Raw genomic sequence first — 110596 nt, 5'->3', positions numbered from 1 at the left:
ATCATCGGTAAAACGATGATGGAAAGCGGCGCCGCCGAGCGGATCGTCCGTTGGTTCCAGTCGCGGACCGGCGAGGAACGGTCCTACCTCGCGCTGTGGGGATCGAGCAGCGCGCTGTCAATTCCAGTGTTCTTCGACAACGTCTTCTACCTGATGGCACCGTTGGCACGCTCGATGCGAGCCCGAACGGGTCGAGACTATGCGCTATTCCTGACTGTCGTCGGCGCTGGCGCGGCGACCACCCACGTGTTCGTTCCGCCGACTCCCGGTCCACTCGCGGTTGCGCTCGAGATCGGCGTCGACCTCGGCATCGTCATGGTCATCGGACTGATCGTCGCGATCCCGACGGCGCTAGTCGCCGGCGTTCTCTACGGTCACTGGATCAATCGGCACCTCGACGACATCCCGCTGCGCGAGACGATGGGCTCGACCGCCGAGGAACTGCAGGAGATGGCGGACGAACCGATTGAACAGCTCCCTGGCATCTTCGAGTCAACGCTCCCGATCATAATCGCCGTGGTGCTGGTCGCGTCGAACACGACGGTGGATTACCTCGTCGATCTCGGCATCGTCGCCGAAGGGTCACCGCTCGTTCCCCTGACGAGCTTCATCGGGGACGCGAATTTCGCGCTCACCGCTGCGGCGCTCGCTGCGGCACTCACTTTCCTGCGAATGCGCGCGTTGGATCGCGAGACGTGGGCTGACGAACTGGTCGAGGCGCTCAGAAGCGGCGGTCACATCGCGGCGATCACGGCGGCCGGTGGCGCCTTCGGTGCGATGCTCGCGGCCGCCGGTATCGGCGATTACATCGCAGCAATTCTCGCGGACGTTGGCATTCCGCTTCTCGTGGCCGGGTGGGTCATTGCAGCGACCATTCGCATCGCTCAAGGATCGGCGACGGTCGCGATGCTCACTACCGCCGGAATCATGGCGCCGCTGGTCGGTCAACTCGAAGTCCATCCAGTCTACCTCGCGCTGATCATCGGCGCAGGAGGGAACATCTGTTCGTGGTTCAACGATAGTGGATTCTGGATCGTCAAGGAAATTGGTGGTCTGACCCAGCTAGAGACGCTTCAGATCTGGACCGTGCTGACAACGCTCATTTCCGTGACGGGCTTTATCATCATCATGATCCTCTCGCTTATCTTCCCGATGGTCTAGCGAGGTCGTTTCAGGGCGATGAGTCTCGCGTTGGTCACTTCTCAGACCACCTCACCGATACTCGACTCATCCAGCCTCTCTCAGATAGTGATACCCCAACAACGCATACAGTCAACGGAGATCAAGTGGCGATTTCGCCAGTTCGTCGAATACGCGCAGATACTACGTCTCTGTGAACTGTATCGTCTGTTGATATAGCTCGCAGGGTTGTGTTTTCACAGCTACCTCTCGGCTATTTCAGAGACAGTCCTGGCAGGTCGAGAGGCTACAGCCCCTGGACGGAGCCGACCGCACTCGAGAGCGGCGGCGCGTCGAAGACGTCCAGTCCGGTGTAGGTGTTGGTACCCGCACAGTACATGTTCCGTGCGGTCTGTAGCACGCGGTCGTCGAGGGGTTTCGGCTCGAGATCACAGAGCGACTTCCAGTCGGCGATGTCCTCCTGTTTCGCCTCGGCTTTCGCGGCTTTGACGGCCTGGACCCACTCGGGCTGGGTGCGCTTGTGGTACTGGCGCAGGACCTCCTTCGAGAGCTGAGTTTCGCCGTAGCTGAAACGGTTCTCGTCGAACGTCCCGACGACGTCGGCGACACGAATCTCGCCGTCGTAGTAGCAACACTCGATCTTGCCGTCCTCGTGGAACAGTTCGGTTTCGGCGGCCTGCTCGGTGACGACTCGGTTGACTTCGCGCGCGATCGACTCGAGGTCGGCGATCTCCGCCTTGCCGGCGATGGCGTCGGCCTCCTCGCGGTCGAGATAACGGTCGCCCTCCTCGTACTTCGTGGAGAACTCGACGATCGGTTCCTCGAGGTCGACGGCTTCCTCGGGCCAACTGTCCACCGAGAGCCCGTGATCTGCGGGATCGGTCCGACGGCGGAGACTCGAGCCCACGGGGACGCGGTTGCGGAAGACGATCTCGAGCGGGATCAGGTAGTTCTGCCCGGCCGCATCGTGGTAGTAGTCGTAGTCGTACTCCCGGCCCTCGTTGGGGAGTTTCGGCACCTGGGTCAGGTCGATGGCCATCTGCCAGGGCGGGCGCGAGGCGTCCTCGAGCGACAGCACGTCGCCGTTCTCGACGATGCCGCGGTAGTGGGTCTGGACGCCCGCCTCTTCCAGGAGTTCGAAATTGAAGGCGCCCATCGTACAGAGGCTGGCCCCCTTGTCGGGGATTTGGTCGGGCATCTTCCCCCAGTCGAAGACGGAATAGTCGTCGGTGAAGACGAACGAGCCCCGTCCGAGGCTGTCGGACGTCGCTTCCTCCTCGATGTGGAACTCTTTGACGCTCGTCATTCGGGACACCCTCGGGTGGCTGGGCCGCCGCAGTTCATATATCAGTTGCGGTGGCCGGACGGTAAGAAGGTTTCAGTTTCAGTGGCAAATCACGTTTCGGGCCACTCCCATCTCTCGAGAGCCGAGATCGCTTTCGCTCGCCGACCGAGTCCCGTTCTTTCGGCGAGTACGTCGGTCGGCGAGCGCTCAGTCAGTGTCCGATCACCATGTTTTTCTCACTGTGCCGGTATTGGTACGCCGATGGAGCGACCGGTGACCGAGGCCGACCTCACGTTCGACCACGTTCCCGAAACCGACCAATCGTTCGAGAACGCACTCGCGAAGGCACAGCGTGGCGACCGACTGACAGTCGACGACGCCATCGAATTACTGACGACGGGGACGGACGTCGAGGGGATCGATCGGCGGCGCAAGGAGCGGGTGCTCGAGGCCGCCGACCGCCGTCGCGCCGAGGTCGTCGGCGAGGAGGTCACCTTCGTCGCGAACCTGAACAACAACGTCACGACCGCCTGCAACGTGGGCTGTCTGTTCTGTAACTTCAAGGACGCCGCACACACCTTCGAGCGCGACGCCGAGGTCGAGACGCAGGGCTTTACGAAGACGCCAGCGGAATCGCGCGAGATCGTCGCTAACGCCGTCGATCGAGGGATCTACGAGGTCTGCTCGGTCTCCGGACTCCACCCCGGATTCGCGCTCGACGACGAGCACCTCGAGATCCTCGAGGCCCACCCGAACCCGAAGGAGGTCAACTTCAAACCGCCCGCACAGTACGCGACGGATCCGGGCACCTACGTCGAGCAGATCGAGGCGATGAGCGTCGACGGGGTCCACGTCCACTCGATGACGCCCGAAGAGGCCTACCACGCCCGCCGGGGGACCGACTGGTCCTACGAAGAGATCTACGGCCGACTCGAAGAGGCAGGGCTGGACACGGTCCCCGGCACGGCCGCCGAGATCCTCGTCGACGAAGTTCGTGACGTGATCTGCCCCGGCAAGATCGATACCCAGGGGTGGCTCGAGGCGATGGAGGCCGCCGCAAACGTCGGCCTCGGTCTCACGGCGACGATCATGTACGGCCACGTCGAGAACGAGGCCCATCGCGCCATGCACCTGAAGCGAGTCCGCGAACTCCAGGACCGCGTCGACGGCGCGATCACGGAGTTCGTCCCCCTCTCGTTCGTCCACCAGAACACGCCGCTGTTCGAGCACGACGTCGTCTCCGGCGGGGCGAGCGACGACGAGGACGAACTCATGATCGCCGTCTCGCGGCTCTTCCTCGACAATATCGAGCACATCCAGTCCTCGTGGGTCAAGTACGGCGACGAACAGGGGTTGAAGATGCTCTCCTGTGGCGCCGACGACTTCATGGGGACGATCCTCTCCGAGGAGATCACCAAGCGCGCCGGCGGCGAGTACGGCGAGTTCCGCTCGTTTTCCGACTACGTCGACCTCGTTCGCTCGATCGGGCGCGTGCCGGTCGAGCGATCGACCGACTACGAGCAGCGACGCGTGATCGATCCCGACGAACCGCCATTCGGCCCCGAACTCGGGCCGAAGGCCGACGGAACGCCGCTGCTCACCCGAGAGGAGCGGACGATCCCCGCCGACGACTGAGAGGGTCGGTTGTAACTGTTTATCGGTCGTTCGCCAGAGTGGGGTGCCGAACGACCGGAAATGACTTACGACCGACCCTATGAGCGAACTCGCCGACCGACGTCGACTCGCCGTGGCCTTTTCCACTTTCCGCGCGTGCACACAGCCGTGAATCACCTCCGCGAGATCGGCGACCGAGCCTGGCACCTGCCGAACCACGCCCATCTCGTCGTCTACGAGCGCGAGGACGGGGAGCGCGGGCTGCTCACCGTCTACGACTGCGGCGCGACCCAGAGCGGACCGAAGGCACAGCTACTGGGCACGCTCGAGTCAGTCGACGCAGACGCCGCGATCGAGCCGAACCCGACCGGTCGTGTCGTGACGCTGCACGAGCCAGCCACGCTCGAGCGGACGGCCGAAAATCAGTATCGGATTACTTGATTCGCGCTCACTTCGCCTTTCGAACGTGTCGAGACTCGCCGCTCTCGCGGTCGGTGAGGGTAACCGACGGCCCGTCGCTCGCGGCGCGGGCGACCGCGAGTGCGAGCGCGGCGATGCTAAGCATGCCGAGCGCCCCGCCGAGTACGGGGACGAGGGTCAGGCCACCCAGGAAGAGTCCGGACACGAGAATACCGCTGCCGAGGAGCAAGCCGACGAACGGGACGCCGAACGCGATCGTTTCACTGTTCATACGAGAACTACGACGCGAACGGAAATATAGCTCTCAGGCGAATTACTGATACCTCCACCGGACTGGTCGTTTCTGTGCCGTTCGATGCCTGTCCTCCGCGTTGCCGGTAGTTCCTTCGACAGCACTGCCGGAGGACGCGAGCGGCGCGGACCGGCGCCGACTGAACCGTCGCGATCCGGCTCAGGGCTCGTCCGGTCGCAGTCGGACCTCGAGGATACCGTTCTTGAACCGCACTCGGGTCGCCTCGATCGATCGCCAGGGTGGGTCGACGCGGTCGAGGACGGATCCGCTCAGGCCGATTACCAGTTCGTTCGTCACGGGGTCGATTCCGACAGAGAGGTCGTCCACGTTCGCACCGGGGATATCCGCGGTGACGACGAACTCCCCATCCTCGCGGCGGGTATCGATCAGGTACTCGTCGGAGGAGGGCGCCCGTCGACGCTTCGTTCGGGGTCGACTCGTCCGATCGTGATCGGACGACTGCTGTAGTTCGTCTTCGAATCGTCGTCGCGTTTCGTCCTCTGGGGCCGACTGGTCGGTCGATTCTGACGGCGGTGGTGGGACGTCGGTGACGGTAACATCGAACAGGCTACCCAGAATGTCGGACAACGGCCGCAGTCCGGCCTCGAGGTGGAAGCCGCTCGAGTCGGTTCTCTCGTCATCGGGAGGTCGATCCGAATCGTCGTCGTCTTCACCCGACGATTGATCGTCGCTCATGGCGAATCAGCTCCGCTGTTTCGAATTTCGGACGATGGTGTCGTGGTATGTTCCACCATGTCATGGAATTTCGTGCCAGTCCATCATAAGCCGTCCGGTACGAGACGAGAGGGTTGTCACCGGAACCGCTCCGATACTCGGGGGTTCCGTACTGGAGCACCTACCGGTAGCGTTCCCTATTCGGTCATCGGCCTGCCGACTCGAGTAACGTCCGAACACAGCCAACCTGTATTCGAACGTCGTCTTGTCGAGAAAGTGTGAAAATATACTGTTTCACTCTCGTTGAATGTAACAATATTGGAATTATATCTTTCGTAGAAGCACAATAGTCCGCGCAAGCAGAGTGTTTATTGAAAGTTCCGTTGCCGAGGTGAGTGCGCTATCACAGCGCGTGAGTTTGATGACTGATGAAGACATCACGAACGACGATCGACGGACTGTGCTGAAAACGCTCGCCGCAACGGGACTCGCGGGTGCCGGTATCGCGGGTGCGAGCGGATCGGCTGCAGCGCAAGGTCAGGGTAAGGGTCAGGGCCAGGGCGGGAGCAACTTCCGCCGGCTCAGATTCGACGTCGAACGGGCAGGTACGTTCGATACCGGAGAGTACGAAGAGAACGTCCCGTCAGCGTTCACGCCGGGCGAGGATGCGACGTTCGACGGCGAACTCGTGCTCGAGGATATCGAGCAAAACGACGCCGACGAACTGGTCGCGAGCGGACGACTGCGGGGAACGCTCTCGAGCAATCCGACCGAGCAGATCAACGAGACGTTCGAGGTCGTCCTCGGACTGCTCGAGGACGTCCTCGGGATTCTGAGCCCCGACGAGGTAGGCGAGTGTCCGATCCTCGAGCTGGTGATCGAACCGATCTTCCTCGACCTGCTCGGCCTCCAGCTTACGACGGAGACGATCGACATCGACCTGACGGCCGTCGCCGGGCAGGGGAACCTGCTGGGTAACCTGCTCTGTGCGGTTGCAGGCCTGCTCGACCCCTGAGAAGAGCGATATCTTCCGTTTTCGACGTTTTATCGCCGGTCAGTATCCGTCGCCCTCGAGCACCGCCCGATACCGCCGGCCCGCATCGCCGTCGGCCTCGAGGGCCGTCCGGATCGTCGACGAGATCCACCGACGATTCCCCGCATCGGTACCGTCGGCGGGACGTCCGTCGAATCCGTCGGTTCGCAGATCGCTCGGGAGGAATCGCTCGTACACCGGTAGCCGCTCTCGCAGCGGTACATCCGCCTCCTCGGCGATCTCCTCGAGTTCCCGGAGCGCGGGCCACGTGTAGTCGGGGTTGATGTGGTCGTCGGTGACCGGCGAGACCCCGCCCAGATCGTCGACGCCGCAGTCGATCAGCTCGCGGGCGGGTGCGAGGTTCGGCGGCACCTGCACCGACACTTCTTCAGGCAAGGCAACGCGGGCCATCGCCGTTACTCGGCGCATCGTCTCGAGGCTCGGGCCGCCACCCGACCAGCGTTCGTTGTCGGCGACGGGCTGGACGATCACCTCCTGGATGTGGTCGTAGCGCTCGTGCAGTTCCCGGATCGCGAGGAGACTCTCCGCCCGATCGCGCCACGTTTCGCCGATCCCGACGAGGATCCCGGTAGTAAAGGCGACGTCGAGTTCGCCGGCGTTCCGAATCGTTCGCAAGCGCTGGCCCGGTTCCTTCTTCCGGGGTCCGGCGTGAGCCCCTACGTCAGCGGTCGTCTCGAGCATCACGCCCATACTGGCGTTGACGTCGGCGACCGTCTCCATCTGCTCGCGCGTCTGGTCGCCGGGATTCGCGTGCGGGAGCAGGCCGACGTCGAGTGCGACCTCGCAGGCCTCGCGCAGATACGAATGAATCGAGTCGTGGCCCCATTCCTCGAGCTGGTCGTGGATCTCGGTGTAGCGGTCGTCCGGATCGTCGCCGAAGGTGAAAAGCGCCTCCGTACAGCCCGCGTCGGCGCCGCGCTCGCAGATGTCACGGACCTCCTCGAGCGAGAGCAGCGAGGCCTCCCCTGGCGGATCGAAGTACGTGCAGTAGGTGCAGGTGTAGCGGCAGGCGGTCGTCAGCGGAACGAAGACGTTCCGCGCGAAACTCAGCTCCGGCGGTGTCTCGACGTCGGCAGGATCCACCGCGAGCAGGCGCTCGACGGCCGCGTCGTCGATCGTGAGTTCGACGCCGTACTCGCTCGCGCCGGGAAGCATTACCTCGGAGTGTCGTCGCTCCGCACATAATACCTTCACTTTGACTCGGAGCGCCGCTCGCTCGACACGGCGTCCTCGACGCGAACGACGCCGACGCGCCCGTCGCTGGTGTCGAGTTCGAAGCCGAGGTCCCGAAGACAGGCGGGGGCGCGGTCGGTCCCGTGAACGAGCACTTCGACGAGGTCAGCCGGTTCGTCGACGTCCGTGCCGAGTCGGAACGAGTCGATCGTCTCGAGGTCGGCCCCGATCTCGGCGGCGATCTCGCGGTGATCGAGATACGAACCGCCGTGGTAGTCCACCCGAAACTCGGGGTGGCGCACGACGAGTGCGTTCGTCCCAGCGCCGCGTCCGGGCGCGATCACGACGTCGCCGCCGGTGGCGAACAGGCGCTCGAGTGCCTCCGTCGTCGTCAGCGCGAGGTCGGCCATGACGACGGCGACGGGTTCGTCCTCGCGGCTCGTCGGAAGCCGAGCGTTGACCGCCGCCGTCAGCGGCCGGTCGTCGACGACTACCGTCGCCGAGCGCGCCGCGTCGCGTTCGAGCGGGGCCGTCGAAACGACAGTAGTCTCGTGGCCGGTCGCCTCGATCGCGGTTAGCACGTCCTCGAGCATGGCCCGCGCGAACACCGATCGCTCCTCGGGCGCCAGTACCGGCGCGAGGCGTGTTTTCGGCGTCTCGGCGGCGAACGGAACGACGACGTGCATCGTAGCTGTGCTTGCCAGTACGCGCTCAAAAGAACGTCGGACTCCCGAGATCGACGACGGCGACGACGCGATACCCACCGCGTGCCCCCCGGCACGGACACGGGCACTGTCGATGATCGATCCGCGAGGACGACCGGCCTAGAACAGCGGCTCGAGTTCGTCCTCGTCGTCCTCGACGAGTTCCTCGAGATTCTCCTCGCTATCGGCCTGGATGTCGTCGATGTTGTCCTGTGCTTCGATCGCAACCTGCTGAAGGCGCTTGATCCGCGGAACGTTCGTCACGCCCGAGAGCAAGATTGCGGCCGACACCTCCGGCTCCTGGCGCGGGAAGTCGCCACCGCGAACTTCCATGCTGCCGGTTTCCTCCTCGAGCCACTTCCGCCCGCGTTCGATGCCTTTCCGGTTCAGGTACTCCGGCGGACCGGAGAGCACGAGCAGGGCGCGTTCGGTGCCCTCGATCTCACACGGAAGCGTGAGGCGGCCGAGTGCGGCCTTGCGAACGAGGCTCGTGATCCGATTAGTCGTATTCGCCGCGTCCAGACCGTCGTCGCCCTGCTCCCCGCCGGTGAACCGGGAGAGGAGGCCGCCGCTCGTATCGAGTTCGACGTCCTCGCTCGCATAGCCGACCGTCGAGACGCCACCACCCGAGAGGGTGTTGATGATCTCGGAGGAGTCGACGACGCTCTCGGCAACGTCCTGTCCCTCGCCGACCTCGCCAGCACCGAAGAGGATTCCGAACCGACGAACGATCTCCTCGTTGATCTGGTCGTAGCCACCCTCGACGGACTCACCCGTCTGCCGCCAGGAGTCGTTGTCGAAGACGAGCAGGTTGTCGACTTCGCGAACGAACGTCTGGAACGAGCGGGCCGCGTTGAGCGTGTAGATCCCGCCCTCGTCCGTTCCCGGAAGCACGCCGAGTCCGTAGACGGGGATCGTGTAGATCCGTTTGAGGTGTTTTGCGAGGACGGGAGCGCCGCCGGAACCGGTGCCACCACCCATTCCGGAGACGACGATGAACGCGTCGACCTCGTGGGTCGGGATCGCGTCGATAGCGTTCTGAACTTCGTCGATGTCCTCCTCGGCGATCTCCGCGCCGAGTTCGTTGTCCGCACCCACGCCGTGGCCCTTTACCCGGGCCTGGCCGATGAGTACGCGATTCTCCTGTGGAATATTCTCGAGACCGATGAGGTCTGCCTTCGCAGAGTTGACCGCGACTGCCGCGCGGACGATCCCGCTGTTCGTCCGATCGTCGTAATCGAGGAATCGATCGACGATTTTGCCACCGGCCTGTCCGAATCCGATCATCGCCAGCTTCATTGATTATCAGGGGGCTCCGTTGAATTGGTACCAGTGTGATAGAGAACATAAGTCTTGTGATGAGCTGAATATCAGTATTAGCTGAACGTTGAATGAAATCGCAATACTGCAGCGGCTTTTCGAGGGGAGTGTCGATCGAGTGGCGCTGTCTTATCAGTATTATTCTTGTTTGTGAACTGGCAGTTACTTCGCAGAAAAACGTCGACGGCCGCCTATAGTAGCCACTGAAAGTCAGTGCACACCCGATCACACGATGGGAGCGCGGTTCGGAGCGAGCGCGGTTCGGAACGTGCGCGGTTCGGAGCGAGCGCGGTTCGGAGCGAACGAAGTGAGTGAGAACCGCGCAACGCAAACGGGGAGGAACGACCCGTGAGCGACACAAGCGAGAACCGCGGACAGCGCGATCGGTGTGGAAACCGTTTCAGTTGTTGCTATGGCTGGGGCGGGCCCCGCTCGTCTCGAGGCCGAGATACGCTCTGATCGGCAGCAGGTCGTCCCGGTCGACGCCGAAGGCGGCGATATCGTTCTCGGCGACGGTGTTGTCCACCTCGAGGGACCGAGCCTGGTCCGGACCGAACGGAACGAAGGGGATGGAATCGACGGCCGCGAGCCCGAGTTTCGTCAGTTCCATCGGGATCGGAACGATGGTGACGGACTCTCCGTCTGCCTCGTAGGCGAGTTCGGTGACGTCAGCGAGCGTGACGATCTGCGGACCGGCGATCTCGTACGTCTCGCCGACGTGGTCGTCCTCCTCGAGTGCGTCTGCGAGCATCGGGACGAGGTCACCCACCCAGATCGGCTGGAATCGGGTTTTGCCACCGCCGGGGAGCCCCGTCACGTACGGCGTCGTCACTTTCTTCGCGAACTCGACGAACTCGCCGCCGTCACCGAAGACGACCGAGGGGCGGAAGATCGTCCACTCGAGGTCGGAGTCGGTGACGACCGACTCGGCCTCGCCCTTGGCGCGAAGGAACTCGGTCGCCCCGTCCGGATCCGCGTCGAGTCCGCTCATCTGGACGAACCTGTCGACGCCGTGCTCCTCGCAGGCCCGGACGAGGTTTTTCGTCCCCTCGAGATGGACGTCCCGGTGGCTGGTTCCCTCGGGGGGCTGGTAGAGCGGCGACAGCGAGACGAGGTTGACGACGGCATCGTGGCCGTCGACGACGTCGACGATCGAATCGTAGGCGCTGGCGTCGCCCATCGCCCGGTCGACACCCGGCGGGAGGTCGGCGCCGCTCGGGTCGCGAGAGAGGGCGGTCACCTCGTGGCCGCGCTCGACCAGTTCCGTACAGAGATTGGTGCCGATGAAGCCGGTTCCACCAGCGACGAGAACGTTCATATCTAACGTACCAGTTGCGAGCGGTAAATAGGTGGACGGCTACATTGTAAGGGTGGCGCGAGCCGATGACGTCAGAGCCTTGTATCTACCTGCGCGACCTGGGAGTATGCTCGTGACGCTCGAGGGACTGGACGGGAGCGGCAAGACGACGGTCTGGGAGGCACTTCACGACGTCTACCCGGACGCGACGTTCACTACGGAGCCCACCTCCGGGGAGACAGGATCGTGGTACGGAGAGGCCGTCTACCGGTCGATCGAGGACGACGGTGCCGACCCGCTCGCCGAACTCTTCCTGTATACGGCTGACCACGCCGACCACCTCTCGCGAGTGATCGAACCCGCCCTCGAGCGCGACGACCTCGTCATCTCGGACCGCTACTCGGACTCTCGGTACGCCTACCAGGGAGCGACGCTGGCCGAAGACGGGAGAATCACCCGCCCGCTCGAGTACGTCGTCGGGATTCACCGCGCGTTCTCGATCGAACCCGATCTGACGATCTACCTCGATCTCGATCCGGAGACCGCCGCCGCCCGCGCGGGGACGACGAACAAGTTCGAGCGCGCCGAGTACCTCACCAGCGTCCGGGACAACTACGAACGGTTGATCGACCGCGATCCGGCCCGATTCGTCCGGGTGGACGCGACACAGCCGCCGGAGGTCGTCCTCGAGCGGGTCGAGGACGTGCTGGCGAGCGCGCTCGAGGAGGACGAGGCCGATACCGGGGACGAGTAACCGGAATCACTTTCACCGCTCCCTGCAACGCTCGTGGCATGCACCGCGTGATCGGTGAGACCGCCCTCGAGGACACGCAGGTATCCGTCGAGGAGGCCCTCGAAATCTACCGTGACGTCGTTCGGACGCGTCGGTTCGACGAGCGCGCACTCGCCCTCCAGCGGCGAGGATGGATGAGCGGCTACCCGCCCTACAAGGGCCAGGAAGGCTCCCAGGTCGGGGCCGCACACGCACTCGCGGACGCCGACTGGCTCGTGCCGACCTACCGGTCGAACGCGATGCAGATCGCGCACGGCGTTCCGATGAGCGACATTCTGCTCTTTCGCCGGGGCTACCCCGAATACACGTCCGATCATGACCTGAACGTCTTTCCCCAGGCAGTGCCGATCGCGACCCAGATCCCCCACGCGGCGGGGCTGGGAATGGCCGCGAACTACAACGGCAGAGAGGAGGCGATCTGCTGTTACTTCGGCGACGGCGCGACGAGCGAGGGTGACTTCCACGAGGGACTGAACTTCGCCGGCGTCTTCGAGGCGCCCGTCGTCTTCTTCTGCGAGAACAACCACTGGGCGATCTCGCTGCCGCGCGAGCGCCAGACTGCAAGCAAAACTATCGCCCAGAAGGCCGAGGCCTACGGCTTCGAGGGCGTTCGCGTCGACGGCAACGACCCGCTCGCCGTTCGAGAGCTCACCGAAGCCGCCCTCGAGCGCGCTCGCGACGGTGAACCCGTCCTCGTCGAGAGCCTGACCTACCGCCAGGGCGCGCACACGACCAGCGACGACCCTTCGCGCTACCGCGAGGAGCAAGAGGATCTTCCCGACTGGCGCACCGCGGACCCCCTCGAGCGCTACGAGTCGTACCTCCGCGAGCAGGGCGTACTCGACGACGCGTTCGCCGAGGAGGTCCGGGAAGAAGCCGAGGCGGAACTCGAGGAGGCCGTCGAGATCGCCGAGTCGACTCCCGTACCGGAGCCCGGAGAGGTCTTCGAACCGGTCTACGACGACGTTCCGCCGCGACTCGACACGCAGCGGGCGTGGCTCGAGGAGTTCGCGTCTCGAGAAGAGATTCAGGAACTCGAGCACTGATCGGGCGACGGCCGGCGAACTACCCGTCTGATCGGGCGCGATTCAGTCCTTTCGCAACTCACCGACGGGAGTTTCACTCCTCTGGCGGCTCCTGTCCGCTCCAGTGTTCGCGGCCGTAGTCGGTCAGCGAGTCCCAGCCGAGTCGGTCCCCGAGATCGCTGATCGCATCCGATAGCGAGCCGTCGTCTCCGGTGTCGGCGTCGACCTCGTCGTCGAACCTGGGCGTGACGCGGCCGTCCTCGTTCACCTCGCCGTGGTACAGCATCGAAGACTCGGCGCTGTGAACGAGGACGGCCGTACTCGCCATCCCGACCAACTCGAGGTCGTCCTCTGACGCGGGACCGAGATCGTCGTTCGTCGGGGTCTCCTCCTCTTTAGGCCAGTCAATTTCGGGCGGGTCCTCGAGGTAGTCTGGCTGGTCGTCTGCCATGTGTAGTCGTACCATTGTTAACCTGAAAGGGCTACGGCCTCAGCAAGCAGGCTCGAGGCGAGGATCGGGCGCAGCAATCACGGAGCACTCGATCCGTCCGCAATGGCCGGGAGCGAGATCCACCACAGTCAGCAGTGGATCTCGCGACCCGGGGAAGGGCAGGCCGTTCACCGCACTCTGCCGCGAGCGAGCGCAGTGAGCGAGCGGGCCGACGACTGATGTGAACGAGCGACTGCGCGGCGCGAAGCGCCGCGGAAAGGCGAACGGCGAAGCCGTGAGCTAAGGAGTGAGAGAACGGAAGGAGGAGTGCCTTCGTGAACGGAGTGAACGAAGGCTCGGAAGCCGCAGCCCACGCAGCGAACGAAGTGAGCAAGTCGGAACGTCTTCCGGTGCTTTTCATCGAAGTTTTTCCGAGTGCGGTCGCGAAGCGACCGCACGCAGAGAAAAAGTTCGTTCTTAGTCCATCGCGATATACGTCTGCGTGTCCTCGACGCCGCTAATTCCCTGGATCTCCGTCGCCGCGATGTTCTTGACCGCAGCGGGCGTGTCGACCGTCGCCTTCGCGATGATGTCAACGTCGCCGGCGACGATGTGAGCGGATTCGACGCCCTCGATCGATTCGATATTGGTTCTGAGCCGGTCCGCCTCGCCCGTGTTCGCTTTGATCATGATGAATGCTGTAACCATCAGTTGACACCTCCAGCGCCCGCGTTCGCCATCGCCTGGTTCGCCGTCTCACCGACGATGAGCTGTCTAACCTGACTCAACACCTCGTAGTCCGCCAGCACGACGAGTCGGTCGCCGGTCTCGAGGGACTCGTCCGCCGAGGGGATCTCGAGGGGATCGTCGCGCTTGCCAAAGGCGAGGACGGTCGCGTCGGCGGGGAGTTCCAGTTCGCTGATCGTGTAGCCGTTGATCGGCGCCTCCTGGGTGAGCGTGAGTTCGACGACCTGCAGGTGCGGTGCGATGTCCGCGATGGCGCGGATAGTGCCGCCGAGCAGGGCGTTTTTCGCTCCGATCGCGCCCAGCCGTTCGGGGTAGATGATCTCGTCGACCTCCTCGGCGTACTTGCGGTAGATCCCTTCGCGGTAGGCCTCGTCGATGCGCATGACCGTTCGGCAGCCGTGGTGTTTGGCGATCATAGAGGCCGTGAAGTTGACGTTCAGGTCGCCGGTCAGCGCACCCAGCGCGTCGGCTTCTTTGATGCCGGCCTCCTCGAGAACCGACTCCTGGGAGCCGTCGCCCTCGACGACGGTAAACTCCTGGTTCCGGGCACGCCGTACCATCGCATCGTCTCGTTCGATGATCGTCACCTCGTGTCCCTCCTCGCGCAAGACACGCGCTGTGCGCAGGCCAACTCGTCCGGCACCGATGATCACGAACCGCATGAACGAGAGGTACGCTCGCCCCCGCCAATAAGTTTGCCCTGGGTTCCCATACCACCTCCCGAGAGGCCGACACAAAAGTTTTAGTCATGCGAAACTGTACCACACCGTCGAGACAGATGGTTCACGCGTTCATCATGGTTAAGACGGCCGCTGGAAAGTCCGAGGGGTTGCTCGCGTCGATCAGGGAAATCGAGCCCGTCGTCGAGGCTCACATCGTCGCGGGCAACTACGACATCATCGCCGAGGTCGACACCGAAGAAGTCTACGAGGTTCTCAAGGCCGTCTCGACGGATATGCAGAGTCTCGAGGGTGTGACCGATACGAAGACGTATATCGCGATGGACTAGGGACGAAATTTTGCGCTGCGGTCTGCCGCGCTGGCGGCGTCGCCGCCAGCGCGACGTCCCTCGGCAAAATTTCGATCAAAAGCACTCCTCCTTCCGTTCCGAACGCGAAGCGTTCTCCACGTCAGTCGTCGGCCCGCTCACTCACTGCGTTCGCTCGCGGCGTAACACGGTGGGCAGCCTGCCCTTCCCCGGGTCACACGCTCGCTGTATACGGCGAGCGTGCTCCCGGCCATTTGCATCCAGAATCTCGAGACGCTCTCACATCGGCATCCCGCCGCTGCCGCCCTCGCTGGCCTCCTGACCGTGGTCCTGGGCGTTCTCGAGCAGCGTCGCCGCCGGACCGCGGTACTCGTAGCCCGGGATGATCCCCTGCGCGTAGGTTCCCTCCACGTACTCGATGAGGGTTTTGGCGTCGTCGACGCCCTCTCCGGCGTCCCAGGCGACGTACTCGAGCGTGACGTGAACGTCCTCGCCCTCGCGATCGACGGCCGGCTCCTCGTGCGTGCTGGTGTGCGCGACGGCGAACGTGTCCTCGAGACGGCGCTCGAGGGTCTCGAACCAGCCGTTCTCGACGACGGGTGCGACGGTCTCGTCGGCGACCGCGGCGTCGAGCGACGGGAGCGTGACGGTGACGTGGAAGCGCCCGTCGCGTTTCCCCTCCGCGCCGGTCGCCGTGACGGTCGTCTCGAAGACCGTCGTCGTCAGGTCGTATCCGTCTTCGGTCGCCCGAAAGGCGTCGTGGGACTCGAGTTCGCGCTCGACGGCCGCTGGCAGTTCGGTCATTGCTGGACGTAACGTGCGTGTCGAAAAAGGGTGTTACGCTGTGGATACTGCACGAAAATCACTGACACGGGCCGGGATCGTTTCACCGGGAAGTTCCGTGTTTCTGCGAAAATGTGCTGTATAACTATATCAGCGACACCCGTTTTGAGCCGGCATGAGTCTCGATAAACACGTTGCAGATCGTCGACGATTCGCGCGGTTGTTCGGAATCGACGGCGAACTCGGCTCCGGCTTACCGATCGGTGGGGAACGCGACGCGGATACGCTCTCGACGACGACCGAGAACCGGGAAGACGACTGACGTCAGGAGCGGTTTCGCTCCTCGAGAACCGAGCTGATCGCGGTCGCGGTTTCTTCGAAATCCTTGATCGTCAGCCCGTCAGTCGTAACGAACACGCCCTCGCGTTCCGAGGTGATGCGGATCAGGAAGCCGTTGTCGAACACGCGGATCGTGTAGCGATACTCGCCGAGCTCCGACCCCTCGTAGGCACTCTGTGCGACTTTGAACCCGCGCCACTCGTGGCCGATGAACGTCGAGAGGTCGGCGTCGCGTTCCAGGTCGTCCCGGAGATACAGCTGTTCGTAGTCGTCGCGTGTAAAGTAGGTGACCGATCGAAGACTGTCTCCGACGGCAGTCCGGGCGGTGGTCACGACTTGGTCCGCGGTTTCTGATTGGAGCAACCCCGAGGTCATTACCGACCTGTTGGTCCTGCCAGACCTTAATAGTCGATGACCGGAGAACTGCGGACCGGACGCTGATACGAGTGGCCGACACGGCCGTGTTCAAATAACACCGTGAGTACTCAGCGTCCGGTGAGACCACCACCAAGCCCCTTTCAGTCCCACCCGCGGTGGCTGGCCGGGCACCCGACTCGGGCGGGACTGAAAGCGGCCCAGGGGCTTTCGTGGTGTTCGACTCTCTCGGCGAGTCGGTGTACGCTGAATACCGTCGGCGATACTGGCCGAGGATTCATACGGACTGCTGTAACTGTTTACCGGCGCACACGGAGGGCGGGTCCCGGGTGCGCGGAACGACTTACAGCAGACTGTCTCAGTCTTCGAGAAACTCGAGGTCCGTGGCCTCGACGCTCCGGGCGCCGGTCGCGACGCGAGCGAGCGCCGCGGGGTAGGTGATCGCCTCGCCGCAGGGCTCGTGGTCGTCGGCCGTCCGCTCGAGCGCGACGCGCCCGGCCAGGGTATCGTCCTCCCAGGAGAGCGATCGAATCACCGTCCGGTAACACGTTTGGGGCGCCTCGGTCTGGACGTAGACCAGCGTCTCCGTCTCGAACGCCGTCTCGGCGACGAACGTATCAGCGCCGGCGCTCTCGAACGCTTCGGTCGCTTCGGCCTCGCTCTCGAGGACGAGCACGACGTCGCCGCGCGTTCCGCCGGGAACGTCGGCGTCGGGGTCGAGCGACGGCACCTCGTCCGCGACCTCGTACGCGAGGGCTCCGGGTTCGTCCTCGTGCTCGTTCTCGTTCCCGTCTTCCTCGTTCTCGTCCCCGTCGTGCTCGTCTCCACCGCGCTCGATCGAGAACGAGAGCGCGACGCCGATACCCTCGCTGTCGCCGTCTTCGGGGCCGACTCCGCACCCGATTTCGGCCTCGTACTCGCCGACCTCGAGGGCCGGCGTCTCGAGGTGGAGTTCGAACGTCCGCTCGACCGTTTCGCCGGCCTCGAGTTCTTCCACGAGAGCGATATCGTTGACACCCTCGACGCGCTTCCCGTCGGTGCCGACGTGCGAGGACTCCTCGTAGGCGTCGGACCAGAGCGTGAGGCCGCTCGAGCGGCCGTCCCCGTCCGCCGGAGACGCCCAGACGACCCCGAACGGGGAGGGCGCGCCGGAGCTGACGACGAGCGTCTCGTCGGTTGCGTTCGTCAACGTAGCCGAGAACTGCGCGGGATCGCCGGGCGCGACTTCGGGATCGACGAGGTCGACCTCGAGTCGCGCGTGCTCGGTCTCGTCCGTCAGCGGCGCATCCTCGAGCGCGACGACGTACCGGGACTCGTCCTCGTCGCCGTTTTCGTCGTCCTCGGTTTCACCGGTTCCGCCGGGATCGTCGGCGTCGCCGACATCCGAGAGACAGCCGGCCGCGAGCAGCGTCGTGGCCGCGGTTCCGGACAGCGTCAGAGCGGTGCGTCGGTTCATCTCGCCTGAGAGTACGAGAGATCGACTGAAAGCTTTCCCGTAAGGTCAAACGGCTGTTTCACCGATCGTGGTCGGTCGGTGGTGCGGGATTCGCGTTCAGTCCGCGCCGACCGACCGCTCGTGGTCGGCCACCGGACCGCCCTCGCTCCGGGTGAAGTAGTTCGCGAGCGCCGACCCGCTGACGTTGTGCCAGACGCTGAACAGGGCGGGGATCAACGCCGCGATGGGGTCGAAGAACGCGACCGCCAGCGCCACCGCCAGTCCGCTGTTCTGCATGCCGACCTCGAACGCACAGGCCCGCGAGCGATCTTCGGACATGCCGGTCGCCCGGCCGACGCCGTAGCCGGCGCCCAGTCCGATCGCGTTGTGGGCGACGACCGCGAGGAGGACGACCGCGCTCGCGGCCCAGATCTCCTCGACGTTCAGCGCCACGATCGCCGCGACGATGACGACGATCGCGACGACGCTGATCGCGGGGAAGATCGAGAGTCCGACTTTCGCCGCCGTCGGCGCGTAGGCGTCGAGCAGCGATCGGATGACGAGCCCCGCGACGACGGGAATCAGGACGATCAGGACGATCTGAGTGGCCAGTTCCCCGAACGTCACCGTGATCGACTCGCCGGCCAGCAGGATCACCCACGCGGGCATCACCAGCGGCGCGGCGATCGTCGTCACCGAGGTGATCGTCACCGAGAGCGCGACGTCCCCGCGACCGAGGTAGGTCATCACGTTCGACGCCGTGCCGCCGGGTGCCGCGCCGACGAGCAGCAGCCCCAGTCCGATCTCCCAGGGGAGGCCGAGTGCGAGAACGAGCAGGTAGGCGGCCAGCGGCATCGCTACCCACTGGACGGCCGATCCGATCAGGACGTCCCGGGGTCGCTCTAACACGCGCCGGAAATCCGCCGGCGTCAGCGTCAGCCCCATCCCGAGCATGATGATCCCCAGGATCGGCGAGATGTACGCGCCGGCCGGCGCAAAGACACCGGGCGCGTACAGCGCCGCGGCCGAGGCGATCAGCATCCAGACGACGAAGTACTTGCTCGTGAACTGCCCGATCCGCTCGAGCGTCCCGACGTCGCTCATGACGCTCCCTCCCGTCCCGTGTGCGACAACATATCACTACCGGTGACGGCTTACCACGATAAGTGCTGCGTCACTCGAGCGCGAGAATCGGCTGCTCGAGGGCCGGTCGGCTCACAATCGGCGACGCGGCCGACGGACCGGAAGCGAAACATCCGACTCCCCTCGTCGCACACCGAACGGTATGGCCGACCACGAACTCCTGATCCCGCACCCGTACTCGAGCGAGTCGAAAGCCACTCTCGAGTTCGAACTCGCGGACCTCGACGGGGCCTCGATCACGGTCGCGGAGACGCCCGCCGAAACCCGCGCCGGCTTCGAGACGGCGACCGTCGCCCTTACGCCCCGACTCCCGCCCGAGTGGCGCGAGCGCGCCGACCGACTCGAGTGGGCCCAGGCGACCAGCGCCGGCTACGACCACTACGACCTCGGGGCGCTCGAGGAGGCGGACATCGTCCTGACCACCGCCGCCGGCGTCCACGCCCAGCCGATCGCGGAACAGGTCCTCGGCTCGATGCTGACGTTCGAACGGGAGCTGCTCACCGCCCGCGATCAACAGGACGAGGGCGTCTGGCGCCGGACCGAGGGCGGCGAACTGGCGAGTAAAACCGTCGGGATCGTCGGCCTCGGCGCGATCGGCGGCCGCGTCGCCGACCTCGCCGCCGCCGTGGGCTCGAGCGTGATCGGTACCAAACGCGACCTCTCGACGGTCCCCGAGGCGGTCGACGACGCCTACCCGGCCGACGAGGTCGACGAGGTGCTCCGGCGGGCCGACTACCTCGTCCTCGCCTGCCCGCTGACCGACGAGACTCGGGGACTGATCGACGAATCGGCCCTCGAGACGATGCCCGAGGATGCGGTTCTCGTCAACGTCGCCCGCGGCGGCGTCGCCGACGAGGCGGCGCTGACCGAGGGCCTCCAGCAGGGACGCATCGCCGGCGCCGCACTCGACGTCTTCGAGGAAGAGCCCCTGCCGGCATCGTCGCCACTCTGGGATCTCTCGAACGTCCTCGTGACGCCCCACATGGCGGGATCGACGCCACAGTACTACGAGCGCGTCGCGGCGATCGTTCGCGAGAACTACGAGCGCTTCGTCGCGGGCGACCGCGAGGAGATGACGAACCGGGTCGTCTGAGTCGAACCGATCCGTCGCCGCCGCGGCGACGGTTACGCCGGCTCCAGGGCTATCGTCGGGCGCAGTCCGGTCGGTTTCGTCGGCTCCCGGAAGACGACGGCGCGCTCGCGGTCGCGATCAGGCGGCCGAAATCGCCCGATCCAGGTCCGCGATCACGTCCTCGACGTCCTCGATGCCGACCGAGAGCCGAACGAGGTCGTCCGTGACGCCGCTGGCCAGCTTCTCCTCCTCGGTCAGCTGCTGGTGGGTCGTGCTCGCCGGGTGGATGATCAGCGTCTTCGCGTCGCCGACGTTCGCGAGCAGGCTCGTCAGGTCGACCTCGTTGCAGACCGTTTCGGCGGCGTCGTACCCGCCCTCGAGTCCGAACGTGATCATGCCGCCGTAGCCCCCCTCGAGGTACTCGCTGGCGTGCTCGTGGGTTTCGTGGCTCTCGAGTCCCGGATACGTGACCCACGCGACGTCTGGGTGATCCTCGAGGTACTCCGCGACGGCCATCGCGTTCTCGCAGTGTTTCTCCATCCGCAGCGGCAGGGACTCGAGTTTCTGCAGCGTGACCCAGGCGTCGAACGGCGACTGCTGGTTGCCCAGGTCACGCAGGCCGCGAGTCCGGGCGACGATCGAGAACGCCTGCTCGCCGAAGGTTTCGTAGAAGTTGACGCCGTGGTACGCTGGATTGGGCTCGGAGATCTCCGGGTAGTCGCCCTCGTCCCACGGGAACGAGCCGCCGTCGACGAGGACGCCGCCGACGGTCGAGCCGGCGCCGTGGATCCACTTCGTCGTCGAGTTCCAGACGAGGTCTGCGCCGTGCTCGAGCGGCCGGCAGAGGTACGGCGTCGCGAACGTGTTGTCGACGAACAGCGGCACGTCGTGGTCGTGGGCGATGTCAGCAATTCGCTCGATATCGGGCGTGACCAGCGCCGGGTTGCCGATCGTCTCGAGGTGGACGAACGCGGTGTCGTCGTCGATCGCCTCGGCGTAGGCCTCGTAGTCGAGCGTGTCGACGAACTTCGTCTCGATGCCGCGCTTCGCGACCGTGTGAGTGAGGTAGGTGTAGGTGCCGCCGTACAGCGACGACGAGGAGACGATGTTGTCCCCGACGTCCGCGAGGATGAACGTCGCGAGGTCGAAGGCGGCCATCCCCGACGACGTGGCGAGCGCGCCGACGCCGCCCTCGAGGGCGGCGATGCGCTCCTCTAACATCGCGTTCGTCGGGTTCATGATCCGCGAGTAGATGTTGCCGAACTCCTCCAGGCCGAACAGCGCGGCGGCGTGATCGGTGTCCTCGAACTCGTAGGAGGTCGTCTGGTAGAGCGGCGGCGCTCGCGCGCCCGTCGTCGGATCCGGTTCCTGGCCGGCGTGGATGCTGTTCGTCGCGAATCGGTGATCTGAGTCGTCGCTCATAGCCGTGAACTTAGTCCCGCGAATAATAAAGTCACCAGTCGATTATGTTCGGGGAACCGACGGACACGGACGGGTCGAGGAGGCGAATACGCCGGCAGGCTACTCGAGCAGCGGCTCGCCGGTCATCTCCGGGGGCTGGTCGAGGTCGATCAACTCGAGGATCGTCGGCGCGATGTCTGCGAGCGTCCCGCCGTCGCGAACCGAACGGTGACCGCTCGTGCCGTCGGGCGCGACGTAAATGAACGGCACCTCGTTGTAGGTGTGGGCGGTGTGGGGATCCTCCTCGGTGCCCATGTCGTCGGCGTTGCCGTGGTCCGCAGTGATGAGGACGTGAGCGCCGGCCGCCTCGAGCGCGTCGACGAGCCGCCCGAGCTGGGTGTCGACCGCCTCGACGGCCTGGATCGCCGCCTCGTAGTCGCCCGTGTGGCCGACCATGTCCGGATTGGCGTAGTTGAGTACGAGCACGTCCGGGTCGTCGGACTCTATCCCGTCGATCGCCGTGTTCGTCACTTCGGGCGCGCTCATCTCGGGCTGGCGGTCGTAGGTCGGTACGTCCGGGCTCTCGACGATCTTCCGAACCTCGCCGTCGAACTCGACCTCGCGGCCGCCGTTCAGGAAGTAGGTGACGTGGGCGTACTTTTCGGACTCGGCGATTCGCAACTGTGTCTTGTCGGCGTCGGCGAGCACCTCGCCCAGCACGTTCTCGGGCTGGTTCGGGGGGTACGCTACGGGAAGGTCGAACGTCTTGTCGTACTGGGTCAGCATGACGACCTCGGCCTCCGGGGGACTGATCTCGATTTCGTCAGCCCAGTCCTCGGACCGGGTGTCCGCGAGCATCCGGGTGAGCTGTCGCGCCCGGTCCGAGCGGAAGTTGAACCAGACGACCGAATCGCCATCCTCGAGCGCCGGCCCACCGGTTACCAGTGTGGGGTCGACGAACTCGTCGGTCTCGCCGCGGTCGTAGGAGTTCTCGACAGCCTCGACCGCCGACGCCGCCTCGTACTTCGCCTCGCGGTTCACGATGGCGTCGTACGCCTGTTTGGTGCGCTCCCAGTTCTGGTCGCGGTCCATCGCGTAGTACCGGCCCGAGACGGTGGCGACGTCGCCGGTTCCGTGCTCGTCGACGACCTCCTCGAGTTCGGCCAGGTACTCCCGGCCGCCGGTCGGCGAGGTGTCCCGGCCGTCCGTGATCGCGTGCGTGACGGCCTCGACGTCGCGGTCGCCGGCCAGTTCGATCAGCGCGTGGAGGTGTTCGTGATCCGAGTGGACTCCGCCGTCGCTGACGAGGCCGACGAAGTGGACCCGTCCATCGTTCTCGCGGGCGCTCTCGAACGCCCCGTCGATGGCGGCGTTCTCGCGGAATGAGCCGTCCGCGACCGAGTCGGACACGCGGGTATACTCCTGGTAGACGACGCGGCCGGCACCGATGTTGAGGTGACCGACCTCGCTGTTGCCCATCTGCCCGTCCGGGAGGCCGACGCGCCGGCCGGCGACCTCGAGCCGTCCGCTCGCGCCGGCCTCGGACAGCCGGTCGAACGCCGGCGTGTCGGCCGCCTTGACTGCGTCGCGTCCGGTGTCGTCGCCGAGCCCCCAGCCGTCGAGGATGATCAGCGCAGCTTCCATATCCGACGTGTAACCAGCCCGGCGTAACTAGCTGTCGTTGTTCGGGCACCGCGTTCGCCCCTCCCGACGACGGGGATCGGGACAACAGTCCGTCTCGACACCTACAGAAAAACGGATAGGACTCCCGCCCCAGATTCGAGACGAGATGGGTCGTTACCTCGCGCCGGACCGTCGGCTCCAGTTGTGGATCGTCCTCGGGATGTGTCTCGTCGTCGGACCGTACGTGGTTCTCGCCGCAGCGATCACCTACGTCGGCCGGTCGCTCGCGGCGATCCTCGAGGGAGTCGGTCTCGCTTCGGCCGCCGTCGTCACCGGCGTGCCGTGGCTCGTCTGGATCGGGGTGCTCACGCCGCTGCTGATAGCCGGCACGTACGTGTTGACCCACCGGTGGCTCGATCCGCGTCAGTTCCTCGACGAGGAGCATCTCATCGACGGCACCACCCTCGAGCCGCGAGTGACGCGGCTGGCGAAACAGGCTGGCGTGCCTGCGCCCGACGTCGTCGTCGCGGAAGCGTCGGTCCCGAACGCGTTCACCGTCGGTCGGCCGGGAAACGCCATCGTCGTCGTCACCTCGGCGCTGTGCGAGCGACTCGAGGACGAGGAACTCGACGCCGTCCTCGCCCACGAACTCGCCCACGTCGGGAACCGCGACAGCACGCTCATGACGATCGTCTGTGGGGTTTTCGTCGTCAACAACGTGCTCTTCCAGCTGTGTCTCTTGCTCATGCCGACGTTCGGCGCGAAGCCGATCAACGTCGAGGCCGGCGTCATCGGATCGTACGCGTTCCTCACGGTCGGCTACTCGGCGCTCGCGCTAGGCGAGTGGTTCTCGGTTCCGAGTTTCATCCTGCTGGTCGCTCACGTGTGGGCGTTCACCCTGGCCGTCGGACTGTTCCAGTACACTATGGGTCGCGTCACGGCACCGATCACCCGCGCACGGGAGCTGGCCGCCGATCGTGGCGCCGTAGAGATCGTCGGGACGGCGGCACCGCTGGCGGGTGCGCTCGAGACGCTACACGACCGATCACCCGTCGAGGTAGACGCACGTGCACGAAACCACGGCGTACTGGCCGTTTCGCTTCTTCCGTACCCGACGGATCTCGTCTCCCGACCGGAGCGACACCTCTCCGTTCGACTGCTCGATCGCGTCTGGCCGCTCGGCTCCGTTCACGAGAGCACGTACTTCGGGCCGGTTGCCGAAGTGCTGGAGTGGGGCGCGAGATCCTCGGCCGCCGCGGCCGGATCCGCCGTCGACCATCCGTCGGTCGAAACGCGCGTCGACCGCCTGCGAGCGATAGCGACCGAGTGATCGTGGTCGCTCGTGCCGTTCCCCCTCGAGTCGCCTCCTGGCCTACCGCTGTCTTTTTGCGAGTGGGCTGGGAGCCACCTGTATGACACTCGATCCGGTCCACTTCGACGGCATCGCCCAACTCGCGGGGCGGATCGACCACGGTGCCGACGAGCGCGACCACCGGGCGTTCGCCGAGACCGTCTGGAACGAGTTCCTCGACCCGCTCGTCCAGGACGGGCGGACGATCCTCGAGCCGATCGACGACCGCGCTCGGCGGGTCGTCGACTGCGAGGACGTGGCGCTCTGCGAGCGGCCGTTTCCGACCGAACACGGCCTCGACGCCGGGACGATCAACCCCACGACGTTCAAGAACGGACTGGTCATCGACATCGCGCAGGCGGCGATGAGCGCGACGCCGAGCGACCTCGACTTGCACCGCTCGCGGACCGTCGTCGCGACGGTTCACTCGAACGACGAGACGATGACCGTCGACGAAACGTGGGGCACGTTCGACGAGGAGTACAGCCGGAGCCGGGTCGTCAAGGTGCCACCGCTTCCGCAGTTCGCGGAGGGGATCGTCCACGCGCTCGCGCTGTACTTCGCAGAAAGTACCCACGCCCGCGACCACGCCGCCGACGTCGAGGACCTGCTCGTGCTCGACGGCCCGCTGTACCCGCGTGGGCTGCTTCGCTGGGCCGACCAGCATCCCGATCTCGCCGACTTCCTGATCGAGGATCCGCGGCCGACGACCGTCCTCGAGAACTACGTCCGGCTGGTCGAGGAGTTCGTCGACCGCGACGTTCCGCTCGTCGGCTTCGTGAAGAACCCGGCGACGCGAGTCATCACGCGCGCGGTGAAGGCGAAAGGCGGCGACGCACCCTGGACCGACGACTCGGCGCTGTTCACCCGACTGCTCGAGCAGGGCGAGTACGTCGACGACGTCGAGGGTGACCGCTGGGAGCGAGACACGTCGTCGCTGACGTACACGAACTGGTTTCGCTCCCGGGGCGGCGTCGACCGGCCGCTCTCGGCCGAGGGTGACGCGCTCGGTGTCGACCGCGAACATCCGCGCGAGGAGTACGAGGTGACGTTCTTCGTGATCTACGACCCGCGAGATGACCTCATCTACCGGATCGAGGCCCCCTACGCGTTCACCCGCGATCCGGAGACGCGCGAGCGGCTGACGATGCAACTCCTCCAGAACGTCGCCGTCGCCCACGGTCCGCCGACGATCATCGAGAAGGCCGACGAACTCGCCCGGATCAGCAGTTCGGAGAAGGCGTCGCTCCGCGAAACGCTCGAGACGCGGTTCGAGACGAGCCAGGACCGAAGCTACGACGACCACCGCTGGGGCGAGGAGCTGGACTAAGTTTCCGTCTCGACCTCGAGTTCGACGTCGGCGGGGTCGACGCCGATTCTGGCGAACTGGGTGCGAACGTGTTCTTTCGCCCCCTCGAGTGCCTGGTCCCGGGTGTCGAAGCCGCGCGGCATCGGTGACTCGAACGCGAGGTGGACCGTTCGTCCGTCGATGACCTGGACGCTGCCACCGCTGTCGACCTCGTAGAACTCGTCGCAGATCCAGACGTACGCGGCGTCTTCGTCGGGTGCACCCCGGAACGAGGGGGGCTGTTCCCCGCGCTCGTACACCGTACCCGACAGTTCGGTCCCGCCTGCGCGACCGCGTACGATAAGCATACCACAGCGTACGGTTCGGAGACGCAAAAAGGACCGGGCGAGACTCCCGTTTTGCGAAGCGATCACCCGAACGAAGCGGGCGATCTCGGTCACGTCGCAACAGAGACTCGGTCGGTCTCGGCTGCTGTCCTGTCGACCGGTACCTCGGTCCAGTTCGTCACGGGCCTCGCTGATCCTATTTCGGATGGTTTCGGGTGATAGTGGTCGTCATCGCTCGGATCCTGCGTTCTCATCAAACATCCAACCCAAACTGTTTTGGAGGCGTGTTTATTCATGTTGCACCGCTGTATGCGAGTAATGAGTTCCGACGTTCAAATCGGCGGTGACGGAACGCGGGGGTCTTTGAGCGAAATTCCCGCGGAGTGGTACGAGACTCTCCGTCACCCCCGCCGGATCCGGCTGCTGGAGGTGCTCCGCTCCGGAGAGTCACCGTTCACACTCACGGAGCTTACTGGTGCGGTCGCCCGACAGGAGGCGGACGACGAGGCGGACGGTCAGCTGTACCACGAAGTCCGGATCAGTCTCGTCCACAACCACCTGCCGCGGCTGGCCGAGTATGGAATCCTCGAGTGGGACGACGAAACCGTGGTTCTCGAGGACGACACGCCGCTGCCGCTGCGCGATCTCTCGAGGCTCCTCGAACGCTGTGATGCCCAGGATCGGCTGCTCGAAGTGCTCGTTCACCCGGTCCGGACGCAGCTCTACTCGATCCTCCGGGAACGAGAGCGTCCGGTTTCAGTCGACCGGCTCGCGTCCGAACTCGCCACACGCGAGGCGGGGTCACTGTCGGACCCCGAGGAGGCGAGGATCTCGCTCCACCACAGCCACCTCCCGGCGATGGACGACGTCGGTGCACTCGAGTTCGACCGGGAGTCCGGCACGGTCCGGCGCTCCGATCGATCGACGCCGTCGGTGTCGAACTGAGACGGCCCGCCAAACGACCCCTCACCGCCCCCGCGTTCCGGTTTTCGTTCCAGCTACCGTTGTTCGGACGTCTTCTGCGATTCCGGACAGCGACGCGTGACTGTCGCCCGCTCGAAATATTCAACGGATCCGGAGGGAAACGCGTTTGAAGTCTGGTGCTCATTGGCGTGATATGACGGATCTGGGTGACTTCAACGAGTTCGACACTGGTTCCGAAGCCGATTTGGAGGCGGAATCGGACGAGACGGGGTCACGATCGGCGGACGCGGACCGAGCGACGGCGACGACCGACTTCGAACCGATGGGGGTCGAACCCGACGGCGAGGACGTCGGCATCGGAACGATCTGCGTCTCACAGGGACTTCGCATCGCCGAGGACGAGGACGACACGTCGCTGCGCGCGTACGTCACCCGCGGTAATCGCTCGTCGATTCGAATCGGGAGTTACCTGATCGCGCCGTACCCCGACGGGGCGGCGACCGCCAGTCCGGAGCGTGCCGGTGGGAACGCGAACGGCGAGTCGCTGTTCTGTCGGATCACTGGTCTCGAGTACGCCCAGCAGTACCACGCCGACGACGCGACGGAGATCCACGCCCGGCGCGCGATGCGACGCGATACGGTCGACGAGGCCGACTACAAGTTCGTCGCGTCGCTCGAGCCGGTCGCCATTCTGTACGAAGATGACGGCGAACTCAAGCGGCGGATGACCGACCGCGTTCCCAAACCCCAGACGGTGGTCCGACGGGCGAACGACATCAACGAGATCAAGACGGGGCTGAAGATGCCCGAGGACGGCGTCTTTCTCGGTCACCTCTCCGTTGGCGGCGAGAAGGTGCGAACGGCCGCCTCACCGCCGACGATCGATTATCGGGTGAAAGACGACTACGAGGCCGGCGATCCGCTCGTCTTCCGGCACACGCTGATCGCCGGCGGAACGGGCTCCGGGAAGACCCACGGCGCGAAGAATATCCTTCGGCAGTACCTCGCCGAGGAGCGCCAGTACCCGATGGAAGACGGACGCACCGTCGGCCCGGCCGTCGTCCAGTTCGACCCCCAAGACGAGTACGCCCAGATGCACGACGACAACCCCGACCTGGACGACGAGTACGCGCGCCGGCTCGAGCGCGAGGGGATCGCCCACGGCGGCGTCGCGGACACGACCGCCTTCGTGCCGAAAGTCGGCGACGCCACGTACTCCGCGGGCCACCACCGCGCGGAGCAAGTCGAGTTCACGATCCCGTTCTCGATGTGTCGAACGCGGCCGTGGCTCGTCTCCGGCGGCTCGCTCAACGACAACCAGTACGGCGCGCTCACGTTCCTGATCGACCGCTTCTTCAGGGAGTACGGGAACGACGGCTCCTACGCGGAGTTCAAATCGTTCCTCGACGACCCCGCCCTGCGCGAGGAACTCGACGAGTCCGGGCGCGTCCACGAGGCGACCTACGACGCCGTCCGCCGGCGAGTGTTCGGCTTCGACGACGTCTTCGACCAGGACGCGCGAGCGATCACCGACCTGATCCACGAGTTCGTCCGCCCCGGCGGACTCACCGTCGTCCCGACCTACCACATCTCGGATACGCGAGCGACCGAGGCCGTCGTCCTCGCACTCTCCTCGCTGCTGATCGACGAGAAACTCTCGAACGACCCGACCCACGACCGGATCAAGGAGACGCCGCTCGTGCTCGGGATGGACGAGGCCCACAACTTCCTCACCGACGCCGACAGCGTCCAGGCACGGAAGGTCATCACCAAGTTCGCCGAGGCCGCCAAACAGGGCCGCAAGGAGCGACTCGGCCTCTTCCTCATCACACAGGACCCCCAGGACATCGACGACGCCGTCTTCAAACAGATCAACACCACCGTCGTGCTCAACCTGGGCGACGAGGACGCCATCAAGAGCGTCAACATCCCGAGCAACCTCGAGTCGAAGGTGCCCTACATGGAGAAAGGACAGATGGTGGTCTACTCGCCAGACAACTCCGAACCCGTCGAGTTGATCGGCCTCTCGAACTGCCTGACCCGCCACGGAAGAGACTGAGCGAGGGTGATCGGCGAGCAAACGGCGAGCAGACGACACCGGAGGTGATCAGACGACGATCCGATCCGTCTGCTCGCCGTACGCCGAGTAGATCGAGACGAGTTCGTCGTACATTCGCTCGTCCAGGACCTCGAACTTGTCCGCAACGCTGTTGAACCGCTCGAGCGGCGGTAGATGACGCTGGCCCCACCAGACCGGGTGGGTCAGTATCTGTAAGCGGTCCGCCGCGGCGTTCTCGGTGATCGACTCGATCGGGTTTCCTTCCCGCCACCGGCCGCTCGAGTCCGAGATGTACGCCGACAGCAGGTCCGGGTTGTAGGCGTTGACCATCCCTGCAATCGTCCGCGGCCCCTCGAGAACCCGCTCCGACGGTCGGTGAAACGAGAGCGACGTGATCGGCTGGATGTCGATCGCTTCCAGTCGGCGCTTGTCCTCCTCGATCTGTCGCAACTCAGCGCGGGAGAGTCCGTCGGCGGACGCGTCGACGCCACCCGGCGCCGCGGGATCGAGATCACAGTGGAGGGCGATCTCGTGACCGAACTCGTGGATGAGGTGCAGGAGATCCTTCTCCTCCTCGATGTTGTACAGCGGCGAGTCGGGGATCACCATATACGTCGACCGAACGCCGAGTTCGTGTTCGACTTCCGCCATCTCGACTGCTCGCTCGAGACAGACGTCGACGTCGTGTCGAACGAACGCCACGCGCTCGCCGGTCGGTCGGCGCGACTGGTACTCCGAGAGCGTCCGAAGATCGAAGTTCGTCTGGAGCGTCCGGAGCAGCGTCCGGTAGTAGTCGTAGCTGAAGTCCTTCGCCCAGCCGTCGGTGCGCACCTGGTCGGTACGGTCGGTGCTACTACTCATCGGCGCTCACCGACCGGAAGCGGTCGTACGTGCCCTCGGCACCGACGTTCATCAGCACGTCGACGATGGACAGGTTCGGGACGAAATCGTCGAAGCGCTGCTCGTACCGGGGGTGCTCGATGGACTGGTACTCGAGGGCGATGTCGGCCGCCTCGAACCGGTCGTGGTCGTTGTACGAGCGGGCACCCTCCCCGGAGAAGTACCGGTCGGCGTCGACTGCCTCGCAGAGTCGGACGATGCGCTCGCTCTTCGTGGCGTCGACGTCGAGCGTCGACGCGCGAACGAACTCGCACTCGAGTCCGATCCGTTCGGAAAGCTCCTGGATCAGGTGAACGTTCAACTCGCACAGCGACTCCCACGAGCGCGCGTACGTCTCCGCGAAGAACTCGGCGAACTCGTCGTAGTGTGCGGCGCCGCCGTAACTCGCCTGGAGACTCTTGCGGTGTTTGTCGGCCCACCTGTCGCCCGCGATCTCGACGTCCGCGATCGATTCGTTCGAGCCGTGGACCGGGACGGTGAGCCACGTCCAGCCGTCGGGCGTCTTGATCTTGTTCCGGTTGATCCAGGAATCCGACGAGTACTCGACGTCGTCGAGGAGGACGAAGACGTCGCTCCGGTGGATCTTCTGGAAGTAGCCGAACCAGGGCAGGTAGTTCGGCTGGTGGATCGCGACGGTCCGATCGCGTCCGGCCGAAACCGGCGACCGAGCGTTCGACTCGAGCGACTCCGACGGCGCGTGACCGACGTCGCCCGGTTGACTCGGTTCTTCCTCCACTACGTCATCCATCGATACTCACCCCGATGGCGGTCTCGCCCGAGCGATAGGCGGCGCTCGAGGCGCGATTCGTCGTTTCGAACGGTACCACCGTTCCACCCGTTACCCCTCGAAGTGCGCGATCTGCGGCGGAACGACCGACACCGGTCGCCCCACGTTCCGTCCGCTGACTAACTCGCAACTCCTTCACTCTCATTGATACTCCAATCGAGAAGAACTGTTCCGGAACTATTGTTAAGCGCTCGAGAAATAGCTGCCGAGCGGCAGATACGACCGCATACCGTTCGGAGTACCGGAACGTACCGAACCGTATCGATCGGATACGTTCGAACGAACGGGCCGTAGGCGGTCGCTACTCCCCTCCACTCTACTTCAAACACGACGCGCCCCCGTCCGTAGCGGGCGCTTACGGTCGCACGAACAGTCGTTCGAAGAAGTCAACGACCTCCTGCGAGAGTTCGTCGTGCGTCCCGAGGAAGAAGTGATCGGCCGGCAGCGATACCACGTCGTCCCCTCGCTCGCGGGCCCGCTCGACGACCGGTTCCCAGTCGACGGTCGTGTCCCGCTCCCCGTAGAGTATCAGCGCCGGCGACTCGAGCGTCGAGAGTGCCTCGACGGCGTCGAGATCCTCCTCGAGCGTCGCTGTCGGCGCGAGGGCGGCGACGCCCGCGACCGGTCGGTCGACGGTCGCCGACGCGAGCAGCGCTTGCGACGCCCCGAAACTGTAGCCGAAGACGCCGATCGGGCGGTCGTCAGCGCCCTCCCCGTCGTCCCGGTCCGCGGCCCACCGGATCGCGTTCCGGACGTCCTCGCGCTCGCCGTAGCCGTCGTCCCACTCGCCGTAGTCGAACCGGAGGCAGGCGATTCCGGCCTCGCGGAGGGCCTCGCTCACGGCCATCAGCCGCTGGTCCGTACGAGAGCCGCCGTGCTGGGGGTGTGGCGGGCAGGCGATTACGATTGCATCCACCTCGTCCGCCGTCTCGGGTTCGTCTAGCGTGGCGCGAACGTCGCGGCCGCCGGGTATCAGGACGTCGGTCATGGCTAACCGTTGTTCCGGATCTGTAACAGTCGTTGTGAATACTGCGGATCGGTTCGGCGCCGTGACGGGACCCCACGACGGGACTCACGTAACGTCGACCGACCGAACCTCGAGTTCGTCGTCGACGATCACCGTCACGGTCCCCGTTGCTCCCTCGACGTCGACCGCGACTGTCGGCGGATTCTGCGACTCGAGTTGCGGCGGGAGTCAGTCCGACGGCCTCGAGAAGCGAACCGTTCAAAACGACGACACAGACGAGCGCTCGGCCCTGAGTTGCCGATCGACTGTCGCTGATGTGATGTTTTTAAGGGCGGCGAACGATAGCTAGGCGTATGGGCATCCTCTCTCGGACCTCCTACGTCATTCGATCGAAGATCAACTCGGTGCTCAACCGGGCCGAGGATCCGACCGAGACGCTGGATTACTCCTACGAGCAGATGCGCGATCAGCTCCAGGAGGTCAAGCGCGGTATCGCCGATCTCACCACCCAGAAGAAACGCCTCGAGATGCAGAAAAAGCGCCTCGAGGAGAACGTCGACAAACACAACGAGCAGGCCCGAACGGCCGTCCAGCAGGACCGAGAGGACCTGGCGCGGCGCGCCCTCGAGAAGAAGAAGACGAAGATGAACCAGATCGAGGATCTCGAGCGCCAGATCTCGGAGCTCCAGAGCCAGCAGGATCAACTCATCGAGCAGAAGGACGAACTACAGAACCGCATCGAGGAGTTCCGCACCAAGAAGGAGACGATGAAGGCCCGCTACGAGGCCGCCGAGGCCAGTTCCACGGTGTCGGAGGCGATGACGGCGACCGGCGACGAGTTCGAGGACGTCGGCCGCGCCATCGAACGCGCCGAAGAGCAGACCGAGGACATGGAGGCCCGCGCGTCCGCACTCGACGAGCTCCACCAGACGGGCGCGTTCGACGACGTGCTCTCCGACAAGGATCAGATCGACCGCGAACTCGAGGAGCTCTCGACCGACAGCGGCGTCGAGGCCGAACTCGAGACGCTCAAATCGGACGTCGGCGGCGACTCCGGGGCCGAAGCCGACTCCGAGCCGGAGGAGGTCGAGGAATCCGAACTCGAGGAACTCGAGGCCGAGGTCGACGACAACGAGATCGACTCCGAACTCGAGGAGCTTCAGGAAGAAGAGAACGCGTAGCGGCCGACCGGGGGCTCGGTTTGCCCCGCGGTCGTCGGGAACGTCAGCTATCCGGATTTTCACGAAACCCAACCGATGGGAACTGCTACCACCTAGGCTGTAATACGGTCGCATATGGTGGCCGAATCAGATATCGAAGCGCTCTCGCTGACCGAGCAGGTGGTGCTGTGCGCCGTCGCCGAGGCGAGTCAGGACGACGAAAATCCAGTCCAGACACACGAGGTCCGACGCGCGTGTCGGGATCGGCTGGACGAGGTCGACACGGAGGTCGTCGGGACGATCACCGAAGCGGACGTGATGCGATCGCTGTACCGCCTCGAGTCGGAGGGACTCGTCGAAGAGCGCCAGACCGGGGACCGCTCTCCGACGGGGAAGGGACGTCCGGCGTACGAGTTGAACGAGCGGATCGATGCGGTCTACGAGGGGGTTTCGGACGAACTCGTCGACGAGAGGGAGGCGTTCTCGTAGCGCCGTCGCGAACGCCTCACGTCGGCGTTCCGAGGACCGTGATACCGTACTCGGCGACGTCGTCCGGCGATTCGAGGAGAACGACCTCGAACGACCACTGCGAGCCGCCGTCGAGGTCGACCGTGTGGTCGAGGTACGGACCCAGCTGTCGTCCCTCGTCGTCGTAGACCCGAACCCGAACCTCGGCGGTTTCGATGCGATCGTCCTGCTCGTTCTCGACCGTCCCCTGCACGGTCGACCGCCGGTAGTCGTCCTCGAGGCTGAACTCGTGGTCCGCGACGACGAGCGCGTCGAGCGGCGTCACCTGCTCGTGGATCTCCTGTTCCGCGAGTCGGTCGGCCGTGGCCATCTCGGACTCGCTTCGCTCCTCCCCGTCGACGTCGACTGCCCGGCGCTCGTAGACGGGATCGCCGCCGCCCGTTCCGACGTCGTCGGTGCAGCCGGCGACCGAGGCCGCGAGTCCGCCACCGAGCGACGAGAGCACGGCGCGTCGCCGAGGTCGCTCGTCGCTCGTCATCGAAGCGCCCTCCGCGGGAGAGAGACCCGTCGAGGAATCCTGTATCCGATCATAGCAGAGTCGACGATGCGGCCGCATTTCAACGTGGGCCTTGATCCGTCGGCGTCGCGACGGCCGTCCGGCGGTCCAGCCGCCGGAACGTCTTCTCGGCGAGCGCGTCCCGCTCGAGAAAGGAACGGACCGCGAGTCGAACGCGGCGGGACGCGTTACTCCCTGGCGTCCCGCGGCTTGAACCCGTATCGCACGGCGAGCGTCGAGATAACGCGGTCGTGGAAGTACCAGAGGATGGCCACGGCGGTCACGATGATGACGGCGTCCTCGAGTCCGCCCATCAGGCCGAGTGCGACGATCAGGGTCGTCGCACACGCCGCTGCGTGGTTCGTCTTCGTGAGCAACATCGCCGTCGTCGTCAGCATCATCGCGAGCGTCCCGCTCCCCCAGAGGTAGACGACCTCCATGCTGAACGCGGGGTCGGGTCGGGCGAACACCACGTACGCGCTCACCTCGTTACCGAGCAGCGCGTAGGCGATCATTCCGGCAGCGACCGCGACTGCGTGGCCGCCGATGACGTGGTACGGTCCCTCGGCCCGGTCTTTCTCTCCGGTCGCGATCAGGTACGCCGACGGACCCAGGCTCGGAAACAGGAACGGGCGACCCGTCACCAGCGCGATCACCCCAAGGACGGTAAAGTGCAGAAAAACGTTGACCGTTGCACTGTACTCGTCTTTCAGGTCCCACTCGTGGTCAGGATCGCCAAGATCGAAATCAAGCCCGAGCAACGTACCCCGAGTAACGCTACCGATCACTAAAAGCGCTCACTCTGCAGTTATTTTCACCGTGTAGATCGAAGGAGTCGAAGTCGACCGCTCGGTCGGAGTCGTCTCGTAGCAGTTGCCGACCGCGTGCTTTATCGCTTCGAGCGCGAAACGCCGTCGATGAGCGGACAACAGTCGACGCGTCGCCGGTTGCTAACGTCCGGGAGCGCACTCCTTGCGACCGGGCTCGCCGGCTGTGTCGACGATGAACTGGGAAAAGACGACCCCCTTCTGGGCGATCCGGAACCGTACGTGGAAGTCACGCTGGCGAACGATGAGAGCGGCGTTCGCGTCGATCCGCCGATCGCCCACCTCGTCGAAGGGGGGACGGTCGAGTGGGTCGCCGAAAGCGGCTCCCACGACACGGCCGCCTACCACCCGGAGACCCACGGCGACCAGCGACGGATTTCCGAGGACGGCGAACCCTGGGAGGGCTCCGTGTCGCCCTCGAGTCCGTTCGATCGAGAGTTCCACCACGAAGGCGTCTACGACTACGCGTGTCGGTCGCACGAAGAGCGCGGAATGGTCGGGACCATCCTCGTCGGACTGCCGGCACCCGAGGAGCAACCGGGGCTCGAAGCGCCGTCCGACGAGTATCCCGCCGACGCGAGCGACGAACTCGAGAGGTACAACGAACGAGTGCGGGAGTTTCTCGTGGAGGGACACGGCTAGGAAAACCGGCGACGATCACGCCGGCATGCCGTAGACGGCCGCGTCGTACGCGTCGAGGTCGGCCGGCGGTTCGAGAACGACGACCTGGAACGACCACGTCTCGTCGCTTCCCAGACTTCCGGTTCTGTCGAGATATCGACCGATCTGATTGCCGTCATCGTCGTACACTCGCGTTCGGATTTCGACGATCTCGAGGGGATCGTCGCCGGTGTTCTCGACGGTTCCCTGGATCGTCGAGCCGCGATAATCGTCCTCGAGGACGAACTCGTGATCGACGAGGTCGAGCCCCTCCATCGGCGTCGCTTCGACGCGGATCTCTTCCTCGGCGAGTCCCTGTGCCGCCGACATCTCCTCGGCCGTTCGGGGTTCGCCGTCGGCGTCGATCGATCCGCTCTCGAACGTGGGGTTCGCGTCGGGCTCGTCGCCGCTGAGACAGCCGGCGATCGCGATCCCCGTCACCGAGCCGAGCCCCGCGAGGAGCCGTCGTCGACTCGTCGCGTCCGGAACCTGCCTCGTCCCGTTCGCTCTCGAACCAATCAGTTTCACGGTGGTCGCTACGCGGCCGAGTCCCGTTAGTATGATCCCTGCAGCGTCCGCCGTGAGGCTTGCAAGGCCGTTTACTTTCTTCGCTCGAGCCGAACGTACTAGTATGGGGTCTGGCGAAACCGACGAGACGTTGGACTCGTACGGGACGGACGTTAACACGCGCGATAGCACGCTGTACGCGATCGTAGACTGGGTGATGCTTCACGGAAACCGGAGCCTCATCACCGTTGCGCTCACCGTCGGGGTGTTCCTGTTCCTGTTGGCGGTTCACGCCCTCGGGTTCATCTCGTTCGTCAACGACGACACGGTCACGCGAATGGTCGGCGGAATGATCGCGGGGACGTTCTCGCTGATCACGCTCGTCGTCTCGGTCAATCAGATGATCCTTTCGCGGGAGTTCCAGTCGGCCGGCGAGTTCCGCGAGAGATTAGGCGGGGTCATCGACTTCCGTCAGAAGATCGAGGACACGACTGGCGTTGCCGCGACGCCGGCGGCACCAGCCGGACAGCTCGAGTTGCTCATCGAAGAGATCGATTATCGCGCGGATCGGATCGTCGATTCTGTCGCCGACGATCGAAACGACGAGGCCCGAGAGCGCGTCGAACGGTTCGTTTCGAGCGTCAAGGAGCGGACCGGCCGAGCCTCCGAGACGCTGGAGCAGGCGAGATTCGGATCGTTCGACGCGCTCTCCTCGGCGATGGGATACAACGACGCCTGGCAGATTTACGCCGCCAGGTATCTGTCCAATCAGTACGAGGAGGAACTCTCGGAGGAAACTCGCGACGCGCTCGAGGACCTGATCGAATCGCTTCAGCTGTTTAACACCGGCCGCGAACACTTCAAGACGACGTACCTGCAGCGGGAACTGACGCGACTCTCGCAGTTGACGATTCTGCTCGGCATCCCGTCGGTGCTGGCGGCGTTTCTTTTGGGGCTGCTGTACGGCGGCATCGGGGGACCGATGATCAGCATCTCTTACGCCCCGATCGTCGCCAGCGGGCTGATGGCGATCGTCTTCTCCCCGCTCGCGCTACTGTCGTCGTACATCCTCCGAACCGCGACCGTCGCACGACGAACCGCCTCGATCGGGCCGATGATCCCCCAGAAAGACCCCGACGAAGGGCCGTTCGAGGTCAGCCACGGGAAGGAAGCGGAAGCAGAGGCGGAAGCGGACTGACGAAGAACTCGGTCCGAGTCGAACGACGACCGTCTTTCGCCTCCTGTCCGTCTCGTGGTGGGCTTCTCGACCGACGAATCCGACCCCCGCTCCGACCCGGGACTCGGCGCTGATGCCAGCCGTACGTATTTGCCGGACGGTGGCGTACCACGAATCGAATCGATGAGCAGCGATAGCTCACAGCCCGGTGACACGATGGCCAAGCGGAGCGAAGATTCGACGTGGAAGCTGTGGCTCCTCCTCAACGCGAACCGGTGGCTCGTCACCGGCCTCCTGATCGCGTTCGTCTTCGTCGGTCTACTGCTCGTCAGCGAACTGAGCCCCGTCTCGCTGCGAGGGCTCATGGCCGTGAAGGAACCGGTTCACTTCCTCTTCCAGGCGCTCGTGACCGCCATCATCACCGGCGTCACGCTCGTCCTGACGATTAACCAGCTCGTGCTCTCCCAGGAACTGGGCGCCGTCGACGACCAGCGCGAGCGCCTGGACGGCTCGCTCGAGTTCCACGAGGACGTCGAGGACGTGATCGACGCGCCGATCAGCCCGCCGGAGCCGGCGTCGTTCCTGCAAGCGATCATCGTCGCCTCCCAGGACCGAGCCGAGGAGTTTCGCGACGCCGTCGCCGGCAGCCGCGACGAGGAGTTCGAGGAGCGAGTCGACGACTTCGTCGACAACCTCACGACCCACGCGGACTCGATTTGCGGCGACCTGGACGACGCCCAGTTCGGCACCTACGACGTCGTCAAGTCGGCGCTTGATTACAACTACTCCTGGAAGATCTTTCGCGCCCGGCGGATCCGGAACGCCCACGCCGACGAGTTCGACGACGAGGCCAGCGAGGCCCACGACGAGTTGCTCGAGTCGCTGAAACTGTTCGGCCTCGCCCGCGAGCACTTCAAGACGCTGTACTTCCAGTGGGAGCTGATCAACCTCTCGCGGGCGATGATGTACGTCTCGGTTCCCGCGCTGGTCGTAGCGATCTCGATGCTGCTGTTTTTCGACGCGGACGCCGTCACCGGGACGTTGCTCGGCATCGACGCCGTCGTCTGGATCACCGTCACCGCGGCGACGATCGGCGCGGTCCCATTCCTCCTGTTGGTCGCGTTCGTCCTGCGGATCGGGACGATGGCAAAGCGGACGCTCGCGATCGGGCCGTTCATCCTCCGGGACTCGAGTCGCGGCGAGGAGATCGACTACTGAGCGCCGTCCGTCGCACCCCGCCGTCTCCGTCCAGTTCGAATCCGAGCACGTTACCCCGATCGGTCCGTACTCGCAGCCGTGATCGTCGTTATCTGCGGACCGCCGGGGGCTGGCAAGACGACCGTCGCCACCCGCGTCGCTCGCCGACTCGAGGAGCGCGGCGATCCGACGCGACTCCTTCACTCCGACGACTTCTCGAGTCGCACCTACGAGCGGCTGTACGAACGGGTCGCCGAGGGAGCTGACGACGTGATCTGGCTCGTCGACGGCACCTTCTACCGGCGACGGTGGCAGGAGCAGTTCCGCACGCTCGGCGACGTCCGGTTCGTCCTCGTGACCGCGAGCCTCGAGACCTGTCTCGAGCGAAACCGGCACCGCAGGGACCCGATCGACGAGCAGGGCGTCCACGTTGTCTACCGGGAGTTCGACGAACCAGAGGCGGACCTCGAGATCGACACCGACGACTCGTCGGTGACGGAGACGACAGAACGGGTTCTGGACGCGATCGAGACCTGGAAGGGCTGATTCGAGGCTCGAGACTCGAGTCGCCCTACCGCTCCAGCCACCCGGGGAGCGAGAACTCCTCGGGTTTCTGGTCGGGGGCGACCTCGTCAGGCAGTACGTCCCAGCCGAGTTCGTCCTCGCCGGGTTCCGCGTCGTCGAATCCGGGATCCTCGGCGGGTTCCTGGTCGCGATACGCGGCCGGCGGTGCGTCGTGCGCGTAGACCCCCTCGGGATGGTCGACCACCCAGACGTGCATCATACAGGGCGTGCGGCAGGGAAGCCGGAGGTCGCCATCCTGGTAGCTTCCGTCGTACACCTGCTGGTAGTACCACCACGCGAACCGACCCGGGAGGCCGGCGTGGTAGTGCCACGGCGAACAGCGGTCCGGGTCGCCGTCCGGGTGCTCGTGGTGGTGATCGTCTTCGTGATGTTCATCCGAATCGTGGTGATCGTCTTCGTGATGTTCATCCGAATCGTGGTGATCGTCTTCGTGGTGGTGATGATCGTCCGGATCGTGGTGATGATCGCCGTCCGGATCGTAGCCGGGATCGTCCCCGTCGCCGAGAGATTCCGGCTCGCCGTCCGCATCGTACACCGCCGGTGGCGGATCGATCGGTTCGCCGTCGCGAGTCGCGATGAACATGACGCCGATTGAGCGCCAGGTGCGGTTGTCGACGAGCACCGACTCCGGTCGCTCGGGGTCCATGACCGCGTCGTCGCCGATATACTCCGGACTCAGCCAGTGAGACCAGCCGTCGTCGTCGCCATCTAAGGTGTCGAAGTACGGTTTGAATCCCGCGTCGATCAGCGCGCCGACGTCGGGATATCGGCTCTCGAGCGTCTCCTGGACGTCCTCTCGGAGCGCGACCGTGATGGGATGGTCGTCCGCACAGCCCTCCATGCTCGCGCCCTCGCAGTGGCCCATGCTCGGCCGGATCGTCGCGTCGGGGCACCGTCGGGAGAGTCGTCCGCTCGAATCGTCGGTTTCGGTTGCACCTGCGACCCCGGCGCTCGAGAGTGCGATCGTGCCGCCGGTCGCCTGTAACAGCACCCGTCGAGAGAGTCTCGAACTGTCGTCACTGCCGTTCATGCCTGAATTTCTCACGGCAACGATCCTGTTAAACCATATTGGCGATGGACGCGACAGTCGCCGTGGTTGTCGTTGAGCCAGGAGGGGACGCGTCGCAAACGGGATCCGGAGAGCGGAGTACCCGACGCGATCACCGGGTTCGACAGGTATTACGAGGACGACTGTGAAGCGCCACCGAACGATTCGATGGGACCCGTCGCATGGCGCTACCGCGAGACGGTACTGCTGCTCTGTACCCTGGCGTTTTTCGTGACTATGGTCGGTCGGCTGGCGGTCAGCCCGGTCGTCCCCGAGATCGTCGCCGAGTTCGACGTTTCGAACGCGCTCGTCGGGATGGCGATGACGGGCATGTGGCTGGCGTACGCGATCAGCCAGTATCCGAGCGGGATGCTCGCCGACCGGTACGGAGAGCGACTCGTCATCCTCGTCGCAGTTGGCGGAACCGGCGCCTTGAGCCTCCTTCTCGTCTTCGCGCCGCATTTCGCGGTCTTCTTCGTCGGCGCGGTCCTGGTCGGCGGGGCGGCCGGTCTCCACTACAGTGTCGCGACGGCGCTACTGACGCGAACGTACGACGACATCGGGACTGCAGTCGGCGTTCACAACGCTGGAGCGCCGGCAGCGGGCCTGCTCACTCCGGTCGTGGTCGCCTGGATCGCCGCCCGGTACGGCTGGCGACCGGCCGTCGCAATCACCGCAATCGTCGCCGTTCCGTGTTTCTTCCTGTTCGCCTCGCGCGTCCGACCGACGGAACCGCGGCGCCCGAACCAGCCGCTGCGCGAGCGCGTCGTTCCGGAGTCCATGCTGGAGGTGCTCTCGCGCCCCGCGATCCTCTTCACCGGCGCGATCGCCATCGCGAACGACTTCATCTGGCAGGGGGTGGCCACCTTCCTCCCGACGTTCCTCGTCGAGTTTCGCGGCTATAGCACGACGACCGCCGCCGTACTGTTCGGCGCGTACTTCGTCGTCCAGGGATTCCTGCAGATCGGCGTCGGCTCGCTCTCCGACCGGGTCGGCCGAGACGTCGCCATCGCCGTCTGTACGGTCGCGGGAATACTCGGGTTCTCGCTGCTCGTGGTCGGTTCCGGTCTCGCGGCGGTAGCATCCGGGATCGTCCTCCTGGGATTGAGTATGGGCTGGGGCGCCGCGGTGCTCCCACGGTTCATGGACAACCTCGCGGAGGACGAGCGGAGCGTCGGCTTCGGGCTCATCCGAACGGTCTACATGATCGTCGCCTCCGCGGGGTCGGTCGTGGTCGGACTCGTCGCCGACCTGTTCGGCTGGGCCGTCTCGTTCGGCGTGCTGATCGCCATGCTCGCGGTCGTCGGCTGTCTCCTCGTCGCGAACTGGCTGACCGGCTCGCGGTACTGATCGACGTGAGAGAGACGGGTACGTCGACACCACCGGCTCGTCGCGGAATACTACCTAAAATGAATCCGTCGTTCAGAGTCGCCGCAAGGCGACAGTGAAGTCGGTATTAGTTGCGGACGACGTTCGTCGCGCGGGGACCCTTGGGGGCCTGTTCGATGTCGAATTCGATCTCCTGTCCTTCTTCGAGGTCCGGGCCGCCGACGTCTTCCATGTGGAAGAATACGTCATCGTCCGCGTCGTCCGTCGAAATGAAACCGTAGCCGCCTGTGTCGTTGAAGAAATCAACGTTACCGTTTGCCATTACAACCAATCGTACGGGCAGTGCACGGATAACACTTCTGAGGGTCGTGGTACCACGACCGCCGACTCCGTCACTCGAGCGTCGCGCCGGTTCCCGTCCGCCCGAGACCCGCGAGATCGATCTCGCCGTCCGGCATCGGGACGCCGGCGTAGGGATCCTCGTCCAGCAGCAGCGAGCCGTCGAGGTCGGCGTAGTCGAGCAGCGGCGCGAGGTGACAGGCCGCCGCGATGGAGGCGTTCGACTCGCTCATACAGCCACACATCACCTCGAGGCCGTGTGCGCGAGCCGTGTGGATCATTCGCTTCGCCTCACGGAGGCCGCCACACTTCATCAGCTTCAGGTTCGCGATGTCACACCGGTCGGCGATCTGTGGAATATCCTCGAGCGTGATACAGGATTCGTCGGCCGCGATCGGGAGCGACGAGCGCTCGTAGACGAATCGGAGCCCCTCGGGATCCTCGGCGGCGACGGGCTGTTCGACGAACTCGAGGTCGAACTCGGCGAGACGGTCGATCTTCCTGACGGCCTCGCGGGGCGTCCAGGCCTCGTTCGCGTCGACGAACAGGCGGACGTCGGGTGCGACCGAGCGGATCGTCCGGACGATCTCGACGTCGCGGTCGGTGCCGAGTTTGACCTTCAGCGTCCCGTGACCGCGCTCGAGCGCGGTTTCGGTCTTCTCGCGCATCGTCTCGAGGTCGTCGATACCGATGGTGTAGGAGGTCTCGAGCGTCTCCGTCGGATCGAGTCCCCAGTACCGGTACAGCGGCTCGTCGACGCGCTTCGCGACGAGATCGTGCAGCGCGATACTGACGGCACAGCGAGCGGCCGGGTTCCGCTGTACCGTCTCGCGCATGCGGCGTTCGATCCGCTCGAGCAGGAACGGATCGCCGACCTCCTCGACGACCGCGAGCAGGTCGGGGAGGACGGCCGCGACCGTCTCGGGTGTCTCGCCGTAGTGGGCGGACGGCCCGGCGCCACCGACGCCGACGATCCCGTCCTCGTCCTCGATCCGGACGGTCACGACCTCGGCCTCGGTCGCCGTCCCGCGGGAGATCGTGAAGGGGAACTCGAGCGGGAGTGTTCGCCGCTCGAAGTCGGTTTCGAGCGTCATTCGAGCAGTGCCTCCAGCAGGTCGTCGGTTCCGAACCGGATGACGTCGGCCGCCGGCGCGTCGAGCGAGTCGGTGTACTCCTCGACCGCCTGGCGCGCCTCCTCGTCGTCTTCCAGGTCGGCGGTGTTGAGCGCTCCTGCGGTAATGGTGGCGTCCGAGACTGGCTCGGCGAGGTCCTCGTAGAGATCGACGTAGCGCCGAATCGAGGGCAGTTCGAACGATTCGTAGCCGTGGATCGCCTCTTTGCCTGCTTCGTGACAGAGCACCAGCTGATCGGCCATCGCGCCGTGGAGGATGCCGCAGGTGACCGCCGAGTACGCCGGGTGGACGATGCTGCCCTGGCCCTCGACGAAGAGATAGTCGTGCTCGTCGCCCTTCTCGACGATCATCTCCTCGACCGCACCCGCCGTGAAGTCGGAGACGACGCGGTCGACCGGATTGCCCCAGCCCTCGATCATGATCCCTGTCTGGCCGGTCGGGATCACGGCGGCGTCGTAGCCGGCCTCGCGGGCGTCACGAGCGAGTTCCATCGAGACCGTCATTTTCCCGACCGAGCAGTCGGTGCCGACGGTGAGGATGACCTCGGCGTCGACCTCGCCGGCGATACCCTGGCTCACCGTCAGGTCTTCGGGCGGCTTGCGGACGTCCCACAGTTCGCAGTCGTTCTCGTCGGCGAGAGCGGTGAACTCCTCGTCGTTCTCGAGGAAGTAGTGAAGACCGGAGATGACGTCACAACCGTTCTCGAGGGCCATTTTCACGTCGTCGCGCCAGCTCTCGTCGAAGCCGCCGCCGATGGGGGCGATCCCGATCAGCAGGGCGTCGACGTCGGCGTCGACGTCGGCCATCCCCTCGACGATCGGGGCGTCCTGGACGTCTGGAACGTGATCGGAGACCTGGCTGCCGGCGCTGTCGCGGTCGAGGACCGCTTCGACGTCGTAATCACCGTAGCGCAGCACTCCCAGGGCCGTCTTGGCCCGGTCCGGAAACTTCTCGTGGGCGAGAATCGCGATACGCATACCCGGGCATCGGGTGAGCGGCTACTTAACAATAGACATCTCGAGAGCGGTCTGACAGGTCGGTGACAGCACGGTCAGTCGTCGAACGCGTCGGGCCGACGTCAGTCGTCGGGTCTGCCGGACGACTCGAGTTCGACGCGCGTCGGCCGGTCCTCGCCGACGTCGAGCGGGACGGTGCGCTCGGCGTCGCCCTCCGCCTCGCCGGGAACGAGTTCGGCCTCGACCTTCTCGACCAGCAGGTCGACCGCCATTCGGTTCGCGCCCTCGGGGATGATCACGTCCGCGTTCTTTTTGGTCGGCGAGACGAACTGCTCGTGCATCGGTTTGACCGTCTCGAGGTACTGCTCGATGACGCCCTCGAGGTCGCGGCCGCGGTCGACGACGTCGCGCTCGATCCGCCGCAGGATGCGGACGTCGGCGTCGGTCATCACGTACACCTTGAGATCGAGCATCTCGAGGATCTGGTCGTCGAACAGCGAGAAGATTCCCTCGAGGACGATAACGTCGGAGGGCTCGACCCGGACGCGCTCGTCCTTTCGGTTGTGGATCTCGAAGTCGTACTGGGGCATCTCGATCGGTTGGCCCATGAGGAGCGCGTCGAGTTGCTCGCGGAGCAGGTCCCACTCGAAGGCCGAGGGGTGGTCGTAGTTGACGTCAGCCCGTTCCTCGTACTCGAGGTGGGAGAGGTCCTTGTAATAGTTGTCGACCGGGATTCGCGTGACGGCTTCGCCGACCGTCTCGGCGACGGTGCGCGCGACCGTCGTCTTTCCGGCCCCCGTGCCGCCGGCGATGCCGATGACGAACGACGGGATACTCATTACCCGACCCTCGGACGGATCGCTAATGAATGCCCTGATGTCTGCCCGTTCGCAGGCTCGACAGTGGATCGTGGTTCGTTGTTCAGAGTCGTGTGAAATTCGTGTTGCGTACAGGGGAACTGCGTATCACGTCGAGCCATCCACTCTTCTTGCGGTGGCGCGCACTGGTCAGCAGTTCGAGCAGCAGCGAGAACTGCTGACCGATTCCGCGCGAGGGACGAACGAGCGGAGCGCGGCGCACAGCGCCGCGGACGGGCGAACGGCCAGCGGCCGTGAGCCCGCCAGCGAGTGAGTCGGCTGGGGAGGGTGTGGCAATCCCCTGTATTCGTGTGAGCAAGACCCGCCCACGCAAGACCTGCCCCCGTCGATATCATCGCGAAAGTCCCACCCGGGCGGTTGGCTGGTACTGCAGACTCGAGGCCGGACGTTCCACTTGCATCTCGACGGAACAGTTCGGTCTACTCAGAGTCACAGTCCAGACTGGACCAACGAAACCGTAGTGCCAACGACTGTCAGATCACCGTCAGCGTCGTCGTCCAGAACGAGCGGTGGGCGTCCTCGAGCGCCGGCTTCGGGTTCCCGGTCGCGTCGACGGCCGCGGTCGCGTCCGGTTCGAACGCCGACTCCTCGGCGAGCGTCTCGACGACGCCGCGCTGGCCGACCACGTAGAGCCGGTCGCCATCGTAGTCGGCGATGGCCTCGCGACACCGGTCGAGGTGGTCGTCGATCTGGTCGTCGCGGATGCGCTCGAAGCGGGCCTGCGAGAAGCCGCCTTTCGAGTGGTTCCCCTTCACGTCGCTCTCGAACCCGCGATACGAGACGCGCTCGTCGTCTTCGTAGGTTCCGAGTGCGAACAGATCTGCCCGCACGAGCGCGAGCGCGTACCGCCCGTTCGGCAGGAACCACTCGCGCTCGAGCCCGAACCGGTCGTTCCAGGCCGGCTCGAGGTCGGGCTGGACGGGCGACTCGAGCGCGACCGAGACGAGACCGGCGTCGTCTACGCAACAGACGCAGGGTGCCGCGTCGTCGAGCAGGGCGAGTCGGTCGCCCAGCGCGTCCGCGAGGTCGTCCCGAACGGTGTCTGGAACCCCGGTTTCGTCGTCGATGCCGGCGGTGAGGGCACCTTCCGGTTCCGTTCGGATCGACTGTAGCCGGTCGAGGACCTCGGCGAGACGCCCGCCGCGCAGCTCCGCGCGGCGGCGGACGCTGGGACCGCCCTCGTCGTCGTCGAGGCGCTCGAGTTCGCCCTCGAGCTGGGCGATGCGGTCTTCGAGCCGGTTCTGTTTCTCTTCGGCGTCCTGTCTGGCGGTGACCGCGTCGGACCGGCGCTCGGATTCGGCCTCGTACCGCTCTCGCAGCCGTTCGTTTTCCTCCTCGAGTTCGTCGATGCGCTCCTTCAGGGAGGCGCGGCCGAGCAACTCGTCGAGCATCTGACCGAACACGCGAAGCGGGGCTACTTTTAGGTTCCGGCGCCGGGATGGTCGCCGAGATCGGGGCCCGGAACGTCCCAGCCGCCGGCGAACGCGAGCAGTTGCTCGGCGCGCTCGCGACGCGCGAGCATCACTTCGCGAAGGGAGGGCGGGTTCCGAATCTCCGTGTTCTCGAGCATCGGTTCGGGGAGGGCGAGCGTGTTCGTCGGCACGGCCTCGTCGCCGTGGACCGCGAAGTGTTGTGACTCGAGTTTCATCACCAGCGGGGCGTCGAGTCGCTCGAGGCCGTCCCCGGTCGTGTACACCTCCTCGTTTATTCGCTCGTGTTGCTCGTCGTGCATGAGTGCGTGATCCTCGTCGGTTGGAGTCACGTAGAGCCGGCCGAGGTAGTAGCTCCGCGAAAACACCTCGAACATGACAATCGATACCACGACGTGAAGAAACATAACTGTTCGGCGAGAGGTATAAACCCACGTGCTATCAGTGAAATCGTTCGACAACAGTTTCGAGCGACGATCCGTCACGATCTGTCGCTCACGGGGCACAACGGTTCGGACTGAGTCCCGGAACCGGTTGTGAAACCCGTACGAGGGTGGGAGTAGTCAGTCGCTGAAACGGGTGATAAACGGTTTAAACGGTCCGAAACAGTCAGAGTCACCGGACTGGATCGACGAACGGACGGAGACGATACCGGATTGATCAAGTAGTGTACGGCGGCAGCTGAAAGCAGCTTAAACACTCCGGGCGATTCTCAGGTCACGACGGGATCGGTTGAACGATCCGAACGAAGGTCTGACTTTTTAGGAGATTCCTCGGTTGAACACAGTAATGACAGCTACTCGGTCGGTTGTGCTTCTCGTGGCGGTCGCCCTCGTCGGCCTGACGGTGGCACCCGCCGCGAGCGGGGCCTTCGCAGGTGCGATCGGCGCCGACAGCACGACCGAACAGCCGGACGAAGAGGAGGTAGCACCGGGACAGAGCGTCTCCACGTTCATGCAATCGAGCGCGGCGGACACGTCGAACACGGTCGAATCCGAGATGTTCGAGGCGAAGTACGAGGACGCCGACAACGAAACCCGCAAAACGCTCGTCGACGAGCGGGCCGACGGACTGGAGGCAACGCTCGAGTCGCTCGAAAACGAGCGTGACGAACTCCAAGAGCAGGAAGACGAACTCTCGGAGCCACAGTACCAGGCGCGGATGACCCGCCTGACCGTCGAGATTACCGCACTCGAGCGATCGGTCGAACAGACCCAGCCGTTCGCGCTCGATACCGACGTCGGCCTCGATCGACTCGAGTCCATCCGGGAGAACGCCGCCGAACTCAGCGGCGAACAGATCGCGGACATCGCGAAGCAACTGGTCGGGTTCGACGACTACCTCGACAGTGCACCGTTTAGCGACCAGTTGCCTGGCGACGATGAGGAGGACGACGAACGATCCACTCCTGACGAGCCAGACGACGAAGCGCCTGGCGAACCCGAAGACGGTGACACCGAACTCGGCGAGGAAGACGACGGAAACGAATCGGTGAACGACGGGGACAACACGACGAGCGGAGACAACGACACGCCAACCCGTGAAGAGGGCGAGTTGCCGACCAACGACGAAGACGATGGCGACGACTCCGACGAAGACGATGGCGACGAAGACGACGGCGACGAAGACGACGAGTAACGGGCGGTTCGATCGAGGACCCAAAACCGAGTCGCTGCGTTCGGTGCAGTGAGAAGACACGCTTTTCCGCGATGGATCCCAACAATCTATACGATGGACTCCGCCGCCTTGTTGGACCTTCTCGGCAACGAAAACCGGAGACGGATCCTCCGGTTGCTCGCGCGAAAGCCCTGCTACGTGACCGAGATCTCGGAGTACCTCGGCGTGAGCCCGAAGGCGGTTATCGAACACCTGCGCAAACTCGAGGAGGCCGGCCTGATCGAGAGCCGGGTCGACGACCAGCGGCGGAAGTACTTTCATATCGCTCGCAACGTTCGACTCGAGGTGAGCCTCTCGCCGTACGGCTACGTGAGCAAGAGCGCTTACCCGACCAACAGCAGCTTCGACATCACGACCTGTCGTCACCTCGAACTCGACGTTACTTGGGACGAAACCGACGAACTCGACGAGTTGCTCGCGACGCTCGAGGAGTTAGAACAGCTCGAGAACGAACTGTCGCTCGCCCAGCGGTGGGTCCAGCGAAACGTCTGTGACGTCCTCGATCGGATCTCCGACACCGTCGGTGCCAGCCCCGAGAGCCGGATCTACGCCGACGTGCTCGCGAGCATTCGGACGGAGCCAAAATCGGTTACTGAACTCAGCGAGGACGTCGAGGCCCCCCGCGAGGTCGTCGCCGAACTCCTCGAGTTGATGGCCGACGAGGGGATGGTCCGGCGGACGGAACGCGGCTGGGAGCTGGTTTCGAACGAGGTATAATCTCGTACTGCCGGGCACAAGTCGTCGAACGGGTTCGACCGAACAGGTGGTCGAAATCCTGCAAATCGGTACGTCCGACCGCATCACTCGACGTCTCGAAAGAGCCCGTCCCGGAGGTCGCGGCCGAAGTAGTAGCCGCCGACGCAGGCGGCGAGACCGGCGCTGGCACCGACGGCGAGGACGGCCTGACCGGAGCCGGCGACCGCCAGAACCGCGTAGTTGGCGAGCGCGGCCACGGAGCCGACCGAGGCGCCGGCCGCGGTCATCTCGAGGTAGCGCCGCTTCGACGTGACAAGGCCGACGATGAACGCAACGGCGAACATTCCGACGATGCGGCCGGCAAACGGGATCGCCAGTCCACCGGCGAGCAGGCCGGCGCCGACGACGAGGACGAGCGCGAGAAACGCCTTCGGCGAGAAATATCGGTAGAGCGAGGGAGCAGACGGCAGCGAGAGGAACGACGAAACCGACGGGAGCCGGGACGACCTCGAGGACGAGGATTCCGGCGCCGTCGATTCTGGCTCACGCTCCGTCGCCGATCGGGCGGACGGCTCGCCGGTGTCGGCGTCCGCCCCCGAAAGCAGCTGTTCCGTCTCCGAAAGCAGCTCGTCGGTCGAGTGCGGAGACCGCTCGCTCGTTTCGGTGAGCTCGTCGGAACGGTTGCCCATACGTTTCGACAGGAGCGCCGGTACCAAGGATGTTTCCCACATCGACAGGGGTCCTTTTTACACCCGCCGTCGTATCGGTGGGCAGTGAGCACCGAGTTGATCATCTTCGGGGTGATTTCGATTGCTCTCGGGGGAGGGCTGCTCTACGCTGGTCGGCACCTGTACCCGCGGCTCGATCTCACCCGCGATGCGTTGAGTACCGTCCGGCTACTGACGGCGATAATCGCCGGCGTGCTCTTGTTGACGGGTCTCGGACTCGTCGCCGTTGGGCTGCTCACGTAGTCCACGGCCTCGGGGCGAAAGCGTGCCTTCAAGTCCGCCGCCGCGCAACGAGAATTTATGAATCCAGGCGACCGCGTTCACGTCGATCGCGCGGACCGCACCTACGAAGGCGTGTTGCTCCCCTCCAGCACGGACGATCAGCTCGTGGTGAAACTCGAGGGCGGCTACAACGTCGGTATCGACCGTGACGCCGCCGACGTCGAAGTTCTCGCCGAGGACGTCTACGAGATCGATAGCTCGAGCAGCGACGACGGCGCCTCCGAAGTCGAGTTCGACGAGGAGTTGCCGACGATCTCGCTGATCTCGACCGGCGGCACCATCGCCTCGACGGTCGACTACCGCACCGGCGCCGTCACGGCGCAGTTCGACGCGGAGGACGTTCTCCGGGCGGTTCCGGACCTCGCCGGCCGCGCAAACTACCGCGGGCGAGTCGTCGCGAACATCCTGTCGGAGAATATGGAACCGCCGATCTGGCAGGAACTCGCCGAGGCCGTCCGCGACGAGATCGAGAGCGGCGCCGACGGCGTCGTCGTCATGCACGGCACCGACACGATGCAGTACTCCGCGTCGGCGCTCGCGTTCATGCTCGAGACGCCCGTCCCGATCGTCTTTACGGGCAGCCAGCGCTCGGCCGACCGGCCGTCGTCGGACAACGTGATGAACGCCGTCTGCGCCGTCGAGGCCGCCAAAAGCGACTGCGCGGAGGTCATGGTCTGTATGCACGCCTCCGAGAGCGACGACCGGTGTGCGCTCCACCGCGGTACTCGGGTCCGGAAGAACCACACCTCCCGCCGCGACGCCTTCGAGACGATCGGCGCCGAACCGCTCGGGATCGTCGATTACGAAACTGAGGCGGTTTCGTTCCATCGGAGTCACCAGCAGCGTGGAGAGAGCGACCTCTCGCTCGAGGCCGACCTCGAGAACGAGGTCGAACTGCTGAAGTTCACGCCGGGAATGGACCCGGCCTTCCTCGACGTCGCCGAGGGGAGCGAGGGACTCGTCCTCGAGGGCACTGGACTCGGACACGTCCACACCGACTTCATCCCGCGAATCGAGGAGTTGGTCGAGGACGGCACCACGGTCGTCATGACCAGTCAGTGTCTCGAGGGGCGGGTCTGTGACCGCGTCTACGACACGGGTCGCGACCTGCTCGAGGCGGGCGTCGTCGAGGCCGGCGACACCCTGCCCGGAACGGCGAAGGTCAAACTGATGTGGACGCTCGCGAACGCCGAGCACGTCCCGGAGGCGATGCAGACGTCGCTGGCCGGCGAACTGCAGGAGCGGTCGACCCCCTGGAACTGATATCGATGTCGGTCGGCATCGAAATACGGCGAGCGACGCACGACGATTACGAGGGCGTCAAGGCCTTCACCGAGGACCTGTGGGAGGACCGCGGCGGCGACTACATCCCGGAGATCTACCACGACTGGCTCGAGGACGACGACGAGGACCACAAGAAGACGTTCCTCGCCGACGCCGGCGACGACGTCGCAGGAATCGTCCAGGCCGTGATGCTCTCGCCGGACGAGGCCTGGTTCCAGGGGATGCGCGTCAACCCCGACTACCAGCGCCAGGGACTGAGCGGCCGGCTGAACGAGGCCTGCTTCGAGTGGGCCCGCGAGAAGGGCGCGACCGTCGGTCGAATCATGATCTTCTCGTGGAACGCCGCCTCCCTCGGTGCGGCGCGAAAGGGCGGGTTCGACCCGTCTACGGAGTTCCGCTTCGCGCATCCGGAACCTGATTCGAGCGCGTCGGGGCCGGATCCGGTCTCGAGCGACCCCGCGGCCGCCTGGCGCTACTGGACGCGCTGCGACGCACGCGACCACCTGGGTGGACTCGGCTTCGCTCCGGAGGAGACGTGGGCGATGCGCGAACTCACCCGCGAGGATTTCGAGAGGTTCGCCGACGAGACGGCGGTCTTCGCCGTCGAACGCGAGCGCGAGAGCGACCGGGAACAGGGACTGGCGGGCGCGTCGTACCGCGTCCGAACGTACGATCGGGAGAGCGACGGCGAGACGGAAACCTGGGCGGAGTACGGTGTTGGCGCCTGGGAGGACGTCGACGCCGCTCGAGCGCTGTTCGCCGCGATCGCGCGGGATGCCGCCGCCGTCGGGGCCGACCGGACCCGTGTCCTGATTCCCGAGACGTGCGCGTTCGTCAGCGACGCCTCTTATGCGGGTGCGGAGATTTCGGAGGAACCGGACTTCGTTCTCGGTGCCGATCTCTCCGAGAACAGGTGAGCGATCGGGGCCGACGGGAGCGTCGCTCACGGGACGAGACGACGAACAGTCGACTTCGGTTCTGGTTCTGAAGACCGATATCGACCGAGCGATCGTCGCTCCCTACCAGATCCCGAGCAGTAGCCCGACGATTTCGACGATGACGTACAGCCAGACGACGTAGGCGATCGCCCCCGCGGTGAGCACCACGCCTAACAGGTTGAGGATCTGCCGTCGCTTCCGGACTGCCACGTCCACGCTACAGACCTCCTCGTTCACGTAGAGGTGGACGACGAACGCGCTCAGGAGAAACGTCAACCCGGCCAGTCGGAACGCCCAGGCGTACTCGTAGTAGAGCAAATCCGTCAGTGAGACGGCGTAGCTGACCGATCCGATCCCGAGCAGGACGACGGCGACGGGGGTAAAACAGCAGAGGCCGCCGATGAACGCGGCGACCGGGACGAACCGCACGAGAAACCGACGATCGGTCTCGGTCAACTCCTCGGAACCGGCCATGGGTGAACGAGGAGTCCCGTGAGCAAAACGCTGCTGCGGCGGTGTGTCGCTACTGAACACCCGGATACCGAACGGTAGGAGCGAGACCCGCCTCGGCTGCTGTCCCTCACTGCTGGCAGTGTGAGAGCAGGTCGAGGACGCCCACACGACAGACAACTGTGGTATTCGGCAGTGTGAGAGCAACACGTTAGCTATCATAGAGCAAGGTTATGCCCTCAGTAATCCAATATAGAGGGGATCATGACCGAGCGTATGAGGAACGGAAGCGAGGGATTGACGGCCGAGAGTGCATCGTCGCAGGTGATCGAAAACCCGATCGCGGGAGAACAGGTGACGTTCCTGCGCCGAAGAGACGACACCGACGGCGAACTCGTCGAGTTGGAACTCGTGGCCGAACCGTTCGCGGCCGGTCCGCCCGAACACGTCCACGACCACCAGGAGGAGCGCTTCGAGATTCTCGCGGGAAGCGTTACCGGCACACTCGATGGGGAGCCGTTTACTGCTACCGCCGGTGACTCCCTCGTCGTTTCGGCCGGAACGCCGCATCGGTGGTGGAACGACGGCGAGGAGGAACTGCGGGCCCGCGTCGAGGTCCGTCCCGCACTCGAGATCGCCGAGTTTCTGGAGACTGTCTACGGACTCGCGGCGGACGGCAAGACGAACGCGAAGGGGATTCCGAACCCCCTGCAGATGGCCGTGATCGCGGATCACTACTGGGAGACCAACCACCTCGTCAGTCCACCGGCCCCGATACAGAAACTGGTGTTCTCCCTGCTCGCTCCGCTCGGCCGGCTGGTCGGCTATCGAGCGTTCTACCCCGAGTACAGCTCGCGGTCGGACCGCGTAGACTGAACTCGACGAATCGCACCCTCCCCGACCGGAAACGTCCCTGTGAAAGACACGCGAACAGTCTCCCACGATGGAAATGCTCAGTTACAGACTGTTTCGACGAAATGTAATATATGCATCAACTCTGTCGGAAATGTGCGAGAGAAAGAGACGGCCGACAAACGATTTTGACCGGCGTTTCGGCTGGTTCAACCCCAAATCCATCCCCATTTTCCACATTCTGGCTGATAACCAGAGTTTCCACAATTCGTATCAGTTGGCATATGTTTATCTCCTCAAATGTCGTCCGTACTACTGTATCATGGGAACAACCACCAACGACGCAACTATCACCGACGCGGAACTCGAACTCGAGGACGCACCCGAACGCCGTTCTACGCTGGCGAGGGCCCGAGTGGGGATCTTCTATCTCCCGCTCGCGCTGGCCGGCGTGATGACGGTCGCGTTCCTCCCGGATCTGCTCGCGACACTCGTTACGGGCTGGACTGCCGACGGTGCGGCGGAACTCGGCATCCACCGACTCCACGTGATGGGTATCGCCACCGTCGTGTCGGTGTTCCTGCTCGGCCTGTTCGCACAGGCCTACCAGCCGAAAAAGCGCGTCGCGTCGATGTGGGGTGCGTTCCTCGTCATCCTCGCCGTCACCGCCGGCACCGTCTGGTACGGTGTCGGACGGCCGGAGGAGGTCATCCCGTTCTTTGTGGTCACGGGGATCGCCCTCGTTGCACACCCGGCGGGTCGAACACTGTTCCGGCGCGGTGACTCCTACAGCCCGGCGCTCCTGGCGCTGGTCGCCGTCGCCGCAGTTCCGTTAATCGCGTTCGTCGCGACGCAGTTGAGCCTCACCACGATCACGAGCGATTCCCACGCCACGATGGGCCACTACGTGATGATGGCTGGCCTCGCGATCGCGCCGCTCGCGTACGGCAGTTTCGCTGCGCTCGGGTTCGATGGCTGGCGATTCGCCTCGTGGCTCGCCGCCCTCCCGATGGCCTACTACGGCCTCATGTCCATCGCCTTCCCCGCGCAGGCGGGCTCGACGGGCACGATGTGGGGGATCGCGGCCATCCTCTGGGCGATCGCGTTCGTCGCGATCGCGGAGTACTCGCGGGTGGGACCGTCCGGGATACTCCGACGCGAGATCGAGCGATCGAATTATCGTGACAACTGAAACGATTTACACACTGATCGCACAGTTGTCGTGCGATCAGGTGTGCATTGACTTTCAGTGGCTACTATAGATGGTCGCGGCGGTTCTCGATCCGACCGACGACAGTAGTCGACTTTCGGGTGCCGCTCCGTCACCCGTTCCGACGTACCAGGCTGATCGTTCGTCGCAACCGCTCATCGTTCGAGTGGATGGTTCTCGTTTCTCCCGGTCGATCGGCGGCGGACCGAACGGCGCAACTGAAAGAAACGAAGACACGATTCGATCGAACGATGACCGCCCGTCGATCCTCTTCTGGCGATTCCAGACCTGGTCTGAACGGACTCAGCCGCCGCTGACCGGCGGAAACAGCGCCAGTTCGTCGCCCTCCTCGAGTTCCGTCTCGAGTCCCTCCTCCTCGACGAGCACGTTCGTTCCGTTGCGCAGGACGTTGATCTGTGAGCGCAGTTCGCCGTCGTCGTCGAGCACGCGGGCCTCCAGGTCGGATCGGTCCGTGAGGAGTTCCTCGAGCGCGTCGCCGACGGTGTCGCCGGCCGCGGCGTCGACCGTGACGTGTTTGTCGCCCGCGCGTTCGGCGAGATCCGCGAACAGTTTCCACTCCGTGGGCATAGGTGGCGCTATCCGGGCCGGCGGCAAGTAGCTACCGCTCTCTCGGAACGACTGAAGCAGGTTCCACACTGATCGCACAGCGGCCGTGCGACCAGGTGTGTACTGACTGTCGGTGGCTACGACAGGATCCGACGCAGGGCGTCCGGACGCCCGAGCACGTACGCGACGTCGCCCGCGGCGAGACGGTGCGCTCCTGGCGGCAGCGCGACGGCGTCGTCCCCTCCGTCGATCGCGAGTACCAGGGCCGGAAGAGAGTCGATCGCGGTTCCCTCCAGCGAGCCACCAGAATCAACGGTCAACGCGGTGACGATCTCGTCGGCCGCTCGGAGCGCAGACACCAGTTCCCGCTCCGCTTCGGGCGTTCCCGGGAGCGTGACGAGTCGGTGTACAGCGTCGGTCTCGAGCGCCCGCACGTCGTCGGCGTCGACTGCGACGGTCGCCACGTCGTCGGCGGTGCCCCGGAGTTCGCCACCGGCGACGCACTGGAGCGCGTCGCCGCCGCCCTTTCGAGTCCAGATCTGGACCGCATCGCCCGGACTGGCGTCGGCCGCGGGATCGCCGCGAATCGCGACGGCGACGCTTCCGGGCGACAGGGTCGGCCCGATTCCCGCCGGGCGGCTGCCGAGTGCGAGATACTCGATCTCGCCGTCGGCCGTGAGTTCGACGTCGACGTGGCCGATCCCGTAGTCGCGCTCGAGCCGTCTGGTCAGCCGTTCGCGCAACTGCGCGACGGTCAGGCGCCGCGGAAAGAGGAACGTCTCCCCGGCGAGGTCCGCTTTCGTCGCCGACTCGACCGGGTCGTAGCCGTCCACGTCCTCGATCGTCTCCGGCAGTTCGACGGTGATCACGCGACCGGCCGAGCGGACGAGTTGACCCACGTCGTCGATCGTCCGCGGTGCGGTGAGCGAGAACACGTCCCGGGCGAGATGATCGCCGAGTCGCCGGCCGCCGTCGGCGGCGATAGCGCTCGCGACGAAGACGACGACCGTGTAGACCGCGGTTTCGGTCTCGAGCAGCGGCGTCGTCCCGATGATCGCGTCCTGCAGGGCCGTCTTCGTGTTCAACCAGATGGCGACGGCCGTGACGCCGACCAGAATGCCGACGCCCTCGGCCAGTTCGTCGGCGCTGTACCATCGAAACGCGATCGCCGCGGTCGCCGCCGCGCCGGCCGCGAGGACGCTGAACCCGAGGATCCGGACGAGGGCGTCCAGCAGCACCTCGAGCGCCGGCTCCGTCTGTGCGACGATGCCGATCACGCGCGATCACCGCCGTTCGGTCCACCGAGCCCGTCCGCGCTCATCTGCCGACCGCCTCCGCGACGGCGTCCGTCACTCCCTCCGGACCGGCGACGAACAGCTCGTCGCCGGGCTCGAGCGTCGACGCGGAATCCGGGGCGAACAGCCATCCGTGCCGGCGATCGTCCGTTTCGCTCTCCTGTCGGCGAATCGCGATCACCGTCACGTCCGCCGACGAGAGCGGCTCGTCCGACGCGGCGGTCGAACCGACGGTGACCCGGCGAATCGCGTAGCCGGCGCGCTTGACCAGGGCGAAGGCCTCGAAGTCGCGGTTCGTGCTGCGCGAGCGAACGACCAGACGCGGCGTCTCGGCCTCGAGCAGCGGTTTCACGTTCTCGCGGTCGATAGCGAGGGTGACCCGACCGACGCCGCCGGCGCTCGCGACGGCGGATCCGCCCGACGACGGGGGCACCGACTCGTCCTCGCCGCCGTCGGGAACCGCCGGCTCGGTTCGATCCGAAACGGTTTCCGCCGTTTCCGCCCCGCGTTCGTCGTCGATTTCGGTCCTGACGCTCAGGATCGCCCCGGCGATCGATCGCTTGGCCGTCCGAACCGTCACCTCGTCCCCGCGGGCCAGTCCCGTCGGGACGAGCGTCCCGATCGAGACCGCGCGCTTCCCGTCCGGAACGCGCCGCGAGAGGCCGCCGGCGGGCGGTGCCGCGGCGATCGACGCGCGAGCCTGCTCGTCGATCGAGACGGCGACATCCGCGAGGTCGTGTTCGGTTCGCAGCCGCTCCTCGAGCCGGCGTTCGAGTTCCGACAGCGGGAGGTCCGCGGGGAGCCGCCAGGAGTCAGTTCGAAGGGTCGCGCGGAGATCGGACGGGAGCGGCGGATACCCCTCTACGTCGCTGATCTCGCCGGTCGGGCGGATCGTAACCTGGCCGACCGTGCCGACGAATTCGATCACGTCGGCTGACAGCGTCCGGTGGCGTAGCTGGGAGAGCGAGAGTCGCCGCGGCAGTTCGGCGCCGAGCTTGTCGCCCTGGTTGTGGGCGTACAGCGCGAGCATCAGGACGACCAGCACGGCGACGAGCAGCCGGGGCGACTGGGCGATATCGGGCTCGACGAGGCCGAGGAGCCCGCCCTGGATGCTGGCGATCGAGAGCGCCAGGACGACCACACCGAAGCCGGGGAGCGTGACGCCGGTTACGTAGCGGACGAGAAAGCCGAGCGCGCCGGCGACGAACGCGGGAACGATGCCCGTCAGGAGGCCGAGATAGAGTCCGAGCAGTATTTCGACCGGAAGCGTCATTATCGGTCGGTCGCCCGGAACGGTTAAACCGGTACCGACCGGCGGCACGTCGCAGCCCAAACGAATTTGGTGCGCGGCGGGGAACGAGTGGAAGAAACCCACGATGAGTTCCGATCCACCACAAGTCGCGATCGCCTGCCAGGGCGGCGGCAGCCACACGGCGTTCACCGCCGGCGTTCTCGCCCGATTGCTCGAAGACGGCGCCCTCGAGCGCGACGTCGATATCGTCGGATTCAGCGGGACCTCCGGCGGCGCCGTCTGCGCGTCGCTCGCGTGGTACGGGCGCGAACACCCCGATCACGAACCCGACGAACTCCTCGCCGACTACTGGAGCGAGATGGCGGCCCGCGGGCCGGTCGAGCGGGTGACGAACGAGGCGGTCCGCTGGGGCAGTCGACTCGAGCGCATGGGCGTTCCGCTGCCCGACGTCAGTCCGTACCGGTCGCCGGCCGCGCTCTGGGGCCGACGGGAGTTTCTGGAACTTCTCGAGCGACACATCGACTTCGACGCGATGCCCGACCTCCTCGACGGCACCAATCCGGCGCTGCTCGTCAGCGCCATCGACGTCCTCTCGGGCGAGTTCAGGCTCTTTCGCGAGGACGAACTCTCGCCGGAGGCGATTCTGGCGTCGGCCGCGATTCCGTACGTCTTCCGGGCCGTCGAAATTAATGGAGCACACTACTGGGACGGGCTCTTCTCGAAGAATCCGCCGGTCAAGGACTTCGTGACCAATCGGGAGACACCCGACCCCGACGAAATCTGGATCGTCAAGATCAATCCGCAGCGTCGCAATCGCGTCCCAAAGTCGCCGGACGGGATCGCCGATCGGCGGAACGAGCTCTCGGGAAACAAGTCCCTGAACGGCGAGGTCAGCTTCATCGAACACGTCAACGACTGGGTCGAGAAGGGGTATCTGCCCGAGAAGTTCACTCACACCGAGATCGAGCGCATTCGCTTCCGGCGACCGGATCTCGGCTGGCGGACGAAACTCGATCGGAGCCCGGCGTTCATCGAAGGATTGTTCGCCGACGGCGAGGACGCTGCCGAAGCGTTTCTCGCGGATCGGCACGCAGCCGGAGACGAAGACGTTTAACCTGCCACGCACCGGATCGATAGTATGGTCGGCGAGCGCGTCGTAGATCGATTGCCCGACAACTGGCGCTGGATCGTGACGACGCGAGCGGCCGTCGTGCTCGCCCTGCTCGTCGCGTTGCTCTCGGTTGCAACCGGCATTTACAACATCGACCAGGAGGCCGCCGACTTCGGCCCCGTCGCTTCTCACGTTCCGCTTGCCGTCCAGGAAGCGGTCGGCTTTACCGGCGCACTGACCGGATTCCTGATGGTCGGCAGTGCACTCGCACTCAGACGGAGGCTACGAGCCGGATGGTGGGCGACACTCCTGTTGTTGCCACTGACAGCAGTTCAGGGGTTACTGCAGGCGAGTCCGTACTCGCTCCCGCTCGTCGTCCTCTCGGTGTGTACTCTTCCAACCTTGTTGCTCACTCGACGACAATTCGACCGCTCGCTCTCGCTGACGACGACCCAGCTCGCCGCCGGCGGCGCGCTGGTCGGCGTCCAGGCCTACGGCACGTTCGGTGCGTACGCCCTGCGCGAGGACTTCGACGGTATCGAACACCTGCTCGACGCGTTCTATTTCACGTTGATCACCTCGAGCACGGTCGGCTACGGCGACATCGGCCCCGAAACCGAGGAAGCGATGCTGTTTACGATGTCCGTCGTCGTCCTCGGTGTCGCCAGCTTCGGTATCGCCATCGGGGCACTCGTCGGACCGGCGATTCAGGCCCGTATCTCGAAAACACTTGGAAAGATGACCGACTCAGAACTCGAACTCCTCGACAACCACGTCGTCGTCCTCGGCTACGGGGACCTGACCGAACCGATCGTCAACGAACTCCACGAGGCGGACGTCCAGTTCGTCGTCGTCACCGACGACGAGTCGGCGGCGACCGAACTCTCGGATCGCGACATCCGGGTGCTCACCGCCAACCCGAGTGACGAGGAACCGCTCCGGCGAGTGAGAATGGAAGACGCACGCGCCGTCCTGGTCGCTACGGACAACGACGCCGAAGACGCGCTGGCAGTGCTGACAGCACGCCAGCTTCGACCCAACATTCGTATCGTTACCGCGGCAACCGACCGTCAGAACACGCGAAAGCTCAAGCGAGCGGGTGCGGACGACGTCATCAGCCTCGCCGAACTCGGCGGCCACCTGCTCGTTCGCTCGGCGCTCGGAAAGGACGAGTCGCCGGTCGTCTCGCGGCTGCTCGAGTCCGAGTGACGGTCACGGTACGACCGACCGCTTCTGCTACCCGCGGTTATGCCGGCGAGTCAGGCCCACCCTCGAGAATCTCGACGCCGCTCGAGGCGCCGATCCGTTCGGCGCCGGCCTCGAGCATCGCCATCGCCTCGTCGTAGCTGCCGACGCCACCGCTGGCCTTGACGGGCAGGTACTCGCTCATCAGTTCGACGTCCTCGATCGTCGCGCCGCCATCTGCGAACCCCGTCGAGGTCTTCACCATCGTGGCGTCGGCCTCGCGGGCCGCCTCGCAGGCCCGGTGTTTCTCCTCGTCGGTCAGCAGTGCCGTTTCGATGATAACCTTGACCGGAATCGGGACGGCGGCGACGAGTTCGGCGAGTTCGGCCTCGACGGCCTCGAGGTCGCCCGCCTGCACACGGGCGACGTTGATCACGACGTCGAGTTCGTCGGCGCCGGCCTTCCAGGCGAGGACGCCCTCGCGGCGTTTCACCTGCGGGGCGTTCTGGCCGTGGGGGAACCCGATGACGGTCGCGAGCGTCACGTCCGGCGCGTACTCGGCGGCGTGCTCTAACGCGTACGGCGGGATACAGGCGTTCATCCCGTGCTCGGAAGCCGCGTCGAGGACGTCCTCGACGTCGGCGAGCGTCGTCTCGGGACCGAGGACGGTGTGATCGATCAGCGGCGCGAGATCGGTGCGATCCATAGCGGACCGACTCGGTGAACCATCAAAAACCTGCCCGATCCCTTATTGGTCCCGGCCTGTTACGACGGGTATGGCAGACGACTATCCCGGCGTCGATACGTTCGTCGAAGACACCGCCGAGGACATCGCGAAGATGGAGATCCGGGGCGCGGCGACGATCGCCGACGCGGCGGCGGAGGCCCTCGCCGTCCAGGCCGATCGGTCCGACGCCGCGACGCCCGCGGCGTTCCGTGCACAGTTGCGCGCCGCCGCCAGACGACTCTACGAGACCAGGCCGACCGCCGTGAGCCTGCCGAACGCGCTCCGGTACGTGCTCCAGGGGATCGACGGCGAGACCGTCTCCGAACTCCAGGAGTCGACGATCACCCGCGCCGAGGAGTTCCAGGTCGACCTCGAGCAGGCCCAGGAGCGACTCGGCGAGGTCGGGGCGAACCGCCTTCGCGACGGCGACGTGGTGATGACCCACTGTCATTCGACGGACGCCCTCTCCTGCGTCGAGGCGGCGCTCGACGCCGGCAAACACGTCGAGGCGATCGTCAAGGAGACGCGGCCGCGCAAACAGGGACACATTACGGCGCGCCAGCTTCAAGAGTGGGGCGTCCCGGTCACGCTGGTCGTCGACAACGCGGCCCGACGGTACCTGGACGACGCGGATCACGTGCTGGTCGGCGCGGACAGCATCGCCGCCGACGGCAGCGTCATCAACAAGATCGGAACGAGCGGACTCGCCGTGAACGCCCGCGAGCGCGGCGTGCCGGTGATGGTCGCCGCCCAGACGATCAAGCTCCACCCCGACACGATGACCGGCCACACCGTCGCGATCGAGATGCGCGACGAGACCGAGGTGCTCTCCGAAGCCGAGCGGGCCGACATCACCGGCGGCAACCCGGCCGACGAGGGGCTGGTCGTCGAGAATCCCGGGTTCGACGTCACGCCGCCCCGATACGTCGACGCGATCGTCACCGAGCGCGGTCAGTTCCCGCCCGAGAGCATCGTCACGCTCATGCGAGAGCTGTTCGGCGACACGACGGCCGAGCCCTGGGAGGCGTAGCCGACCGGACGGCCGTCGGGTTCGGTTCTCCGAGAGGGGTGATGCGGTTCCGACGCTACCGCACGGTATGAGCGACGAGATTCGAGTCGTCGGTCCGACGACGGTCGACCCGGAAGAGCCGATCCCCGGGCTCGTCGAACGGGCGTAGCACTTCCGACGTCGACGAGGATCGAGCGGGCGACTGTCTTCGGCTGAGGGGACGACCGTCTTCGCGTCCGACACCTATCGGAAAGTGTTAGTCACTGCTGTGTGCCAGTGTGCACGTATGGTGCTTCCAGAGGGGTTTACGGTCCCACCGTGGCAGCTACTCGTGCCGCTCGTCGTGGTGCTAGTGGGCGTCGTTGCATTGCTGTGGGCGATCGGTCCGCCGGTGACCGATCGGACGGTGCTCGCGTTCGCACCGTGGATGATGTTTGGCTCGACGTTACACGTGCTTCACCGCCTCGAGGCGTACCCCGACAGCATCGCCGTGCTATTCAGTACGCCGAGTGTCTACCTGGTGACGGCGCTGGTCGCCGGTATCGTCTGGCTGATCGGCATCTTCCTCCACGCGGGCGGACTCCTGTCGACCATCGAGCGAGTCGTCGGCGTCGTCGGCACCGGCTTCTTCGTTACGTTCGCGACGATCACGATCATGGTCCGCTGGGAAGAGGGAGTCTTCGAGCCGTTCTGGCCCGTCATCGCCGTCGTCGTCACGGGAATCGTGACGGCGCTGGCCTGGATCGCGCTCAGTCTCTGGTTTACCGACGTCGCCGCCGTCACGGGGACGACGGGCGCGCTGGTCGTCTTCGGGCACGCCCTGGACGGCGTCTCGACCGCCATCGGCTACGACCTCCTCGGTGCCGGCGAAGAGGTCCCGCTCTCGCGGATGATCCTCGAGGCGGGGAGCTCCCTCCCGACCGCCGAGTACATCGGCGGCGGCTGGCTGTTCGTCGTCGTGAAGGTCGCGCTGGCGCTGGCGATCGTCGGCCTGTTCAAGGAGTACGTCGAGGACGCGCCGCGGCAGGCACGACTGCTCCTCGCGCTGATCGCCGCCGTCGGACTCGGCCCCGGAACCCACAACGTGTTGCTGTTCCTCGTCACCTAGACTTTTAGGCGCTGAAATCGTCTGCCCGATATCACCGATCTACTATGGTTACGGTCCTTACTGCCGGTCACATCAACTGGGACGTGACGCTACGTATCGATCGACTCCCCGTCGCCGACGGCGAGGCGTCGATCCGCTCGCAGTGTCAGTCCGGCGGCGGGAGCGCCGCGAACGTCGCCGCGACCCTCACCGGACTCGAGATCGACACCGGCCTCATCGGAAGCGTCGGCGACGACGACAACGGACTGCTCGCTCGCCACGAACTCGAAGAGGCCGGCGTCTCGATGGACGGAGTACGAATCGTCGATGGAGCGGACACGGCGGTCAAGTACCTGCTGGTCGAGGACAGCGGCGAGGTCGCAGTGCTGGGCAACGACGGCGTCAACGAAGCCGTCAGACCGGAAGACCTCGATCCGGAACGCATTCGGGCGGCCGAGCACGTTCACCTGACGAGCCAGCGGCCGGACACCGCGGCGGAAATCGCGTCGGTCGCGAGCGAGGCGGGCCGCACCGTCAGTTTCGATCCCGGCCGACGTCTCGACGACCGCGACTACGGCGAGGCGCTCTCGCTGGCCGACGTCATCTTCGTGAACGACCGGGAAGCCGAAACGGTGCTCGAGGACGAGTACCTCGGGTCGGATTTCGTCGACCAGATGGTCGTCGTCAAACACGGTGCCGACGGCGCGGAGGTGCACACGCCGGACGGAACCTACGTCCATCCGGGATTCGAGATCGACTCGGTCGATACGGCCGGAGCGGGCGATGCCTTCGCCGCCGGATTCATCGCGACGATGATCGCAGACGGCCCTCTGGACGGCGACGAGTTCGACATCGAACGGGCGCTCAAGTACGCGAACGCCTGCGGTGCACTCACCGCGATCCGAGAGGGGGCACGCAACGTCCCGTCGGCAGCCGAGGTCGAGTCGTTTCTCACGGATCGCTACTGAACGGTACTTCTTTATACACATCCGTATGACAGGAGAACTGCACGTGTCAGACACACGAACGACGAACGAGTGACGGGCGAACGACACGCGTCCGCCAATTCTCAATCGGTGTTAGGTAGCGGTACCTATTTGTCAAGTGGCGTTGGCCACTCGCACGGGTAGTCACGGAGACGTGACTGAGAGATATGAAGGAACGAACGAGAGGAGAGTCCCCTGGATGCGAGTTCGGTCAGCGCGTCCAGTACGATCGGAACGAGAACGAACCGCCAACTATCGCCGTTGCAACGGCTCTGGCAGCGTACCACGGCGAGGACGTTACCGCATCTAGCGTCCGGCTGTACGACTACGTCGATCCCGAAGCGCTCGATTCGCTCTTCGGAACCACTCACAGCGGGCACGACCGATCGGTCGGCAAAGTCGTGTTCGAGGTCGACGACCTCACGGTCGCTGTCAGATCCGACACAGTCGAGGTGTATCCGTCCAGGTAACTCGTCGTTCGACTCGATCGTTCGGCCCATATGGGGGGTCACGGATGGCGTCGAGGATCGCCGACCGATGGACGGTCGGGACTCGTCCTCGAACCTTTTTTCTCGTCGCCCGCGGAACGCGGGCGTATGGCAACGCAACCACACCTGCTGGTCGACGACGGAGAGCTTTCCGATATCGCGCTCATCCCGGGCGATCCGGGCCGTGTCGACCGCATCGCAGACCACTGTGACGAGGCGGAGACCGTCGCCCAGAACCGCGAGTACAAGGTCGTCAACGCGACGTACGGCGATCGAGAGCTGACGATCTGTTCGACCGGGATCGGCTGTCCCTCCGCCGCAATCGCGATCGAGGAGATGGCGAACGTCGGCGTCGAGACGTTCATCCGCGTCGGCACGACCGGCGCGCTCCAGTCCGGCATCGAGATCGGCGACATGATCGTCGCGACCGGCGCGGCGAAGAACGAGGGGACCTCGAAGCGCTACGAGGCTGTCGACTACCCCGCAGTCCCGGACTACGACGTCCTCTCGTCGCTCGTCGACTCCGCCGAGGCAAATAACGAAGACGTTCACGTCGGCCCGATCGCTTCCGACGACGCCTACTACGCCGAAACCGACGAGTACGTCGCCGACTGGGAGGCCGCCGGAATGCTCTCGGTCGAGATGGAAGCCGCCGCGGTCTTCACGCTGGCGCGTCGGCGCGGCCTCCGCGCGGGCGCGATCTGTACCGTCGACGGCAACCTCGTCGAGGGAACCCAGAAGGGCACCGAAACCGAGGACGACGAACTCCCCGAGAAGGCGAAGAACAACGTGGGCCGGGCGATCGACATCGCGCTCGAGGCGACAACGGAGCTGTAACCGGCCGAAACCGCTGTCGACGCCGAACGTAGTTCCGGCGTTCTCGGCGATTCGTTTTCGCTCCGATATCGATCCGCTCGAGCGACGGCTGCCGGTGAAAATGCTAACCCGACACACCTCGTAACGACCGTATGGCAGAGACGCTGTTCGAACTCGAGCACGCCTACGACCGAACCGACCTGGCCGCCGTCTTCCGCGAGTTCGCCGATTCGCTCGAGGCCGGGACCACCGTCGAACTGCACACGGCGGAGACACACCTCAGTGTCGACGTCCCCTCCAGAGTCGTCGCCGAACTCGAGGCCGGACACGAGGATGGCGTAACGGAACTCGAGTTCGAACTCGAGTGGGACGATCCCGAGGGAACCAGCGTTCGGGTTTCGGACGCCGAACCCGAGGCGGCCGAGCCAGCCGCCGACTCGAACGCGGACGAATCCGGACCGTCGGTCGATCCGGCAGCGGCGACGATGCCGCCGGACGCAATCGCCGGAAATGCGGAGTCGGAATCGACCGACGGCGAGCGAGCACAAGCGACGGCTCAGGAGAGCGGGCGGCGCAGTCGCTTCGAGGTGTACCAGGACAACGCCGGCGAGTGGCGCTGGCGGCTGGTTCACTGGAACGGGAACATCATCGCCGACAGCGGCGAAGGGTACAGCACGCGGTCGAACGCCAGGCGAGCCGCACGCGGCGTCATGCGAAACGCGCCGACCGCGCGTCTCGAACACCGCGACACGTAGCGACGGGTGATCGACCCCGAGACGCCTCGAAATCAGCGGTCGACGAACTCCTCGAGGTCGAAGCCGTCGCGTCGGGTAGGTCGCTCGTACTCGAGCGACGGCGTCGCGTCTGCGGGGATCGCGTCGTACTCCCGGAGGAACTCGCGGATCCCGCGTTTGCCGCCGAAATCACCGCGGTACCGCCGGAAGAGCCGCGGGATCGTCGCGGTCCCGCCGTCGGGGTCGTAGCTGACGGTCTCCTCTAAGTACCACCGGATCGCGATATCCAGTTCCTCGTCGACGTCGGCCGCCGAGTAGACCGCGATCGGCGGACAGTGTTCGCCGCCGCGACTGACCGCGAAGTGGATCCGCGGTTCGCAGCTCTCGAGACGGAACCGGCGTTCGAACGGCGAGGGGAACGGTCGCGGCACGTATCCGAGCCCCCAGGGGTGTTTCGAACTCCGGAGCATCCCGTGTTGAATGTCGTTGAGACTCAACCAGACGCCGCAGATGGGGATTCGATCCCGGACGAAGAACTTCCAGCGGTCGACGATGCCTCCCTCGAGCAGTTCCGGCGTCTCCTCGATGAGCAACTGGGCGTAGGCGTTGTAGCAGTTGAGCCAGAACGAGAGTCGACGTTCCCGACTGGAGAGGGCCCGGTCCAGCCGAGATGGATCGAGCGACGCCAGATGCGTTCGCAACCAGTTGGGATCCCCCTCAGTCTTGACTGTGTACAGAAGATCCGCCGACAGGGAGAGGGGATCGAGCTGGGTGGACATCCGTGCCATACTTGGCCAACCAGCTTATTGAAGCCGTGTTGTGGCTGTATACGACACTCTTCTGTTGGAATATGTCGGGTTCGCTTTTATCCACGTAACGGCCGATAGCTAGCCCGTGAATCTCAGCAAAGGCTATCTCCTCGCACTCGTCACGATCTTCGCCTATCTCTCCTGGCAACTCGTCGTTCCCTTTCTCCAGTACGTCCTCCTGGCAGTTCTGCTCGCGTTCGTGCTCTTTCCGCTGCAGAAGCGCCTCGAAGGACGAATATCGCCGGCGATCTCCGCGTTCTTGCTCGTCGGCCTCGCGATCGTCGGGTTCATTATTCCGTTCGTGCTCGTCGCCGCAGTGATCGCCGAAGACGCTGCGGATCTTCTCCAGGAGGCCGACCCCGAGACGCTCCAGTTCGCCGAAATCGAAGAGCTAATCGAGGAAGAGACCGGGATGGAAGTCAATCTGACGGCGACGCTGGCCGACTCCGCCGAACAGATCGGTTCGATCGTCCTCGAGCAGGCGACGGCGTGGTTCAGCGCGGTCACGCACGCGTTGATCGGGCTCGGGCTGGCGCTGTTCTTGCTCTACTACCTGCTCAAGAGCGGCGACGACCTGCTGGCCTGGATCCGAGAGATCACTCCGCTGCCGAGCGACGTCCAGGACGATCTCTACGACGAACTCGACGAGGTCATGTGGGCCGTCCTGGCCGGCCACGTCCTGATCGCGATCATCGAGGGAGTCGTCGCCGGTCTGGCCCTGTTCGCAGTCGGCATCCCGAACGCCGCGTTCTGGACGTTCGTCATGGTCATCCTCTCGCTGGTGCCGCTGATCGGCGCGCCGCTGGTGTGGGGTCCCGCAGCGATCTATCTCGTCTTGATCGGCGAACCGGTGCTCGCCGGAGCACTGGCCGTCTACAGCGCCATCGTCGTCGGCGTCGCCGACGACTACCTCCGGCCGATCGTCGTCGACCGCTACGCCGAGATCAGTCCCGCCGTGATCATCCTCGGCGTGCTCGGGGGGATCTACGCGTTCGGCATCATGGGCCTGTTCTTCGGCCCGGTCGTCGTCGGCGCGCTGATCGCGATCCTCGAGGTCGTCGACGACAACTACGACCGCCTCGGGGGCGAGTCCGGGACGACGTAACAGTCGATAGTAGCGCGACTTCGCCATTCAGGATCAGGCCTGAAACTGAGTTGGTCGATTCGTCACCGACGGATGCGCGTGGAACGTCCGGCGTCGAATCTGCAGCCCTACCCAACCACCGCCGGGTGGGACTGAAAGGGCCGGGGGCTTTCGCGGTACTCACCGAGAGCGCATATCCTGCTCGCACGAACACACGGGATGGCCACACCCTCCCCAGCCGGCTCACTCGCTTGCGGGCTCACGGCCGCTGGCCGTTCGCCCCTCCGCGGCGCTCCGCGCCGCGCTCCGCTCGTTCGCCCCTCGCACACCGGTGTCGACCGTCCTCACTGGTGCTCACGGTCCCCTTCGGTCACCGTTCGCTTTCCGAGGTGCTCGCAGGCTCGCACCTCGCTACGTTCGGCCGGCCGACAGCGCGCGCCACCGCAGCGAGGGGTGGCCGGCCCGAAGTGAGACGCCGTTCCCGTGCACGTAACCCGAGTTTCACGTGCCCTACTGAATACCGAAACCGTGCGACCAACTACTGGTAAGCGGAAAAGAGGACGGACGCGAAACGAACGCGCTCGTCGTGCGGTTCGAGACAGCGTCGAACGCGCGGTCGACGGTTTCGGGATCGGAATTTCGAACGGCCGCAGTCGACTACCGCTCTTCGCCGCGGAGCGCCCGGTACCCCGCGTAGAGGATCCCGGCGAGGCCGAGACCGAGAACCGCCCCGCCTGGCGTCCGTCCCCGCTGTCGGAGCCGGGTGTAGAGGCTCGACTCGGCGACGTGGCCCTCGTAACCGCCACGCTCCTCGAGATCCCCCGAAGAGTCTTCGAGCCCGTTTTCCGCGTCCGGCCGCGGCGGCTCGTCCTTGCGCTGTTGGGGGCCGAACACGGTCTTCATCAGCGTATCCATCAGGCTCGGCGCGTACTGCCCGAGCAGCGAGAACTGCTTGCCGCCGCCGCCGACGGTGACGTCCCGCTGGGGGTGTTCCGCGGCGTGTAGAATCGCTCGCGCGACCGTTTCGGGTGCGTACACCGGCGCCGGAACCGTCGCCGCGTCGTCCATGTAGTTTTTCGCGTGCTCCGGGTACGGCGTGTCGATCGCGGCCGGTTTGACGAGCGTCACGGTGATCGGCGCGCCCTCGTCCTCGAGTTCCATCCGCAGCGTGTCGGTGAAGGCCTTGACGGCGTGTTTCGAAGCCGAGTAGCTACCCTGGAGCATGATGGCGCGATCCGAGACGATGCTCCCGATATTGATGATCGTCCCGCCACGCTCCCGGAGGTGCGCTGCGGCCTCGAGCGAGCCGTACAGTACGCCCCAGACGTTGGTGTCGAACTGTTCGCGCATCTCCTCGGCCGGAACGTCCTCGAGCGTCCCGTAGATCGAAACCGCGGCGCCGTTGATCCAGGTGTCGAAACCGCCGTACTCGTCCTCGGCGACGCGGGCGATCTCGCGGACGTCCTCCCGGTCACCGACGTCGGCGACGACGTACTCGGCGTCGCCGCCCTCGTCCTCGATCCCGTCGGTCGCCTCCCGCAGGGCGTCCTCGCTCCGTGCCGCGAGGACGACGCGCGCACCGCGGTCCGCCGCCATTCGTGCGGTCGTCAGCCCGATACCCGACGAGGCGCCGGTGATCACGATCACCTGCTCCTCGAGCGGTTTCGGACTCTCGGTCGTCGCTTCCTGTCCACTGTCTCGAACGCCGGGGAGTCGGAGACGGCTCATAAGTGTCTGTCGGGGACGACGACCTTTCGCTCGGTGCCTGTATGCGCGTGCACCGTCTCGAGTGGCCGATACCGCCCTCGAGGCGACCGTCTACGATCGGTTGCGGGAACTATAAGTCAACGAAGCGACGGGTAGTCGGTATGTCAGTCGCCGACGCCGCGACGACGGCCGACGCCGTCGTCGACGAGATCCTCTCCGCAGTGGTCGCCGATCGAACCGTCCTGGAAGACGTCACCGCCGGAGTGCTCGCCCGCGGACACGTCCTGCTCGAGGACGTCCCCGGAACGGGCAAGACGCTGACGGCCCGGTCGTTCGCCACCGCGCTCGGCCTCGAATTTTCCCGGATCCAGTTCACACCCGACCTCATGCCGGCCGACGTCACCGGCTCGTACGTCTTCGAGGAGGAGACCGGCGAGTTTCGTTTCACTCCCGGTCCGGTGTTCGCGAACATCGTCCTGGCCGACGAGATCAACCGCGCGCCGCCGAAGACCCAGTCCGCGCTGCTCGAAGCGATGGGGGAAGGACAGGTAACCGTCGACGGCGAGACCCACGAGCTTCCGGACCCGTTCGTCGTCATCGCGACGCAGAACCCCGTCGAGCAGGAGGGAACGTTCGAACTGCCGGAAGCCCAGCGAGACCGCTTCATGGTGAAGACCTCGCTCGGCTATCCCGATGCTGACGGCACGCGGGAACTACTCGATCGCCGCGCCGACCGCGATCGACCGGAGCCGACCGTCGAACCCGTCGCCGACCGCGAGACGGTGCTCGAACTCCAGCGGGTGCCCGAGTCCGTCGTCGTCGAGGGACCGGTGCGAGACTACATCGGCGAGATCTGTCGCAGGACGCGTACGGACGGCCGCGTCGACGTCGGCGTCTCGCCGCGGGGCGTCCAGCGGCTGTTCGAAGTGGGTCGCGCACGGGCGGTCCTCGACGGTCGCGACTACGTCGTCCCGGACGACGTCAAGCGCATCGCCGGACCTGCACTCGCCCACCGCCTCGTTCTGGATCCCGAGGCGAGCATTCAGGGAGCGACCCGTCGGGCAGTCGTCGACTCCGTTCTCGACGCCGTCGACGTGCCGGCGATGGACTCTCCCTCACCGTAACAGGAACCGCACCCCGATAACGACCGCGACGACCCCGGCGAGCACGCCCGCCGTGGCCGGCACAGACAGCGTCGGCTCGAGCAGCGTCGCGCTCCAGAGCCCGACCGCCGCGACGACGACGCCGACGGCGGCGACGGTGGCGCTCCAGGCGAACCGGACGAGTTGGGGTCTCGGTGTGGCTCCCTCCGGACCGATTTCGTACGCGAGACCGCGCCCGTACCGGCCGAGATCGTACACGAGGAGGCTCGCCGCGAGCGCGACGAACGGTGTTGTGCCGGTTCGGACGGCCTCGAGTCCGGTCGCGCCGCCGTCCGCGAGTGCGCCGAGGACGACGGCGCCGGCGGCGAGCGCACCGGCGATTACGCCGACCGGTCCCGGAAGTCCGTCTTTGCCGAGGATCCCGACGTACCACGCCAGTGCGCCGCCCACGCCGAGTGCCACGACGGTTCCGGTGGATAGCGGCGTGACGACCGACCAACCGAGAACGCCGACGGCGAGTCCGAGCAAGAGCACGATGCCACAGACCCCACCGACGACGATCGGGATGATCGCGTTTTCCCGGCTCGAGCGGGGCCACGACCGTCGAACGACGATCCCGAGCGCGGCGAGCCCGAGACCCGAGGCCGTCACGAGTGCGAGCAGTCCGCGAACGATCGCGCTGTCGGCGACGGCCACGACGAGCGGGAAGACCCAGCCGACGGCTGCCACGAGCAAAAGACCGACAGCGAGGACGACGCCACCGAGCACGACCGACCGCACCAGTGCGTCTCTCGCCGCAACGCGCGCATCGTGGCTGGCGGGCGTCGCGAACGCCGCCGGCGGCACGGCGAGCAATCCACCCGCGACTGCGAGCGCCGCGACGACGATTCCGACGAACAGTCCGGAGAGTCCGTCCCTGGTGAGCCAGATCGCTGCGTCGACGGGCGACTGCGACTGGGCCGACGTTTCGAGGCCGAGTGCGAACAGGCCGCCGGCGACGACGACGGCCGCCGCGGCTCCCGCAGCGATTCCCGCTCGTCGGAGCGCGGCCGACGACGGCGAGCCGACGACGACCCCGCCGATACCGAGGCCGAGTGTCACCCCGACGAACACCAGCACGACGGCGGTCGGTCCGGCCGACTGAGCGACGACGGCGAGCGTCCCCAGGACAACGGTCGGCAGCAGGGCCGACGCGAGCGCCACGCGCCGAAGCGAGCCGTCGAACCCGACGGTCGTCGCCGCGAGGGCCGTCCCCCCGAGGACGGCGGCGACGACTACCGGTTCGTGAGCCGCGAGTGCGACCGTTCCGACGACCGCAGCGACCACAACAGCTCGAGCGGTCGTCGTCGGCAGCCGAGAGCCGGCGGCGCTCATCGCCCACCCACCTCCCCGATAGCGTCGTGTAACACGAGCCCGAGCGGTCGATCGAGGGGCCAGTCGACGACGCGGGCGCCGAGCGCTCGAGCACGGGCGAGTCGAGTGTCGCGATCGAGTGCCTCGAGTCGCGTCGCGACGTCGTCGGCGTGGGCGACGTCGGGAGCCACGACGCGGACGGCGTAGCCGAGCGTCCGGAGCCGTTCGACCAGTTCGAGCGCCTCGTCGTCCACGAACGAGGAGAACAGATAGACCTGCGCCTCGCCGGGGAGCGTCCGGGGAAGCGTCGCGATCGGATCGCTCGTCAGCGTGCGGGCGCGAACGCCGTCGACCGACTCCGACTCCCGGACTGCGCGTAACAGCTCGGTCGCCCGTCGTCGCGTCTCCGGATCGGTACCCGGTGAGACGGTCGTCAGGAGCCGGTTGTGAAGGGTGACGATGCCAGTGGGATGGCCCGCCGCGAGCAGCGTCTCGAGGGTCCGTTCGGCGGCACTGGCCGACAGCTCCACTGCGGGAAGCTGTGCCGTCGCCGCACGATGCTGGCTGGACCGGACGTCGACGACGCAGACGATCCGCGTCGCCCGCTCGGCACGATACTCGACGGTCGCCAGGTCCCGCGTGCTCGCGTACCGACGCCAGTCGATCGACCGGACCGGGTCGCCCGACGCGTACTCGCGAACGGCGTAGAACTCGACGCCGCTGCCGCCTTCGTCCGTCGGAACCTCCCCCGCGTAGTCGTTCGTGCCGCCGCCGAGCGGTACCCGTTCGACGGCCGACGAACAGCGGAGCGCGTCGTCGCCGAGGACGGGTTCGGTTCCGGTCTCCGCGACCGTCCCCGTGAGGTCGCGCGTCCGGACGCTTACGTCCTCGAACGCGTGCTCGCCGCGCCGGAGTTCGACCGCGTACTCGAGGGTCGTCTCCGCGCCCGGCTCGAGGGTCGCACAGCGTCGAGGCGACCCCGAACTGACCGGGAGCGCGTCGGGCACCCCGTCGACGACCCGCAGGTCGACGAGCGGCTCCGGGCCGACGTTCTCGACCGTCGTTCGAACCGTGACGGTGTCGCCGGGATCGCCGGCGGGACCGTCTGACTCACCGCCCTCGGTCGCGTTCTCGGTAGTCGCCTCCGACTCGAACGTGTCGCCGACGGCGAGTTGCCGCCGAACGCGGATCGAGGGCGAGGGCCGAGTACCGAAGACGGTGGCGGCGACGTACCACAGCGGGAGCGTCGCGGCGGCGACGAGCACCTGACTTCCGGTGGCGAGACCGAGGCCGGCGAGCGCGAGCGCGGCGACGAGCGCCCACTCGCCCCGGTCGAGGCGGTGAACGCCGCGGTCGGTCATCGCTCCACCTCGCGGTGCTCGGGGCGGCCGTCTTCGATCGGCCCGCCGGTTTCCTCGGTTCTCTCGACGCGCTCGATGGCATCGAGCGTCCGGCGAACGCGACGGTAGTAGGCAGCGCCGGGATCCACCGCGCCGCGGAGTCGCTCGGGAACGGGTTGTGACCGCTCCGCCGCGAGGAACGCCGCGGCGACGGGATCGTCCGTCCACTCGCCCGAGCGGATGCGATCGCGGGCCGTCTCGGCTGCGAGCCCGCGTCTCGTCCGGACGACGCGGACCGCGCCTTCGAGGAGCCGCGCGCGAACGTCTCGTCCCGATTCGGTCTCCCGGCAGCTGTACCGGCTGTTCGCAGCGATCTCGAGGGCACGGTCCGTTTCGCGGATTACGGGTGCCGTCGTATGCGTCAGGCCCGTTTCGGGCGCTGCTCCCCGACCGATCGACGACACGTCGGGCCGAGTGGTGGCCCACAGCCACCAGACGGCGCTCGCCACGACCGCCAGCCCGAGCAGCGGGAACAACACCGCGAGCGGATACAGCGTCGTCGCGAGAAGGGTCCCGATCCGCGGGACGTAGCCGCCGAACAGCACCGCGCCGACCGTCAGGACGGTGCCGAGACCGACGACCGCTGCTGCGGTCCGTTCCGGGTCGACCGCGGCCAGCCGACCGATCGCTCCGCGCCACGACTTCGAGCCGCTCATTCGTCTCCCTCCTCGTCGGGTTCGTGCTCGAGCAGTTCGTCGGTCGCCTCCCGAGCGGTCGCCACGCGGTCGGGCGACGGCTCGCGGTCGCCGTACTCGAGGTCCCGGACGACCCGAACGAGCCGTCGGACGCCCGCCGCGGGGAATCCGGCGGCGAGCGCGTGACGAGCGGCCTCTCCCGGCGTCCGCGTTTCGCGGTCCTCGAGGTCGAGCCTATCGAGGAAGGCGTGCCACGCCGCTCGCACCTCCGCTCGGGGTCCCCGGGGCTCGAGCCGTTCGGGTGCCAGGCCGGGGACGTCGGTATCGTCGGTCGTTCGACCGGCGGTCGTGCCTCCGTCCTCGGTCCCGTCGTCGCCACGGCCGAACACCGACCGAACGCTCCGATCCGACGAACTCGTAATCGAGCCGAGCGACGGAAGCGTGGCAAACAGTCGACCGACCGACGGCAGCGAGAGGTCGAACGACGGGACCCCGGCGGCGACTCGTGGAAGCGAGAGCGAGCGATTCAGTCGCGGTCTCGACGGCCACCAGGATCCGTCGAACAAGACGGTGAACGCCCCCGCGAGCCCGACGAACAGCCCGGGAAGGCGTTCCCCGCGGCGCCGCTCGTAGGCCGCAGCGAACTGCAGATACGTCACCGTCGCCCCGACGGCGAGGCCGGGAACGAGCACGGCGAGCGCAGTCAGTCGGAGGTAGAGGTTCCCGACGGTCGCCGTCGTCGTCTCTGCGCCGACCTCGGCCGTGACGATCGCCTCGTCGTCGAGCGGCAACCACAGCCGCGCCAGGCCGTCCTCGCCGGTCTGCACCTCCTCGCCCGACTCGAGCGAGACAGTCGCGTTCGGGACGCCGACGCCGTCGGCCGACACCTGGACGGGAGCCGGAGAGCCCGGGAACAGCAGCGAGGTCGCGAACTCGACGTTCGGTTCGGCGACGTCGACCGTGCGTTCGCTCGCGACCGGGCCGCGTTCGACCCGTAGCTCCGCCGGGCCGGCCGACTCCGGAAGCGTCACGTCGGCCGACCCGTCGGCGTCGGTGGTCGCGACGGCCTCGTCCTCGAGGTAGACCGTCCCGTTTTCCACCGGCGTCGAACCGACCGCGGCAGCAACCTCGAGGTCACGGTCCGGGGCCGCACCGTCGTCTGCCTCGAGGGTCGCGTCCGTCTCGACGGCTACCGTCTTCGACTCGTTGATCTCGGGAACCGTGACGTTCATCTCCTCGGCGTACGGGACCTCGACGGTGGTTCGACCGAAGCTGTTCGTCTCTGTGACGTCCTCGCCGTTCACCTCGACCGTCCGGCCGGCGAAGTGGGGAACGTCGTCGATCTCGACCCTGATCTCGTTGCCGGGCTCGAGCGCACCGTCGATCTCGATCTCCTGGCTTACCTCGTCGACTGCGTCGCTCTCGTCGTCGCCGGTGTCGTCGGTATCGTCATCCCCGGTTTCGGTCGCTCGTTCGGCAGGATCCGATCCCTCCGTGATCGTCTCCCAGCCGCCAGCCGCCGGAGCGTCGTCGGTTCCACCCGGCGTCTCGAGGCGCGGGTCGGCCGCCGGAAGCGCGCTCACGACGGTGAGCAGGCAGACGACACACGCCAGGACGAACAGGAGCCGCCTCGTCTCGGTCACGAACGTCCCTCCAGTTCGGCGGCGATATCGGTCAGTCGTCGAACGCGGTCGTCGGCGGGCGGGTGGGTTCCGGACGCGGTTCCGTCGGTGGGAGTCGACGGAGTCGTTCCCTCGAGCCACGCCGTGATGCGCTCACGACGGCGGCTCTCGTCGGCCGGTCGCCGAATCGAGGGCAGCGACGCGGCCTCGCGGCCGGCGATCGGCTCCGTCGGAACGATACACAGCGCGCGCGTTTTCGCCACCCGGAGATCCGTCGCCGGCGTCTCGGCAGTCTCCGCGAGCGTCACGAGCGCGGTCGCGAGCGCCAGCGGATTCCCGGTGATTCGGGCGGCCGCGGCGTCGGCTGCGAACTCCCGGGTGTGTGAGAGCGTCCGGGTCGCCCAGTCTGCCACTCGAGGAAAGAGCCACAGCACGGGCGCGACGAAGACGGCGGTCAGGGCGACCAGCGGCAGGAACCACGTGAGTGCCGCACGACTCCGTCCGGAGAGTTCGGTCGGGTGTCGAACCGCTCGGCGGGCGAGCTTCGAGGCGTGGTAGGCTCGGTCGGCAATCTCGAGGAACAGCGTCGTGATCGTCATCAGCGTCACGTCGCGGTTGGCGACGTGGGCGACCTCGTGGGCGAGGACGGCCTCGAGTTCGTCGGCGTCGAGTGCGTCGATCAGCCCCGTCGTGACGACGACCGTCGCGTCGGTGAACCGACCGACGGTGTAACAGCTCGCGGTCTCGTCGTCGACGACGCGGACGTCCGGTTCGGGCACGTCGGCGGTCATCGCCAGTCGACGGACCGTCCGAGCGACCGCGTGTTCCTCGTCGCCAGCGGTTCGTCCCGTCCTCGAGAGGACGCGTCGGTAGCCGTAGCAGACCTGCGCAACGAGGAAGCCGGCGACCAGCACCAGGAACGTCGACCAGGTGACGGGGAGCTGAAGGAGGTCGAACCCGACGCTTCCGTGACGAAGGTAGACGATGCTGCCGCCGACGACCGCCGGGAGCAAGACGCCGTACGACCACAGCAGCGCGAGGACGAACAGGGCGTTCACTGCAGCGAACACGGCGAGGACGGCACAGATCCGAAGCCGAAGACTCATGGAGGGCGTTCGTTCGAAATCGTCAGCGAACTACCAAAAGTGTTACGTGTAGTGATAGTCATTACTGCTGTCGTTCGGACGGGATTACGGTTCGATTTTTCACGTCGTGGAACACGTGTCGGAGAGAGAATACTTCCGGACGGCACTCGTCGTTCGAACCGGTCGGGGTTCCATTGACAGTCACAGACAGGACCACTCCTGTTAGCCAACTACTCCGGCCCCTTTGTCGATCGCGAGTGAGACGGCTACCCGAGTACGTGCCACGAGATCGGCCGAGTCCTGGCCAGCGCACTCGCCGTGCGAGAGTCGACGCGACCGGTCCGTTGCTGTTGTGTGAGTCTCGAGTCACCGGTCGAAGACGCGTGAGAACGAGCCCCACACCGCCGCGAGGGCCGTCCTGATCCGTCGGGCTTTTGGCTTGCGGGGCCCGAGAGTGGGACAACGACGATGGCCCGGTATCACATCGAAACGTACGGCTGCACGTCTAATCGCGGGGAGAGTCGCGAGATCGAGCGACGGCTCCGCGACGCGGGCCACTACCGGGTCGACGGCGCCGACGAGGCCGACGTCGCCATCCTCAACACCTGCACCGTCGTCGAGAAGACCGAGCGCAACATGCTCCGGCGGGCCGAGGAACTGGCCGACGAGACCGCCGATCTGTTCATCACGGGCTGTATGGCCCTCGCGCAGGGCGAGGAGTTCGCGCAGGCCGACGTCGACGGGCAGGTGCTTCACTGGGACGAAGTTCCCGAGGCCGTCACGAACGGCGAGTGTCCGACAACGACTCCGGATGCCGAACCGATCCTCGACGGCGTCGTCGGGATCCTCCCGATCGCGCGCGGGTGCATGTCCGACTGCTCGTACTGCATCACCAAGCACGCGACGGGCAAGATCGACTCGCCGTCGATCGAAGAGAACGTGGAGAAAGCCCGCGCGCTGATCCACGCCGGTGCGAAGGAGATCCGCATTACCGGTCAGGACACCGGCGTCTACGGCTGGGACGAGGGCGAGCGCAAGCTTCATCGACTGCTCTCCGAGATCTGCGAGATCGACGGCGAGTTCCGCGTCCGCGTGGGGATGGCCAACCCGAAGGGCGTCCACGGCATCCGCCAGGAGCTGGCGGACGTCTTCGCCGAGTACGACGAACTGTACGACTTCCTGCACGCACCCGTCCAGTCGGGCAGCGACGACGTCCTCGGCGATATGCGCCGCCAGCACCAGGTCGAGGAGTATCTCGAGGTCATCGAGACGTTCGACGACCACCTCGACTACTGGACGCTCTCGACGGACTTCATCGTCGGTTTTCCAACTGAAACGGACCACGACCACGCCCAGTCGATGGCCCTGCTCCGGGAGACCCGCCCCGAGAAGATCAACGTCACCCGGTTCTCCAAGCGTCCGGGCACCGACGCCGCCGAGATGAAGGGCCTCGGCGGGACGATCAAGAAGGAGCGCTCGAAGGAGATGAGCGCGGTCAAGCGGGAAATCGTCGGCGAGGCGTACGCCGATATGGTCGGCGAGACCCGCGAGAACGTCCTCGTCGTCGAGCAGGGGACCGCCGACTCGGTAAAGTGTCGCGACTCCGCGTACAGGCAGATCATCGTCCAGAACGCCAGCGATCACGGCGTCGAGCCCGGCGACTTCGTCGATCTCGAGGTAACGGCTCACGAGACGATGTACGCGTTCGGCGAACCGGTGTAGCGCACGGAGTTCGCGTGGCGATCAGAGATCCGCGACCGCCGCCTCGATCTCCTCGCGGGGTAACGGCGAGATCCAGTCGTCGGCGACGAAGGCGTACCGCACCTCGCGGTCGGAATCGACGACGAACGCGGACCGCCAGGGTGTCGAGACGTCGGCCATGTGCGAGCGGTCCGCCAGCAGATCGAGCGAGTCGCTCACCTCGCCGTTCACGTCGGCGAAGAACCGGAAGTCGGGACGATCCAGCCACCGGAGAAACTCGTTCTGGGCGTAGGGGCCGTCCCGACTCACGCCGAGAACGGCGACGTCCTCGAACTCCTCCCAGCCGGCGCGAACGAACCGTTTCCACCAGTTCTGTGCGATCGCGCTGAACGCGAGGCCGGTGCAGACGACGACGCCGCCTCGAGCACCGAGCGCGTCGGAGAGTCGAGTCGATCGAAAGGTCTCGCCGTCACACAGCGGTGCCTCGAAGTCGGGCAGGGTTTCGCCCACGGTCGGTGGCATATCCGGGACTCTCGTGCGATCACCAAAAACCCCCGGACGCCGGGGACTGGCCGACAGACGTGTCGGAGACACGTAGGCTTTTACTGCGGGAAGCGAAACGCCCGAGCATGGTTACGCTGTACCGTCTCGAGGGCTGTCCGTACTGCGAAATCGCCGTCGATCGTCTCGAAGAACTCGACGTCGAGTACGAGAGCATCTGGGTCGAAGGGCTCCACTCGAAACGCGACGAAGTAAAACGCGTCTCGGGACAGCGAGGCGTTCCCGTCGTCGTCGACGACGAGTACGGCGTGACGATGCCCGAATCGGAACGGATTCTCGACTACCTCGAGTCGACGTACGCCTGAGCGGGGTCGGTTCCGCCCGGGTACCGGCTGCTCACTCGTCTTCGTCGAGTTCGTGCGGGTCGAGGCCGGGATCGTCGACGGACGGCGCACCGATCGCGAGGATGACGCCCTCCTCGTCGCCGACGTTGCGATGACCGTGGCCGACCTCCGGCCGGGCCATCCAGAACGTTCCTGGTTCGGCCTCGACGTACTCCTCCTCGCCGGAGCGGCCGAGTTTCAGGGAGAACTCGCCCTCGAGGACGAAGTACAGCTCCTCCTGCTCGGCGTGGGCGTGGTACTGGATCTCCTCGCCGGGTTCGAAGTACCAGAGCTTGAGCTGGATGTGCTCGGACGGGAGGAAGTCGTCGATGGCTCGGATCTGCAGGTCCGGGGGTATCTCGTCGATCTCCGAGAGATCCGTCAGCGGAACTTCGTCGGTGTGTACCACCTCGTATTCCATCTCGACCTATCACAGGGCGACGAGGAGCAAAAGTGTCCGGTCGACCGGTCCCATTTGCTGGTTCTCGTCCGCGAGGACGGTTCGGCCCGGTCGCGTCGTGCGGTCGGAAGGCCGCTTACCGACGGAAACCGGTCCCGCCGTCGTCCGCCGTTGATTTCGGAACGACCCCGATCTCGCCCTCGAGCGCCTGCGGGTTCGCCTGCCCGAGATCGATCCCCGCCTCCTCGAGGCGGTCGACGATCTCGCGGGCGTACTCCGAGCGGACGCGACCGTAGGTGATGCGATCCGGATCGGCGATCCACAGCGAGGCGACGACTTCGACGGTCTCTCCGAGTTCCGTGATGCGTACGACCGGCTCCGGCCGCTCGAGGACGTCCGGGTTCTCGGCCGCCGCGTCCGCGAGGATTCGCACGACGGTATCGAGGTCGTCGTCGAAGTTGACCTGTACCGGCACCGTCAGGCGAAGCCGTTCGTTGAACACGGCGTTGGTGACCGCGTTCGCGGTCAGTTCGGAGTTCGGAACCGAAATCACCTCGTTGTCGAAGGTCCGGACTCGCGTCGATCGGAACCGGATGTCCTCGATGACGCCCTCCTGTTCGTTCCAGCGGATCCAGTCGCCGATGTTGAACGTCGAGTCGGTGACGATGAAGACGCCACTGACCAGGTTGCCGACCACGTTCTGGGCGGCGAAACCGAGCGCGACAGTAAAGCCGGCGACGAGGATCGCGGCGCGCTCGAGGATGAAGTTGAGACCGGCCAGCGAGAGACCGATCACGAGCGCACCCGCGATCACGCCGAACGAGGCGGCGCTCTCGAGCCCCTCCCGAAGGGTACGTTCGGTGCCCCGGTAGTCCAGCAGGAGGCCGAGAAGTGGACGGAGGATGAAACGTCCGACCGCGTACACCAGTGCGAACGTCAGCAGGAAGGTCGCGACGTTGTCGAGCAGCGAGAGATAGGCGCGGATCAGCTCCTCGAACGGGGCCAGAACGGACACAGCGTCCGGATACCACCGCGATCCGCACAAGGATTCGGCCGGCACTCGCGGCGGCGTCGGCTCTCGAACGTCGAGGCGGTCGGTCCGTCAGTCGACGATGACTGCACCGTCCTCCTCGGGCACCGTCGCTCCCTCCTGGTCGGCGAACGCCTCGTGGAGGTGCTCGTAGGTGTCCTCGAGTGCCTCGACGATCACCGAGGTATCGCTGATGACGGGCATGAAGTTGGTGTCGCCCTGCCAGCGGGGGACGACGTGCGTGTGAAGGTGGTCGTCGATCGAGCCGCCGGCACCGTCGCCGAGGTTCAGCCCGGCGTTGAAGCCGTCCGGTTCGAGGGCGACCTCGAGCGCGTCGAAGGTTCGCTGTTTCAATCGGGCGTGATCGAGCAGTTGTTCGTCTGTAAGTTCCCCGTACTCGCCGGTGTGTGCGTGCGGGATGACCATCACGTGACCGGGGTTGTACGGGTAGTTATTCAGCAGAACGAACGCGCGTTCGCTGCGTGCAACGAGCAGGTTCTCCCGATCCGACTCCCGTTCGGGGAGTTCACAGAACGCACACGAGTCGATATCCGCGTTCTCCTTGTCGCGTTTGATCCACTCGATCCGCCACGGTGCAAACACCTGTTCCATACCTCTGCCCACTCGAGCGACGCCTAAAGCGTTTCAATTCGCGCGCGCGTCGACACCAATCGACCCTCTCGCTGCCCCATCACCAAAGTGCGTCCCGTCCGAAGAGGCGCGGTTTGCCGCATCTATGAACGGTCTTGGCGGATCTCGATGCCTCTTGACGACCCAGTAATAGGTCCTTGGGGTCGAGTGTCTCACTGTTCGGGGTGATGGAGAGGTTTAAGATGTTGCTATGACAAAGAAGTAATAATGGCAACGACGGACGACTCATTCAATGGGCTGACCGAGCACTGTAACGACTGTGATCTCGAGACACTGCACGAAATATCGGTTCAGATCCGGACCGAGAGCCGCAAGGAAGAGAACGCACAGTTCTCCCGCGAACCCTACCGCGTCGCCGAGTGTCAGCGCTGTGGCAACCGTTCCAGCCAGCGAATGAACAACGCGTGAGCGATTCCGACCGGGTTACGCCGTCGTCACTTCGCAGCCATCTTCGGTGACGATGATCGTGTGCTCTTTCTGACTGACGAGATAGCCGTCGTCCTCCTTGAGCACCGGGTAGCCGTGAACGATGTCGTTGCGTTTGAGTCGGCGCAGCGCCATCTCCGCGCGATCCGTCTCGAGCCAGCGGGTCGCGAACGGCAAGGTGCGGAACTCCTCGGAGATCTGTTCCAGGGCCTCACGGGCCTGCCGGTTCCGGACGGTTCCCTCGCGCTCGAGCGCGAAGATCTCCTCGCTCGCTCCTTCGGTGACCTTGCCGCCGCCGTCGGTCGCGAACGGTTCGATCGCGACGACGTCGCCGACCTCGAGCGTCGTTCCCTGTGAGACTGCCCGGTTCGGGATGGTCGGAGTGGTGTGTTGCTCCCAGTGGCCCAGTCCGTGGCCGGTGAGGTTGACGACCGGATTGAAGCCGTAGCCGTCGATGACGTCCTCGATCTCCGCGCCGATATCGCCGGTCTCGACGCCCGGTTCGATCATCTCGAGTGCGGCCTCGAGCGCCTGTTCCGGCGCTTCGGCGAGTTCGGGGTTGCCGGAGAGGTCGACGGTGATCGCGGTGTCGGCGAGCCAGCCGTCGACGTGAACGCCGATATCCAGATTGATCATCTCCTCGCCGAACGTCGACTCGTCGTCGATCGACGGCGTCGCGTGGGCCGCCTCCTCGTCGATCGAGACGTTGACCGGAAACGCCGGCTTTCCGCCGAGTTCTCGGATGCGGTCCTCGGCGTACTCGGCGACCTCGAGGTGGCTCGCGCCGACTTCGACGCGCTCGACCGTCTCTGCGCGAACCTGCGAGAGAATATCGCCTGCTTCGCGGTGTTTCTCGTACTTCTCGGACTCCAGATCCACCTCGGACTCAGTCATGCAATGGAGTTAGATCGGTCGACAAAAAGAGGTTCCGTCTCTCGTCGAGTGACAGGTGCGATCAGGTGTGCACCGGGAGCGGTGGCGGCGATAGCTCACGACGTGGACGGCGACGCTGCGACCCACTGACACGCCGGACAGGTCTCGACGCCCTGCACGTTCGAGAGTGTCGTCTCACAGCGCGGACAGTGTCGTGAACCGTGGTGTGGTGAGTGAAGCATCATCCACAGAGAGAATCACGACAATAATAAAACTGAGCCACGACAATCGTCGAATCCTGTCCGCTGACCGTCGAGCGTACCCGACGGTCAGATGAGACCGATCGTTTATCGACGAAACGGAGAGGAAACACCTGAAACAGTCATCGGGGTTTTGGCAGTCGAACACCTCCACTCACCTGGCGTGAGAGACGCCAGATCCGGGCAATCCACGCAGAGACTGGACGAACGACGTGGACGTGATCCCTCGAGGCCGCCGACAACGAGCGTACCCGGCGGGAGAGCCGTCGGCCTCGAGGCGATCACGACGAGCGATCCGTCGCCCGCGCGGTCTGCATTCCGTCACTGTTGTACGCCGAGCCGAGGGTTCCGCGCGCGTCGATGGCGATGACGCCGGCCGTCGAACCGGTGAGTTCGGCGAACTCCTCGATCGCGAGCTCCGTCGCCGCGTCGGCGTCGAGCCCGCGCTCGACGTGGCCGGCCACCCGCTTGGAGAGCGTGACGCGAGCGATATCCTCGCCGGCGCCGGTCGCGCTCACCGCAGCGGACGGGCAGGCGTAGAAGCCGGAGCCGACCTGCGGGACGTCCCCGACGCGGCCCGCGAGTGCGAGCCAGCGGCCGCCCGTCGACGTCGCCGCCGCGAGACGCTCGCCGTCGAAGGCGACCGCGCCGACGGTGTCGTGATCCAGATCCGCAGCGTCTGCATCCCGAGTCGATTCCGCCGCCTCCTCGCGACCGTCCGGATCCGTCCGTCCGTAGCGCTCGCTGATCCACTCGAGTTCGCTCCGCGGCCCGCCGCTCGGCGGCTCGAGGGCGGCCCATTTCTCGCGCGTGCGCTCCGACCAGAGGTCGACGCCCGTCTCGACGCCGAAGGCCTCGGCCAGCGAGACCGCATGCCCTCCCGAAAGGAAACCGTGTGGCGTCTCCTCCATCACGATCCGGGCGACGCTAACCGCGTGTTCGACGTCCGGCATCGAACAGGCCGCACCGACCGACCGGTCGTCGGTCATGATCCCCGCGTCGGTCCGAATCTCGCCGTCGCTCTGGACGGCGCTGCCGACGCCCGCGTTGAACCGCGGCGAGGACTCGAGGACGCCGATCGCATCTTCGACCGCGTCGACCGGGTTCGCTTGCGCCGCACCGGTTTCCGCGGCCTCGTCGAGCACCGCCTGTCGTGGTTCAGGTTCCTCCGGCGTGCTGCCGGCACCACCGTGTACGAGTACCTGCATACGCTCCCCTGTTAAGGCGACCACAGTAACACTTTCGTGACGAACTGCTGTCGGTGAGAAAACCCCCACACTTACGAGCGCAGCCTGAGTACCGATGGCGACGATGACGCCGGCTGTCCTACTCGTCGGATTCTGCGCCACGATGACCGCGATCGCGATCGGCCGACTGGTCGTCGACGACGAGCGCGATCCGATCGACGTCGGGACGGCACTGGTCGTTTTCGGGATCACGCTCCTGTCGGCGCTGTGGGTCGCACTCGAGGAAGGGTGGCTGTCGCTGCCGGGACGAGCTCTCCTCGCGATCACTGGGTTCGCCGCGGTCGGTTCCGGCGCGGTCGTAATCGGTCGACACTGGGAGACCCCGACCGATGCCGAGCGATCACAGACACGTCAGGCGGATGACGACGACGGGGATTGCGCGTAACGGCCGTATCGCGGTTCGTCGCGACGGTATTCGACGTTCGACGAACCGTTATATAACGATCGAATCGGTGTTTTGGCGGTCTAAGTGATTCTACGGGCTGATCTTTACACGATTGGCAGCGGTCGGCCGGCTGACCGGGCACAATGAGACGCAACATCGGCGGAAATGAGAGACCTTTTACCCCCATCGAGGCACCGTACAGACGAGATGAGCTACGACAAGATCGAGGTCCCCGAAGAGGGGGAAAAGATCACGCTGAAAGAGGGCACCGACGACGAGCTCGAGGTCCCCGACAACCCAATTATTCCAATTATCTACGGTGACGGTGTCGGGAGCGACGTCGGCCCTGCCGCCCAGAAGGTTCTCGACGCCGCCGCGGACGCAACCGGTCGCGAGATCAACTGGATGCGCGTCTACGCCGGCGAGTCCGCTCGCGAGAAGTACGACGAGAACCTGCCGGACGAGACCGTCGAAGCCATCAAGGAACACCGCGTCGCGATCAAGGGTCCGCTGACGACGCCCGTCGGCGCCGGCTTTCGCTCGCTGAACGTCGGTCTCCGCAAGCTGCTTGATCTGTACGCGAACGTTCGTCCGACCTACCATCTCGATGGCGTCCCATCCCCGGTCAAGGAGCCCGAGCAGATGGATATGGTCACCTTCCGTGAGAACACGGAGGACGTCTACGCCGGTATCGAGTGGGAAGCCGGCTCCGACGAAGTCGAGCAGGTAAAGGAGTTCGTCGAAGGCGAGATGGGCGCCGACAACGTCATTCACGACGGTCCCGTCGGCATCGGCATCAAGCCGATCACCGAGTTCGGAACGAAGCGACTCGTCCGCCGCGCCATCGACTACGCCCTCGAGCACGACCGCGACTCCGTCACGCTGGTCCACAAGGGCAACATCATGAAGTTCACCGAGGGTCAGTTCCGCGACTGGGGCTACGAGGTCGCCGAAGAGGAGTACGGTGACGAGGTCATCACCGAGGACACCCTCTGGGAGGAACAGGACGGCGAGGTCGACGACGATACGCTGGTCGTCAACGACCGCATCGCGGACAACATGCTGCAGCAGCTGCTGACCCGTACCGACCAGTACGACGTCATCGCGACGATGAACCTGAACGGGGACTATATGTCCGACGCCGCCGGCGCCCAGATCGGTGGCCTCGGCATCGCACCCGGTTCCAACTTCGGCGACGGCCGTCTGCTCGCCGAACCCGTCCACGGCTCCGCGCCCAAGTACGAGGGCCAGGACAAGGTCAACCCGACCGCAATGATCCTCTCGGGCCGCATGATGCTCGAGTACCTCGGCTGGACCGACGCCGCGGACCTCGTTCGCGACGCCGTCGAGGAGACCATCTCCTCGGGCAAAGTGACGTACGACCTCGAGCGTCAGCTCGAGGACGCCGAGAAGCTCGCCACCAGCGAGTACGCCGAGGAAGTCGTCGACAACATCGAAAAACTGGCGTAAGCCAGTTTTTCGGACAGTCGGAACGCAGTTCCGACGCTTTCGAGAAGCTTTCGTAGAACGCTTCTCGGACCTTCGCGGCTCCGCCGCGAAGACATCGAAAAGCTGGCGTAAGCCAGTCTTTCGGACAGTCAGGCCGCGTTGCGGCCTGGCGCTCTCGAGAACCGTTCCAATTTTCTTGCAGTTCTGTCTCGTCCCTGTACGTTGGGGACCCGTCGTCTCTTTCACCGATCGCCGTCGGGTCCCGAATCCAGGAGCGACGGCCCGAGCGATTCACGATCGTGATAAAAGCTTATGCCAGCGGGTAGACCAGTAGTGTCTCGTTAAATAGATGCCCCCAGAACGCACAAGCAATCTGAAATACCCTCCAGGAACCGTCCCCGCTGCGATCGTAACGGGAACGCGGGGTCGCTCCCCGTCGAAGCGGAATCGAGAGCCGAACCGGACGGAGCAGACCCTGGGAGCATCTCGTCTTCGTGCGAACGGCGACAGACGACAGCGGCCGGCCGACGGTGATCTGTAGATGCAGCGACGGAAACTCCTCTCGGTGACCGGGATCACGCTTGCAGGCGGGGCTGCGACCGCGTACAGACTCTCTCGGCGACCATCCGACGACGACCCCGACTCGAGTCGTGTCGACGACTCGCAGAACGACGCTAAACCGGACGTGAGCGGCGACGAGGGTGGCGACGAGCGGACGGACAGTGACGACAGAACGAACAGCGACGATGACGACGAGCAACCGCAACGCGACGACGAGAAATCGCCGCCCTCGATCGAAGACAGCGAGGGGATGGTGGTCTTCACGTACGACGACAGCCACATAAAAGACTACACGCTCACCTACCGGGTTCACCAGGAGTACGACGTTCCCGGCTGCATCGCGGCCTGTCCGGGCACCATGCTGGAACAGGACGACTTTCTCGACCCGGAACACCTCCTCGAGATGCACGAGGACGGGTGGAGCGTCATGTCTCACACGTACCGCCACCGCGTCCTCGGTCGTATTCGATTGACCGAGCCGGCTCCCAGGGGAGCCGACCGGATCTACGTCGAGTGGAACGAACACGGTGCGATCGAAGACGACCCGCTCGTCGTCTTCGACGAGGACAGCCGCGTTTCGGCGTCCGCCGCCGGCCGTGGAAGCGACTCGAGGGGCGACTACGTCGAACTCGCGGAGCCGTTGCGCGAGTCGATCGACGAGTCGGGCTACGTCAGGTACCCACAGGAGTTTATGCGGGAGGTGCTCGAGAAGACCGACGAGACGCTCGAGTCGTGGGGGATCGACGTCACCGGGTTCGTCTACACGTACGACCGGTATCACGGCGCCGTGGAGGACGTCGTCCGCGATCGGTACGAGACGGTCGGGAACCACCGCTACGGCGGCGGACACAACGAACTCGACGGACTCGATCCGACGACGATACGGCGGCTGTACATCGAGACCGACAAGTCGACCGAGAGAGAGATCGACTCGTTCATGGCAACTGCCGCGGAGGAAGACGTCCTCTCGGTCGTCGGCGCCCACTCCTTTTTCGAGACGTTCGACGAGGAACGCCTCCGGTACACGATCGAGTCGGCGATCGAAAACGACCTCGCGATCGTCACGATCGACGAGGCGCTCGCGGAACTCGGGTTTCAGTAGTTCCGACATCGACCGGGGCTTTTCGACGGACCGTAACGCTCTCGACTCGAGCGACGCTACCGCCGCCATGGTCGAAGCACGCGTCGCCGAGGGAGACGCCGAACGCGAGGACGCCTTCGCCGTTCGCCACGAGGTGTTCGTCGAGGAACAGGGCGTCGACGAGGAACTCGAGTACGACGAGCACGATTCCGACGCCGTCCACTTCGTCGCCTACGACGGCGACGAGGCGGTCGGCGCCGCGCGACTGCGGGAGCTCGAGGACGAGGACGGAGTCGCCAAGGTCGAACGCGTCGCCGTCCTCGAGCCGCGACGCGAGAAGGGGATCGGCCGAGAACTGATGGCCGTCCTCGAGGCGGAGGCTCGAGAGCAGGGGCTCGAAGAACTCAAACTCCACTCGCAGACCCACGCGGCCGGCTTCTATCGCGACCTCGATTACGAACAACGCGGCGAGGAGTTCGAGGAGGCGGGAATTCCTCACGTCGAGATGCGAAAGGGGTTGACTGGGTCGAATACCGCGTCACGCGAGTGAGCGAGGAGCGGAAACGTACCATTCTTGTTACTATTCAGTTACTATACGACAACGAATGCTCTCAAGACGCGAATTGCTCGCAACCGGCGCAACGCTCGGATCCGGTAGCGTCGCGGGCTGTTTCGGTCGGTCAGGGGCGTCGTGGGACGGCTTCGTGCAACTGAAGGCGCTCCGCGGAATCAGGGAGGGAGAACCGGACGTAGATCTCGTTCGAGTGAGTATCCGAGATAGGGACGATAACGTGGGCACCCGTACGACCGACGAGTACGAGACGTTCTTCGACGACCCTTCGCAGCCGACCGTAGACGAAGAGACGCACAGCCGACTCGAGCGAGCAGTTTCCGGTAGCCTTCGGTACGTTCTCGGGATCTGTCAAGAAGACCCGCAAGCGTCTACGGAAGTTTCGTGCAGAAATACGCGGACGACCCGCGAGAGTTTCAATCGAGTGCAGGTATTCGACGGCGTGGAGGCGGAACTCTCCGACGACGGTTTCGACGTGCTCGAATCCGAACCGCCGTCCGAACCACGAACCCCTGACTGGGCGTAATCGACGGAAAAAGACGTTCTAACGCTGCCTGGCACTCAGTCGACGTTCGGCAGTTCGCCGGTCCGCTCCTTGCGGATGAGGTCGCGAACGAACAGCCGAATCTGGCGCTCGAGTGTCGCCCGATCCTCGTAGGAGTAGATTCGCGCCTCCCAGCGGTCGCGAACGGCGGCGATCATCGCGCTTCGGACGCCGGATTCGTGGACGAACGCGACCCGTTCGCGGTGGTGATCCGATCTCTCGTCGTCGAACAACGCCTCGAGGACCGACCCGACCTCGATACCGACGCCGAGATTGTCGCCGACGGCGGGGACGACGTAGACGACCGCGTTGCTGGCCTTCGCGAACGCGATGCTCTGGCTGGCCGCGTCCATCTCCTCGAGCGGTACGTCGACGTCGATCGCCAGAAAGGCGTTGACGCCGGCGGTCGTCCGGAGCCGATCGCGCACGTCGAGTAGGAGGTCGAGCGCGGCCTCGTCGCGTTCTAAGCCGTGATCCGATCCCACGAGGGTCCCGAAGTCGACCGATTCGGGGATCGCGTCGGGGTCGACGTCCTCGAGGGCTCGTTCCACGTCGAACGCCTCGTAGGGACCCATCAGGTAGACCAGAAACTGTGAGCGGGGGAGGTCGCCCAGTTCGTCGGTGATCCGGTCGCGCATACGCTCGCTGCTCACGGCTAGTATATAAATTCGGGGTATTTCAGCAGTTACTGACTCAGCGAACGCTTAAGCGGACGGACCGCGAACGGACGCATATGTCGGAGTCCGAACGAACGGCGCGGCGAACGGGGGAGGGACTGCTGCCGGAGCACAGCGTCCTCTCGCTCGAGGAGTACCTCGCGATGCAGCGTTCGATCGGTAACGAGACGCGGTTTCGTGCCCTGAACTCGCTGGTCGAAGAGGGCGCACAGAGCGCAGGCGAACTCCGGGATCGGCTGAACGTCCGTTCGAACGCGCTCCACTACCACCTCGACGAACTCGTCGACGTCGGCCTCGTCGAGAACCGCAAGCGAAAGGAGCCCGATACCGACGGTCTCTACTCCTACTATCGGGCGACCTCGCTCGGCGAAGGGATCCTCGAGCACGGCGTCCGCGAGCTGATGGCTCGAGAGTGGGACGCCCTCGAGGAGTACAGCTAACCGCTCGAGCGAGCGCGGAGTCGATCCCGCACGTAGGTCGCGGCGAGTCCGACGATCGCCAGGACCATCGCCGCGGCGAACGCGACGACGAACGCCGAGAGCGGCTCGGTGACGGTCTCGAGTTCCCCGAGTACGAACTCGCTCGCGAGGACGGCCGTGATCGCGAACAGGGCGAGTCCGCCGAGGTTCTCCAGATGCGAGTTCGTCTCGCCGACGACGTCGGGATCGTTCAGCAGGTAGAGGATGATCGCCAGCGCGAACGGGGTGCCGACGAGTCCGAACGCCAGCACGAGGACGAGCAGCTGGAAGAACGCACCCTCGAGGAACGCGCCGGCCGCTGACGCGAGCGCGACCGCGACGAGCGCCGCCCGGTACCGCGAGTCCTCGACGGACTGCTCCCAGCCGAGTTTGTCCGCGAGCAGGTAGGGCGGGACGATCGTGTTCCCGCCGAGGGTCGAGACCGCGGCGCCCCAGAGCCCGAGCAGGAACAGCCACGTGGCGTACTCGCCCGCGATCGGGCCGAGCGCCTGGGCGGCCTGGATCTCGTCGATCGTCGCGGGATCGACGCCGGCCTCGGGGAGGACGCTCGCCGCGACGAGGAAGACCGCGAGGCTGAAGATCCCGAAGGCGACGAGCATCGAACTCACGACGTCGAACGTTGCGATATCACGATCCCGTTCGGTCCAGCCGCGGGCGCGCATCGTGTAGCTCTGCATCGTCAACAGCGTGATGTGGACCGCACCGCCGAGGACGCCTGCAGCGACGAGCGCACTGTCGACGCCGGCCGGCAGCTCCGGCGTGAGGCCGGTCGCGGCCGCGGCGGGGTCGATCGGGACGACGAACGCGGAGGCGACGAACGCGAGGACGACCAGCGAGACGAGGACTTTCGCGCCGACTTCGGCGAGCCGATAGCCGCCGCCGGCCAGCCCCAGCGCGAGCACGATCGCCCAGGTGACGCCCCAGAGTCGAGGATCCGCCAGGGCAGCGATACCGAGTCCGGCGCTCCCGACGATCGTCGCGCTGACGTCGGCCAGCGTCTTCATGATCACGAGCTGGGCGAGCCCCGCGGCGAGCACGACGTCGACGACGAGCACCCAGGCCCAGAACGAGCCGAGGTGCTCCTCGACCACCGCGACGATGCCGTCCTCGGTGAGCAGTCCGAGTCGCATCGCGAGGTACTGGCCGACGGTCCCGAGGACCGCCGAGAGCACGACGACCCACAGCAACGCGTAGCCGAAGCTCGCGCCCGCGACGAGCAGGCTGACCATCGTCGCCGGCCCGGCGGCGATCGCGCCGGCGAGCCACGTCGGTCCCAGTCGCTCGAGGTACGCGCTGATCCGTCCGAGACCCCACGGTTGCGAGGATTGCGCCTCGGTTGACATCGGTCTCCCTTTCGACGTGACGCATAAAACTCCGTGGTATTCGTCGGTAAACAGCTCGACGACGAATCGCTTCCAAAAGACGGTCTCGCGGCGCGCAGCCGATCAGTCGTCGCTCGTCGTGCGAGCGACCGGAGCCCCTTTCGACGCGAGTTTCGCGCGCGGACTCGAGACGAACGCGAGCGCGAGCAGGCCGAACGCGAGCATCACGAGGGCGACCGGACCCGCGACCTCGCCGTAGCCGGCGTCGGGATCGATCCCGATCGCGGCGGCGCCCGCCAGAAACGCGACGGCGGCGACTGCGGCGGGGATCGACGCTCGAGACGGAACTGCGGGCGGTCGCGGTGCGCGTCCCGCGATCGAATCCAGGCTCGCGTGTCGGCCGGCGAGCGTCGCCGCGACGATCGCGCTCGCGAAGACGAGCGGCGCGAGTCGAACGAGGCCGAGCGCCGTCAGGACGGTGAGATAGCCGACGGCGACGGTGCCGGCGACTCTCGTCCGATAGCCGACGAGCAGCGCGATGCCGACGCTGACCTGGACGGCGGCGAACGCGAGGACCCACGCGCTCATCGCGGGGAGAACCGCGAGTTCGATGACCGCGCTCATCGGCGTGACGTGCGCCTCAGCGATGCCTTCGAACACCTCGGCCTGGGTTTCCGCACTCGCCCACCCCGGCAGGGCGTTCGCGCCGGGTTCGATTCGAACGACGATCTCCTGGAGGAAGCGGTAGCCGACGAAGACCCGGAGCGCGTCCGCCGCGACCGACGTCGGATTCGCCCCGCGATAGACGAACGACAGGCCGCCGGCGACGAGACCGGCGAAGACGGTCAGCTCGAGGCTCGTGAGGTGGACCCGGGTGCCGACCGTCTCGGGAATCGAGAGAAGATAGTACACCGCGACGACGGCAAACGCCGCGGCGAGCGGCGGGTACCAGGCGCGACGGATCGGCAGCGGCGCGTTGACGGCTCGAGTGAGGCGACCGACCGCATCCGAGCGCCGCCAGAGCACGGCGTCGAGACCGTAGTAGCGGCCGGCGTTCGCGACGAAGGCGAAGGCGATCGGGACGGTGAACAGCGGCGACGTCCGGATCATCCCGAGGTGGAACACCGGCAGGAAGTACAGGATCCCGAGGAGCGCGGCCGGTCGCGTCCAGAGCCCCAGAATCAGTCCGACGGCGGTGACGATCTGTGCCGCCAGCGCGAGGATCGTCCAGAGTTCGGGATACGGGAGGACGACGGTCTCGAGAATCGCCGCGAACCAGCCGAACGTGCCCTCCTCGACCGCCTGCTCGGCGACCGAGTAAACCTCCGCGCCGGCGTTCGCACCGACCCACTCCGGGTTCGGTCCGGTCGTGAACCAGCCGAGCTTCCACCAGCCGCCGAGGGTCAGTTCGTACAGGAGCAGGAAGCCGGCGAAGACGCGGGCGAACGCGACCCACGGGCCTGCTCGCTCGTCGAATTCCGAATCGGAGAACGTGCTCGATTTCTCTAGCATGTATCTGACCTAGATTAGCATTTCTTAATAACTCATTCGATATAGTTATTATATTTGCGTTCGATCCGTTGCACGCCTCGAGCGTACCGCTGGCCGTCGCTGGCGAGTCGATCGGACTGGGGAGAAACACGGGGTGACGATCGGCGTCAGTCCTGCCAGCTCGGGTTCTCCCGCGGCGGGCTGAAGATGTCGACGCCGCGGACCGTCTCGTCGCCACGATTTTCGGCGGCGTGGGGCTGATCGCCCGGCAGCGCGTAGGAGTCGCCGGGTCCGCAGACGATCTCCTCGTCGTCCGTGAGGAAGGTCAGTTCGCCCTCGTAGATGAAGCCCGTCTGCTCGTGCGGGTGGCTGTGCTCCTCGACCGTCGCACCGGGTTCGATCTCGAAGTGCTGGACGTTCATCGACTCGGCGCCGGCCATCAGCGCGAGGTGGACACCGTCGGCGGCTTCCGACGTCTCGAGGTCGGAGAGGGACACGTGTTCCATACGTCTCGACAGGAACGGCGACGCTAATAGTACCACTCCCTCCGGCGACTACTTTCGCTCCGGTTGCCGAAGCTTGAACTGCGGCGAGGCCGCACCTCGAGACGAGACATGTACGCCGTCGTCGGCTGCAGCGAGTGTTCGAACCTCTGGATCATCGAGGGCCGTACGGAGACGACCCAGTGTCCCCGCTGTGGCTCTCGGAAGGCCTACGAGAAGCGCAAGAAGTTCGTCGAGACCGACGACGCCAACCACGCCCGCGACGTTCGCGCCTCGATGCTCGCGAACCGGCAGGGCGAGGGTGACGCCTTCGCGAAACTCGACTCGTTCGGCGACCTCGAGGACGACGTCGCGGACGGCGTCGTCGACGACGAGGAGTACCTCGAGGAGTCCGGCCTCGACGTCGACGAGGTCGAGGCGGCCGGCGGCCGCGATCCTCGCGGCCCGACCCGAAGCGGGAGCAAGAAGGAGATCGTCGAACGCGCGCTCGAGGAACTCGATCGACCGACCGAGGACGAGGTCGCCGAGTACGCCGGCGAGCGCGGTGTGTCCGCCGAGTACGTCGACGATGCGCTCGAGAAGCTCGCCAGACGCGGCGAGGTCAGCGAGAGCCGGGGTCGGTATCGGCGGCTGTGAGTCGCCGCCGAATCCGAGCGATCGACCGCTCGAGCGGTCACCGATCGTATCGGGAGAGGTCTCGCCCCGCGTCGCCCGGATCGACGGCCAGTCCCTGCATCAGCGCGCTGGCCGAGAGGAGCGAGCAGATCGCGACGAACAGTTCGACGACGGCCGCGTCGTCGAAGCCGACGTCTCGTAACGCTTGCAGGTGGGACTCCGTCACGCCGGCTGGGTCGCGGGCGAGTTGCGCGGCGACGGCCGCCACGGCTCGCTCCCGGTCCTCGAGGCGCTCGAACTCGCCGGCGACGAGCGCCTCGAACCGATCCATTGGGTATCCGTGCTCCTCGACGAGCCACTCGCCGTGGTTGGCGACGCAGTAGGGGCACTCGTCGACGGCCGCGGCGACGACGAACGCGATCTCCTTCAGTCGACCTGAGACGACGTCACTGTCGGTCATGACGCCGCGGTAGTAGCGATCCCAGGAGGCGAGCGTCTCGGGATCGTGTAACAGCACCCTTCGGAACAGCGAGACGTACCCGAATCGGTCCTGCCACGGATCGATCAGTCGTCGCCGCTGCGTCGCGTCGAGTTCGTCCGGATCGCGGTACGGAAGGTGAGGCATGCCTCGGATGGACGACAGCGGCGGGAAAAAAGCGTATCGTCGCGTCGTCGGCTGACGCGCACTCGAACGTCAGGGCTTTGCGGCGCGGGGTCCAACGACGACGCGATGGACGACACGGAGGACGTACAGGGGACGGTGATCGGCATCGGGACGATCGGCGCGATCGCGCTCTACGCGTACGGTCGGTTCGCCGGCGAGACGCTGTTCGGGGCCGATCCCACGGTGCTGGCGATCACCGTCTTCGGCGCGACGTTCGCCGCGCTCGCCGTCCTCCACGGCGCCTACGGCCGCCGGGACTTCGCGCTCGCTCACGGCGTCGCGGCGGTCGGCCTCTTCCTGCTCGCCCCGGCCTCGAGTGGTTCGCAGATCCTCGGCGGCTACCTCCTGTTGCTGGCCGGCGGCCTCTACATCGCGGTCGTCACGATACGGGTTCGGCGGGAGCAACAGGAGGCCGAACCGGCCGGGTAGCTCGCGTCGTCGGTCGAAACGTTCCGAGCGATTTTTCCTTTCGGTTCACAGTACGATCGCGTATGGAGGACTCGACCGCGATCAACGCCGGCTTCGCCGCACTGCTCGTCGGAGTAACGATCACGCTCGCCGGGGTCTTCCTCGGCGGCGAAATCCCGCTCATCGCCGCGGGCGGGACGCTCATGATTCTCAGCGTCGGCGGGTTCGTGCTCCCCGCCCTCGGAGACGACCACGGCGGCACGACGGGCGCGCACTGAGCGGCGCCGCGCGAACGGCTCGATTCTTCCAGCGACGTTCCGGTCCGAAAGCCGCGGCTGTCGATCGCTCCGTTCGCACTACCGGCCGAGGTCCTCGTGAGCGCTCGCGAGGTGATTCGAAGCCAGTGCGGCGAGCAAGGAGAGTTCACCCGCCAGCGCCCCGACGGCGATGATCTCGGCCAGCGCGTTCGCGTTCGAGCCCGCCGGATCGCCGCCGCCACGGAGGCCGAGGATCTCGAGCGCCTCGGCCTGGGTCGGCAGTTTCGTCCCGCCGCCGACGGTGCCGACCTCGAGCGAGGCCAGTGAGACGGAGGCGTAGAGATCGGTGGTCCCGTCCTCGTTCGCTCGCGCGTCCATCGTCGTGATCGCGTTCGCTCCCTCGACGACCTGGGCCTCGTCCTGGCCGGTCGCGAGGAAGGCCGCGCCGACGACGTTCGCAGCGTGGGCGTTGAATCCCAGGCTGCCCGCCTTGGCACTGCCGATCAGGTTCTTGCGCGTGTTGGCCTCGACGATCGCCTCGGCGGTCGTGTGGAGGCGATCCTTGACGAGATCGCCGGGGATCACGACGTCGGCCGTGACCGAGCGGCCGCGGCCCTCGACGGCGTTGACGGCGGCCGGCTTCTTGTCCGAGCAGAGGTTTCCGGAGAGTGCGACGAGCGACGCGGGCGTCTCCTCCTCGACGACTTCGCAGGCCGCCTCGGTGGCGATCGTGGCCATGTTCATCCCCATCGCGTCCTTGGTGTCGTAGGCGAAGCGCAGGTAGACCGAGTCGCCGACGACGTAGGGCTCGACCCCCAGCAGTTCGCCGTGGCTCGTGGTGGACTCTGCGGCTTCGCGGAGCGACTCGAGGTTCTCCTCGACCCACTCCACGGTTTCGGCCGCCTCGGCGACGCCCTCGACCCGAAACACCGGGGCGCGAGTCATCCCGTTCTTCGTGACGCGTGCGTCGGCGCCACCCGCAGAGCGGATCACGGAGAGGCCGCGGTTGACCGACGCCAGCAGCGCGCCCTCGGTCGTCGCGAGCGGCAGGTAGTGCTCGCCGCTGGCCGCGCCGCCCTCGTTCGCAGAGTTCGGAGAGTTCTGCGAGCTCGGTGAGGTTTCCTCACCGTTGACGGCGACGGGACCGACGACGCCCAGCGGCACCTGCGCCGCGCCGATCATGTTCTCGATGTTCGGCTCCGCCCGTTCGGCGGGGAACGAGTAGTCGCCGATCGTCTCGAGATCGGTCTCCGTCTCGCGTTCGACGAGGAGTCGGCGTGCTTCGGCCGCGGTGTCGAAGTCAGCCTCGGCCTCGAGTTCGTGGATTCGAAGGTCCCCTTCCTGGACCCGGTCTGCGAGGGACTCGGGGTCTGTCATGCGTCAGCCAAGACGGGGGCCGGTCCTAAGGGTTGCTGATTGCGTCCACCCTGGGGATCAGGAGGCGGCGTCGCCGTTCGCGATCGACTCCCGATAGGCTGCGCGGATCTCGGACCAGCAGGCGGCCAGCAGCGCGAGCCCTGCAACCCCGAACAGGAGCAGTGACGGCATTCCGGTCGGCGCCGCGACGAACCCGAGTGCGAACAACCCCGCGAGGACGGCGGCAACCCGCAGTCTGGTCCGGGATGCGACCTCGGGGTCGGCCCGTGCGAGATACAGCTGCGGGAGGACGATCGCGACGGCGAAGGCCAGCGCGGCGATCGGTCCGTCGCCGGCCGGGACGCCCAGCGTCCCCTCGAGGAGCGCGACTCCGGCGAGAGCGAGTACGAATATCCCGAACGAGGCGAGGATCGTCCGGTTCTCACGGCTCAGCATGAGTGATGCTTCGATCGCGGCGCGCTGATAGTTTCCTGATCTGATAGGAACGGTGCGTCCCGAGACGGCAAATCGACGACCGCTACGATTTTGCTCCTCGCGCGTGGGGTCTCACCTATGACCGAGGCCGCCGATCTGGTGTTGACGAACGCGCGGGTTTACTCGCTCGCCGAGGAGAACGACGAACCGGAACCCGAGGAAGCGCTCGCCGTCCGCGACGGCGAGCTCGTCCGGGTTGGGAAAGCCTACGAGATCGAGTTCCTCGAGGGCGTCGAGACCGACGTGATCGACTGCGACGGTCGGGTCGTTCTGCCCGGGTTCGTCGACGCCCACACGCACGTCGAGAACCTGGGCCGGTACCTCGTCCACGCGGATCTCTCCGGCGCGTCCGGCTCCGCGGAGTGTATCGAGCGTCTCTCGGCGAGGGCCGACGCGACGGAGTCGGAGTGGGTCCAGGGATTCGGCTACGACGAGAGCGAGTGGGAGGGCGACGATCGCGCCTACCTCACGCGCGACCACCTCGACCGGGTGAGCGAGGAGCGCCCCGTCGTCGCCCTGCGGATCGACATGCACGCCGCGTCGCTGAACTCAGTCGCGCTCGAGCGCCTCGCCGACGACCTCCCCGAGGGGGACGTGCGCCGATCGCCCGCCGGCGAGCCGACCGGCGTGGTCGTCGAGGACGCGGCGGAGATCGTCCGCTCCCGGATCGCGCCGGGCTACGACGAGACCTGGGAACTCGTCACTGCCGGCCTCGAGCACGCCGCCGCCAAGGGCGTGACGGGCGTCCACGATATGGTCCGTCACTCCCGCTCGCCGCAGGTCTACCGCGACCTCGAGGCGGCGGGCGAGCTGCCGATCCGGGTGCGGATCAACTACTGGACCGACCACGCCGACAGCGTGATCGAGGTCGGACTCACGACGAACGCCGGCAGCGATCGCGTTCGAACGGGCGCGATCAAGACCTACACCGACGGCAGCATCGGTGCGCGGACGGCGAAGCTGTTCGAACCCTACGAGCGCGACGACGAGGTGTCGGCTCCGGACCCAGAAGACAACGGCGAGTGGGTCATTACCCCCGACGAACTCGAGGAGATCGTCGAGCAAGCCGATGGCGCAGGGTTCCAGGTCACCGCCCACGCCATCGGCGACGAGGCGATCGAGGAGACGCTGTCGGCCCTCGAGGCCACCGACGACCCGGCCGGCAAGCGCCACCGGATCGAACACGTCGAACTCGCGACCGACGACCAGCTCGAGCGGATGGCCGACGCCGGCATCGTCGCCTCGATGCAGCCGAACTTCCACCAGTGGGCCGGCGAGGGCGGGCTCTACGACCAGCGACTCGGCGTCGAGCGTCGGAAACGGACGAACCGGTTCCGGCGGGTGCTCGAGCACGATATCCCCCTCGCGTTCGGCTCGGACTGCATGCCGCTCGATCCACTGCTGGGGATCCACTACGCGGTCAACGCGCCGACCGAGGCCCAGCGGCTGTCCGTCACCGAGGCCCTCCGCGCCTACACGCACGGAGCAGCCTACGCCGGCTTCGACGAGGATCGGCTGGGGACCCTCGAGGTCGGCAAGCGGGCCGATCTGGTGGTGCTCGAGGAGTCGCCGTGGGAACAGTCGGATCGAATTGACGAGATCGACGTGGCGATGACGATGGTCGACGGCGAGGTCGTCTTCGACGGACGGGAGTCGTAACGGCGCTCGAGAATCCGTCGACGGGACGCGATCGCCGGCGCTCGCCTCGCGGGAATCGATATCACTATCCACCACTGTCACGATATCCAACCGATGATTGGACTGGGTCTCGTGCTCCTCGGCCTCGCGGCGCTCGCGGTTGGCTGCTGGAAGCTCCGGCCGGCCTACCACGTCTACCGCGGCGAAACCGACGACGTGGTCGCGATCGAACGAGCCGAGGGCCCGGTCGAACTCGAGGGGACCGCCAGCGCGGTCGACGGGACGGTTACGGCGCCGCTGACCGGGACGACGTGTCTCGCCTACGAGTACGAGATCGAAGAGTTCCAGTCCAGCGGGAAGAACTCGTCGTGGAACACCGTCGACGAAGGATCGGGCAGCGTTCCGTTCAGACTCGAGGACGAGACGGCGAGCGTCCGAGTCGAACCCGCCGGAGCGACCCTGGCGCTCTCGACGGACGCCTCAATCGAGATCGACGGCGGCGAGCCCGAACCGGAGCGGGTCAGGGAGTTTCTCGAGACCGAGTCGGACCTCGACTCGCAGAACACCTCGTTCGACCTCGGCGTCGTCGAACTCGCCACCGGAAACGATCGGAAATACCACGAGCGCCGGCTCGAGCCCGGCGGGGACGCCTACGTGCTCGGGCAGTCCCGGTACGACGTCGACGCTCGAGAGACGATGCGGGACGTGAGCGCAGTGATCACGAACGGCGACGCGACGCCGGCGTTCGTCGTGTCCGACTCCTGCCAGGAGGGGACCACCTGGTTGCTAACCAGATCGGCGCTCCCGTGGCTGCTCGGCGGCGTCGCTCTGGTTCTCGTCGGCGGGTGGCTGACCGCTGCGGCGCTGGTGTGACCGCTCGAAGCAACTCGTGAAGGGGACCGAGGTTTTTGTCCCACCCGGTTGATGGAGAATCATGAACGTTGGACTCATCACGACCGCGTTCGGCGATAACGACCAGACGGACGTCGCCGTCCGTGCGGAGGAGCTGGGCTACGACGCGATCTGGCTCGGCGAACTTTGGGGCGAGAGCGGCGTCGTCCAGGCGACCGAGATCGCCACCAGAACGGACGAGATCGGTATCGGAACGGCGATCCTGAACGTCTACTCGCGCTCGCCAGCCGTGCTCGCGTCGACGGCGGCCTCGCTCCAGCGCGTTTCGGACGGACGGTTCACGCTCGGTCTCGGAACGAGCACGCCGAAAGCGATCGAAGATCTCCACGGAATGGCGTTCGACCGACCGGTGCGACGCGCCCACGAGACGATCGAGATCGTCCGCGCGTTCACCGACGGCGAGGGACGCGTCGACTACGACGGCGAACTGCTCGAGGTGGCCGACTTCCCGTCGCTCGACGCACCGACGCCGATCTACAACGCGGGGCTCGGACGGGCGAACCGCCGCGTCGTCGGACGGCTCTGCGACGGCTGGATCCCCCACAACATTCCGTTTTCCCGGCTCGAGGAGGCCTTCGAGGACGTCGCCGCGGCGGCACGAGAGCGAGAGCGCGATCCGAGCGAGATCACCGTCGCCCCGTACGTCCCGTCGGCCGTCAGTGAAGACCCCGAGGAGGCACGCGACGTCCTTCGTCGCCACGTCGCCTACTACGTCGGCAGCGGCGAGGGCTACCGCCGGGCGGCCGGGATACGCTTCCCCGACGAAGCCGACCGGATCGCCGGGACGTGGCGAGACGGCGATCGGACGGCGGCGGCAAACGCCGTCACCGACGAGATGGTTGCCGACCTGGGCGTTGCGGGCACGCCCGAGGACGTGCGCGAGCAACTCGAGGAACTCGTCGCCGAGACCGGGATCGATCATCCGATCGTCGTCGTTCCCGACCCGGCCCCGGACGAGATCGCGGAACTGACGGTCGAGTCGCTCGCACCGGGTCGGACCGCGTAGTCGGGTTCAAAAAGTGGGTTGCAACGCCCGGTGGGACGGCTTTGCGTTCGGGCATCGTCACGTTCGAACGGACGGAGCGATCGATCATGAAAACCGACTACGCCGATTTCATCGGAGAGGTACAGCACCGCATCGAGGCCGGGACGCGGGCCGAGGCCGTCAGAACGACGCGTGCGGTCCTCGAGACGCTCGGCGAGCGCGTCGACGAGGGTGGCGCGACCGACGTCGCGAGCCCGCTCCCGCTGGAGGTCGATCGCTTCCTGTTACAGGTCGACCACGGCCAGGCGTACGATTTCGACGAGTTCGTCGACCGGGTCCACGAGCGGCTGAACTACGAGGATCTCGACCTCGAGACCGCGTATCCTCGTCCCGCCAGCGTCGACCAGGCCGACGCGGTGTTTCGGACCAAAGCCGTCCTCGCGCTGTTGAGCGAGACGGTTCCCGGCGGCGAACTCGCGAACGTCGAACAGCAGTTGCCCGACGAGTTCGAGGAACTGTTCGAACTTGTCGACGCCGAAACCCAGCCCTGGGAGGCCCGCGAGTGATACTGCCGGACGGACGTCAGTGAGAAGTTGGTCGCGAAATTCCTGCCGTTACCAGTAGTTGGTAATACGGTTTCGTTATTCAGTCTGGGCCGTGAATCTGAATTGGTCGATTCGGTACCGACAGATGCGCACTGAACAACCGCCATCGAGACTGTCGTGCCGATCAACCGCCGTCGGGTGGGACTGAAAGGGGCCAGGGGCTTTCGCGGTACTCACTCCGGGAACAGGTCCTGCTCGCACGAACACACGGGATAGCCACACCCTCCCCAGCCGACTCACTCGCTGCCGGGCTCACGGCCGCTGGCCGTTCGCCTGTCCGCGGCGCTACGCGCCGCGCTCCGCTCGTTCGCCCCTCGCACACTGTCGTCGACCGTCCTCACTGGCGTTCGGCCGGTCGACAGCGCGCGCCACCGCAGGAGGGGGGGCCGGACCGAAGTGAGACGTCGTTCCCGTGTCCGTGACGGGATTTTCACGCAATATTCTGGATAATGAAACCGTCCTACGAGCTACTGTTACCAGCGGTGACGACCGAGTTCGAGCGACCGATCTTCGAATAGTTCTGTCCGACAGTACGAGCGGGACCTCCCCGCCAGCCGTCCTGCCGACTCCCGAATCTCGCCCCTACTCGACAGCGATTCGGAAGCCTTCCGCTGCGGACTCGTAGCCGCCTCGATGAGGCGCAGATCGGTGAGCCCGTCCTCGCCGTCGGGTTCGGGCGTCGTGTCCGTGAGCACGCAGTAGCTGAAGTAGTCGAACTCCTCGCGCACCTCGTCGACCGGCGGTCCGGTGTACTCCATCCGGAGGTCACCGTTCTCGATGACCATGTCGTGCGGAACCACGCCGCCGAACGGCGACGCGATCGAGACCATCCCCTCAGTACCGATCAACTCGAGCCGGCTGCTGGCGTAGGTGTGGAAGCTCGACATACACGAGGGTACGTTCGAAAAAAGGGCCTACTTCCGGTCGCTGAACCCTCGGTGGTGCAATCTGCCGGCGTTGCCGAGCAATCACCGTTCCGTTTTCCCCCGTTGTATCAGCAGGTAGTTCGTCCTCAGCCGCAGCTATCGAAGGAAAAAGTTATTCGATAGGACTCTATGGTATGCAATCAACCACTGGTGAATCGAATGGCGAAGATGCAAACCACAGAGTTCGAAACCGATCTCAGCCTGTTCAAGTACGATAATCTTGAACAGCTCCCATCCGAATACCGCACGCTCGAAGAAGCAGAGCGAACGGAGCGAATCGAGGCCGCGCTCGAGGCCCTCGGCGACGACGTCGTGATCCTCGGCCACAACTACCAGCGACGAGAGATCGTCGAACACGCCGACTTCATCGGGGACTCCTACCAGCTTTCGAAGGAGGCCGCCGAGGCGGACGCCGAGTACGTGATCTTCGGCGGCGTCACGTTCATGGCCGAGAGCGCGGACATCATCACCGACGACGATCAGTCAGTGATCCTCCCGAGTATGGAGGCCTCGTGTCCGATGGCCGGGATGGCCGAGGCCCTGCAGGTCGACAGCGCGTGGGCAGAGATCACCGCGGCCGCTCCCGACGCGAACATCATTCCGATCACCTACATGAACTCCTACGCGGACCTGAAGGCCTTCTGTGCGAGTCAGGGTGGACTCGTCTGTACCTCCTCGAACGCCCACAGGGCCTTCGAGTACGCCTTCGATCGGGGCGACAAGGTCCTCTTTCTGCCCGACAAGCACCTCGGGGAGAACACGGCCCACCGACTGGATATGGAAGATCAGATTGCGGAGTGGGATCCGTGGGATCCCGAGGGGAAAGACGCCGACGAGGTCGCCGAGAGCGACATCATCCTCTGGGACGGCTACTGTCAGGTCCACGAACGGTTCCGCGTGGATCACATCGAGAGCGTTCGCGCCGAACACGACGATGCAAAGGTCATCGTCCACCCCGAGTGTCGCCGCGAGGTCGTCGAGGCTGCGGATAAAGCGGGTTCGACGGCAACCATCTGCGAGACGATCGAGAACGCCGACCCCGGCGAGACGTGGGCGATCGGTACCGAAATCCACCTCACCGAGCACCTCCAGCGCTGGCACCCCGGGGTGAACGTCCTCCCGCTGTGTGGCGATGCCTGCATGGACTGCAACGCCATGCGCCAGATCGACCCCAACTACCTGACGTGGGTGCTAGAGGAACTCGTCGAGGGTCGCGAACGAAACGTCATCGAGGTCGCCCCCGAGGAGAAGGAACTCGCGGCGGTCGCACTCGATCGAATGCTCGAAATCTAACGCCATGACGGAGCCATCACAACCGGATCACGACCACGAAACCGTGGACGTACTCGTCGTCGGCAGCGGTATCGCGGGCTGTGCGGCCGCCTTAGGGGCTGCTCGAGAAGGAGCGGACGTCCTGCTGCTGACCAAGGCCGAACGCCCCGACGGCGCGAGCACCGACTGGGCACAAGGAGGCATCTCGACGACCCGAGGTGATCCTGAGAGTCTCAAGGAGGACATTATCGCAGCCAGCGACGGCACCGCCGATCCCGACGCCGTCGACGTCCTCGTCGAGAACGCCGACGACGCCGTCGAGGACGTGCTCCTCGAGACCTTAGATATCGAGTTCGACGAGACGGACGACGGGAAATTCGATTACACGCGCGAGGCCGCTCACTCCGACTATCGAATCCTCCACGTCGACGCGGCGACGGGAACCCACATCCTGCGGCCGTTCCTGAACTACGTCGACGACCACGACCGCATCGAGGTCCGTCAGGACACCGCCGCACTCGACCTGATCACGCACGAGGGCCGGGTTCACGGGGTCCTCAGTGACGAAATGTCGACGGGCCGTCCCATCTTCGCCGGCACGACGATCCTCGCGACCGGCGGTATCGGGGCGCTCTACACCCGCTCTACGAACCCCGCCGATGCGACCGGCGACGGTATCGCGATGGCCGCCCTCGCGGGAGCCGACGTCGAGGACCTCGAGTACGTCCAGTTCCATCCAACCGCTTACGATGGCGAGACTCCGTTCCTGCTCTCGGAGGCCCTTCGAGGCGAGGGTGCAGTCCTTCGGAACGGAACCGGCGAGCAGTTCATGGACGACTACCATCCCCAAGGTGACCTCGCGCCGCGAGACGTCGTCGCTCGCGCCGTCGAAACCGAACGCGAGGAGACGGGCGAGGTCGTCTTGGACGTCAGCCCCCTCGAGTTCGAATCGGAGTTCCCGAACATCGCCGAGAAGTGCAGCGACCGCGGGATCGAGGGCGACGAGATCCCGGTCGCCCCCTGCGAGCACTTCCTGTGTGGCGGGATCGACGTGGACGACCGCGGGCAAGCGTCGCTCGATCGGCTCTACGCCGTCGGTGAGTGCGCTCGAACCGGCGTCCACGGCGCGAATCGGTTGGCGAGTACGAGCCTGCTCGAGGGGCTGGTCTGGGGGCTGCGAGCAGGAGAGGATGCCACAGGAACAGAACCGGAGCCCGTCGAGGCACCCGAACTCCGCAACAGCGACCCCGACCTCCCCGAGCGCTTCGCCTCCGAGAAGTCGATTCGCCTGAAGCGGACGATGGACGAGTATCTGGGACTCGAGCGCGATCCCGAGGAAATCGCCCGCGCGAACGCCGTCCTCCGACGGCTCAAGGGCGAAGTCGACGCCTACGTTCGAACGCGGACGGCTCGAGACCTCTACGAGCTTCGGAACGCCTGCGTCACCGCGCTGTTGATCGCGCGGGCGGCGAGCGAGAACGCCGAATCGCGGGGCTGTCACCACCTCGTGACGGACGAGTCGACGACGATCGAACCTGCGGTGGACGACTGAGCCATCATGATCACGAACACAGCGGTCGAACGCTGGCTGCAGGAGGACGTCGGCCACCACGACGTCACGAATCAGGTTCCCGGCGAGACGGTCGGCCGCCTCGTCGCGAAGGAAAACGGCGTCGTCGCCGGGCTCGAGGCCTCGACCGCCGTCTTCGAGTACCTCGGGCTCGAGGTTCGCGAGACGCTCGAGGAGGGGACCGCCGTCGACCCGGGTGACGAGGTGCTCCACGTCGAGGGGGCCGCACGCGAGGTGCTCCGGGGCGAACGCGTCGCCGTGAATCTGGTCGGCCACGCGTCGGGGATCGCGACGCGCACGCGACGAGCGGTGAGGGCGGCCAGAGCCGAGTCAGACGACGTCCGCATCGCAGCGACTCGCAAGACCACGCCCGGACTGCGCGGTCTCGAGAAGCGCGCCGTCGTCGCGGGCGGGGGCGACACCCACCGACTCGACCTCTCGCATATGGTGATGGTGAAGGACAACCACATCGCCGAGATGGGACTCGAGGGCGCGATCGACCACTTCCAAGCGAAGACGTCGTTCGCGACGAAACTCGACGTGGAGGTCGAAGCTATCGAGGACGCGCCGCGGGCCGCCGAGGCCGGTGCGGATATCGTCCTGCTGGACAATATGAGCCCTGAGAAGACCAGTGAGGCTGTCGACCTGCTCGCCGACTACGAGGGCGTGCTGGCGGAGGCCAGTGGCGGGATCACGCTCGAGACCGTCGGCGACTACGCCGCGACGGGCGTCGACGTAATCTCGATGGGATCGCTGACGCACTCGGCGCCCTCCCTCGATCTGTCGTTCCGGACCGGCCGCTAACAGCCGTCCCCCTCGAGGGCTGCGCAGTCAGCGTTCGAGCTTTTTTCCCTCGAGCGATCACTAGCCACCGTGACGGAGCCAATTTGTACCTGTGAGGACCACGGCGTATTCGCGACCGACAGCGAGGCGTGCCCGATCTGTGGCGCACGCGGAACGGTGCTCCTCTCGGGTGACCGGCGGCGTCGGCTCTCGAAGTTCACGAGCGGCGCACTCCGGCACTTTCCCGACGACGCCGGCCTCGAACTCGACGACCGGGGCTGGACGGAGTACGACGCGCTCGTCGACGCAGTCGGGCGAAAGTACGAGTGGGCGACCGGCGAGCACGTTGCGGCGGTAATCGCAACCGATCCGAAGGGGCGGTTCGAACGGACACGCGGAGACGCGGCCGGAAACAGGACGGACACCGACCTCGTCCGGGCCGCGTACGGCCACTCCGTCGACATCTCGCTCGAGCCGACGGAGTCGCCGGTTCCGGACGAACTGTACCACGGAACCGCACCGGAGAACGTGGCCTCGATCCTCGGGGAGGGCTTGCAGCCGATGTCCCGCCAGCACGTCCACCTCTCGGAGAGCCGCGAGGAGGCGCGCCGCGTCGCGAACCGACACACGGGTGATCCGGTCATCCTCATCATCGACGCCGCCGGAATGCTCGCGGACGGCAACCGGATCGCGAAGCGGGGGACCGAGACGTACACGACCGATCGCGTACCGCCCGAGTACATCCTCGAGGCGAAGCCGGAGTGACGGTCGAACGGCGACTGAGAGCGTTGCAAGTGCGCGTCTGTCGTTTATTCGCGGTACCGAACTAGCACCGCGTATGACGGACGAGCTTCCCCTGATGCCCGACTCGGGCTGGAGCGCACTGTATCTCGGCGGCGAGTGGACCGGTCCCGGCGATCGGGAGTCGATCTCGGTGGAGAACCCCTACACCCGCGAGGAGATCGCGAGCGTCCCCGCCGGGACGCCCGACGACGTCGACGAGGCGTACGAGGCGGCCCGCGAGGCCCAGGAGTCGTGGTCCCAGCAGCCGCCGCAGCGACGGGCCGGTCTCGTCACGGCCGCCCTCGAGTTCGTCCGCGAGCACCGCGAGGAGATCGTGGAGTTGCTCGCCGTCGAGTCCGGCAGCACGGCGGTCAAGAGCGAGGCCGAGATCCAGACCGCCCGCGGAATGATGCAGGAGGCCGCGAGCTACCCCTTCCGGATGAAGGGCGAGCACGCGGAGTCGATCGTTCCCGGTAAGGAGAACGTCGTCGAGCGCCAGCCCGCGGGCGTCGTCGGCGTCATCTCGCCGTGGAACTTTCCGCTCCACCTGTCGATGCGGGCCGTCGCGCCCGCGCTCGCGGCCGGCAACGGCGTCGTGCTCAAGCCCGCCTCGAACACGCCGATCACCGGCGGCTTGCTGCTCGCGCGCATCTTCGAGGAGGCCGGCGTTCCAGAGGGACTGCTCAGCGTCGTCCCCGGCCGGGGCTCCGAGATCGGTGACGCGATGGCCGACCACGAGGTTCCCCGCGTGCTCGCCTTTACCGGCTCGACAGAGATCGGCCAGCGGGTCGCCAAGCAGGCCGCCGGGAACTGCGCGCTGCCGGCGCTCGAACTCGGCGGCAACAACGTCCACGTCGTCACCGAGAACGCCGACCTCGAGCGCGCCGTCGACGGCGGCATCTTCGGCTCGTTCCTCCACCAGGGCCAGGCTTGCATCTCGATCAACCGCCACCTCGTCCACGAGTCGCTGTACGACGACTACGTCGGGATGCTGACCGACCGCGCGGCGAATCTGCCGGCCGGCGATCCGACCGACGGCGACACGGTGATCGGCCCAGTCATCGACGAGACCCAGCGCGACACGATGCTCGAGTTCGTCGAGGAGACGCTCGACGCGGGCGCGACGCTCGAAACCGGTGGCGAGGCCGACGGCCTCGTCGTCGAGCCGACGGTCATCTCCGACGCTGACAACGACATGGCCGCTGCCTGCAACGAGCACTTCGGCCCGATCGCGCCCGTCGTTCCGTACTCGAGCAACGAGGAGGCGATCGAGCTGGCAAACGACACGATCCACGGGCTGTCGGGATCGGTCCACAGCGAGGATAGAGAGCAGGCCCGGACGATCGCCGACGGGATCGAGACGGGCATGATCCACATCAACGACCAGCCGATCAACGACGAGCCCCACGTCCCCTTCGGCGGGATGAAACAGTCCGGTCTGGGCCGGTACAACGGCGAGTCGATCCTCGACGAACTGACGACGACGAAGTGGATCTCGGTCCAGCACGAGCCGCGAGAGTACCCGTTCTGACGGAGTGGCGTTCTCGTCCTCACTCGAAAAGCGAGAGGAACCGCTGCCAGCTCCAGACGACGAGTCCGACGAGAACGAGCCCGACCAGCAGATACAGCGGCACCGCGTCGGCCGCGGGGCCCTGCGCGGGGATGAGGTCGTCCAGTAGCCCCGTCTGTATCAGTAACCAGGCCCCGACGACGAAACAGAGCGATCCGACGACGACGGCGACCGCGAGTCTATTGTTAGCGATTCTCGATCGCTCGCTCTCGGATCCCTCCATTGGTTTCTCGGAGGAGACGAAGGCGTGAAACGATTGTACCTGCACCCTCCGGCAGAGCGGGACGGCTCGGCCGAAACGCCGAGAGATCGAGTGCGTGGCTTGACTCCAGTCCGTTCCGAGAAAATTACTCGAACTATCTGGAATAGATGTGGGAGTAGAGGCCATGGTTATTAGATATAGACAAAATCGACGAGCCCAGTCGTTCGATCGGTGTCGCTCACGAGTCGTTTGCAGCGGTAACGCGAGCTCTTATGCAGCTTCCGACAGTATTTGATCCGAATGAATGACTCTCCTCGTTCGGATGTGGACTCGGTGGTTCATACCCGCATCCGTCAGCAGGAGATCGTCGCCGAACTCGGACAGCAGGCGCTCGAAACAGACGATATCGACCAGTTGATGCACGATGCCGCTGTCGCGGTCGCTGAAACACTCGACAACGAGTACGCCAAGGTACTCGAGTTGCTCCCCGGGGGCGACGAAGTCTTCCTTCGACAGGGTGTCGGTTGGCGCGATGGCCTCGTCGGGAACGCGACGGTGTCAACTGACTCGGACTCGCAGGCAGGATACACGCTGCTCTCCGAGGAACCGATCGTCGTCGATGATCTCCGGACCGAGGAACGGTTTTCCGGTCCGGAACTACTCACCAGTCACGACGTCGTCAGCGGAATCAGCGTCATCATCGGCTCGGTCGAAGAGCCATGGGGCGTCCTGGGAACGCATACAACCGAAAAGCGGGAGTTTACGGAACACGACGCCAACTTCGTCCAAAGCGTCGCTAACGTTCTCGCGTCAGCGATCGAAAACACGCAGACTGAGCGGCGATTCAGGGCGATTTTCGAAGATCCGAACATCCTCGTCGGACTGCTCGATCCGGACGGAACGGTGGTGAATATCAACCAGAAGGCAATGGAGTACGTCGACGCCGACCTCAGCGACGTCACCGGCGAGTTGTTCTGGGAGACGCCGTGGTGGGGGGAGGGAGACGAGGTTCAGTCCGACGTGAAAGAGTGGACGAAGCGAGCAGCAGCGGGCGAGTACGTCGATTTCGAGACGGATCTCACTCGACCGAACGGGGATCGATACACACTCAACGGCTATTTCAGACCCGTCAGGGACGACGACGGTGATATCGTGTCGATAATCGTATCGGATCGCGACGTCACCGAGCGCAAGGAGCGCGAACGAAAGCTCGAGATGCGCGAGCGACGCTTCTCGACGTTGATGGCCAACGTCCCCGGAATGGTCTACCGCTGTAAGAACGAGCGCGGCTGGCCCATGGAGTTTGTCAGTGAGGCGTGCAAGGAACTGACCGGTTACGACCCTCAAACGCTCGAGAGCGGCGATATCGGGTGGGGAAAGGACGTCATGATTCAGGAGGATCGCAAAAAGCTGTGGGAGACGGTCCACCAGCAGGCGGCGAAAGGAGAACCGTTCTCCGAAACCTACCGTATCAAAACCGCTGACGGTGACGTGCGGTGGGTCAGAGATTACGGTCGCAGCGTCGTCGACAACGAAGAGGACGTCATCGGCGTCGAGGGAATCATCTCCGATATCACCGACCGCAAGCGCCTGGAATCCGAACTCAAGGAACGCAAGCGCCAGCTCGAGGAGTCCAACGAGCGCCTCGAACAGTTCGCGTACGCGGCAAGCCACGACCTCCAGGAGCCGCTTCGAATGGTCTCGAGCTATCTTCGACTTCTCGACGGTCGGTACGGCGACGAATTCGACGACGAGGCCGAAGAGTTCCTCGAGTTCGCCGTCGACGGAGCCGATCGAATGCGCGAGATGATCGACGGCCTCCTCGAGTACTCGCGAGTGGATACGCAAGGAGACCCGCTCGAGCCGGTCGATCTGGATCGTCTCTTCGAGGAGGTACAGGAGGACCTGCAGATGCGGGTCGAGGAGAGCAACGCCGAAATCACGACCGAGGATCTTCCCCGCGTGGAGGGCGACGACAGCCAGTTGCGACAGGTCCTCCAGAATCTTCTCGACAATGCGATCACGTACAGCGGAGACGAACCACCGCAGATTCACGTTGAAGCCGACCGCAACCGGAGAACGTGGACGGTCTCGGTTCACGATGACGGTATCGGCATCGACCCCGACGACCAGGAGCGCGTCTTCGAGGTGTTTCAGCGACTCCAGAGTCGCGAGGAGGACTCCGGAACCGGGATCGGTTTGGCGCTCTGTCAGCGCATCGTCGAGCGCCACGGAGGACGCATCTGGATTGATTCCGGACCCGGCGAGGGGGCGACGTTTTCGTTTACGCTTCCAGCGGTAGACGAGTCGTAGCCGTCCTCGGCCGCCCTCGACGCGCTGCGTGTCGAGCAGTGAGACTGTGGGCGAAGGGGCTCTGTTGAAACTCTTAGCCGCTGACAGGTTTCAGTAGCCGTGCTGAATAGAGAGCGCAGGCCATGTTTAGACGCCGCTCAGTTGCCGTCTCGACCGGGATTATGTGGAGTTGAGTGAGGAAGCGACGCATATGGCGTCTCAACTCGCCCGGTTTACCGACCGATGTGTCGATTTGTCCCAGAACGCTGTCACTGGCGAGCCAGCACCGGCGGTCGAGAAGGGTGACGGTGGCTACGCTGACTGGGTGATCGTCTCGATTCACTGTCTCAGAGAGTATCTGAACCAGCCCTACCGCCGGTTACTCGATATCTTGTACGAGATGCCCGGAATCGCCGCTAAACTCGGGCTTTCTGTGAATCAGCTACCGAATTTCACCACCGTCTGCACGCGGAAACAGGATCTCAAAATGCGGATCTGGCGGGTGTTGCTGCGGCTGTCTGTCACACTGCACGAGCTCGGCGACGTTCAGGCGAT

The 110596-nt window shown here is 65.6% G+C and carries 116 protein-coding genes and 2 pseudogenes (1 of these 118 cut by a window edge); 60 read left to right on the top strand and 58 right to left on the bottom strand.

All coding sequences use genetic code 11. The features are described 5' to 3' along the window. On the top strand, positions 1-1161 hold the 3' portion of the coding sequence (locus CV102_RS00585; RefSeq protein WP_148855771.1) for a GntP family permease. It extends 219 nt beyond the left edge of the window; only the last 1161 of its 1380 coding nucleotides appear in the window; its start codon lies beyond the left edge, outside the window; it ends in the stop codon at positions 1159-1161. Between the two features lie 265 nt (positions 1162-1426). Here CV102_RS00585 and CV102_RS00580 read toward each other — a convergent pair whose 3' ends face one another. Then, a complete protein-coding gene (locus tag CV102_RS00580; RefSeq protein WP_148855770.1) occupies positions 1427-2446 on the bottom strand; it encodes a phosphoribosylaminoimidazolesuccinocarboxamide synthase in 1020 nt (339 codons plus the stop codon). A 240-nt stretch (positions 2447-2686) separates the two neighbouring features. Here CV102_RS00580 and cofH point away from each other — a divergent pair, with 240 nt between their 5' ends. Then, on the top strand, positions 2687-4060 hold the full coding sequence (cofH, locus tag CV102_RS00575; RefSeq protein WP_148855768.1) for a 7,8-didemethyl-8-hydroxy-5-deazariboflavin synthase subunit CofH: 1374 nt from the start codon (positions 2687-2689) through the stop codon (positions 4058-4060). Between the two features lie 147 nt (positions 4061-4207). Next, complete coding sequence (locus CV102_RS00570) at positions 4208-4480, top strand: hypothetical protein (RefSeq protein WP_148855766.1); 273 nt, start codon at positions 4208-4210, stop codon at positions 4478-4480. Positions 4481-4487: 7 nt separating this feature from the next. Here CV102_RS00570 and CV102_RS00565 read toward each other — a convergent pair whose 3' ends face one another. Both CV102_RS00565 and CV102_RS00560 read right to left on the bottom strand, forming a co-directional pair. Beyond that, positions 4488-4730, bottom strand: coding sequence for a hypothetical protein (locus CV102_RS00565; protein WP_148855764.1), 243 nt, complete (start codon positions 4728-4730; stop codon positions 4488-4490). Between the two features lie 180 nt (positions 4731-4910). Next, positions 4911-5447, bottom strand: a complete 537-nt coding sequence (locus CV102_RS00560; protein ID WP_148855762.1) for an Hsp20/alpha crystallin family protein — start codon at positions 5445-5447, stop codon at positions 4911-4913. Between the two features lie 400 nt (positions 5448-5847). Between CV102_RS00560 and CV102_RS00555 the strand changes: the two genes are divergently transcribed. Beyond that, positions 5848-6441, top strand: a complete 594-nt coding sequence (locus CV102_RS00555; protein ID WP_148855760.1) for a hypothetical protein — start codon at positions 5848-5850, stop codon at positions 6439-6441. Between the two features lie 39 nt (positions 6442-6480). Here CV102_RS00555 and cofG read toward each other — a convergent pair whose 3' ends face one another. The 4 genes from cofG to CV102_RS00535 form a co-directional block, all read right to left on the bottom strand. Beyond that, positions 6481-7635 (bottom strand): 7,8-didemethyl-8-hydroxy-5-deazariboflavin synthase subunit CofG, encoded by a 1155-nt coding sequence (gene cofG, locus CV102_RS00550; RefSeq protein ID WP_148855758.1) that lies wholly within the window; start codon positions 7633-7635, stop codon positions 6481-6483. A gap of 35 nt (positions 7636-7670) precedes the next feature. After that, a complete protein-coding gene (gene cofC / locus CV102_RS00545; protein WP_148855756.1) occupies positions 7671-8339 on the bottom strand; it encodes a 2-phospho-L-lactate guanylyltransferase in 669 nt (222 codons plus the stop codon). Between the two features lie 138 nt (positions 8340-8477). Next, positions 8478-9656, bottom strand: a complete 1179-nt coding sequence (locus CV102_RS00540; RefSeq protein ID WP_148855754.1) for a tubulin/FtsZ family protein — start codon at positions 9654-9656, stop codon at positions 8478-8480. A 421-nt stretch (positions 9657-10077) separates the two neighbouring features. After that, positions 10078-10995: a complex I NDUFA9 subunit family protein gene (locus CV102_RS00535; RefSeq protein ID WP_148855752.1), complete on the bottom strand. Its 918-nt coding sequence runs from the start codon at positions 10993-10995 to the stop codon at positions 10078-10080. A gap of 106 nt (positions 10996-11101) precedes the next feature. Here CV102_RS00535 and tmk point away from each other — a divergent pair, with 106 nt between their 5' ends. Both tmk and pdhA read left to right on the top strand, forming a co-directional pair. Then, positions 11102-11728, top strand: coding sequence for a dTMP kinase (gene tmk / locus CV102_RS00530; protein ID WP_148855750.1), 627 nt, complete (start codon positions 11102-11104; stop codon positions 11726-11728). 38 nt (positions 11729-11766) lie between these two features. After that, positions 11767-12813 (top strand): pyruvate dehydrogenase (acetyl-transferring) E1 component subunit alpha, encoded by a 1047-nt coding sequence (gene pdhA / locus CV102_RS00525; protein ID WP_148855748.1) that lies wholly within the window; start codon positions 11767-11769, stop codon positions 12811-12813. A gap of 73 nt (positions 12814-12886) precedes the next feature. Here pdhA and CV102_RS00520 read toward each other — a convergent pair whose 3' ends face one another. From CV102_RS00520 to CV102_RS00510, 3 genes are all read right to left on the bottom strand, one after another. Continuing rightward, on the bottom strand, positions 12887-13243 hold the full coding sequence (locus CV102_RS00520; RefSeq protein WP_148855746.1) for a hypothetical protein: 357 nt from the start codon (positions 13241-13243) through the stop codon (positions 12887-12889). 456 nt (positions 13244-13699) lie between these two features. Next, positions 13700-13930 (bottom strand): Lrp/AsnC family transcriptional regulator, encoded by a 231-nt coding sequence (locus tag CV102_RS00515; RefSeq protein ID WP_148855744.1) that lies wholly within the window; start codon positions 13928-13930, stop codon positions 13700-13702. After that, a complete protein-coding gene (locus CV102_RS00510) occupies positions 13930-14631 on the bottom strand; it encodes a potassium channel family protein (RefSeq protein WP_148855742.1) in 702 nt (233 codons plus the stop codon). Before CV102_RS00510 ends, CV102_RS00515 begins: the two co-directional genes overlap by 1 nt. Before the next feature lie 116 nt (positions 14632-14747). On the opposite strand from CV102_RS00510, the gene CV102_RS00505 reads away from it, so the two are divergent. Further along, positions 14748-14978, top strand: a complete 231-nt coding sequence (locus tag CV102_RS00505) for an Lrp/AsnC family transcriptional regulator (RefSeq protein ID WP_148855740.1) — start codon at positions 14748-14750, stop codon at positions 14976-14978. 258 nt (positions 14979-15236) lie between these two features. On the opposite strand, the gene CV102_RS00500 is transcribed toward CV102_RS00505, so the two are convergent. After that, positions 15237-15761 carry a DUF5813 family protein gene (locus CV102_RS00500; RefSeq protein ID WP_148855738.1) on the bottom strand — a complete coding sequence of 175 codons (525 nt, stop codon included), beginning with the start codon at positions 15759-15761 and terminating at the stop codon, positions 15237-15239. 154 nt (positions 15762-15915) lie between these two features. On the opposite strand from CV102_RS00500, the gene CV102_RS25685 reads away from it, so the two are divergent. Then, positions 15916-16062 carry a hypothetical protein gene (locus tag CV102_RS25685; protein ID WP_187432829.1) on the top strand — a complete coding sequence of 49 codons (147 nt, stop codon included), beginning with the start codon at positions 15916-15918 and terminating at the stop codon, positions 16060-16062. 2 nt (positions 16063-16064) lie between these two features. Here CV102_RS25685 and CV102_RS00495 read toward each other — a convergent pair whose 3' ends face one another. From CV102_RS00495 to CV102_RS00485, 3 genes are all read right to left on the bottom strand, one after another. Further along, positions 16065-16454: a DUF7522 family protein gene (locus CV102_RS00495; protein ID WP_148855736.1), complete on the bottom strand. Its 390-nt coding sequence runs from the start codon at positions 16452-16454 to the stop codon at positions 16065-16067. A 358-nt stretch (positions 16455-16812) separates the two neighbouring features. Further along, positions 16813-17910 carry a hypothetical protein gene (locus CV102_RS00490; protein WP_148855734.1) on the bottom strand — a complete coding sequence of 366 codons (1098 nt, stop codon included), beginning with the start codon at positions 17908-17910 and terminating at the stop codon, positions 16813-16815. Between the two features lie 96 nt (positions 17911-18006). Next, entirely contained in the window at positions 18007-18993 is a 987-nt protein-coding gene (locus CV102_RS00485) for a bile acid:sodium symporter family protein (protein ID WP_148855732.1), read from the bottom strand. A gap of 181 nt (positions 18994-19174) precedes the next feature. Between CV102_RS00485 and CV102_RS00480 the strand changes: the two genes are divergently transcribed. After that, positions 19175-20125 (top strand): D-2-hydroxyacid dehydrogenase, encoded by a 951-nt coding sequence (locus tag CV102_RS00480; RefSeq protein WP_148855730.1) that lies wholly within the window; start codon positions 19175-19177, stop codon positions 20123-20125. 117 nt (positions 20126-20242) lie between these two features. On the opposite strand, the gene CV102_RS00475 is transcribed toward CV102_RS00480, so the two are convergent. Both CV102_RS00475 and gpmI read right to left on the bottom strand, forming a co-directional pair. After that, positions 20243-21526 (bottom strand): O-acetylhomoserine aminocarboxypropyltransferase/cysteine synthase family protein, encoded by a 1284-nt coding sequence (locus CV102_RS00475; RefSeq protein ID WP_148855728.1) that lies wholly within the window; start codon positions 21524-21526, stop codon positions 20243-20245. A gap of 99 nt (positions 21527-21625) precedes the next feature. Continuing rightward, the gene (gene gpmI / locus CV102_RS00470; protein WP_148855726.1) at positions 21626-23149 is read right to left on the bottom strand and encodes a 2,3-bisphosphoglycerate-independent phosphoglycerate mutase; all 1524 of its coding nucleotides are present in this window, start codon (positions 23147-23149) and stop codon (positions 21626-21628) included. Between the two features lie 145 nt (positions 23150-23294). Between gpmI and CV102_RS00465 the strand changes: the two genes are divergently transcribed. After that, positions 23295-24458, top strand: coding sequence for a M48 family metallopeptidase (locus CV102_RS00465; protein WP_148855724.1), 1164 nt, complete (start codon positions 23295-23297; stop codon positions 24456-24458). 82 nt (positions 24459-24540) lie between these two features. Then, a complete protein-coding gene (locus CV102_RS00460) occupies positions 24541-25809 on the top strand; it encodes a DNA double-strand break repair nuclease NurA (RefSeq protein ID WP_148855722.1) in 1269 nt (422 codons plus the stop codon). On the opposite strand, the gene CV102_RS00455 is transcribed toward CV102_RS00460, so the two are convergent. Then, positions 25806-26135: a DUF7113 family protein gene (locus tag CV102_RS00455; RefSeq protein WP_148855720.1), complete on the bottom strand. Its 330-nt coding sequence runs from the start codon at positions 26133-26135 to the stop codon at positions 25806-25808. The genes CV102_RS00460 and CV102_RS00455 overlap by 4 nt on opposite strands. 297 nt (positions 26136-26432) lie before the next feature. On the opposite strand from CV102_RS00455, the gene CV102_RS00450 reads away from it, so the two are divergent. Beyond that, a complete protein-coding gene (locus tag CV102_RS00450; protein WP_148855718.1) occupies positions 26433-27059 on the top strand; it encodes a DUF7344 domain-containing protein in 627 nt (208 codons plus the stop codon). A gap of 172 nt (positions 27060-27231) precedes the next feature. After that, positions 27232-29097, top strand: a complete 1866-nt coding sequence (locus CV102_RS00445; protein ID WP_148855716.1) for an ATP-binding protein — start codon at positions 27232-27234, stop codon at positions 29095-29097. A gap of 48 nt (positions 29098-29145) precedes the next feature. Here the strand turns inward: CV102_RS00445 and CV102_RS00440 are convergent, their stop codons facing one another. The 3 genes from CV102_RS00440 to CV102_RS00430 form a co-directional block, all read right to left on the bottom strand. Then, positions 29146-29958, bottom strand: a complete 813-nt coding sequence (locus CV102_RS00440; RefSeq protein WP_148855715.1) for a hypothetical protein — start codon at positions 29956-29958, stop codon at positions 29146-29148. Further along, a complete protein-coding gene (locus tag CV102_RS00435; RefSeq protein WP_148855713.1) occupies positions 29951-30745 on the bottom strand; it encodes a WbqC family protein in 795 nt (264 codons plus the stop codon). The genes CV102_RS00440 and CV102_RS00435 overlap by 8 nt, the downstream gene beginning before the upstream one ends. A gap of 394 nt (positions 30746-31139) precedes the next feature. Further along, positions 31140-31772, bottom strand: a complete 633-nt coding sequence (locus tag CV102_RS00430; protein ID WP_148855711.1) for an alpha/beta hydrolase — start codon at positions 31770-31772, stop codon at positions 31140-31142. Positions 31773-32104: 332 nt separating this feature from the next. On the opposite strand from CV102_RS00430, the gene CV102_RS00425 reads away from it, so the two are divergent. Both CV102_RS00425 and CV102_RS00420 read left to right on the top strand, forming a co-directional pair. Then, positions 32105-32932: a PspA/IM30 family protein gene (locus CV102_RS00425; protein ID WP_148855709.1), complete on the top strand. Its 828-nt coding sequence runs from the start codon at positions 32105-32107 to the stop codon at positions 32930-32932. A 114-nt stretch (positions 32933-33046) separates the two neighbouring features. After that, on the top strand, positions 33047-33400 hold the full coding sequence (locus tag CV102_RS00420; RefSeq protein WP_148855708.1) for a hypothetical protein: 354 nt from the start codon (positions 33047-33049) through the stop codon (positions 33398-33400). 16 nt (positions 33401-33416) lie between these two features. On the opposite strand, the gene CV102_RS00415 is transcribed toward CV102_RS00420, so the two are convergent. Beyond that, complete coding sequence (locus CV102_RS00415; protein ID WP_148855706.1) at positions 33417-33917, bottom strand: FxLYD domain-containing protein; 501 nt, start codon at positions 33915-33917, stop codon at positions 33417-33419. Positions 33918-34123: 206 nt separating this feature from the next. Further along, positions 34124-34696, bottom strand: a complete 573-nt coding sequence (locus tag CV102_RS00410) for an HPP family protein (protein ID WP_148855704.1) — start codon at positions 34694-34696, stop codon at positions 34124-34126. 156 nt (positions 34697-34852) lie between these two features. On the opposite strand from CV102_RS00410, the gene CV102_RS00405 reads away from it, so the two are divergent. Next, a complete protein-coding gene (locus CV102_RS00405; RefSeq protein ID WP_187432828.1) occupies positions 34853-35404 on the top strand; it encodes a cupredoxin domain-containing protein in 552 nt (183 codons plus the stop codon). A gap of 15 nt (positions 35405-35419) precedes the next feature. On the opposite strand, the gene CV102_RS00400 is transcribed toward CV102_RS00405, so the two are convergent. Beyond that, positions 35420-35950, bottom strand: coding sequence for an FxLYD domain-containing protein (locus tag CV102_RS00400; protein WP_148855700.1), 531 nt, complete (start codon positions 35948-35950; stop codon positions 35420-35422). 103 nt (positions 35951-36053) lie between these two features. On the opposite strand from CV102_RS00400, the gene CV102_RS00395 reads away from it, so the two are divergent. From CV102_RS00395 to CV102_RS00385, 3 genes are all read left to right on the top strand, one after another. Then, positions 36054-37127, top strand: a complete 1074-nt coding sequence (locus tag CV102_RS00395; RefSeq protein WP_148855698.1) for a hypothetical protein — start codon at positions 36054-36056, stop codon at positions 37125-37127. A 162-nt stretch (positions 37128-37289) separates the two neighbouring features. Further along, a complete protein-coding gene (locus CV102_RS00390; protein WP_148855696.1) occupies positions 37290-38324 on the top strand; it encodes a hypothetical protein in 1035 nt (344 codons plus the stop codon). 78 nt (positions 38325-38402) lie between these two features. After that, complete coding sequence (locus tag CV102_RS00385) at positions 38403-38849, top strand: ATP-binding protein (protein ID WP_148855694.1); 447 nt, start codon at positions 38403-38405, stop codon at positions 38847-38849. Between the two features lie 25 nt (positions 38850-38874). On the opposite strand, the gene CV102_RS00380 is transcribed toward CV102_RS00385, so the two are convergent. Continuing rightward, a complete protein-coding gene (locus tag CV102_RS00380; RefSeq protein ID WP_148855693.1) occupies positions 38875-39918 on the bottom strand; it encodes a hypothetical protein in 1044 nt (347 codons plus the stop codon). Between the two features lie 186 nt (positions 39919-40104). On the opposite strand from CV102_RS00380, the gene CV102_RS00375 reads away from it, so the two are divergent. Then, positions 40105-41286, top strand: a complete 1182-nt coding sequence (locus CV102_RS00375) for an MFS transporter (protein WP_148856524.1) — start codon at positions 40105-40107, stop codon at positions 41284-41286. Positions 41287-41392: 106 nt separating this feature from the next. Here CV102_RS00375 and CV102_RS00370 read toward each other — a convergent pair whose 3' ends face one another. The 6 genes from CV102_RS00370 to CV102_RS00345 form a co-directional block, all read right to left on the bottom strand. Further along, complete coding sequence (locus tag CV102_RS00370; RefSeq protein WP_148855691.1) at positions 41393-41587, bottom strand: cold-shock protein; 195 nt, start codon at positions 41585-41587, stop codon at positions 41393-41395. Positions 41588-41657: 70 nt separating this feature from the next. Continuing rightward, a complete protein-coding gene (locus CV102_RS00365; protein ID WP_148855689.1) occupies positions 41658-42698 on the bottom strand; it encodes a dipeptide epimerase in 1041 nt (346 codons plus the stop codon). Beyond that, entirely contained in the window at positions 42695-43714 is a 1020-nt protein-coding gene (locus CV102_RS00360) for a DUF1611 domain-containing protein (protein WP_148855687.1), read from the bottom strand. Before CV102_RS00360 ends, CV102_RS00365 begins: the two co-directional genes overlap by 4 nt. A gap of 101 nt (positions 43715-43815) precedes the next feature. Then, complete coding sequence (udk, locus tag CV102_RS00355) at positions 43816-44532, bottom strand: uridine kinase (RefSeq protein WP_148855685.1); 717 nt, start codon at positions 44530-44532, stop codon at positions 43816-43818. A gap of 512 nt (positions 44533-45044) precedes the next feature. After that, entirely contained in the window at positions 45045-45962 is a 918-nt protein-coding gene (locus tag CV102_RS00350) for a Vms1/Ankzf1 family peptidyl-tRNA hydrolase (RefSeq protein ID WP_148855683.1), read from the bottom strand. A gap of 29 nt (positions 45963-45991) precedes the next feature. After that, complete coding sequence (locus tag CV102_RS00345; protein WP_148855681.1) at positions 45992-46378, bottom strand: DUF5802 family protein; 387 nt, start codon at positions 46376-46378, stop codon at positions 45992-45994. Between the two features lie 412 nt (positions 46379-46790). Between CV102_RS00345 and CV102_RS00340 the strand changes: the two genes are divergently transcribed. Both CV102_RS00340 and CV102_RS00335 read left to right on the top strand, forming a co-directional pair. Beyond that, positions 46791-47639 (top strand): hypothetical protein, encoded by an 849-nt coding sequence (locus CV102_RS00340; RefSeq protein WP_148855679.1) that lies wholly within the window; start codon positions 46791-46793, stop codon positions 47637-47639. A 93-nt stretch (positions 47640-47732) separates the two neighbouring features. Next, positions 47733-48395 carry an ArsR/SmtB family transcription factor gene (locus tag CV102_RS00335; protein ID WP_148855677.1) on the top strand — a complete coding sequence of 221 codons (663 nt, stop codon included), beginning with the start codon at positions 47733-47735 and terminating at the stop codon, positions 48393-48395. 83 nt (positions 48396-48478) lie between these two features. On the opposite strand, the gene CV102_RS00330 is transcribed toward CV102_RS00335, so the two are convergent. Continuing rightward, positions 48479-49063, bottom strand: a complete 585-nt coding sequence (locus CV102_RS00330) for a DUF456 domain-containing protein (RefSeq protein WP_148855676.1) — start codon at positions 49061-49063, stop codon at positions 48479-48481. Between the two features lie 84 nt (positions 49064-49147). Between CV102_RS00330 and CV102_RS00325 the strand changes: the two genes are divergently transcribed. From CV102_RS00325 to CV102_RS00315, 3 genes are read left to right on the top strand one after another with little or no spacing between them, the layout of a single operon-like run. Next, on the top strand, positions 49148-49345 hold the full coding sequence (locus CV102_RS00325; protein WP_148855673.1) for a hypothetical protein: 198 nt from the start codon (positions 49148-49150) through the stop codon (positions 49343-49345). Positions 49346-49402: 57 nt separating this feature from the next. After that, positions 49403-50647, top strand: coding sequence for a Glu-tRNA(Gln) amidotransferase subunit GatD (gene gatD / locus CV102_RS00320; RefSeq protein WP_148855672.1), 1245 nt, complete (start codon positions 49403-49405; stop codon positions 50645-50647). 5 nt (positions 50648-50652) lie between these two features. Continuing rightward, positions 50653-51585, top strand: a complete 933-nt coding sequence (locus tag CV102_RS00315) for a GNAT family N-acetyltransferase (RefSeq protein WP_148855670.1) — start codon at positions 50653-50655, stop codon at positions 51583-51585. A gap of 102 nt (positions 51586-51687) precedes the next feature. On the opposite strand, the gene CV102_RS00310 is transcribed toward CV102_RS00315, so the two are convergent. Then, entirely contained in the window at positions 51688-52080 is a 393-nt protein-coding gene (locus CV102_RS00310) for a hypothetical protein (RefSeq protein ID WP_148855668.1), read from the bottom strand. A gap of 240 nt (positions 52081-52320) precedes the next feature. Here CV102_RS00310 and CV102_RS00305 point away from each other — a divergent pair, with 240 nt between their 5' ends. Further along, positions 52321-52932 carry a cupin domain-containing protein gene (locus CV102_RS00305; RefSeq protein ID WP_148855666.1) on the top strand — a complete coding sequence of 204 codons (612 nt, stop codon included), beginning with the start codon at positions 52321-52323 and terminating at the stop codon, positions 52930-52932. A 298-nt stretch (positions 52933-53230) separates the two neighbouring features. Further along, entirely contained in the window at positions 53231-54100 is an 870-nt protein-coding gene (locus tag CV102_RS00300; RefSeq protein WP_233710605.1) for a hypothetical protein, read from the top strand. A 321-nt stretch (positions 54101-54421) separates the two neighbouring features. Here CV102_RS00300 and CV102_RS00295 read toward each other — a convergent pair whose 3' ends face one another. The 3 genes from CV102_RS00295 to CV102_RS00285 form a co-directional block, all read right to left on the bottom strand. After that, positions 54422-54706 carry a ubiquitin-like small modifier protein 1 gene (locus tag CV102_RS00295; RefSeq protein WP_148855665.1) on the bottom strand — a complete coding sequence of 95 codons (285 nt, stop codon included), beginning with the start codon at positions 54704-54706 and terminating at the stop codon, positions 54422-54424. 116 nt (positions 54707-54822) lie between these two features. After that, positions 54823-55962: a TrkA C-terminal domain-containing protein gene (locus CV102_RS00290; RefSeq protein ID WP_148855663.1), complete on the bottom strand. Its 1140-nt coding sequence runs from the start codon at positions 55960-55962 to the stop codon at positions 54823-54825. 40 nt (positions 55963-56002) lie between these two features. Continuing rightward, on the bottom strand, positions 56003-57253 hold the full coding sequence (locus tag CV102_RS00285) for a potassium transporter TrkA (RefSeq protein WP_148855661.1): 1251 nt from the start codon (positions 57251-57253) through the stop codon (positions 56003-56005). Between the two features lie 103 nt (positions 57254-57356). Between CV102_RS00285 and CV102_RS00280 the strand changes: the two genes are divergently transcribed. Both CV102_RS00280 and CV102_RS00275 read left to right on the top strand, forming a co-directional pair. Then, complete coding sequence (locus CV102_RS00280) at positions 57357-58346, top strand: patatin-like phospholipase family protein (protein ID WP_148855659.1); 990 nt, start codon at positions 57357-57359, stop codon at positions 58344-58346. Positions 58347-58370: 24 nt separating this feature from the next. Continuing rightward, positions 58371-59552 carry an NAD-binding protein gene (locus tag CV102_RS00275; protein ID WP_148855657.1) on the top strand — a complete coding sequence of 394 codons (1182 nt, stop codon included), beginning with the start codon at positions 58371-58373 and terminating at the stop codon, positions 59550-59552. A gap of 37 nt (positions 59553-59589) precedes the next feature. On the opposite strand, the gene deoC is transcribed toward CV102_RS00275, so the two are convergent. Then, positions 59590-60234, bottom strand: a complete 645-nt coding sequence (gene deoC, locus CV102_RS00270; RefSeq protein WP_148855655.1) for a deoxyribose-phosphate aldolase — start codon at positions 60232-60234, stop codon at positions 59590-59592. Between the two features lie 70 nt (positions 60235-60304). Between deoC and CV102_RS00265 the strand changes: the two genes are divergently transcribed. The 6 genes from CV102_RS00265 (at position 60305) to CV102_RS00240 (ending at position 65396) form a co-directional block, all read left to right on the top strand. Then, the gene (locus CV102_RS00265) at positions 60305-61285 is read left to right on the top strand and encodes a ribose 1,5-bisphosphate isomerase (RefSeq protein ID WP_148855653.1); all 981 of its coding nucleotides are present in this window, start codon (positions 60305-60307) and stop codon (positions 61283-61285) included. A gap of 265 nt (positions 61286-61550) precedes the next feature. Beyond that, complete coding sequence (locus tag CV102_RS00260) at positions 61551-62372, top strand: DUF63 family protein (RefSeq protein WP_148855651.1); 822 nt, start codon at positions 61551-61553, stop codon at positions 62370-62372. Positions 62373-62416: 44 nt separating this feature from the next. Beyond that, positions 62417-63319, top strand: a complete 903-nt coding sequence (locus CV102_RS00255; RefSeq protein ID WP_148855649.1) for a carbohydrate kinase family protein — start codon at positions 62417-62419, stop codon at positions 63317-63319. 185 nt (positions 63320-63504) lie between these two features. Beyond that, on the top strand, positions 63505-63807 hold the full coding sequence (locus tag CV102_RS00250; RefSeq protein WP_148855647.1) for a HalOD1 output domain-containing protein: 303 nt from the start codon (positions 63505-63507) through the stop codon (positions 63805-63807). A gap of 126 nt (positions 63808-63933) precedes the next feature. Then, positions 63934-64662 carry a nucleoside phosphorylase gene (locus CV102_RS00245; RefSeq protein ID WP_148855646.1) on the top strand — a complete coding sequence of 243 codons (729 nt, stop codon included), beginning with the start codon at positions 63934-63936 and terminating at the stop codon, positions 64660-64662. Between the two features lie 131 nt (positions 64663-64793). Then, a complete protein-coding gene (locus CV102_RS00240) occupies positions 64794-65396 on the top strand; it encodes an amphi-Trp domain-containing protein (RefSeq protein WP_148855644.1) in 603 nt (200 codons plus the stop codon). Positions 65397-65428: 32 nt separating this feature from the next. Here CV102_RS00240 and CV102_RS00235 read toward each other — a convergent pair whose 3' ends face one another. Then, positions 65429-66154 (bottom strand): DUF547 domain-containing protein, encoded by a 726-nt coding sequence (locus CV102_RS00235; RefSeq protein WP_148856522.1) that lies wholly within the window; start codon positions 66152-66154, stop codon positions 65429-65431. A 115-nt stretch (positions 66155-66269) separates the two neighbouring features. Between CV102_RS00235 and CV102_RS00230 the strand changes: the two genes are divergently transcribed. Next, entirely contained in the window at positions 66270-67289 is a 1020-nt protein-coding gene (locus CV102_RS00230) for an AI-2E family transporter (protein WP_148855642.1), read from the top strand. Between the two features lie 636 nt (positions 67290-67925). On the opposite strand, the gene CV102_RS00225 is transcribed toward CV102_RS00230, so the two are convergent. After that, entirely contained in the window at positions 67926-68996 is a 1071-nt protein-coding gene (locus CV102_RS00225) for an SDR family oxidoreductase (protein ID WP_148855640.1), read from the bottom strand. 140 nt (positions 68997-69136) lie between these two features. Here CV102_RS00225 and CV102_RS00220 point away from each other — a divergent pair, with 140 nt between their 5' ends. Beyond that, a complete protein-coding gene (locus tag CV102_RS00220) occupies positions 69137-70099 on the top strand; it encodes an AAA family ATPase (protein ID WP_148855638.1) in 963 nt (320 codons plus the stop codon). Here CV102_RS00220 and CV102_RS00215 read toward each other — a convergent pair. The 5 genes from CV102_RS00215 to CV102_RS00195 are packed head-to-tail and all read right to left on the bottom strand — an operon-like array spanning position 70091 to position 76194. Beyond that, positions 70091-71452 (bottom strand): hypothetical protein, encoded by a 1362-nt coding sequence (locus CV102_RS00215; RefSeq protein ID WP_148855636.1) that lies wholly within the window; start codon positions 71450-71452, stop codon positions 70091-70093. The two genes, CV102_RS00220 and CV102_RS00215, sit on opposite strands and share 9 nt — an antisense overlap. After that, entirely contained in the window at positions 71449-72792 is a 1344-nt protein-coding gene (locus CV102_RS00210; protein ID WP_148855634.1) for a DUF58 domain-containing protein, read from the bottom strand. Before CV102_RS00210 ends, CV102_RS00215 begins: the two co-directional genes overlap by 4 nt. Next, positions 72789-73487, bottom strand: coding sequence for a DUF7269 family protein (locus CV102_RS00205; protein WP_233710604.1), 699 nt, complete (start codon positions 73485-73487; stop codon positions 72789-72791). Before CV102_RS00205 ends, CV102_RS00210 begins: the two co-directional genes overlap by 4 nt. Continuing rightward, the gene (locus tag CV102_RS00200; protein WP_148855632.1) at positions 73484-75109 is read right to left on the bottom strand and encodes a DUF4129 domain-containing protein; all 1626 of its coding nucleotides are present in this window, start codon (positions 75107-75109) and stop codon (positions 73484-73486) included. Before CV102_RS00200 ends, CV102_RS00205 begins: the two co-directional genes overlap by 4 nt. Beyond that, positions 75106-76194, bottom strand: coding sequence for a M48 family metalloprotease (locus CV102_RS00195; RefSeq protein WP_148855630.1), 1089 nt, complete (start codon positions 76192-76194; stop codon positions 75106-75108). The genes CV102_RS00200 and CV102_RS00195 overlap by 4 nt, the downstream gene beginning before the upstream one ends. A 447-nt stretch (positions 76195-76641) precedes the next feature. Here CV102_RS00195 and CV102_RS00190 point away from each other — a divergent pair, with 447 nt between their 5' ends. Beyond that, entirely contained in the window at positions 76642-77895 is a 1254-nt protein-coding gene (locus tag CV102_RS00190) for a tRNA (N(6)-L-threonylcarbamoyladenosine(37)-C(2))-methylthiotransferase (protein WP_148855628.1), read from the top strand. Positions 77896-77916: 21 nt separating this feature from the next. Here CV102_RS00190 and CV102_RS00185 read toward each other — a convergent pair whose 3' ends face one another. Continuing rightward, a complete protein-coding gene (locus CV102_RS00185; protein ID WP_148855626.1) occupies positions 77917-78396 on the bottom strand; it encodes a redoxin domain-containing protein in 480 nt (159 codons plus the stop codon). Positions 78397-78503: 107 nt separating this feature from the next. Between CV102_RS00185 and CV102_RS00180 the strand changes: the two genes are divergently transcribed. Next, positions 78504-78740, top strand: coding sequence for a glutaredoxin family protein (locus CV102_RS00180; protein ID WP_148855624.1), 237 nt, complete (start codon positions 78504-78506; stop codon positions 78738-78740). A gap of 31 nt (positions 78741-78771) precedes the next feature. On the opposite strand, the gene CV102_RS00175 is transcribed toward CV102_RS00180, so the two are convergent. The 3 genes from CV102_RS00175 to CV102_RS00165 form a co-directional block, all read right to left on the bottom strand. Further along, a complete protein-coding gene (locus CV102_RS00175) occupies positions 78772-79179 on the bottom strand; it encodes a cupin domain-containing protein (RefSeq protein ID WP_148855622.1) in 408 nt (135 codons plus the stop codon). A 115-nt stretch (positions 79180-79294) separates the two neighbouring features. Next, the gene (locus tag CV102_RS00170) at positions 79295-80173 is read right to left on the bottom strand and encodes a mechanosensitive ion channel family protein (RefSeq protein ID WP_233710603.1); all 879 of its coding nucleotides are present in this window, start codon (positions 80171-80173) and stop codon (positions 79295-79297) included. An 87-nt stretch (positions 80174-80260) separates the two neighbouring features. Further along, on the bottom strand, positions 80261-80800 hold the full coding sequence (locus CV102_RS00165; protein WP_148855620.1) for an HIT family protein: 540 nt from the start codon (positions 80798-80800) through the stop codon (positions 80261-80263). 246 nt (positions 80801-81046) lie between these two features. Between CV102_RS00165 and CV102_RS00160 the strand changes: the two genes are divergently transcribed. Then, positions 81047-81247 carry a DUF7835 family putative zinc beta-ribbon protein gene (locus CV102_RS00160; protein WP_148855618.1) on the top strand — a complete coding sequence of 67 codons (201 nt, stop codon included), beginning with the start codon at positions 81047-81049 and terminating at the stop codon, positions 81245-81247. A gap of 15 nt (positions 81248-81262) precedes the next feature. Here the strand turns inward: CV102_RS00160 and map are convergent, their stop codons facing one another. Next, positions 81263-82159, bottom strand: coding sequence for a type II methionyl aminopeptidase (gene map, locus CV102_RS00155; protein WP_148855616.1), 897 nt, complete (start codon positions 82157-82159; stop codon positions 81263-81265). 520 nt (positions 82160-82679) lie between these two features. Further along, entirely contained in the window at positions 82680-83606 is a 927-nt protein-coding gene (locus CV102_RS00150; RefSeq protein ID WP_148855614.1) for an isoaspartyl peptidase/L-asparaginase, read from the bottom strand. Positions 83607-83709: 103 nt separating this feature from the next. Between CV102_RS00150 and CV102_RS00145 the strand changes: the two genes are divergently transcribed. The 5 genes from CV102_RS00145 (at position 83710) to CV102_RS00125 (ending at position 88218) form a co-directional block, all read left to right on the top strand. Continuing rightward, positions 83710-84030 carry a hypothetical protein gene (locus CV102_RS00145; protein ID WP_148855612.1) on the top strand — a complete coding sequence of 107 codons (321 nt, stop codon included), beginning with the start codon at positions 83710-83712 and terminating at the stop codon, positions 84028-84030. A 207-nt stretch (positions 84031-84237) separates the two neighbouring features. After that, entirely contained in the window at positions 84238-85500 is a 1263-nt protein-coding gene (gene icd / locus CV102_RS00140) for an isocitrate dehydrogenase (NADP(+)) (RefSeq protein ID WP_148855610.1), read from the top strand. A 520-nt stretch (positions 85501-86020) separates the two neighbouring features. Beyond that, positions 86021-87142 carry a polysaccharide deacetylase family protein gene (locus tag CV102_RS00135; RefSeq protein WP_148855608.1) on the top strand — a complete coding sequence of 374 codons (1122 nt, stop codon included), beginning with the start codon at positions 86021-86023 and terminating at the stop codon, positions 87140-87142. A gap of 67 nt (positions 87143-87209) precedes the next feature. Beyond that, positions 87210-87671 (top strand): GNAT family N-acetyltransferase, encoded by a 462-nt coding sequence (locus CV102_RS00130; RefSeq protein WP_148855606.1) that lies wholly within the window; start codon positions 87210-87212, stop codon positions 87669-87671. Positions 87672-87726: 55 nt separating this feature from the next. Continuing rightward, positions 87727-88218, top strand: coding sequence for a hypothetical protein (locus CV102_RS00125; protein ID WP_148855604.1), 492 nt, complete (start codon positions 87727-87729; stop codon positions 88216-88218). Between the two features lie 35 nt (positions 88219-88253). Here CV102_RS00125 and CV102_RS00120 read toward each other — a convergent pair whose 3' ends face one another. Next, positions 88254-88874, bottom strand: coding sequence for a DUF7509 family protein (locus tag CV102_RS00120; protein ID WP_148855602.1), 621 nt, complete (start codon positions 88872-88874; stop codon positions 88254-88256). 95 nt (positions 88875-88969) lie between these two features. On the opposite strand from CV102_RS00120, the gene CV102_RS00115 reads away from it, so the two are divergent. Beyond that, the gene (locus tag CV102_RS00115) at positions 88970-89353 is read left to right on the top strand and encodes a winged helix-turn-helix domain-containing protein (RefSeq protein ID WP_148855600.1); all 384 of its coding nucleotides are present in this window, start codon (positions 88970-88972) and stop codon (positions 89351-89353) included. Here the strand turns inward: CV102_RS00115 and CV102_RS00110 are convergent. The 3 genes from CV102_RS00110 to CV102_RS00100 all read right to left on the bottom strand — a co-directional run bounded on the left by CV102_RS00110 (position 89350) and on the right by CV102_RS00100 (position 92711). Further along, positions 89350-90735: an NRAMP family divalent metal transporter gene (locus CV102_RS00110; protein ID WP_148855598.1), complete on the bottom strand. Its 1386-nt coding sequence runs from the start codon at positions 90733-90735 to the stop codon at positions 89350-89352. The two genes, CV102_RS00115 and CV102_RS00110, sit on opposite strands and share 4 nt — an antisense overlap. 102 nt (positions 90736-90837) lie before the next feature. Further along, positions 90838-92226, bottom strand: a complete 1389-nt coding sequence (locus CV102_RS00105) for a DoxX family protein (protein WP_148855596.1) — start codon at positions 92224-92226, stop codon at positions 90838-90840. 146 nt (positions 92227-92372) lie between these two features. Continuing rightward, on the bottom strand, positions 92373-92711 hold the full coding sequence (locus tag CV102_RS00100; protein ID WP_148855594.1) for a cupin domain-containing protein: 339 nt from the start codon (positions 92709-92711) through the stop codon (positions 92373-92375). 108 nt (positions 92712-92819) lie between these two features. On the opposite strand from CV102_RS00100, the gene CV102_RS00095 reads away from it, so the two are divergent. Continuing rightward, on the top strand, positions 92820-93344 hold the full coding sequence (locus CV102_RS00095; RefSeq protein WP_148855592.1) for a DUF5817 domain-containing protein: 525 nt from the start codon (positions 92820-92822) through the stop codon (positions 93342-93344). Positions 93345-93381: 37 nt separating this feature from the next. Here the strand turns inward: CV102_RS00095 and CV102_RS00090 are convergent, their stop codons facing one another. After that, entirely contained in the window at positions 93382-93948 is a 567-nt protein-coding gene (locus tag CV102_RS00090) for a peroxidase-related enzyme (protein ID WP_148855590.1), read from the bottom strand. A 105-nt stretch (positions 93949-94053) separates the two neighbouring features. Here CV102_RS00090 and CV102_RS00085 point away from each other — a divergent pair, with 105 nt between their 5' ends. Both CV102_RS00085 and CV102_RS00080 read left to right on the top strand, forming a co-directional pair. Further along, positions 94054-94416, top strand: coding sequence for a hypothetical protein (locus CV102_RS00085; RefSeq protein WP_148855588.1), 363 nt, complete (start codon positions 94054-94056; stop codon positions 94414-94416). Between the two features lie 62 nt (positions 94417-94478). Next, positions 94479-94673: a hypothetical protein gene (locus CV102_RS00080; protein WP_148855586.1), complete on the top strand. Its 195-nt coding sequence runs from the start codon at positions 94479-94481 to the stop codon at positions 94671-94673. Positions 94674-94751: 78 nt separating this feature from the next. On the opposite strand, the gene hmgA is transcribed toward CV102_RS00080, so the two are convergent. Both hmgA and CV102_RS00070 read right to left on the bottom strand, forming a co-directional pair. Further along, positions 94752-96029: a hydroxymethylglutaryl-CoA reductase (NADPH) gene (gene hmgA / locus CV102_RS00075; RefSeq protein ID WP_148855584.1), complete on the bottom strand. Its 1278-nt coding sequence runs from the start codon at positions 96027-96029 to the stop codon at positions 94752-94754. A gap of 57 nt (positions 96030-96086) precedes the next feature. After that, positions 96087-96464 (bottom strand): hypothetical protein, encoded by a 378-nt coding sequence (locus CV102_RS00070; protein WP_148855582.1) that lies wholly within the window; start codon positions 96462-96464, stop codon positions 96087-96089. Between the two features lie 117 nt (positions 96465-96581). On the opposite strand from CV102_RS00070, the gene CV102_RS00065 reads away from it, so the two are divergent. The 4 genes from CV102_RS00065 (at position 96582) to CV102_RS00050 (ending at position 100604) form a co-directional block, all read left to right on the top strand. Further along, positions 96582-98162 carry an amidohydrolase gene (locus CV102_RS00065; RefSeq protein WP_148855580.1) on the top strand — a complete coding sequence of 527 codons (1581 nt, stop codon included), beginning with the start codon at positions 96582-96584 and terminating at the stop codon, positions 98160-98162. 93 nt (positions 98163-98255) lie between these two features. Then, complete coding sequence (locus tag CV102_RS00060; protein ID WP_148855579.1) at positions 98256-99014, top strand: GIDE domain-containing protein; 759 nt, start codon at positions 98256-98258, stop codon at positions 99012-99014. 61 nt (positions 99015-99075) lie between these two features. Next, positions 99076-100059 (top strand): LLM class flavin-dependent oxidoreductase, encoded by a 984-nt coding sequence (locus tag CV102_RS00055; protein ID WP_148855577.1) that lies wholly within the window; start codon positions 99076-99078, stop codon positions 100057-100059. Positions 100060-100145: 86 nt separating this feature from the next. Further along, positions 100146-100604, top strand: a complete 459-nt coding sequence (locus CV102_RS00050) for a DUF2267 domain-containing protein (RefSeq protein ID WP_148856520.1) — start codon at positions 100146-100148, stop codon at positions 100602-100604. Positions 100605-101225: 621 nt separating this feature from the next. Here the strand turns inward: CV102_RS00050 and CV102_RS26495 are convergent. Then, a pseudogene (locus CV102_RS26495) lies at positions 101226-101536 on the bottom strand (Gfo/Idh/MocA family oxidoreductase); the annotation flags it as partial. Between the two features lie 192 nt (positions 101537-101728). Here CV102_RS26495 and nadA point away from each other — a divergent pair. The 5 genes from nadA to CV102_RS00020 all read left to right on the top strand — a co-directional run bounded on the left by nadA (position 101729) and on the right by CV102_RS00020 (position 107508). Next, the gene (gene nadA / locus CV102_RS00040) at positions 101729-102862 is read left to right on the top strand and encodes a quinolinate synthase NadA (RefSeq protein WP_148855575.1); all 1134 of its coding nucleotides are present in this window, start codon (positions 101729-101731) and stop codon (positions 102860-102862) included. Positions 102863-102866: 4 nt separating this feature from the next. Beyond that, the gene (locus tag CV102_RS00035) at positions 102867-104393 is read left to right on the top strand and encodes an L-aspartate oxidase (protein ID WP_148855574.1); all 1527 of its coding nucleotides are present in this window, start codon (positions 102867-102869) and stop codon (positions 104391-104393) included. A gap of 6 nt (positions 104394-104399) precedes the next feature. Then, positions 104400-105215 (top strand): carboxylating nicotinate-nucleotide diphosphorylase, encoded by an 816-nt coding sequence (nadC, locus tag CV102_RS00030; RefSeq protein WP_148855573.1) that lies wholly within the window; start codon positions 104400-104402, stop codon positions 105213-105215. Between the two features lie 69 nt (positions 105216-105284). Next, the gene (locus tag CV102_RS00025) at positions 105285-105959 is read left to right on the top strand and encodes an RNA 2'-phosphotransferase (protein WP_148855572.1); all 675 of its coding nucleotides are present in this window, start codon (positions 105285-105287) and stop codon (positions 105957-105959) included. Positions 105960-106032: 73 nt separating this feature from the next. Beyond that, on the top strand, positions 106033-107508 hold the full coding sequence (locus CV102_RS00020) for an aldehyde dehydrogenase family protein (RefSeq protein ID WP_148855571.1): 1476 nt from the start codon (positions 106033-106035) through the stop codon (positions 107506-107508). A gap of 19 nt (positions 107509-107527) precedes the next feature. Here CV102_RS00020 and CV102_RS00015 read toward each other — a convergent pair whose 3' ends face one another. Next, the gene (locus tag CV102_RS00015) at positions 107528-107770 is read right to left on the bottom strand and encodes a hypothetical protein (RefSeq protein ID WP_148855570.1); all 243 of its coding nucleotides are present in this window, start codon (positions 107768-107770) and stop codon (positions 107528-107530) included. 279 nt (positions 107771-108049) lie between these two features. Between CV102_RS00015 and CV102_RS00010 the strand changes: the two genes are divergently transcribed. After that, entirely contained in the window at positions 108050-110062 is a 2013-nt protein-coding gene (locus CV102_RS00010) for an ATP-binding protein (protein ID WP_148855568.1), read from the top strand. 190 nt (positions 110063-110252) lie between these two features. Continuing rightward, positions 110253-110596: pseudogene (locus tag CV102_RS00005) on the top strand (IS5/IS1182 family transposase); the annotation flags it as partial.

It is taken from the genome of Natronococcus pandeyae, from assembly GCF_008122205.1.
GTDB classification, from domain to species: domain Archaea; phylum Halobacteriota; class Halobacteria; order Halobacteriales; family Natrialbaceae; genus Natronococcus; species Natronococcus pandeyae.
Note: the sequence above shows the minus strand (reverse complement) of the source record. Positions and strands in the feature narration are given on the sequence as shown.

Excerpts from the sequence above, each read along its gene's own strand:
- CV102_RS00465 (WP_148855724.1), top strand. The coding sequence starts at position 23,295 with ATGGGTCGTTACCTCGCGCCGGACCGTCGGCTCCAGTTGTGGATCGTC.
- CV102_RS00080 (WP_148855586.1), top strand. The coding sequence starts at position 94,479 with ATGGAGGACTCGACCGCGATCAACGCCGGCTTCGCCGCACTGCTCGTC.
- gatD (WP_148855672.1), top strand. The coding sequence starts at position 49,403 with ATGAATCCAGGCGACCGCGTTCACGTCGATCGCGCGGACCGCACCTAC.
- CV102_RS00010 (WP_148855568.1), top strand. The coding sequence starts at position 108,050 with ATGAATGACTCTCCTCGTTCGGATGTGGACTCGGTGGTTCATACCCGC.
- cofC (WP_148855756.1), bottom strand. The coding sequence starts at position 8,339 with ATGCACGTCGTCGTTCCGTTCGCCGCCGAGACGCCGAAAACACGCCTC.
- CV102_RS00190 (WP_148855628.1), top strand. The coding sequence starts at position 76,642 with ATGGCCCGGTATCACATCGAAACGTACGGCTGCACGTCTAATCGCGGG.
- CV102_RS00245 (WP_148855646.1), top strand. The coding sequence starts at position 63,934 with ATGGCAACGCAACCACACCTGCTGGTCGACGACGGAGAGCTTTCCGAT.
- CV102_RS00360 (WP_148855687.1), bottom strand. The coding sequence starts at position 43,714 with ATGCGTATCGCGATTCTCGCCCACGAGAAGTTTCCGGACCGGGCCAAG.
- CV102_RS00565 (WP_148855764.1), bottom strand. The coding sequence starts at position 4,730 with ATGAACAGTGAAACGATCGCGTTCGGCGTCCCGTTCGTCGGCTTGCTC.
- CV102_RS00415 (WP_148855706.1), bottom strand. The coding sequence starts at position 33,917 with ATGACGAGCGACGAGCGACCTCGGCGACGCGCCGTGCTCTCGTCGCTC.
- CV102_RS00520 (WP_148855746.1), bottom strand. The coding sequence starts at position 13,243 with ATGGCAGACGACCAGCCAGACTACCTCGAGGACCCGCCCGAAATTGAC.
- CV102_RS00390 (WP_148855696.1), top strand. The coding sequence starts at position 37,290 with ATGAGCAGCGATAGCTCACAGCCCGGTGACACGATGGCCAAGCGGAGC.
- CV102_RS00345 (WP_148855681.1), bottom strand. The coding sequence starts at position 46,378 with ATGTTCGAGGTGTTTTCGCGGAGCTACTACCTCGGCCGGCTCTACGTG.
- CV102_RS00160 (WP_148855618.1), top strand. The coding sequence starts at position 81,047 with ATGGCAACGACGGACGACTCATTCAATGGGCTGACCGAGCACTGTAAC.
- CV102_RS00115 (WP_148855600.1), top strand. The coding sequence starts at position 88,970 with ATGTCGGAGTCCGAACGAACGGCGCGGCGAACGGGGGAGGGACTGCTG.
- CV102_RS00130 (WP_148855606.1), top strand. The coding sequence starts at position 87,210 with ATGGTCGAAGCACGCGTCGCCGAGGGAGACGCCGAACGCGAGGACGCC.
- CV102_RS00275 (WP_148855657.1), top strand. The coding sequence starts at position 58,371 with ATGGTCGGCGAGCGCGTCGTAGATCGATTGCCCGACAACTGGCGCTGG.
- CV102_RS00015 (WP_148855570.1), bottom strand. The coding sequence starts at position 107,770 with ATGGAGGGATCCGAGAGCGAGCGATCGAGAATCGCTAACAATAGACTC.
- udk (WP_148855685.1), bottom strand. The coding sequence starts at position 44,532 with ATGAGTATCCCGTCGTTCGTCATCGGCATCGCCGGCGGCACGGGGGCC.
- CV102_RS00420 (WP_148855708.1), top strand. The coding sequence starts at position 33,047 with ATGGTGGCCGAATCAGATATCGAAGCGCTCTCGCTGACCGAGCAGGTG.
- CV102_RS00210 (WP_148855634.1), bottom strand. The coding sequence starts at position 72,792 with ATGACCGACCGCGGCGTTCACCGCCTCGACCGGGGCGAGTGGGCGCTC.
- CV102_RS00265 (WP_148855653.1), top strand. The coding sequence starts at position 60,305 with ATGGCAGACGACTATCCCGGCGTCGATACGTTCGTCGAAGACACCGCC.
- CV102_RS00185 (WP_148855626.1), bottom strand. The coding sequence starts at position 78,396 with ATGCCACCGACCGTGGGCGAAACCCTGCCCGACTTCGAGGCACCGCTG.
- CV102_RS00095 (WP_148855592.1), top strand. The coding sequence starts at position 92,820 with ATGTACGCCGTCGTCGGCTGCAGCGAGTGTTCGAACCTCTGGATCATC.
- CV102_RS00380 (WP_148855693.1), bottom strand. The coding sequence starts at position 39,918 with ATGAACGGCAGTGACGACAGTTCGAGACTCTCTCGACGGGTGCTGTTA.
- CV102_RS00215 (WP_148855636.1), bottom strand. The coding sequence starts at position 71,452 with ATGAGCGCCGCCGGCTCTCGGCTGCCGACGACGACCGCTCGAGCTGTT.
- CV102_RS00295 (WP_148855665.1), bottom strand. The coding sequence starts at position 54,706 with ATGCCCACGGAGTGGAAACTGTTCGCGGATCTCGCCGAACGCGCGGGC.
- CV102_RS00020 (WP_148855571.1), top strand. The coding sequence starts at position 106,033 with ATGACGGACGAGCTTCCCCTGATGCCCGACTCGGGCTGGAGCGCACTG.
- CV102_RS00255 (WP_148855649.1), top strand. The coding sequence starts at position 62,417 with ATGGTTACGGTCCTTACTGCCGGTCACATCAACTGGGACGTGACGCTA.
- CV102_RS00110 (WP_148855598.1), bottom strand. The coding sequence starts at position 90,735 with ATGTCAACCGAGGCGCAATCCTCGCAACCGTGGGGTCTCGGACGGATC.
- CV102_RS00395 (WP_148855698.1), top strand. The coding sequence starts at position 36,054 with ATGGGGTCTGGCGAAACCGACGAGACGTTGGACTCGTACGGGACGGAC.
- cofH (WP_148855768.1), top strand. The coding sequence starts at position 2,687 with ATGGAGCGACCGGTGACCGAGGCCGACCTCACGTTCGACCACGTTCCC.
- CV102_RS00375 (WP_148856524.1), top strand. The coding sequence starts at position 40,105 with ATGGGACCCGTCGCATGGCGCTACCGCGAGACGGTACTGCTGCTCTGT.
- CV102_RS00145 (WP_148855612.1), top strand. The coding sequence starts at position 83,710 with ATGACGCCGGCTGTCCTACTCGTCGGATTCTGCGCCACGATGACCGCG.
- CV102_RS00175 (WP_148855622.1), bottom strand. The coding sequence starts at position 79,179 with ATGGAATACGAGGTGGTACACACCGACGAAGTTCCGCTGACGGATCTC.
- CV102_RS00280 (WP_148855659.1), top strand. The coding sequence starts at position 57,357 with ATGAGTTCCGATCCACCACAAGTCGCGATCGCCTGCCAGGGCGGCGGC.
- CV102_RS00135 (WP_148855608.1), top strand. The coding sequence starts at position 86,021 with ATGCAGCGACGGAAACTCCTCTCGGTGACCGGGATCACGCTTGCAGGC.
- CV102_RS00100 (WP_148855594.1), bottom strand. The coding sequence starts at position 92,711 with ATGGAACACGTGTCCCTCTCCGACCTCGAGACGTCGGAAGCCGCCGAC.
- CV102_RS00340 (WP_148855679.1), top strand. The coding sequence starts at position 46,791 with ATGACAGCTACTCGGTCGGTTGTGCTTCTCGTGGCGGTCGCCCTCGTC.
- CV102_RS00485 (WP_148855732.1), bottom strand. The coding sequence starts at position 18,993 with ATGAGCGACGTCGGGACGCTCGAGCGGATCGGGCAGTTCACGAGCAAG.
- CV102_RS00180 (WP_148855624.1), top strand. The coding sequence starts at position 78,504 with ATGGTTACGCTGTACCGTCTCGAGGGCTGTCCGTACTGCGAAATCGCC.
- CV102_RS00450 (WP_148855718.1), top strand. The coding sequence starts at position 26,433 with ATGAGTTCCGACGTTCAAATCGGCGGTGACGGAACGCGGGGGTCTTTG.
- CV102_RS00505 (WP_148855740.1), top strand. The coding sequence starts at position 14,748 with ATGGTTCACGCGTTCATCATGGTTAAGACGGCCGCTGGAAAGTCCGAG.
- CV102_RS00455 (WP_148855720.1), bottom strand. The coding sequence starts at position 26,135 with ATGCTTATCGTACGCGGTCGCGCAGGCGGGACCGAACTGTCGGGTACG.
- CV102_RS00510 (WP_148855742.1), bottom strand. The coding sequence starts at position 14,631 with ATGCGGTTCGTGATCATCGGTGCCGGACGAGTTGGCCTGCGCACAGCG.
- CV102_RS00335 (WP_148855677.1), top strand. The coding sequence starts at position 47,733 with ATGGACTCCGCCGCCTTGTTGGACCTTCTCGGCAACGAAAACCGGAGA.
- cofG (WP_148855758.1), bottom strand. The coding sequence starts at position 7,635 with ATGCTTCCCGGCGCGAGCGAGTACGGCGTCGAACTCACGATCGACGAC.
- CV102_RS00070 (WP_148855582.1), bottom strand. The coding sequence starts at position 96,464 with ATGCTGAGCCGTGAGAACCGGACGATCCTCGCCTCGTTCGGGATATTC.
- CV102_RS00440 (WP_148855715.1), bottom strand. The coding sequence starts at position 29,958 with ATGAGTAGTAGCACCGACCGTACCGACCAGGTGCGCACCGACGGCTGG.
- CV102_RS00220 (WP_148855638.1), top strand. The coding sequence starts at position 69,137 with ATGTCAGTCGCCGACGCCGCGACGACGGCCGACGCCGTCGTCGACGAG.
- CV102_RS00445 (WP_148855716.1), top strand. The coding sequence starts at position 27,232 with ATGACGGATCTGGGTGACTTCAACGAGTTCGACACTGGTTCCGAAGCC.
- CV102_RS00050 (WP_148856520.1), top strand. The coding sequence starts at position 100,146 with ATGAAAACCGACTACGCCGATTTCATCGGAGAGGTACAGCACCGCATC.
- CV102_RS00305 (WP_148855666.1), top strand. The coding sequence starts at position 52,321 with ATGACCGAGCGTATGAGGAACGGAAGCGAGGGATTGACGGCCGAGAGT.
- nadA (WP_148855575.1), top strand. The coding sequence starts at position 101,729 with ATGGCGAAGATGCAAACCACAGAGTTCGAAACCGATCTCAGCCTGTTC.
- CV102_RS00125 (WP_148855604.1), top strand. The coding sequence starts at position 87,727 with ATGCTCTCAAGACGCGAATTGCTCGCAACCGGCGCAACGCTCGGATCC.
- CV102_RS00035 (WP_148855574.1), top strand. The coding sequence starts at position 102,867 with ATGACGGAGCCATCACAACCGGATCACGACCACGAAACCGTGGACGTA.
- tmk (WP_148855750.1), top strand. The coding sequence starts at position 11,102 with ATGCTCGTGACGCTCGAGGGACTGGACGGGAGCGGCAAGACGACGGTC.
- CV102_RS00555 (WP_148855760.1), top strand. The coding sequence starts at position 5,848 with ATGACTGATGAAGACATCACGAACGACGATCGACGGACTGTGCTGAAA.
- CV102_RS00480 (WP_148855730.1), top strand. The coding sequence starts at position 19,175 with ATGGCCGACCACGAACTCCTGATCCCGCACCCGTACTCGAGCGAGTCG.
- CV102_RS00105 (WP_148855596.1), bottom strand. The coding sequence starts at position 92,226 with ATGCTAGAGAAATCGAGCACGTTCTCCGATTCGGAATTCGACGAGCGA.
- CV102_RS00435 (WP_148855713.1), bottom strand. The coding sequence starts at position 30,745 with ATGGATGACGTAGTGGAGGAAGAACCGAGTCAACCGGGCGACGTCGGT.
- CV102_RS00260 (WP_148855651.1), top strand. The coding sequence starts at position 61,551 with ATGGTGCTTCCAGAGGGGTTTACGGTCCCACCGTGGCAGCTACTCGTG.
- CV102_RS00205 (WP_233710604.1), bottom strand. The coding sequence starts at position 73,487 with ATGAGCGGCTCGAAGTCGTGGCGCGGAGCGATCGGTCGGCTGGCCGCG.
- CV102_RS00500 (WP_148855738.1), bottom strand. The coding sequence starts at position 15,761 with ATGACCGAACTGCCAGCGGCCGTCGAGCGCGAACTCGAGTCCCACGAC.
- CV102_RS00055 (WP_148855577.1), top strand. The coding sequence starts at position 99,076 with ATGAACGTTGGACTCATCACGACCGCGTTCGGCGATAACGACCAGACG.
- CV102_RS00580 (WP_148855770.1), bottom strand. The coding sequence starts at position 2,446 with ATGACGAGCGTCAAAGAGTTCCACATCGAGGAGGAAGCGACGTCCGAC.
- CV102_RS00490 (WP_148855734.1), bottom strand. The coding sequence starts at position 17,910 with ATGAACCGACGCACCGCTCTGACGCTGTCCGGAACCGCGGCCACGACG.
- CV102_RS00285 (WP_148855661.1), bottom strand. The coding sequence starts at position 57,253 with ATGACGCTTCCGGTCGAAATACTGCTCGGACTCTATCTCGGCCTCCTG.
- CV102_RS00540 (WP_148855754.1), bottom strand. The coding sequence starts at position 9,656 with ATGAAGCTGGCGATGATCGGATTCGGACAGGCCGGTGGCAAAATCGTC.
- CV102_RS00300 (WP_233710605.1), top strand. The coding sequence starts at position 53,231 with ATGGGAACAACCACCAACGACGCAACTATCACCGACGCGGAACTCGAA.
- CV102_RS00515 (WP_148855744.1), bottom strand. The coding sequence starts at position 13,930 with ATGGTTACAGCATTCATCATGATCAAAGCGAACACGGGCGAGGCGGAC.
- deoC (WP_148855655.1), bottom strand. The coding sequence starts at position 60,234 with ATGGATCGCACCGATCTCGCGCCGCTGATCGATCACACCGTCCTCGGT.
- CV102_RS00425 (WP_148855709.1), top strand. The coding sequence starts at position 32,105 with ATGGGCATCCTCTCTCGGACCTCCTACGTCATTCGATCGAAGATCAAC.
- CV102_RS00090 (WP_148855590.1), bottom strand. The coding sequence starts at position 93,948 with ATGCCTCACCTTCCGTACCGCGATCCGGACGAACTCGACGCGACGCAG.
- CV102_RS00430 (WP_148855711.1), bottom strand. The coding sequence starts at position 31,772 with ATGACCGACGTCCTGATACCCGGCGGCCGCGACGTTCGCGCCACGCTA.
- CV102_RS00165 (WP_148855620.1), bottom strand. The coding sequence starts at position 80,800 with ATGGAACAGGTGTTTGCACCGTGGCGGATCGAGTGGATCAAACGCGAC.
- CV102_RS00150 (WP_148855614.1), bottom strand. The coding sequence starts at position 83,606 with ATGCAGGTACTCGTACACGGTGGTGCCGGCAGCACGCCGGAGGAACCT.
- CV102_RS00405 (WP_187432828.1), top strand. The coding sequence starts at position 34,853 with ATGAGCGGACAACAGTCGACGCGTCGCCGGTTGCTAACGTCCGGGAGC.
- CV102_RS00195 (WP_148855630.1), bottom strand. The coding sequence starts at position 76,194 with ATGAGTCTTCGGCTTCGGATCTGTGCCGTCCTCGCCGTGTTCGCTGCA.
- CV102_RS00370 (WP_148855691.1), bottom strand. The coding sequence starts at position 41,587 with ATGGCAAACGGTAACGTTGATTTCTTCAACGACACAGGCGGCTACGGT.
- CV102_RS00085 (WP_148855588.1), top strand. The coding sequence starts at position 94,054 with ATGGACGACACGGAGGACGTACAGGGGACGGTGATCGGCATCGGGACG.
- CV102_RS00475 (WP_148855728.1), bottom strand. The coding sequence starts at position 21,526 with ATGAGCGACGACTCAGATCACCGATTCGCGACGAACAGCATCCACGCC.
- CV102_RS00560 (WP_148855762.1), bottom strand. The coding sequence starts at position 5,447 with ATGAGCGACGATCAATCGTCGGGTGAAGACGACGACGATTCGGATCGA.
- CV102_RS00350 (WP_148855683.1), bottom strand. The coding sequence starts at position 45,962 with ATGCTCGACGAGTTGCTCGGCCGCGCCTCCCTGAAGGAGCGCATCGAC.
- CV102_RS25685 (WP_187432829.1), top strand. The coding sequence starts at position 15,916 with ATGAGTCTCGATAAACACGTTGCAGATCGTCGACGATTCGCGCGGTTG.
- map (WP_148855616.1), bottom strand. The coding sequence starts at position 82,159 with ATGACTGAGTCCGAGGTGGATCTGGAGTCCGAGAAGTACGAGAAACAC.
- CV102_RS00315 (WP_148855670.1), top strand. The coding sequence starts at position 50,653 with ATGTCGGTCGGCATCGAAATACGGCGAGCGACGCACGACGATTACGAG.
- CV102_RS00535 (WP_148855752.1), bottom strand. The coding sequence starts at position 10,995 with ATGAACGTTCTCGTCGCTGGTGGAACCGGCTTCATCGGCACCAATCTC.
- CV102_RS00330 (WP_148855676.1), bottom strand. The coding sequence starts at position 49,063 with ATGGGCAACCGTTCCGACGAGCTCACCGAAACGAGCGAGCGGTCTCCG.
- hmgA (WP_148855584.1), bottom strand. The coding sequence starts at position 96,029 with ATGACAGACCCCGAGTCCCTCGCAGACCGGGTCCAGGAAGGGGACCTT.
- CV102_RS00365 (WP_148855689.1), bottom strand. The coding sequence starts at position 42,698 with ATGACGCTCGAAACCGACTTCGAGCGGCGAACACTCCCGCTCGAGTTC.
- CV102_RS00495 (WP_148855736.1), bottom strand. The coding sequence starts at position 16,454 with ATGACCTCGGGGTTGCTCCAATCAGAAACCGCGGACCAAGTCGTGACC.
- CV102_RS00235 (WP_148856522.1), bottom strand. The coding sequence starts at position 66,154 with ATGTCCACCCAGCTCGATCCCCTCTCCCTGTCGGCGGATCTTCTGTAC.
- nadC (WP_148855573.1), top strand. The coding sequence starts at position 104,400 with ATGATCACGAACACAGCGGTCGAACGCTGGCTGCAGGAGGACGTCGGC.
- CV102_RS00225 (WP_148855640.1), bottom strand. The coding sequence starts at position 68,996 with ATGAGCCGTCTCCGACTCCCCGGCGTTCGAGACAGTGGACAGGAAGCG.
- CV102_RS00250 (WP_148855647.1), top strand. The coding sequence starts at position 63,505 with ATGAAGGAACGAACGAGAGGAGAGTCCCCTGGATGCGAGTTCGGTCAG.
- gpmI (WP_148855726.1), bottom strand. The coding sequence starts at position 23,149 with ATGGAAGCTGCGCTGATCATCCTCGACGGCTGGGGGCTCGGCGACGAC.
- pdhA (WP_148855748.1), top strand. The coding sequence starts at position 11,767 with ATGCACCGCGTGATCGGTGAGACCGCCCTCGAGGACACGCAGGTATCC.
- CV102_RS00060 (WP_148855579.1), top strand. The coding sequence starts at position 98,256 with ATGATTGGACTGGGTCTCGTGCTCCTCGGCCTCGCGGCGCTCGCGGTT.
- CV102_RS00460 (WP_148855722.1), top strand. The coding sequence starts at position 24,541 with ATGACACTCGATCCGGTCCACTTCGACGGCATCGCCCAACTCGCGGGG.
- CV102_RS00065 (WP_148855580.1), top strand. The coding sequence starts at position 96,582 with ATGACCGAGGCCGCCGATCTGGTGTTGACGAACGCGCGGGTTTACTCG.
- CV102_RS00310 (WP_148855668.1), bottom strand. The coding sequence starts at position 52,080 with ATGGCCGGTTCCGAGGAGTTGACCGAGACCGATCGTCGGTTTCTCGTG.
- icd (WP_148855610.1), top strand. The coding sequence starts at position 84,238 with ATGAGCTACGACAAGATCGAGGTCCCCGAAGAGGGGGAAAAGATCACG.
- CV102_RS00120 (WP_148855602.1), bottom strand. The coding sequence starts at position 88,874 with ATGCGCGACCGGATCACCGACGAACTGGGCGACCTCCCCCGCTCACAG.
- CV102_RS00240 (WP_148855644.1), top strand. The coding sequence starts at position 64,794 with ATGGCAGAGACGCTGTTCGAACTCGAGCACGCCTACGACCGAACCGAC.